The sequence below is a fragment of the Pseudomonas sp. RIT411 genome (assembly GCF_003057735.2).
GTDB lineage: Bacteria > Pseudomonadota > Gammaproteobacteria > Pseudomonadales > Pseudomonadaceae > Chryseomonas > Chryseomonas oryzihabitans.
The window spans coordinates 1-109,800 of the sequence record NZ_QBIZ02000009.1; the positions used below are offsets into that span (position 1 = coordinate 1).

Here is a 109,800-nt window from a genome sequence, read left to right on the forward strand (position 1 = left end):
CCCTCTCCCAGGGGGAGAGGGGACTGATCGGCGTGGGGCGAGTCACCGGAGTAACTTCGGACGCCCCCTCTCCCTCCGGGAGAGGGCCGGGGTGAGGGTGTCAGTTCAGAGTGAAGCGGGCCCTCTCCCAGGGGGAGAGGGGACTGATCGGCGTGGGGCGAGTCACCGGAGTAACTTCGGACGCCCCTCTCCCTCCGGGAGAGGGCTGGGGTGAGGGTGTCAGTCAGGCGTGGGGCGGACCCTCACCCTAACCCTCTCCCAGGGGGAGAGGGGACTGATCGGCGTGGGGCGAAGCCTGGGATGACTTCGAACGCCCCCTCTCCCTTTGGGAGAGGGCTGGGGTGAGGGTGTCAGTCTGGCGTGGGGCGGACCCTCACCCTAACCCTCTCCCAGGGGGAGAGGGGACTGATGAGCATGGGGCGAAACCTGGGGTGACTTCGGATACCCCCTCTCCCTCCGGGAGAGGGCTGGGGTGAGGGAGCCACCCACTGGAGACCTTCCCCCTCAACCCCGCTTGAGCATCGCCCGCATCGCCGCCAGGGCATCGTTGCCGCGGGCGGCCTTCTGTTCCTGGGGCGCTTCTTCCAGACCTTCCCACTGCAGGTCCTCGGGCGGCAACTCATCCAGGAAGCGACTGGGGGTGCAGTCGATCAGCTCGCCGTACTGCTTGCGCCGGGTGGCATAGGTGAAGGCCAGGGTCTGGCGCGCGCGGGTGATGCCCACGTAGGCCAGGCGGCGCTCCTCCTCGATGGTGTCGGCCTCGATGCTGGAGCGGTGCGGCAGGATCTCCTCCTCCATGCCCATGATGAACACATAGGGGAATTCCAGGCCCTTGGAGGCGTGCAGGGTCATCATCTGCACCCCGTCGGCGCCTTCCTCTTCTTCCTGCTGGCGTTCGAGCATGTCGCGCAGGACCAGCTTGGCGATGGCGTCCTCGATGGTCATCTGGCCGTCTTCATCCTTTTCCAGGATGTTCTTCAAGGCATCCAGGAGGAACCAGACGTTGCCCATACGGAAGTCAGCGACCTTGTCGGAGCTGGCGTTCTGGCGGATCCAGTTCTCGTAGTCGATGTCCATCACCATGCTGCGCAGGGCGCCGATCGGGTCCTCACCCGCGCAATTCTTGCGTACCCCGTCCATCCAGCGCTTGAAGCGCCCCAGGCGCTCGGTGAAGCGGGCGTCCAGGTGCTCACCCAGGCCGATCTCGTCGGCGGCGGCGTACATCGAGCGATCCCGGCTGCCGGCGTAGTTGCCGAGCTTTTCCAGGGTGGTGGAGCCGATTTCCCGGCGCGGCACGTTGATGACCCTGAGGAAGGCGTTGTCGTCGTCCGGATTCACCAGCAGGCGCAGGTAGGACATCACGTCCTTGACCTCCTGGCGGGCGAAGAAGCTGGTGCCGCCGGAGAGTCGATAGGGGATCTGGTGGTGCTGGAGCTTGAGCTCCATCAGCTTGGCCTGGTGGTTGCCGCGATAGAGGATGGCGAAGTCCGCGTAGGGCCGCTGGGTCTTGAGGTGCAGGGTGAGGATCTCCAGCGCGATGCGCTCGGCCTCGCCGTCCTCGTTCTTGCAGCGCAGCACCCGGATCGGATCGCCGTGGCCCATCTCGCTCCAAAGCTGCTTCTCGAACACGTGGGGGTTGTTGGCGATGAGCACGTTGGCGCACTTGAGAATGCGACTGGTGGAGCGGTAGTTCTGCTCCAGCATCACCACCTTGAGCGAGGGGAAGTCGTCCTTGAGCTGCATCAGGTTTTCCGGTCGCGCGCCGCGCCAGGCGTAGATCGACTGGTCGTCATCGCCCACCACGGTGAACTGGGCGCGCTCCTGCACCAGCATCTTCACCAGCAGGTACTGGCTGGTGTTGGTGTCCTGGTATTCGTCCACCAGCATGTAGCGGATGCGATTGCGCCAGCGCTCCAGCACCTCGGGGTGTTCCTGGAACAGCTTCACCGGCATCAGGATGAGGTCGTCGAAATCCACCGCGTTGTAGGCCTTGAGGGTGCGCTGGTAGTGCAGATAGACCACCGCGGCGGTCTGCTCCTTGGGCGTGCGCGCCTTTTCCAGGGCCTCGTCCGGCAGGATGAGGTCGTTCTTCCAGTTGCCGATGTAGTTCTTGATCTCGTCCAGGCCGTCGTCGCCCTGGTATTCCTTCTGCATGATGTCGGTGAGCAGCGCCTTGATGTCGCCCTCGTCGAAGATCGAGAAGCCGGGCTTGTAGCCCAGGTGCGCGTACTCGCGGCGGATGATGTTCAGCCCGAGGTTGTGGAAGGTGGACACGGTCAGGCCGCGGCCTTCGCCGGCCTTGAGCAGGCTGGCCACCCGCGCCTTCATCTCGCGCGCCGCCTTGTTGGTAAAGGTCACGGCGCAGATGTACTGGGCACGGATGCCGCACTGCTGCACAAGGTAGGCGATCTTGCGGGTGATGACGCTGGTCTTGCCGGAGCCGGCACCGGCCAGCACCAGCAGGGGACCGCTGATGTAGGCCACGGCTTCGGCCTGGCGGGGGTTGAGCTTGGACATGGCGGACCGGGGTGACGACGCTGGGCGGGGGATTTTACCAGCGCCGGTCCCCGCGGTCTCAGGGCTTGGGCGGTGGCGCGACGAAGGTCAGCTGGCGCGGATAGCCGTACTTCTCGCCGGGCAGCACGGGGCTATCGAGGAACACGCCCATGCTGCGACCGAATTCGCTGACATGGGTGACGGCATAGTCCTGGCCGTCGGCCAGGCGGACGATGGCGCCCGGCTTGAATTCCTCGCGATTGCGCTCGGTGACCGGGATGGAGATGCCGGCGGCCTTGCGGTAGATGCCCTTGAGCCAGTCCTGGTTGGTGAAATCGTTGATCGGGGTGTTGAAGCGACCCGGCAGGCGCTGCAGATGGCGTCCGGTGCCGGGGGCGTCATCCACCGCCAGGCGTCTGGGATAACCCACGGTCTCGGCGTCCAGCGGCTTGCCCTCGACGAACACCGCCAGGTTGTCGCCGACCCGCTGGACTTCGGTGATGGCGCGCCATTCGCCGTCGCCCAGCTGGACCTGGCGGCCGCTGATGAAGCCTTCGACGTTGGCCGGGGTAGCCGGAATGGTCAGACCGGCCACCCGGCGCAGGACGCCGCGATCCCAGTCTTCGTTGCTGAAATCGTTGATGGAGCTGGACAGCAGCGGCTGGGTGAGCGGAGCGCTGTGCGCCGGCTTGGCGACCTGGGCATGGGCCAGCGGCAGACCCAGGCAGCAGGCGCAGAGCAGCAGGAGGGAGCGGGCCAGGCAGGTGGGCATAGGGGTCATCCTTAACGCAGGTTTCTTGTTGGTCCCGGGCCGGGAGTGGGCGATAGACCCCTGATGTCTCCCGACGTTTGGCGAGCGCGTCGCCAAGCGGCAATTTTTTACCCGCGCGGCGCCGAACGGCAAGGGCTGCGTTACCCTGGGGCTTTTCCCGCCGGAGTCCCTCCATGAATTCGACCCTTGCCGCCGTCCCCCTGGCCAAGGCCTATCGGCTGCTCAACCACGGTCCCACGGTGCTGGTCAGCGCCGCCCATGCCGGTCGGCGCAACGTCATGGCCGCGGCCTGGGCGATGGCGGTGGATTTCGAACCGGGCAAGGTGGCGGTGGTGCTGGACAAGCAGACCTGGACCCGCGAACTGCTGGAGGCCGAGGGCAGCTTCGTGCTCAGCGTGCCCTGCACCGCCCAGGTGGATCTGGTGCAGACGGTGGGCAACACCAGCGGCCGCGAGCTGGACAAGTTCGCCGCCTACGGCATCGAGACGCTGGCGGGCGAACAGGTCAGCGCGCCGCTGATCGCCGGCTGCGTGGCCTGGCTGGAATGCCGGCTGCTGCCCGAGGCGCACAATCAGCAGGACTACGACCTGTTTCTCGGCGAGGTGGTCGCCGCCCGGGCCGATACCCGGGTGTTTCGCGAGGGGCGCTGGGATTTTCGCGGCCAGGACGGCCTGCGCACCCTGCACCACGTCGCCGGCGGCCATTTCCTGGTGATCGGCGACGGCATCCAGGGGCAGCTGTTGACGCCCAAGGTCTGAACCCGACGACGCCAGCGCCTGGCGTCGTCGCGAGCAGGGTCAGACGCGGAAGCGCGCGACCATCTGCTGCAGATCGCCGCCCAGGCGGGCCAGCTCGTTGACCGAGGCGGCGGCATGGGCGTTGGCAGTGGCCGATTCCTCGGCCAGGCCGCTGACCTTGACCACGTTGCCGTTGATCTCCTCGGCCACCAGGCTCTGCTCTTCCACCGCGGTGGCGATCTGCTGATTGAGACTCTGGATCTCCGCCACCGCCTGGTAGATGACCTCCAGGGCGCGCTCGGCGTCCTGGGCCAAGGTCACGGTGCCCAGGGTGCGGTCGCGACTGGCCTGCATCCGCGCACTGGCTTCGGTGGTGCCCTGCTGCAGGGTGGCGATGAGTTCGCCGATTTCCTGGGTGGACTCCTGGGTCCGTTGCGCCAGAGAGCGGACCTCGTCGGCCACCACGGCGAAGCCGCGGCCCTGTTCGCCGGCGCGGGCGGCCTCGATGGCGGCGTTGAGCGCCAGCAGGTTGGTCTGCTCGGCGATCGCCTTGATCACGTCGATGACGCTGCCGATGCGGCCGCTGGCACTGTCCAGGCGCTCCATGGCATCGCCCAGGCCCTGCACCTCTTCGGCGGCCAGGGTGATTTCCTCGGCCGCGCGCTTGACCGTGCGGCTGCCTTCGCGGGCCATGCTGTCGGCGTTCTGCGCGGCGCTGGAGGCGTTGGCGGTGTTTTGCGCCACGTTGTGCACCGTGGCCGCCATCTCGTTCATGGCGGTGGCCACCTGCTGCATCTCGTCGCGCTGCTGGGTGACGCCGCGGCTGGTCTGGACGCCAAAGGCCGAGAGTTCGTCGGCCGCGCTGCTGAGCTGCCCCACACCATTGGCGATGCCCCCGACCAACTGACGCAGGTCATCGGCCATGGCCTGGGTGGTGCGTTGCAGTTCGCCCAGCTCGTCGCGGCGGCTCACCTCGTTGCGCTGGGTGAGATCGCCGGCGGCGACGCGCTTGAGCATGGCCATGGCGGTTGCCAGCGGCTGGGTGATCTGGCGGGTGATCAGCCAGGCGGCGGCGATGCCGATCAGCAGGGCGATCAGGCTGCTCAGCAGCAGCTTGAGCAGGGCGGCCTGGCGCTCGGCGGCGGCGGACTTGAGCTGACCCTCGCCCAGCTGATCCAGCAACTGCACCAGCTTGTTGCCCTGCTCCTGCAGACTGGCGACGGCGGCCTGGGCCTGACGGTTCTGGGCGACGATGGATTCGAAGAAGGCGCGATAGCGGGTCACGTCCTGGGTGGCGCTGTAGAGGCGGGCGGCGGTGTCGCCGTCGATCTGCTTCTGAGCAGTGGCCAGCGTCTTGAGCAGCTCGTCGATGACCTTGAGGGTCGCCTGGGACTTGCTGTCATCCGGGGTACCGAGGAAGCGACGGATGGCCAGACGCACACCGACCATCTGCGCCTTCATCTCGGCCAAGGCCTTGAGGTCGGCGGTGCTGTAGCTGCCACCCGGGGCAAAGACCAGCTCGAACAGCTGATCGAGGGTCTCGGTAACGGTGTCGGAAACCTGGGTCAGTTCCTTCTGCGCCCCGGCGCTGGTTTGGTTGGCCTGCTGCAGGGCGGCGAAGCGCTCCTGATAGGTTTTCATCTCCCGCTGGATATCCTGCAGGATGGCGACGTTGGCCGGGTTGGTCAGCAGGCTGAGGCCCTTGCCGATGTCTTCCGTCACGCCAGCCAGGGTGGCCTGTTGCCGGGTGGCATTGGCGGCGCTGGGATCGAGCAGATAGGCCTTTTCGTCGATCCTGACGCTGAGGACATCCGCCTTGAGCTGACCGCTGTAGCGCGTCTTGTTGATGCGCTCGAGCAGGGTATTGGCGGTGAAATAGCCGAACAGGGCCACCACCGTCACCATGACCAGCAGGGCGCCGAAGCCCAGGGCCAGCTTCTTGGAAATGCCGAGATTGCTCAGCCAGGAGGCTTTGGATACAGACATGGGGATTCCGGAAGAGAGTACGAAGACCCCCTTCATCGGCTGTCCCGATCGATACTTGAAAGCCGCACGTCAGAGCCGCCTGGTTGGCGGCTCCGGAACCGACGGCCGGTTCGCTGTGGGTTCCGAATCGGCCGGATTCAGGCGGTTTCGCGCGTGTTCACCGGCACGGGCAACTCCAGCTCCAGCACCGAAATCAGCGCATTCTGCTGACGCTCGTTGAGCTGGCGAAAGCGCTGCAGCAGCAGTTGCTCGCTGGCATTGAGCAACTCGTCGTCCGCGTCGACCTGCTGCTGTTCCAGGACCCCGTCCTGCACCAGGCTGCGTTCCAGCCAGGCGACGATCTCGGTGTTCATGCTGTGGCGATGGGAGCGGGCCACGGCGGCGATGCGTTCACGCATTCCATCGGGCAGGCGGACGACGAACTTTTCCGTGGGAATACCAGCGGGAGCGCGGTGGACGTAGGGCATGGAGGACCTCCAAGACGAATGGACTGACGTCAAAGCGCCGACAACAGCAGTCGACCGGCGAAGAAAACCAGCACCAGGCCCATGGTTCGTTCGAACCAGTGGCCCAGGCGCAGGAAGGTCTGGCGAACGCGCGGACTGGAGAACAGCAGGCTGACCAGGGCGAACCAGCCGGCGTTGACCGCGCACATCCACAGGCCATAGAGGCCCTGGACGGTCAGTGGCGTACTGCCGCTGACCACGGTGGTGAAGATGGCCAGGAAGAACAGGGTGGCCTTGGGATTGGTGGCATTGGTCAGGAAGCCGGTGAGGAAGGCCTTGCCGGGCGACTGCCGTTGCAGATCGGCCTGCTGCCACTGGCTGTCGTCCAGCGGTGCGGCGGTGGGCTTGCTGCGGATCAGGTTGAAGCCCAGCCAGAGGATGTAGGCGCCGCCGACCACCTTGGCGACGCCCAGCAGCCAGGGCGTGGCGTGCATCAGGGCACCGATGCCGAGCAGGGTGTAGAGCACGTGCACCGAGATGCCGGCGCCGATGCCCAGGGCGGTACAGAGGCCGATCAGGCGGCCGAATCTCACGCTCTGGCGCACGGTCACGGCGAAATCCGGACCGGGCGCCAGCACGGCGAGGAAGTGGATGGTCGCCAGGGCGAGGAATTCGCTCAGGTAGGGGGACATGTCAGCTCCAGTACGTGAGGGGTTCGGCCGCCCCGCGATAGCCGACGAAGCACGACAGCGACAGGCGCGGCTGGTCGTTGCCGGGGGTCACGGCGTGCATGCGGCGGGAATTGAAGAGGATCAGATCGCCCGGTTCGGGGCGGATGGTCAGGCAGGGCGGGCCGAGGCGGTCGGGTTCGATGCCGTAGCTGTCGCCGCGCATGGCGTCGAAGGCCTCCGGCGAAAGCTCGCGCGACCAGAGCTGCAGTTCGCCGCCGACACTGGGCATGGTCAGGTAGACGTTGCAGGCCAGCTGGGCGACCAGACTTTCGGCTTCCTCGCTGCCCGGCGCGTCCTTGGCGAAGATGTCGTGGTGGGCGAGAAAGCGCACCCCCGGCTTCACCACCCGCGACAGGCCGACGTACATCTTGCGGCCCCAGAGGGTCTGCAGGCGGGCCCCGGCCGGCCAGACCTCGTCGAGGGTGCAGCGCACCAGGTCGATGGGATTGAGGTAGGGGCGGCAGCGGCGGCGCAATTCTTCCAGGTTGCTGGTGACGCTGGCGAAGTAGTCGTCCATCTGCGCGCGCTGGTGCTCCGCCTCGTAGAAGGCCATGCCGATGCGGCCGATGCTGGGGGCGTTGGTGTAGGTGGCGAAGCCGTTGCCGAGGATCTGCTGGCCGAGGTCGTCGGCCAGCGGACGCGGCACGAAGTGGCGCACGCGCACGGCCAGCAGGCGTTCATCGGTGAGACGGAGCAGACTCTCGGTGTCGAGAGCGTCGAGTTCGAGCAGCATGGCGCTTCCTTTCTGCGGGTGAGGTGAGCGGTTGATCAGGCGCCAGCCATGTCGTAGCTCACCAGCAGGCGTCCCTTCTTTTCCTTGACGCCCAGGGCGCTCAGGGCACCGACCGCGCGCAGGGAGCGCACGTGGGTTCCGCCGCAGGCATAGCGCGCCACGTCCTCGCCAAAGCGCACCTGGCGCTGGCCATCGGCCTGCACCTCGATCTGCAGCGGCAGGTCTTCTTCCACCAGGGCGTCGAAGTGCGCCTGCAAGGATTCGACGTCCAGGGCGCAGGTATCCTCGCCCGGAATGAATTCGATGCGGCCTTCACCCGGCCAGTGATGGGCCTTGACCGGTACCCAGCCATGGGTCTCGCCGATGTGACCGAGCAGATGCCCGGCCGAGTGCAGCCGCGAATGCAGCTGGCGCCGGCCTTCGTCGACCCGGGCCAGCACACGGCCGGGCGTCAGCGGGCGGGTGGTGTGGTGCAGGATACGGTCGCCGTCCTGGACCACCCGGGTCACCTCGGCGGTGCCGATCCAGCCGGTGTCGCTGGGCTGGCCGCCGCCCTGGGGATGGAAGGGCGTGGCCAGCAATTCGACGACATAACCGTCCTCGGCGGCGCTACAGGCGTGGACCTCGACCTCGGCGATCAGGCTGTCGCTCAGGAAATACAGGCGCTCGGTCATACGTCTACTACCTAGAAAACGAGAAACATCCTCATTCTAAAGAGCGCACGCAAGGGTGATAATCCACCCTCCCTCCAAAGGAATTTTGCGCTGTGAGCATAAATCTTCCCCTGCCGCTGCTCAGCGAGATGGCCATCTTCGTGCGGGTGGTGGAGAGCGGCAGCTTCTCTGCGGCGGCCCGTCAGCTGGGTCTGACCCCATCCTCCACCAGTCGCAGCGTGGCGCGCCTGGAGAAGGCTTTGGGCACCCGGCTGCTCAATCGCAGTACGCGCAAGCTGCGCCTGTCGGAGGCGGGGGAGGAGGTCTATCGGCGCTGCAGCGACATGGTCGGCGCCGCGCGGGCGGTGCTGGAGGTCAGTGGCCAGTTCAACCAGGCGCCGGCCGGCATCGTCCGGCTGTCGGTGCCCAAGGCGGTGGGGAGCACGGTGATCCATCCGCACATGGCCGACTTCCTGCGCCGCTATCCGGCGGTGGACGTGCAGTTGCTGCTGGAAGACCGCTATGTCGATCTGATCGACGAGAACGTCGACCTGGCCATCCGCATCACCGATCGGCCGCCGCCCGGGCTGGTGGGTCGTCAGCTGCTGACCATCGAGCACCTGCTCTGCGCCACGCCGCAGTACCTGGCCGAGCACGGTCAGCCCGCCCATCCCCGCGATCTGGCCGGGCACAGCTGCATCTACCTGGCGGAGGAACCGGCCGATTCGCGCTGGAAGTTTCGCCAGGGCGCCAAGGTGGTCCACGTCAATGTGCGCGGTCGCTATGCCGCCAATCACACCGGGGTGCGCCTGGACGCGGTGCTCAACCACATCGGCATCGGCAGCCTGCCCCTGTTCACCGCCCAGGCGGCCCTGGCCCGTGGCGAGATCATCCAGGTGCTGCCGGAGTGGTCCTTTCTGCCGCACTACCACGGCGGCGCCTGGCTGCTCTATCCGGCGACGCGCCACCTGCCGCCCAAGCTCAAGGTGTTCATCGACTTCCTGGTCGAGCGCCTGGGCGATCAGGCCCTGCGCCCGGGGCAGGGCGCAGCGGCGCTGCCCGAGCAGCGCTTCCAGGAACTGACCATCGGCAGCTAGCCGCTGCCGGTCGCCAAGCGTGATGCTTTTCACAAGTCCTGTTACAACTGGCATCATTAGGTGAAACGATTCACCTAACGTTTCTCTGCCTGCCGCATCGCGCTTTTCCCTGGGCCATGCTCCCCCACGGCCCGCCCGCGCGGGTGGATCAGGTCGCCGCCGCGATCCTTGCCCTGGCAAAACAAGAAAGGATTTCCCCATGCTCGCTTCATCACCCTCGCTCGCCGCACCCGTGGCGGCCACCCCGCGCAAGGGGCTGGTCGTGCTCATCGCCGTGATCGCCGCCCTCGGTGGACTGCTGTTCGGCTACGACACCGGCATCATCGGCGTCGCCCTGCTCGGCCTCGGCCGCGAATTCGCCATGGACGACACCGTCAAGCAACTGGTGACCGGCGCCATCATCTTTGGCGCCCTGTTCGGTTGCCTCGGCACCGGCCCGATCTCCGACCGCCTCGGCCGCCGCAAGACCATCATCGGCGTGGCCCTGGTGTTCGCCCTGGGCTCGGTGCTCTCGGCGCTGTCGCCCAACGTCACCTTGCTGATCCTGTCGCGCTTCCTGCTCGGCCTGTCGGCCGGCAGCTCCACCCAGATCATCCCGGTGTACATCGCCGAGGTGGCGCCGCCGGAGCACCGCGGCAAGCTGGTGGTGCTGTTCCAGTTCATGGTGGTGTTCGGCATCACCGTGGCCTATTTCACCGGCTTCGCCCTGGACGAACACTGGCGCTGGATGTTCGGCCTCGGCCTGGTGCCCGCGCTGATCCTGCTGGCGGGCATGGCGGTACTGCCGGAGAGTCCGCGCTGGCTGCTGGTCAAGGGTCGCGAGGGCGACGCCCTGGCGGTACTGGAACGGGTTCGTGGCGGCGCCGCTGCCGCCCAGGCCGAACTGGCCGAGATCAAGACCGTGAGCAACGCCCCGGAAGGCAACTGGAGTGACCTCTTCTCGCCCTGGGTCCGTCCGGCCCTGCTGGTGGGCGCCGGCATCGCCATGTTCTCGCAGATCACCGGCAACAATGCCCTGATCTACTACGCACCCACCATCCTCACCCAGGCCGGTTTCTCCGACCAGACCGCGGTGCTGGCCACCGGCTGCAGCACCATCCTGGTGGTGATCATGACCGTGGTCGGCAGCTTCCTGGTGGATCGCATCGGTCGTCGCCGCTACCTGCTGACGCTGATTCCCGGCTCCATCATCGCCCTGGCGATCATGGGCTACCTGTTCCAGGGCGCCGGTCCCCAGACCGATGTCGAACGCTGGACGGTGGTGGCCTGCCTGGCCGCCTACCTGATGCTCAACTGCGGCGGTTTCGGCGTCTGCATCTGGCTGATCAACGCCGAGGTCTATCCGCTGTTCGTGCGCGGCAAGGGCGCCAGCGTCGGCGCCTTCAGCCACTGGGGCTTCGACCTGCTGGTGACCCTCACTACCCTGAGCCTGGTGACCAAGCTGGGCGCCGCCCATACCTTCTGGCTCTATGCCGGGATTTCCCTGGTGGCGCTGCTGTTCATCTGGCGCCTGGTGCCGGAGACCAAGGGCAAGAGCCTGGAGCAGATCGAGCACGACCTGCGCGAGCGGCGCTTCTTCCCCTATCAGCGGAAAGGCTGAACGCAGCTTCCGGTGCCAGGTCGCAACAGGAGCGGAGATAGAACTCCGCTCCTGTTCGCCTGTGCCGGAGTCCTGCCATGCGCCCCCTCACCCTCGACCTCGATCTGCTGGCTGCCGCTCTGGACAGCCGGGAGCGAGGCACCCACTTCCTCGACCTTGCCAGCGGCGCCCTGCGCCTGCTCGATCCGGACGATCTCAGTCTGGAAGAACGCGAGGAGCTGGAAGATCCCGAACGCTACCTGCCGCTGCCGCGCCTGACCCAGGACGATCGCCTGGAACTGCGCGAAGCCTTTCTGCACCAGTTGCGCCATCCCCACGCCCAGCCCTTGCTGCGCGCGGCCCTGGAGAGTCGGCGACCGATCCGCACCTTCGACTACGAACTGGAGCTCTTCCCCTCGGTGCGCGAGGCCTGGCAGGCCTTCGCCCTGAGTCGCCTCAAGGAGGAGGTGCTGGTGCTGCTGGACGAAGCCGGCCTGGAAGCCCTGCCGGCGGACGGGCGGATGCCGCTGCCGGACGATGTCCCCGAGGGCATCCGGCGACGGCTGGAGAAGGGGCGGAGCTAGGGCCTAGTTGTGCCCGTGGCGATAGAGCTTGAGCTCCACCATCAGGTCGTCGGTGAGGGTTTCCAGGTGGGCCTGCAGCGCCTCGAGTTCGAGGTCCGCTGGGAGCGCCAGCAGGGCGGTGGCGTGGAACAGCACCTCGCTGCTCATGGGTGCCGGGCGGGTCTCGGTGGACAGGCGTTCGACGTTTACCCCGACCTGGTGCAGCGCCCGGGTGATGTCGCGGACTATGCCGACCCGGTCGTTGCCCAGGAGATCCAGCTGCACCAGAGGCGCACCCACCGGCGCCGGCTGGCCGGGTTCGCCGACCAGGATGCGCAGGCCGGGAATGGCCAGCTGCTGCAGCGTCTCCACCAGGCCATTGCGCAATTCCGGTTCCACTTCCACCGAAAGGATGCCGGCGAACTGGCCGGCCAGGTGGGCCATACGGCTTTCCAGCCAGTTGCCGCCCTGGGCGGCCACGCAGTCGGCCAGGGCTTCCACCAGACCGGGGCGATCGGGGGCGATGACGGTCAGGACCAGGTGTTCCATGGCGGGCTCCAGGGCGGGCTGAGGGAGTCCCCAGTCTAGCCCGCCCGATCGCCGCGGGCCTACTGGATGTCTTCGGGCTTGACGATCACCCAGTGCTTGTCCGCATTCACCGCCACCCCGGCCTTGGCCTGGCCCTCGGCGTTGCTCTTCATCATCGCCTCGATCTGGGTGCGGTACTTGGACTTGCGGTCGATCCACAGGTGGATGCCGTTCTTGGCGGCGTCCACGCCCTGGAACAGCATGGGGCCGTCGCTGACCGGGGTGTCGCCGCCGACCAGGATGGGTTTCTTCCAGGGATCTATGTAGGTGAGGATGGCCGCGTACTTGCCGGCGAACCAGGTGGCCGGGGTCCAGAGGTAGGGCGTGACCTGCAGCTTCAGGTTGGCCTGGGGATCGTACTTGCCTTCGGCGATCTGCTTGCGGGCGGTGGTCAGGGCGCCGGTGGCCGGGTCCTTGAGCAGGGTGGTGACGCCAATGACGTTTTCCGGTTTCACGCCGTAGCCGTAGCGCGGATCGGACGCCACCATGCGCACCAGCTCCTCATGGGCGGCACTGATCACATAGACCTCGATGCCGTTCTCCATCAGCTTGTGATAGAGCTCCTGCTGGCCGGTGAAGGGCTTGGGCGGATTGATCTCCACCGTCTCCACCTTGTCGTCCTTGCCGTAGTAGGTGGCGGGGATCGGCTTGCCGTAGGCCATCAGCTCGTCGACGTAGCCCTTGAGTTGCTGCAGGGTGAAGCCGGAAAACACCTGGGCGACCCAGGGGTAGCAGACCAGGTCGTCGACCTCGCACAGCCGGTAGTAGTAGCTGTTGAGACTTTCCTTGTGGCCACCGACATCCTTGAAGGGAATCAGCTTGAGCGAAGGGTCGAGAGTGTCGCGGGTCAGCACGCCCTTCATCTCCAGGAAGGGCAGCAGGGCCTCTTCCAGGTCGTAGCGATAGCTGGTGTTGTCCATGTCGAACACCGCGTAGTTGCCCTGGTTGGCATTGGCGGCGATCAGGGCGTCGAGCTGGCGGGCGGCATCGGCCGGCCAGTGGGCCAGCTCGGTGGCGGCAGCGGTGAGGCTGAGCAGACCGCCGGCCAGGCCGGCGAGAAGGCGGGGAAGGGTGGGCATCGGCGGACTCCGGCACGGCGACCGCGGTATGCGGTCATCTGGTCTAGACCATAACAAAAGGTCATGACAGTTCGATGCGCGGAGCGACCTGGGTGGACGCGAGAGCGGCAGGACCTGCCGCTCTGCGACAGGGCTGTCAGGCCGTGACGGTCTTGAAGCGCGGCTCGGTGTTGCCCTTGAACAGGGTCAGGGTCGCGACCAGGCCGAGGACGGCCGCTACGGTCAGCCACATGCCCGGGGCGGCCTTGTTGCCGGTCTCCTGGATCAGCCAGGTGCAGACCATCGGGGTGAAGCCGCCAAAGGTCGCGGTGGCCAGGCTGTAGGCCAGGGAGAAGCCGGTGGTGCGCACATGGGCCGGCATCACCTCGGTCAGGGCTACCACCATGCCACCGTTATAGGTGCCATAGAGGAAGGACAGCCACAGCTCGACCATCAGCAGGCGCGAGAAGCCCGGGGCGTGGGTCAGCCAGATCATCGCCGGGTAGGCGGTGAGGATGGCCAGTACGGTGGCGAAGATCAGCAACGGACGGCGGCCGATGCGATCGCTCAGGGCGCCCATCACCGGCAGCCAGATGAAGTTGGAAACACCCACGCAGGCGGTGACGATCAGGCTGTCCAGCGCGGTCAGGTTCAGCTCGTGCTTGCCGAAGGTCGGGGTGTAGGCGGTGATCAGGTAGAAGGAGGCGGTGGTCATGGAGACCATGGCTACGCCTGCCAGCACCACGCCGAAGTTCTGGCGGATGGAGGTCATGGTTTCGCCGAAGGTCGGGCGATGCTTGCGCGCCTCGAATTCCGGGCTCTCTTCCAGGGAACGACGGATGATGAACAGGAAGGGCACGATCAGGCAGCCGATCAGGAAGGGGATGCGCCAGCCCCATTCACCCATTTCGGCGGGCGACAGCCAGTGGTTGAGCAGCGCGCCCAGCACGCCGGCGAAGACCACCGCGACCTGCTGGCTGGCGGACTGCCAGGAAACGAAGAAGCCCTTGCGGCCGGGGGTGGCGATCTCCGACAGGTAGACGGACACGCCGCCCAGTTCGACACCGGCGGAGAAGCCCTGCAGCAGGCGGCCGAGCAGCACCAGCAGCGGTGCGGCGACACCCAGGGTGGCATAGCCCGGCACCACGGCGATCAGCAGGGTACCCAGGGCCATCAGCGCCAGGGTGACGATCAGGCCGTGGCGACGGCCGTGCTTGTCGATGTAGGCGCCGAGGAAGATCGCCCCCAGGGGGCGCATCAGGAAGCCGGCGCCGAAGGTGGCCAGCGACAGCATCAGGGAGGCGAGTTCGTTATCGCCGGGAAAGAACGTCTTGGCGATGGCCGTGGCATAGAAGCCATAGACCATGAAGTCGTACATTTCGAGGAAGTTTCCGCTGACGACGCGGAAGATGGATTTGGCTTTCGAGGTGGTGGCCATGACTGCTAGCTCGGATTGGGTTTGTTATGGAGACAGCTCGCGCAGGGCGCCCAGACCTCTCGCGGGTGGGTCGCGCTATTTGTAACCTTATGTGTTGCAAAAGCGCGCTGGCAAGCTGAATCGGACCAGAACCCCCGAATTTCATGGGTTTGAAAGGTTATTGAAAGCTTCGCGACATTACGTCTGGAAATTATTGTCCAGTTGACAAGATGTCGCAGCTCACGTCGAGAGCATTTGCCAGAAAGCCGCCCCCACCCCGGCCAGACTTTCCCCGGCGATGAGGCCGGCCGCGGCGGCCAGGGCGAAGCGTTCGGCCAGCCTCGGTGCCCGCCAGCGCACCAGGGCGGTGAGCAGTGCGCCCAGGGTCATCATCAGCGACACCGAGGCCGGCAGGATGAAGGCCAGGCCCAGGGCCGCCGAGCTGGGCAGCCAGTGCGCGCGGCGGGTCGGCAGCAAGGCTTCGGCCAGGCCCAGCAGCAAGCCGGCCAGGGCGCCCAGGACGATGCCCAGGCGCATGGCGCCATCGAGGGCGCCCAGGCCCTGGGTCAGGGTTTCCGCCACCGCCTTCCACTGGGCCACCGCCGGCGCCGGCCAGGCGGCGCTGAGCAGCAGTGCCTGGGGATCGGGAATCAGTAGCCGATAGGTAAGCACCCCGGTTACCGCACCGAGGGCGATGCCCAGGCACTGGGCGACCACCTGCTTGGCGGGGGTGGCGCCAATGGCCTGGCCGACCTTGAAGTCGTTCATCAGGTCGGTGCTCTGGCCCGCCGCCCCGCCCGCGGTATTGGCGCCCATGAGGTTGATGTTGACCTGCCCGGGGGCGGCCAGCCCAAAGGTCAGCTGCGACAGCTGGCCGATGGCGCCGATGGGGGGAATGCCGGTGGCGCCGACCACCCGCGCGGCCATGGCGGCGAGAAACAGCGCCAGGGGCAGGGCCAGCAGGGCCAGCCAGGGGTCTATGCCGAACAGCCGCACCTGCAGCACCACCACCAGCAGAGCCGCCGCCAGCAGCAGCGCCAGCGGCCAGGCGCGCGGCCGCTGCCAGCCCTGGCGACGGCGTTCGGCGCGGGGCAGGGTGATCAGCCGTACGGCCAGCGCAGCCAGGGTGGCGCTGACCATCAGACTCACCCCGGGCCAGAGCAGCCATTGCACCAGGAAGGCGTATTGCGGACCGCTGGCCTCCGCCGGCAGCGCGGCGACACCACTGGCCAGCAGCCAGGGCGCGACACCGCCCCAGGCCAGCAGGGTGCCGAGCAGCAGTGACAACCCGACCCTCAGGCCGATGATGCCGCCAAAGCCGAGCAGCAGCAGCGAGGGATCGAAGCTGAAGGTCAGGCGTTCCAGGGCTGGCGAGGGCGCGACTCGCGGCAGCGTCCAGGCGAAGGTGTCCACCAGCTTGACCGCCGCCGACAGCGTCAGGGCGCCCAGCAGCACCCGCAGGCGGGCCAGGGCTTCGGCGCCACTGGCATAGACCTGGCGCAGGGCTTCCAGGGTGGCCAGGCCCTCGGGGAATTTCAGGCTGGCATCGGCCAGCAGCAGGGGCCGGAGGTACCAGGCCACCCAGATGCCGAGAAAGCTCACCGCGAACACCCAGCCCATCAGCGGCAGGGTCGGCAATTCCTGGCCGGTCAGCAGGGTGTAGGCCGGGATGGGCGCGACCAGGCCGCCGGAGACGATGCTGGCCGCCGCCGAGGCCACGGTCTGATTGATGTTGCTCTCGTGCAGCGTCCAGCCCGGTTGCTGCAGGCGGCGCCCCAGGCGGTGCCAGAGACCGTAGCTCACCAGCAGGGCGATGATCGACATGTTGAACGACCAGCCGATCTTGAGGCCGGCATAGACATTGGCCGGGGTCAGCAGGATGCCCAGCAGCGCCCCGGTGAGCAGCGCCCGGGGGCTGAGTTCGCGCTCCACGGGCAGCGGCAGGTCGGATGCGGCGGCGTTGGCTGCGGGCAAGAGGGCCTCCTCGGTCAGGCGATCATGGCGTGGTCAGGGGACCCCCGGGCGCGGCGGTTGGTTCGCGCCCTCAGGGGTGGCGTCCGGTCCAGGTCTGGCGCAGGGCCTCGATCAACTGGCGCAGGCCGGGTGGCGGCTGGCGCCGACTCGGGTAGTAGATGCACAGCGGCGCGCCGGGCGAGGCCCAGTCCGGCAACACCTGCTCCAGGCGACCGTCGCGCAGTTCGTCGGCCACCCGCCATTCCAGGCAATAGGCCAGGGCCAGGCCGTCGAGGGCGGCCTGGATCGAGGTCTCGGTCTCGTTGACCGTGAGCGGACCCGGCACGTCGATCGTCCGGGTGCTGGCGCCACTGCCCAGCTCCCAGCGATAGAGGGCGCCGCTGCCCAGCCGCAGGCGTACGCACTGGTGGTCGGCAAGCTCCTCCGGCTGCTGCGGCCGGCCGTGGCGCGCCAGATAGGCGGGGGCGCCCACCACGATCCAGCGCAATTCGTCGGTGAGCGGCAGGGCGACCATATCCTGGGGCACGGTATCGCCATAGCGGATGCCGGCATCGAGGCCGTCGGCGACGATGTCCACCGGGCGATCCTCGACGCTGATGTCCAGTTGCAACTGCGGATAGGCCGCCAGCAGCCGGGGCAGGGTCGGGGTCACCAGCAGCCGCGCCGCATCCCGCGGCACGCTCAGGCGCAGGCGGCCGACCGGGGCGTCGCGGTGCTGGTCCAGTTCGCCCAGCGCCTCGCCAATCAAGGCAAAGCCCTGTTCGAGTTTTTCCGCCAGCGCCGCGCCGGCCAGGGTCGGTACCACCGAGCGACTGGTGCGATTGAGCAGCTTGACCCCCAGGCGCGTCTCCAGCTGGCGCAGGGCATGGCTCAGCGCCGAGGTGGTGACGCCCAGTTCGATGGCGGCCTGGCGAAAGCTGCGCCGCCGGACCAGGGCGACGAAGACGTTGAGATCGGCCAGTTCGCCGCGGTTGAGGGTCGGCATGTACAGTCCTCGCGCGATAAGAGCCTGTCCAAAGTCTGCTGCGCGTCGGCCAAACGGCGTTGAAAATGCCCTGGAAGGCCAGCCCCGTCGGAATGCTCATTTACCATTCGTAAACTCCGCTTCCTCAGGCATTTTCGCCTTGTTTGTCTCTAGCTCGCGAGCCTTTGAACAGGCTCTAAAGGTCAAGCGTTCGTTGAGCCCTATTCAACGCCTTTTGAATTAGCCTCACAAGGCTAACCCTTCCGACTGGCGTCTTCGCCTGGAGATCCTATGAGTGAAACCCTGCGTATCCCGGGTATCGATACCCCCGTTTCCCGCATCGGCCTCGGTACCTGGGCCATCGGTGGCTGGATGTGGGGCGGTACCGACGAAGCCCGTTCCATCGAGACCATCCGCGGCGCCGTGCATGGCGGCATCAACCTGATCGATACCGCGCCGGTGTACGGCTTCGGTCGGTCCGAGGAGATCGTCGGCAAGGCCCTGGAAGGCATCCGCGACCAGGCGGTGATCGCCACCAAGGTAGCCCTGGAGTGGCCCAACGAAGAGGTGCGCCGCAACGCCAGCGCGGCCCGCATTCGCCAGGAGGTGGAGGATTCCCTGCAGCGCCTGCGCACCGATCGCATCGATCTCTATCAGGTGCACTGGCCCGATCCCCAGGTGGCCCACGAAGAAACCGCGGGTGAGCTGGAGCGCTTGCGGCAGGAGGGCAAGATCCTCGCCATCGGCGTGAGCAACTACTCGCCCGAGCAACTGGAGGCCTTCCGCCAGTTCGCCAATCTGTCCACCGTGCAGCCGCCCTACAACCTCTTCGAGCGCGCCATCGAGGCCGATGTGCTGCCCTATGCCCAGCGTCACGGTCTGGTGGTGCTCGCCTATGGCGCGCTCTGCCGCGGCCTGCTGTCCGGGCGTATGCATGCGCAGACGCAATTCGACGGCGATGACCTGCGCCAGGGCGATCCCAAGTTCCAGGCGCCACGCTTCGCCCAGTACCTGGCCGCGGTGGAGGCCCTGACCGCCTTTGCCCGCGAGCGCCATGGCAAGTCGGTGCTGGCCCTGTCGGTGCGCTGGATCCTCGACCAGGGGCCGACCATCGCCCTCTGGGGCGCGCGCAAGCCCGAGCAGTTGCAGGGCCTGGACGAGGCCTTCGGCTGGCGACTGTCCGCCGAGGACCTGGCGGCTATCGACGCCATCCTCGACGAACACGTCAAGGATCCGGTGGGCCCGGAGTTCATGGCGCCGCCCCTGCGTTGATCGGTGCGGCCGGGGCACCCTGGCCCCGCCGCGTTGCCTAAGCTACTCAGCCACAAGAGGTGAGGATCATGGCCAAGCGCGACGATCTCGATCACAAGCCGGAAAACGCCGGTAAGGTCGGCGAGACCCACAAGGAACTCAACCAGGGCGGTGAAGAACAGCGCCCGCAGGACAGCAAGCGACCCGAGCAGCCCAAGGAGAATCCGGATCCGGGTTACTGATAGGGGCACGAAAAACGAAGGCGCCCGGGTGCAGACCCGGGCGCCTTCGTTTTTCAGGCCGAGGTCAGCGGCTGACCCCGGCCATCCTGCCGGTCAGAAGCTGCGTGGCGGGGTGGCCATGCCGCTCTCGTCGCCGACCGCGCCCGGGGTATTGCCGTTGGCCGCGGTACGGCCGACATTCATGCCCGCGGTCGCCTGGGTGGCGCCGAGGGTGCTGCCGGTGCCTGCCCTCGGCGAGCCCGCCATGGACTCGACCCCGGCGTCGGGATCGTTGCCCAGATTTTTCGGCGCAGGAGTACCTGCGTCCGCCGGCTGGCTGCGGTGGTCCTGGCTGGCCTGGCGCGCCTCTTTCGCCACGTCCTGGCCTGCCGCCTTGACCTGTTCGTAGCCACTGCTGGCGGCCTGCTTGGCCTTGGCGGTCAGCTTGTCGCTGTGCTTGCCCAGGGCGCGGTCCTCGGTCTCGGTGCGTGGCAGGGCAGCGCCCAGCAGGGCGCCGAGGGCGATGCCCAGCGCACCCACCACCAGCGGCTGTTCACGCAGCAGGGTCTCGAAGGTGCCCTTGAGCTGTTGCGCCTGGTCAGCCAGGGTGTCCTTGGCCTGCGCCGCGGTATCGCTCAGCCGCTCCCCGGTCTGGGAGGCCTTGGCCGAAACGCTCTCGCCCAGGCCGGTCGCCTTGTCGCGCACATCGTGACTGCCACGGTTCAGGGAATCGCGGGTATGGCCGGCGCTGTTGGCGACCGAGTCCAGCGCACCGGACAGCTTGTCCTTGAGCGGAGTGCCCGTGGTGGCCGGAGCCGGCGTGCGATTCTGTCCCAGCGCCAGCCACAGCAGGCCTACCGAAGTCAGCACCGCCGGCACCGGATTGGCCTTGAGGGTATTGCCCAGGTTGTGGGCGAATTCGCCGCTGTGGCCCTTGGTGTAGGACAGTGCCTGATCGAACAGCTGGCCGGGCGACAGGCGGCTTTCCAGGGCGCCCACCAGGTCTTCGATACGCTCGCGCTTCTGGTCGATCTCGCGCTCGAGCTCGTCGGGATTCTTGCGGGATTCCTGATCGATCTGATCGGTGATGCTCATTGTGCGGCCCTCCGTACGGCGTCCTTGTCCTTCTGCAGGCTGTTGACGGTGCGATCAGGGGTGAAGTGGGACGGCTCGAACTGCTTCTTGCCCGACTGCACCATGATGAAACCAATCACCATGACCACGGCGCCCACCAGCAGGGTGGCGGCCCAGGGCGTGAGGTACTGGGAGAGGAAATAGACGACGCCCATCAGCAGCACGATGAAGCCGGCCAGCAGTACGATGGCGCCTGCGGCGACGCCGGCTACGCCGGCCTTAGTGGTGCGCAGGGACTCGCCCAGTTCGGCCTTGGCCAGGGCCAGTTCCTTGGTGAACAGCGCCGGCACTTCCTGGACCAGCTGCTTGACCAGGCCGACGACCGAGGTGTCGCCCTCGGTGGGGCGCGGAGTGGGGTTGTCGTTGATCATGGCTGCTTGCCTCCGCTCAGGGTGGGTCGATCCAGCGGGCTGGATGAGGTGCCGGTGTTCAGGTTGCTGTCGCTGCGGGCCGGGTTGATCGCCGCGCCACCGATGGGATCGCCACCACGGGTGGTGGTCGGGGTGTGGAGGTCGGGACCCTTGGGAATGTTGTTGGTGTGGATGACGTCGGCACCCGCCGCCGGCTCCACCAGTTCGTTTTCCGCCGCGACCGAGGGGGTGGTCAGCGAGGGCACCGCGTCCGCGCCGCCGACGCGCGCGCTGCTGCCGGTATCCGGCTGGCTGGAGGCCTTGAGAAAGCGCGACAGGCCAAAGCCGATGGCGATGCTGCCGGTCAGGAACAGCGCCGGGTTGTCGCGGGCCAGGGTGCCGGCCTGCTGCAGCAGCTGCTCGGCGTTCTTGCCGCGCAGATCCTCGGCCAGACCGGTCAGGCTCCGTGCCATGTCGCTGACATAGTGCGCCAGGCCCAGGGTGTCCTTGTCTTCCAGTTCGTCGGCCGCCGCCTGGGCGCTCTGGGCAATGGCGCCCAGTTGGTCGGCCGCGGTGTCGCGGTAGTGCTCGAAGTGCGCGGCACCTTCCTGCTTGGCGTCTTGCACCGTGTCCTTGGCGACCTCTTTCAGGTCATGCAGATGGGCCTCTGCCGTAGAACCGTCCTTGGTCTGCGAGGGCTGTCCCTGGGCGGGATTGAGGGGCGTCGTCATACGCTGTTACCTGTGTGCAGAACCTTGTCGTGGCCGGCAGAGAGCTCTCGGCGACCGTTCGTGTGCCTTGCCTTTTAGGTGACCGGGCGGAACGAGCAGGGGTTCTCACGCGGCGTCGGTTTGCTGGCAAAGCTGACAAACGGTTTTACCTACACATCTAGCTACAAGCGCAGCGGCCGTGGCGAAAGAGGGCCTCTGGGACGGGCAATGAAACGCAGTCGCAACATAGGCAACCATTCGTCATGCCCATGGTGGCGATATGCAAATTCGATGAACGATTTTTCGTCCGGTGCGGTCGATTTCTGCAGACGTTGATGTTCGCGCCAATGCAAGCGAACCCCTTTTCCTCTTCACGTCCTGACAGGAGATCTCTCATGGCCGTTGCCAATGCCAAGCAAGAACTCAAGACCGTTTCCAGCGTCAAGCAGAAGGCCCATCAGGGCGAAGACGCCACCCTGCAGAACCAGCAGGCCGTCGGCGAAGCCCTGGCCGTGCTGCTCTCCGATGTCTTCGCGCTGTACATCAAAACCAAGAACTACCACTGGCACATGAAGGGCTCGCACTTCCGCGACTACCACCTGCTGCTGGAAGAGCAGGCTACCCAGCTGTACGGCATCACCGACCTGATCGCCGAGCGTGCGCGCAAGATCGGCCAGCCGACCGTGCGCTCCCTGGAGCAGATGGTGCAACTCAAGCGCCTGGCCAGCAGCGATGCCACCGATCTGTCGGCGGATCAGATGCTGACCGAGCTGCATGACGACAACCAGTCGCTGGCCGCCTACATGCGCACCACCCACACCCTGACCGACGACGCCAACGACGTCTCCACCACCAGCCTGCTGGAAGAGTGGATCGACCAGGCCGAAGAGCGTGCCTGGTTCCTGGGTCAGACCGTCGGCAAATAAGCCGCGGTAGCGACCTGAAAGCCCGTCTCCGGACGGGCTTTTTCATGGGCGCTCGCCAGGGGTCTGGGATTCGACTGGTACTGCCGCGGGGTGCAGCCGAATTCCCGGCGAAACACCGCGTGCAGGTACTGCGCCGAGGTGAAGCCGCAGCGCCGGGCGACCTCGGCCAGGCTCGGCGCCTCTTCCTGCAGCGCCACGGCCGCGGCGGCCAGCTTGAAGCCGAGGATCTCGTCGTGGACGCTGCGCCCCAGCTCGCGGCGAAAGGACGTCTCCAGCGCCGAACGGGAGATGCCGACATAGCTGGCCACCTGCTCGGTCTTGATGCCCTGGCAGGCGTACTGGCGGATGAAGTGCAGGGCGCGCATCACCTGGGGATGGCGCACCGGCTGGTGACGACTGGAAGCCTGGACGTTGATCCCCTCCGGCGGAATCAGCACTCGTGGCGCCCCCAGTTCGACGCCGTGCAGCCGCTGGTGCAGCAGGCGCGCCGCCTCGCGGCCGATGGCCTCGGTACCCTGAATCACCGAGGTCAGGGGCACTCGGGTCAGGGTGCGCGCCAGGGGATCGTTGTCGATGCCCACCAGCGCCACCTGTTCCGGCACCGGGATGCCGGCGGTGAGGCAGGCCTGCAGGAGTTGCCGCGCCCGGGCGTCGGTCACGGCGAGGATGCCCACCGGCTTGGGCAGGGCCTCCAGCCAGGCGATCAGCTGTTCCACCGCCGTGTCCCACAGCGGTGCGCTGGTCTCCAGGCCGCGATAGATCTCCACCGGCAGGCCGTCGCGGCGGAGCAGGGCGGCAAAGGCCGTCTCGCGCTCGCTGGCCCAGCGATTGGTGTCGGCGGCGGGCAGGCTGAAGCAGGCGAAGCGGGTCAGCCCGGATTCGATCAGGTGGTCGTAGGCCAGGCGCACCAGGGCGGCGTTGTCGGTGGCCACGTAGGGGATGCCGGGCGGGTAGTCGCCAGGGGCCGCGTAGGAGCCGCCGACGGCCACCACCGGCAAGGCGCTGTGGGCCAGGGCGGCGCTCACCGCCGGGTCGTCGAAGTCGGCGATGATGCCGTCGCCCTGCCAGCGCTCGATGCCCTTGAGCCGGCAGAGGAAGTCTTCTTCGAGGAACAGATCCCAGCGCGCCCGGGTACCGCTCAGATAGTTGCCGATGCCGGCGAGGATGCCTCTGTCGTAGATCTTGCTCCCGTTGAACAGCAGGGCGACGCGGTGGACGGGCGGCTGGCTGGGCATGGCGGCGTTTCCGGCAGGAGGCGCGGGCGGGGCTCCAGACTACGACCGCCGCGTGCACGCCTCAAGCGGCAAAATCGCACCTGGCTCTGGTGATTTTCACAATAGGCAGCCCGGGCAGCGGCGCTACCATCGACGCAAACCGGTACGCCGTATCGGGTGCGACAGATAAGAACAAGGACAACGCCATGGCTTATTTCCCCAATGTCGAAAAGGTCCGCTACGCCGGTCCCGACAGCGATTCCCCGCTTGCCTTCCGCCATTACGAAGCCGACCGCCTGGTCATGGGCAAGCCCATGCGCGAGCACCTGCGCATGGCCGTCTGCTACTGGCACACCTTCGTCTGGCCAGGTAGCGATGTCTTTGGTCAGGGCACCTTCCAGCGGCCCTGGCAGGCAGCGGGTTCGCCCCTGGAGCAGGCCCGCGCCAAGGCCGCCGCCGCCTTCGAATTCTTCAGCAAGCTGGGCGTGGACTACTACTGCTTCCACGACACCGACGTCGCCCCGGAAGGCGCCAGCTTCGCCGAGTACCGCGAGAACTTCGCCCGTCTGGTGGACGAGCTGGAACGCCACCAGAGCGACACCGGCCTCAAGCTGCTGTGGGGCACCGCCAACTGCTTCAGCCACCCGCGCTATGCCGCCGGCGCCGCCAGCAATCCCGATCCGGAAGTCTTCGCCTGCGCCGCCACCCAGGTCTGCACGGCGATGAACGCCACTCACCGCCTGGGCGGCGAGAACTATGTGCTCTGGGGCGGCCGCGAAGGCTACGAGACCCTGCTCAACACCGACCTTGCGCGCGAGCGCGAGCAACTCGGCCGCTTCATGCAGATGGTGGTGGAGCACAAGCACCGCATCGGCTTCCAGGGCGATCTGCTGATCGAGCCCAAGCCCCAGGAGCCGACCAAGCACCAGTACGACTATGACGTGGCCACCGTCTTCGGCTTCCTGCAGCAATTCGGGCTGGAGAAGGAGATCAAGGTCAACATCGAGGCCAACCACGCGACCCTGGCCGGGCACAGCTTCCAGCACGAGATCGCTAGCGCCGTGGCCCTCGGCGTATTCGGCAGCATCGACGCCAACCGCGGCGATCCGCAAAACGGCTGGGACACCGACCAGTTCCCCAACAGCGTCGAGGAAATGACCCTGGCGATCTACGAGATCCTCAAGGGCGGCGGCTTCACCCGCGGCGGCTTCAACTTCGACGCCAAGGTGCGCCGCCAGAGCCTGGACGACGTCGACCTGTTCCACGGCCACGTGGCGGCCATGGACACCCTGGCGCTGTCGCTGGAACGCGCCGCGGCGCTGTTGCAGGACGACCCCCTGGGCAAGTTCAAGGCCGAGCGCTATGCCGGCTGGGACCAGTCCCTCGGTCAGCGCATCCTCGGGGGCCAGCTGAGTCTGGAGCAACTGGCCGAGCACACCTTCAGCCAGGGCCTGGCGCCCCAGCCGGTGAGCGGCCGCCAGGAGCTGCTCGAAGGCGTGGTCAACCGTTACCTGTATCGCTAGCGACCGCGAGCGGGTCGGCAGAAAAGCCTGGCTGACCCGCTTGTGCAAGCGCGCTGAATCGTTACACTCAAATCCGTTCTCTCGCTCCACAACAACAATAACCAAGGACGCCACCATGACTTTCAAGACGACCCTGCTCGCCGGTCTGCTCGCCCTGTGCACCACCGGTTTCGCCCAGGCCGACGCCCAGCATCCCAAGATCGGTTTCTCCATCGACGACCTGCGCCTGGAGCGCTGGGCCCGTGACCGCGACTACTTCGTCGCCGCCGCCGAGCAACTCGGCGCCAAGGTCTATGTGCAATCCGCCGACGCCAACGAGCAGCGCCAGCTGTCGCAGATCGAGAACCTGATCTCCCGCGGCGTGGACGCCATCGTCATCGTGCCCTTCAACGCCACGGTGCTGAACAACGTGGTGGCCGAGGCCAAGAAGGCCGGGGTCAAGGTGATCTCCTATGACCGCCTGATCCTCAACGCCGACATCGACGCCTACATCTCCTTCGATAACGAGAAGGTCGGCGAGATGCAGGCCGGTGGCGTGCTCAAGGCCCAGCCCAAGGGCAACTTCTTCCTGCTCGGCGGCGCACCCACCGACAACAACGCCAAGATCCTCCGCCAGGGCCAGATGAAGGTCCTGCAGCCGGCCATCGACAAGGGCGACGTCAAGATCGTCGGCCAGCAGTGGGTGAAGGAGTGGAACCCGACCGAGGCCCTGGCCATCGTCGAGAACGCCCTGACCGCCAACGACAACAAGATCGACGGCATCGTCGCCTCCAACGACGCCACCGCCGGCGGCGCCATCCAGGCCCTGGCGGCGCAGAAGCTGGCCGGCAAGGTCGCCGTGTCCGGTCAGGACGCCGACCTCGCCGCCATCAAGCGGGTGATCGCCGGCACCCAGACCATGACCGTCTACAAGCCGCTCAAGCTGATCGCCTCCGAGGCGGCCAAGCTGTCGGTGCAACTGGTGCGCAACGAGAAGCCGGGCTTCAACTCCAGCTACGACAACGGCACCAAGAAGGTCGACACCCTGCTGCTCACCCCCACCGAGCTGACCAAGGCCAACGTTGACCTGCTGGTCAAGGACGGCTTCTACACCCAGGCCCAGATCGACGGCAAATAACCACTGGCCACCGGCTGGCCGTCTGACGCTTGGCGTCGGGCGGCCCCTGGGCAAGGAGCGGCCATGGCCGACTATCTGCTGGAAATGCACGGCATCGCCAAGAGCTTTGGCGGGGTGCGGGCGCTGGACGGCATCGATCTCAAGGTGCGTCCGGGCGAATGCGTAGGGCTGTGCGGCGAGAACGGCGCCGGCAAGTCCACCCTGATGAAGGTCCTCTCGGCGGTCTATCCCCACGGCACCTGGGAAGGTGAGATCCGCTGGGACGGGCGACCCCTGGAAGCCCAGTCCATCGCCGAATCCGAGGCGGCCGGCATCGTCATCATCCACCAGGAACTGACCCTGGTGCCCGATCTGTCCGTGGCCGAGAACATCTTCATGGGCCACGAACCGCGCCGCTTCGGCGGGCGGCTGGACTATCCGACCATGCTGCAGCGCTCGGCCGAGCTGATGCGCCGGCTCAAGGTGCCGGACATGAACGTGGCCCTGCCGGTGTCCCAGTACGGCGGCGGCCTGCAGCAACTGGTGGAAATCGCCAAGGCGCTGAACAAGAACGCCCGGCTGCTGATCCTCGACGAACCGACCTCGGCGCTCACCACCTCCGAGATCGCCGTGCTGCTGGACATCATCCGCGACCTCAAGGCGCAGGGCGTCGCCTGCGTCTACATCTCGCACAAGCTCGACGAGGTGGCGGCCATCTGCGACACCATCACGGTGATCCGCGACGGCAAGCACATCGCCACCACGCCCATGGCCGAGATGGACATCGACCGCATCATCACCCAGATGGTCGGCCGCGCCATGACCAACCTCTATCCGCAGATCCCCCATGAGATCGGCGAGGTGATCTTCGAGGCGCGTCACTTCACCTGCCTGGACGTCGACAATCCCCAGCGCAAGCGCGTCGACGACGTCTCCTTCGCCGTGCGCGCCGGCGAGATCCTCGGCATCGCCGGTCTGGTGGGCGCTGGGCGCACCGAACTGGTCTCGGCCATCTTCGGCGCCTACGACGGCCGCTACGAAGGCGAGGTCTGGCTCAACGGCCAGCGCATCGACACCCGCACCCCGCTGAAATCCATTCGCGCCGGCCTCTGCCTGGTCCCGGAGGATCGCAAGCGCCAGGGCATCATTCCCGACCTGGGCGTGGGCTCGAACATCACCCTCACGGTGCTGGACCGATTCGCCCACCTGAGTCGCATCGACAGCGAGGCGGAACTGTCCTGCATCGACACCGAGATCGCCCGGCTGCAACTCAAGACCAGCAGCCCCTTCCTGCCCATCACCGGCCTCTCCGGCGGCAACCAGCAGAAGGCGGTGCTCTCCAAGATGCTGCTGGCGCGGCCCAAGGTGCTGATCCTCGACGAGCCCACCCGCGGCGTCGACGTCGGCGCCAAGTTCGAGATCTACCGGCTGATCGGCCTGCTCGCCGCGGAGGGCGTGGCCATCGTCATGGTCTCCTCGGAGCTGGCCGAGGTCCTCGGCGTCTCCGACCGGGTGCTGGTGCTCGGCGAAGGCCGGCTGCGCGGCGATTTCCCCAATGAGAATCTGACCCAGGAGCGGGTACTGGCCGCGGCCTTGGGCACCACCGAACGGGCGGTCGCCCAAGCCCGGGAGCACTTCTGATGCACGCCGTGAAACAGCTGTTCACCCGTTACAAGATGCTCGCCCTGCTGATCGCCGTGGCCCTGATCTGGCTGTTCTTCAGCTGGCAGACCGAAGGCGGCTTCGTCACCCCGCGCAACCTCTCCAACCTGCTGCGGCAGATGTCCATCACCGGCATCCTCGCCTGCGGCATGGTGCTGGTGATCATCGCCGGCGAGATCGACCTCTCGGTGGGTTCGCAACTCGGCCTGCTCGGCGGGGTGGCGGCGGTACTCGACGTCACCTACCACGTGCCCCTGCCGATCACCCTGCTGGCGGTGGCCGCCGGTGGCCTGCTGATCGGCCTGATCAACGGCTACCTGAGTGCCTATCGCGGGATACCGTCCTTCATCGTCGGCCTCGGCGGCATGCTGGCCTTTCGCGGCGTGCTGCTCGGGCTCACCGGTGGCGTCACCGTCGCCCCGGTGTCGCCGGAACTGGTCTACCTCGGCCAGGGCTATCTGCCGCCGGCCGTGGGCAGTGCCCTGGGCGTGCTGCTGTTCGCCGTGGCCGTGGTGCTCACCTGGCGCCAGCGCAGCAAGCGCAAGACCCTCGGCCTGACCCTCGCGCCGCTGTGGCGCGACGTCTTGCGGGTGGTGGTGATCGGCGTGGTGCTGGCGGCCTTCATCCAGACCCTCAACCGCTATGACGGCATCCCGGTGCCAGTGCTGATCCTGCTGGTGCTGCTCGGGGTGTTCAGCTACATCACCAGCCAGACGGTGTTCGGCCGGCGCATCTATGCGGTGGGCAGCAACCTGGAAGCCACGCGGCTGTCGGGCATCAACGTCCAGGCGATCAAGCTCGGCATCTTTGGTCTGATGGGCGTGATGTGCGCCCTGGCCGGTCTGGTCAACACCGCCCGCCTGGCCGCCGGCTCGCCGTCGGCCGGCACCATGGGCGAACTGGACGCCATCGCCGCCTGCTTCATCGGCGGCACCTCCATGCGCGGCGGCTCGGGCACCGTCTACGGCGCCCTGCTCGGCGCCCTGGTGATCGCCAGCCTGGACAACGGCATGTCCATGCTCGACGTGGACAGCTACTGGCAGATGATCGTCAAGGGCGGCATCCTGGTCCTGGCCGTCTGGGTCGACGTCAGCACCCGCACCAGCCGGCGCTGAGCGGGATGACCAGGCGTGGATGAGGCTGCGCCGTCATCCACGCTACGGCAGTGCCGCCACTTCACTCCGTATCGCCCCCTCTCCCTCTGGGAGAGGGCTGGGGTGAGGGCACAGCCAACACCCACCCTCTCCGGCAAGCCCCGTACGTAGCGTGGAAAACCGCAAAGCGTTTTCCACTGGCTGGCGCGGAATCCGAGGTGGATGAGGCTGCGCCGTCATCCACCCTACGGCAAAGCCCCCATCTCACTCCAAACGCCCCCCTCTCCCTCAGGGAGAGGGCCGGGGTGAGGGCACAGCCAACGCCCACTCTTTCCGGCAAGCGCCGTCCGTAGCGTGGAAAACCGCAAAGCGTTTTCCACTAGCTGGCGCGGGATCCGAGGTGGATGAGGCTGCGCCGTCATCCACCCTACGGCAAAGCTCCCTCTCACTCCGTATCGCCCCCTCTCCCCCTGGGAGAGGGCTGGGGTGAGGGACACTCAGCCTCCGCTCAACCCCCCGACCCCGCTCAACTCTCGAACCGCTGCACCCGCGGACCGCGCTGGCGCAGGTCGGCGAGGCTTTCCGGGCTCAGGGTGCCGATCGCCCGATCGAGGTCGCGCTGCAGGTCCTTGATTACGGTGGCCAGGGTGGCGGTGCATTCCAGGCTGCACAGGGGAATGGCCTTGGTGACCGTGACCGCGCGGGCGGTGTCGGTGACGGTGAACAGCAGGGTGCGATCGGCGCGACGGGGGACCGCCAGGCAGGAGTGCGGACTGAAGGCGGTGATCAGCATGTCGATGGCGTCTTGCATGGGCAGTTCGTCCTTGGCGTGACCGTGAAAGCGTCCGCGTCAGACGCCTTCCGTCCATGAAAGGTTCATTCCAGAGCGCCTGCATCAAGGTGGGGTCATGCCAAGGCGTACGGCACGTCGGCTCGCCCGGCTGCAAGCGACTCGCGCCAGGCGCCGCCAGGGCTTTTCCACCCGCCCGCGGCAGCGGCCATTGTGGATAAGCCGCACGTCCCGCCATCCATCCCCGGCCTTTGACGCCCGCGCCGGGCTGCGGCAGAGTGCGCGCCCCTTTGGTGGTGCGGAGTCGGCGATGAATGCGGTGGTGGTGGCGGTAGGACTGATGCTGGTCCTGAGTCTGGCGCGGGTGCACGTGGTGGTGGCGATGATCGCCGGCGCCGTGGCCGGTGGTCTGGTCGGCGGCCTCGGACTGGAAGGAACCCTGCTGGCCTTCAACGCCGGCCTGGGCAATGGCGCCAAGGTGGCGCTCTCCTATGCGCTGCTGGGCGCCTTCGCCGTGGCCATCAGCCAGTCGGGGCTGGCGCACATGCTGGCCGATCGCGCCCTGGCGCTTATGGAACGCCAGGCGGCCCAGGGCGGACGCTCGCTGCGCTGGGCGCTGCTCGGCCTGCTGCTGGCGGTGTCCATCGCCTCGCAGAACATCCTGCCCATCCACATCGCCTTCATCCCGCTGCTGGTGCCGCCGCTGCTCTATGTGCTGACGCGCCTGGAGCTGGATCGCCGGCGGCTGTCCTGCGTCATGACCTTCGGCCTGATCGCCCCCTACATGTTCCTGCCGGTGGGCTTCGGCAGTCTCTATCTGCACGACATCCTGCTGGCCAGCGTGTCCCGTGCCGGGGTGGACGTCAGCGGCGTGGATCCCAGTCGCGCCATGCTGCTGCCGGCCCTGGGCATGGTGGTCGGCCTGCTGCTCGCGGTCTTCGTCAGCTATCGCCGGCCGCGACAGTACGATCTCAACCTGGTGGCGCGCACCGAGCGGGCCGACCGTCCCTACAACGGCCGCACCCTGCTGGTGGCGCTGATCGCGGTGATCGCCGCCTTTGGCGTGCAGCTCTGGCTGGACTCCATGATCCTCGGTGCCCTGGTCGGCTTCGTGGTCTTTACCGCCACCGGCGTGGTGCGCTGGCGCGAGGCGGACGACCTGTTCAGCGAGGGGGCGAAGATGATGGCGGTGATCGGCTTCATCATGCTCACCGCCGGCGGCTTCGCCGAGGTGCTGACCGCCACCGGCCAGATCAAGGACCTGGCCGCCACCGCGGCCGGCCTGATCGGCGACAATCGCGCCCTGGGCGCGCTGCTGCTCCTGCTGCTGGGCATGCTGGTGACCCTGGGCATCGGCTCGTCCTTTTCCAGCGTGCCCATCCTCGCCGCCATCCTCGGCCCGCTGTGCCTGCACCTGGGCTTTTCGCCGCTGGCCATCGTCTGCCTGATCGGCACCGCCGGCGCCCTCGGCGACTCGGGTTCGCCGGCTTCGGATTCCACCCTGGGCCCCACTTCCGGCCTCAACGTGGACGGCCAGCACAGCCATATCTGGGACACCGTGGTGCCGTCCTTCCTGCACTTCAGCCTGCCGATGCTGCTGTTCGGCTGGGCCGCGGTGCTGCTGCTGTAACCGGCGATTGCCGCCCGGGCGCAAAGCCCCGGCCGGGCGGGTCCAAGGCCTACAGCCAAGGAGTCGCCCCATGTCCACCCCCGCCTTCAGTGTCGAACACCTGACCGCCGCCGACCTGCCGGCCACCACCGAGGTGGTGCGCCTGGCCTTCGCCACCTGGATGGGCGCCGCCGAACCGGGCGAATTCTGGAACGACCGCGACTATGTGCGCAGTCGCTTCGCCGCACCCCACACCGCCTGGTTCAAGGCCCTTGACGGCGCGCGGCTGGTCGGCGCCATCTGCGTCACCCGCTGGGGGCGCCACGGCATCCTCGGCCCGCTGGCGGTGCATCCGGACTACTGGGACGCCAAGGTGGCCAAGGCGCTCATGGGCGCCGCGGTCGCGCAGCTCGATGCCTGGCAGCTGGTCCATGCCGGACTCTTCACCTTTCCCGACAGTCCGCGTCACCTGGGGCTCTACCAGGGCTTCGGCTTCTGGCCGCAGACCCTGACCGCGGTGATGGCGCGGCCGGTGCAGGCGCAGGCCGCGCCGCCGGCGCTGCGCTTTTCCCTGGCGGCCGAACCCGACCGGCTGCTGGCGGCCTGCGCCGACGTGGGTCGGGCCAATGCGCCGGGGCTGGATGTCTCCGCCGAGATGGCCGCGGTGCGCGCGCAGGGGCTCGGCGAGAGTCTGCTGCTGCAGGATGCGCAGGGCCGGGCGGAGGGCTTCGCCGTCTGCCACTTCGGGCCCCACAGCGAGGCGGGTACCGGGGTCTGCTATGTGAAGTGCGCAGCGGTGCTGCCCGGCGTGGGCGCGGAGGCGCGCTTCGCCCGGCTGATCGCCGCCTGCGACGGCCTGGCCCGGGACCACGGTCAGCAGCGACTGCTGGCCGGCGTCAATACCGCTCGCCGGGGCGCCTACCAATGGCTGCTGGCTCAAGGCTTTCGCAGCGAGATCCTGGGCATCACCCTGCACCGGGGCGACGCCCATTACGATCACCCCAAGGTCTGGCTGCTGGACGACTGGCGCTAGGCCTGGGTGCTGTCTTCAGGGGTCTTCTTGCGCGAGCGGCTGCGCGGCTTGGGTGCCGGCGGGGCGACGCTGCTCTGGATGCCGCCGACCTGGGTCAGGTTGTCGTCGGGCTGGTCTTCCAGTTCGCGATTGGCCTGGAACCAGTGCTCGAAATCCTGGCCATGGGGACGCCCTTCGCGTTCCCAGATTTCATAGGCGCGCTGGCGGATGCGTTCTTCGAGGGTCATACCGGTAACTCCAAAGGGGCAGGGGAGAGCGGCCGGCAGCGCCGGCGCTCTTCCTGACTAGGCCCGAGGCGACCGGAAAAAGTTTCCCCGAGGCTTGCGATGAGTCAGGCGCCGTTGCCGCTTGCCGGGCTCTGGCAGGCCGCTTTTGCGGACAGGACCGTTCGTCGGGCCCTGGCTAGCCCTGCCAGGCGCGGCGGTAGGCGCCTGGCGCCACGCCGTAGGCCTGCTTGAACTGGCGAGTGAGATGGCTCTGGTCGGCAAAGCCCAGCTGCAGGGCTACCTCCAGGGGCGCCCAGCCGGCGCGCAGCAGGCCCTGGGCGCGGGTCAGGCGCTGCTGCTTGAGCCAGGCGTGGGGCGGCAGGCCCGTCGCCCGGCGGAACACCCGCAGGAAATGAAAGGGCGACAGCCCTACCGCCTGGGCCAGTTCTTCGAGGCTGGGCGGTTGCTGCAACTGCTGGCCGAGCAGTTCGCGGGCGCGCTGCACCGCCAGGGGTTCGCGGCCAGGTTCGGTCAGGGCGCCCAGGCGGGCATGGCGGCCGAACAGCAGGAGCAGCGCCTCGCGCCAGGCGGTCTGCTGCTCCAGCGCCTCGGCGCCACCATCGGCCAGCCGATGCAGCTGGCCGAAGGCCGCGCTCACCTGAGGGTCGTGCAGCACGCTGGTGGCGAAGGCCGGGGTGGCGTCCAGCGGGCGTCCCAGCTCGGCGAACACTGGGCCCAGCTGCGCCAGCGTCGGATAGAAGCCGCGGTACTGCCAGCCTTCCTCGACCGCCGTGGCCCCGGTGTGCAACTCGTCCGGATTGATCAGCACCATGCTGCCGGCCGCGGCCAGGTGCTCGGCGCCGCGGTGGCGAAAGCGCTGGGCGCCGCGCTCGATCACGGTGAACACATAGCCTTCGTGCACATGGGGCGCAAAGCGCTGGCGGCGATAGCGGGCATGCAGCAGCTCGACGCCGCCCAGGCCGCGGGCCGGCCAGAGGCGGGCGTTTTCTTGTTGTCCGTTCATGGCTCTCTCGTGGCCCCGACGGGTTCCACCTTCGGGCTAGAGGAGCCAGCGTAGCAGGTAGAACACGCCCATGCTGAGGATCACCGTGGTCAGCACCCGTCGCGTCCAGAGCATCAGCCCCACCGCGGTCAGGGCCGCCAGCGGGTAGGGATCGACCAGGGTCGCGGCAAGCGACGTTTCGCCGGAGAACAGGATGGGTCCGCAGATGGCGGTGAGCATCCCGGGCACGGCGAATTCCAGGAAGGTGCGCAGGTTGCGGCCCAGGCGCAGCGGCAGGCGGGGTTCGAGAAAGAGATAGCGATTGCAGAAGACCAGGGCGGCCATGCCGAGCACGGTGGCGAGGATCATGGCAGGCGCTCCCGCAGGCGGCGGACCAGAAAGCCCACGCTCATCCCCGCCAGGCCGCCCAGCACCAGGGCGCCCTGCCAGTGCAGGTGATGCAGCCAGACCGACACCAGCAGCGCGGTGAGCACGCAGGCCACGGTGGCCAGGTCGCGCACCAGGGGCACCACCAGGGCGATGAAGGTGGCGGCGATGGAGAAGTCCAGGCCCAGGGCACCCAGGTTGGGCAGCACCCGCCCCAGCAGCAGCCCGGCCAGGGTGAAGAGATTCCACAGCAGATAGAAACTCAGGCCCATGCCCAAGGCGCGCCAGCGGTCGAAGCTGGCCGGTTGCTCGGCATGGTTCAGGGCGAAGAATTCATCGGTGAGCAGGAAGCCGAAGCCCAGCCGCCAGGGCAGCGGCTGGGGCGCCAGGACGCGTCTCAGGTGCAGGCCATAGAGCAGGTGCTGGGAGGTCAGCAGCAGGGTGGTCAGCAGGATGGCGGCGAGGCCTGCGCCGGCCTTGAGCATGCCCAGGGCCACCAGTTGCGCCGCCCCGGCGAACACCAGCAGGGAAAAGGCCTGGCCTTCCAGCACGCTGAGTCCGGTCTCGATGGCCAGGGCGCCGACCAGGATGCCCCAGGGCGCGCAGGCCAGCGACAGCGGCATGATCTGCCAGGCGCCCTGGAGGAAGGCGCGGCGGCGGGAAGCGGTCATCGGCACGGCTCCGGAGGGCAGGGGATACCCAGGGTGCCGCGCCGCGTCGCCGCCGTCTTGAACGTTCTTGCGCTGTGGCGCCTTCAGCCTTCCAGCAGGGCGAACAGTTCCAGGTACTGCCGGGTCAGCTTGTGGCCCGGGTCCAGGTGGATCAGCGGGCGATGCTGCTGGTGGGATTCGCGCATCTTCACCGAAGACATCAGCGGCGCCGCCAGCACCGGCAGGTCACGCGCCTGGAGTTCCTCGATCAGCTGCCGCGGGGTGCTGGCCTGGGCGTGGTACTGGTTGATGACGATGCCCTCGACGGCGAGCTTTTCGTTGTAGTCCTCGCGGATCTCCTCCAGCTCCTCGATCAGGTCGTAGAGCGCCTGCTGGGCGAAGACATCGCAGTCGAAGGGGATCAGGCAACGATCGGCGGCGATCAGCGCCGAGATGCTGTAGAAATTCAGCGCCGGCGGGGTGTCCAGGTAGATGCGGTCATAGTCTTCGCCAAGCTTGTCGAGGTACTTGGCGAGCTTCTGGATCTTGTACTTGGATTCGAGCTTGAACTGCAGCTCGGTCAGCTCGCCCGAGGCGGCGATCAGATCCAGATTCGGCCAGGCGGTGGCGTGGATGTTGGCCTGGGCCTTCTTGCCGCCGCTCAGCGTCTGCTTGAAGAAATCGGCGATGCCATGGGGCAGGTCGTCGCCCACCTCGCCGGTGAGGTACTGGCTGGAATTGGCCTGGGGATCGAGGTCCACCAGCAGGGTGCGATAGCCCTCGTGGGCGCTGATGGCCGCCAGGTTGCAGGCGATGCTGGACTTGCCGACACCGCCCTTCTTGTTGAAGACCACGCGGCGCAGGGCATGACCGGAGGGAGAGCTGTGTGCGTTCATTGAGTCGTCCCGACAGTGAGAGGAGCCTGGGTGCAAAGGTGTGGCTGTGGCGTTTCGCTTATACCGAAAGGCCAGGCGCGGACGATGACGAATTTATGGCCGTTGCATGACATTCGTATGACGAGCCTAGCGCAGCGGTGGAACCTAGGCGTCTGCCCGGGCTTCGAACTCGGCAAGCTCCCGTCGAGAATGCGCCATGACCCTCCGCCGATTCCCCGCCTTGCTGCTGCTCGCCTGCGCTCCGCTGGCCCAGGCCGCCAACGACACCCAATCGCCGGTCCCGGTGCCGGGTGCCCCCGCCCAGACCGATACCCGGGTGCTCGAAGCCGGCGCCGACGTCCTGCAGCGCAAGCCGCCCATCGCCGCCCTCAACACCTACCTGGACGGCTTCCACTTCTACAACGGCCATCCCCACAGCCAGATGGAGGCCCATCACTATTGCAGCGTCCTGGGCGAAGAGATGTTCCAGTGCGTGATCTACGACGGCAATGTCGCCGATGCCAAGCTGATGGGCGTCGAGTACATCATCAGCGAACGGCTGTTCAAGACCCTGCCCGAGGCCGAGAAGGCGCTCTGGCACAGCCATGTGCACGAGGTGAAGTCGGGCCAACTGGTCGCGCCCGGCGTACCCCAGGTGGCCGAACACCGGCTGATGGACAAGCTGGTGCACACCTACGGCAAGACCTGGCATACCTGGCATACCGATCAGGATCTGGAGCTGCCCCTGGGCGTGCCCCAGCTGATGATGGGCTTCACCGCCGACGGCCAGCTCGATCCCAAGCTGCTCGCCGAGCGTGATCGCCGCCTGGGCATCTCTTCCGCCGAGACCAGGGCCGCCCGTGCCGACCTGCCGACTCCCGCAGTCGCCCCCGGCGCCAATGCCTGGCAGCAGGGCAAGGTCATCCAGCTGCAGGACCCCACCGGCCAGCTGCACAAGCACGACGGCGAGCACACCGAAAAGGGCGTCAACACCAGTTCGAACAAGCCCTGAGAGTTGGGTTAGGCTCCAGTCAGGTAGCCGTCTGGAGTCGACCCATGTCCTTGCCCACGCTACATACGCCTCGGCTGGTGCTGCGGCCTCTTCAACTGGAGGATGCCCAGGCGATCCAGCGAATCTTTCCGCAGTGGGAGATCGTACGCTACCTCTCGGCCAGGGTGCCCTGGCCCTATCCTGCGGACGGTGCCCTGAGTTTCGTCCGTGATCTGGTTCTGCCCGGCATGGCTGCCGGTACCCATTGGTGTTGGACGCTGCGGCTGCAGGCGCAACCTGACGAGCTGATCGGCCTGGCCAGTCTGCAGGAGGAGCCAGATAACCAGCGAGGCTTCTGGCTCGATCCCGGGTACTGGCGCCAAGGGCTCATGAGCGAAGCCTGCGTCGAACTCAATCGCTACTGGTTCCAGGCACTTGGACGGCCGAGTTTGAGGGTGACCAAGGTGATTGCCAATGAAGGCTCCCGCCGGCTGTCGCAGCGCGAAGGCATGCAGCCTGTCTCCTGCCTGGAGATGGACAGCGTGAGCGGACGGCTACCGGCGGAGTGCTGGGCGCTCACCCGGACGCAGTGGTTGGCGCAGCAGGGATAGTCCCGGACCCACGCGCCGCCGTCCCGCAGGCGTGGCAGAAATGCGCGAAGGCGCTCTTGCGCGTCTGGCAGGCGCCGCAGTGGTCGTGCAGGCCGATGCCGCAATGGGGGCAGAAGTCGATCCCCGGGTCCTTGAGGTCCACCGGCCGCTCGCAGCCCGGGCAGACGCCCTTGGCCAGCCGCGCCAGGGCGGTGTCGTAGTGCAGTTCTTCGCGTCGGACGGTGTCCGGCTGGGCTTCCTTGAGCGCCAGGCGGGCGCGATAGTCCTGCAGGGCGCGGATGGCGTAGCGCCCGCCCAGGACCGTCAGCAGGATGCCCACCAGATAGCGCACATAGCCGCCATAGCTGGGCAGATAGGGCACCAGTTCGACAAAGAAGGCGAACAGCGCGAAGAAGATGAAGCCCCAGACGAAAGGCCACCAGGTGCTCTTGCGCTGGCGGACGAATAGCCAGGCGGCGACTGCCAGCAGGGGGAGCGTCAGCGCCAGGCGATAGAGGAAGACCCGCAGTTCGGCCTGCTGGCGGGCGTCGAGCCAGGCCTGCTGGGCCGCGTCGCTCAGCTCGGCCAGGCTGCGCGCGGCGGCGGCCGCGTGCTGCTCGGCATCCAGTAGCGCCTGCTCCTGGCGTTCGACCTCCTGCTCGGCGGCGCGCTCGCCGGCCTTGAGCGCGTCCAGGGCGCGGCTGCGGGCGATCAGCTCGGCGTCCTGCTCGGGGCGCTGGGTGGTCTGGCGGGTCGCCAGCCAGTTGTCGAAGGTCTCGCGATTGGCCGTGTAGCTGCGCGCCGCCGCGGCCTGCTGCAGCTGGGCCTGGTCGAGGGCGTCCTGGGCCGCGCGCCGGGCCTGGTTCGCCTGGCGCTGGTCCGCCCGCGCCGCGGCGGTGGCCGCCGGATCCATGAAGTCTTCCAGACCCTGCTGGCGCTCCACCTGGGGCAGATCGCCGACCAGGGTGCCGCCCAGGCCGATGAGAAAGCCGGCGAACACCAGCGCCAGCAGCCAGAGGCCGCGATTGAACCACTTTTCCGAGAGTCGCAGCGATTTGCCCATGGGTCCCTCCAGGTCGAAAGAAGGCACAGCTTAGCCGCTCCCCGGGCGCCCCGCTCAGGCCAGCTTGATCGCCACCACCCCGGCGACGATGGCCAGGCCGGCGCAGACGCGCCCCAGCGGCAGACTCTCGTGCAGCCAGAAGACCCCGATCAGCAGGGCGAACAGCACGCTGGTCTCGCGCAGCGCCGAGACCAGGCCGATGGGCGCCTGGGTGGTGGCAACGATCACCAGGCTGTAGGCCAGCATCGACATGACCCCGCCAGCCAGCCCGGCGCGCCAGTGCGGACCGAGGCCGGCAAAGGCCGAGCCGCCACGACTCAGGCGCAGCACCAGCGCGGCCACCACGCCGTTCACCGCGAACAGCCAGAGGGCATAGGCCACCGCATCACCGCTGGCGCGCGCGCCCAGGGCATCGGCCAGGGTGTAGGCGGCGATGAAGCTGCCGGTGGTGAAGGCGCAGACCAGCAACGCCAGGCTGGGCGGCGTGCCGCGCCGGGCCCCGAGCAGCGCCATCAGGGCGAGACCGGTCACCAGCAGGCCGAGGCCGAGCAGGGCGGGCGGCGACAGCACTTCGCCGAGGGCGAGAAAGGCCACCCCGCTGACCAGCAGCGGGGCGCTGCCGCGGGAGAGCGGATAGACCTGGCCCAGGTCGCCATAGCGATAGGCGCGGGCGAGAAAGGCGTTGTAGCCGATGTGCAGCAGGGCGGAGAGGGCGATCCAGGGCCAGGCCGCGGCCGCGGGCAGGGCCACGAAGGGCAGGGCCAGCAGGGCGGCGACGCCGGCGCCGATCTGGATCAGGCTGGCGGTGAGAAAGCGATCGAGGCCGATCTTGAGCAGGGCGTTCCAGCCGGCGTGCAGCAGGGCGGCGAGCAGTACCAGGGCGAACAGGGGCGTGGTCACGAGGCCTCCGGCCAGGCGGGTCCATCAGTCTAGCCCAGGGCGCCTTCCGGAGCGTCGCCCATGGCGTCGGGGCGCGTCACGTCGCACACTGATGGCCGTCTTTTTTCGCTCAGCCAGGATGGCTGCCATGCACACCTCTTCCCCCCTTCCACCCGCCGCTCTGCCGGTCGCGCCGCGCCACGGCGCGGTCGGCCTGGCGCTGGTCGCCGGCCTGTCGCTGCTGGCCGGCATGACCGATGCCATCGGCTTTCTCGCCACCGGCGATTTCGTCTCCTTCATGAGCGGTAATACCACCCGTCTAGCAGCCGAGGTGGCGGCAGGCCGCTGGGCTGCAGCGGGGCACCTGGCGCTGGCCATCGGCACCTTCGTGCTGGGCAATGCCGGCGGCGTACTGCTGCAACGGCTGACCCGCCAGCGCGCCTGCCTGCTGCTCGGCCTGCTGGCCCTGCTGTTGGCGCTGGCGGCCAGTCTGCCCCTGGGCCCGCTAGCGCTGCTGACCGGAGTGTTCGCCATGGGCATGGTCAATGCGGTGGTGGAGCAGGTCTATGGCCTGCCCATCGGCCTCACCTACGTCACCGGCGCCCTGTCGCGCTTCGGGCGCGGTCTGGGTCACTGGCTGCTGGGCGAGCGGCGACGCGGCTGGCGCATCCAACTGGTGCCCTGGCTGGGCATGCTGCTTGGCGGGGTGCTCGGCGCTGCGCTGGAAGCGGGACTGGGCCTGGCGGCCTGGTACGCCAGCGCAGCCCTGGCCGCGATCCTGGCGGTGATCTTTCGCCTGATCCCGCGGGCCTGGCAACTGGGCTATCTGGCGTCATGAGCGCCGCGACCCAGACCCTGGGGGTCAGCGCCCGCGATCCCGAACTGGGCCAGGCCAAGGTCCGGCTGGCCTTCATCCTGCCGGCCTCGACCTACATCATCGGCGCCTGGGCCTGGGGGCTGTTCGACACCGCCATCCTGCTGGCCAACCTGCTCTGCTACGCCCTGTTCGCCGTGGCGGCCATCGGCCTGTTCGTCGAGGTCCGGCGGCGGCCGGGGGTCAAGCCCTGGCGACGGCTGCTGGCCATGAGCCTGGACTTCAGCGCCATCACCTTTTCCTCCATCACCAGCGGCGAGGCCCTGCTGCCGCTGTTCGGCGTGCTGCTCTGGGTCACGGTGGGCAATGGCCTGCGCTATGGACGTGGCTACCTGCTGCTGGCCACCGGACTGTCGCTGACCGCCCTCGCCGCCATCATTGCCGGGATGCCCTTCCTGCAGCGCTATCCGACGGTGGCCCTGATGATGCTGGTGACCGCGCTGCTGGTGCCCGGCTACGTGCATTTCCTGCTGACCCGCATCCAGGATTCGCTGCGCGAGACCCAGGCGGCCAACCTGGCCAAGGCGCGCTTCCTGGCGCAGGCCAGCCATGACCTGCGCCAGCCGATCCATTCCATCGGCCTGTTCACCGCCTGCCTGCGCGACGGCCAGCTGAGCGCCGATCAGGGCCGGCTGGTCGACAACATCGACCGCTCCCTGCTCGGCGTCGAGCAGCTGTTCCGCTCGCTGCTGGACATCTACACCCTCGATCAGCAGCAGGTCAGTCCGCGGCGCACGGTGGTGGACCTGGATACCCTGTTCGGCGACCTGGTGCGGCAGAATGCCGAGGCGGCGCGCTGGGCCGGGGTGGAGATCCGCTGGCGCGCCTGCGGGCTGCAGGTCTACAGCGACCCGGCGCTGCTGCTCACCTCGCTGCAGAATCTGCTGTCCAACGCCCTCAAGTACGCGCCGGGCAAACCTCTGCTGCTGGCGGTGCGCCGGCGCCAGGGCCAGCTCGCCCTGGTGGTCTACGACCAGGGACCGGGCATCGCCGCCGAGCACCTGCCGCACCTGTGCGAGGAGTTCTACCGGGTACGGGAGACGCGCGATCGCGACATCGAGGGCGTCGGCCTGGGGCTGTCCATCGTACAGCGCATCGCCACCCTGCTCGATCTGCAGCTGACCATCCGCTCGCGCCCCGGCCGCGGTACCGCGGTCAGGCTCCAGGGCCTGCCGCTGGCCACCCTGCCGCTGGAGGTGCGGCCACGGCCGGTGAATGGCCCCCAGCACCTGCTCGCCGGCTGGCGGGTGCTGCTCATCGAGGACGATGCCAACGTGCTGCTGGCCACCGCGACCCTGCTGCGCAGCTGGGGTTGCGAGGTCACCACCGCCACCAGCATCCCCGCCGGCGCCGTGAGCTGCGACCTGGTGATCACCGATTTCGATCTGGATCGCAGCGCCTCGGGCGCCGACTGCATCGCCTATCTCAACCGGCTGCAGGGCCGGCGCATCCCGGCCATCGTGGTGACCGGGCACGACATTCCCCAGGTCCAGCAGGCGCTGGGCGACGCCGAGATCCCGGTGCTGGCCAAGCCGGTGCGACCGGCGGAATTGCGCGCCCTGCTGCTGGCCTCTCGCGTCGCGGCTAGCTGAGCGAGCGCTGGGCGCCGAGGCCGGCCTTGGCGCCAAAGGCGGCCGCCGCCGCGCGGGTGCCGACGCCCAGGGTGCGCAGCAGCGCGGAAACATGGATGCGCACGGTAAAGGGCGAGATGGCCAGGATCCGGGCGATCTCCTTGTTGCTCAGGCCCTGGGTGATCAGGCCGAGCACCTCCAGCTGCCGCGGCGTCAGCGCCTGCAGCCGGTGGTCGGGCGCCAGACTGGCCAGAGCCAGATTCGGCATGGCATAGCGCACCACCGGTTGCCCGGCGAGGCAGTCGGCGATCGCCTCGGCCATGGCCGCTGGCGGCAGCGCCTTGCCGATGAAGCCATCCACGCCCGCCGCCAGGATATGCTCGATCACCGTGGCGTCTTCCAGCATCGAGACCACGATCAGGGTGCTGCGCTTGAATTCCTGGCGCAGGGCGCGCAGCGAAAAGCTCAGGTCCTGGCCAGGATAGAGCAGGTCCAGCAGCAGCCCGCTGGGCGGCTCGCCCTGGCGTGCCAGTTCCAGGACCTGTTGCAGACTGTCGGCCTGCTCCACCTGCGCCTGCGGCTGCAGCTGGCGCAGGATGCGCACCAGGCCTTCACGAAACAGCGGATGGTCGTCGGCGACGATGAAACGTTGCATCTCTGGCTATCCTGGGGGCCCTGGACACCGGGCGTTACGCCGGGGTGGCCCAAAATGGCTATTCTAGCGCAGGCCCCAAGGGTGGACCACTTGGTAAAACGCTTGGGCTGCCGCAGCGCTCAGCCGTCTTGCGCCAGGCCACGCGGCGCGGCCAGCGGCTCCGACAGGTCCTGCACGGCACCTGCGCCCAACTGCCGCCGCATCAGCCACTCGAAGGCGCCGGTCAGCAGCAGCGCCGCACAGGCCAGGCCGAATGCCAGGCCCCACCAGACGCCATGGGGGCCGATACCCAACCGGACGCCCAGCAGCCAGGCGCCACTGGCGCCGATCAGGCAGTAGCAGAGCAAGCCGCCGTAGAAACCCAGGCGCGCCTGGCGGATGCCGCGCAGAGCCCCTTGGGCGATGCTCTGGGTGCCATCGAAGATGACGAACACCGCCGCGATCAGCACCAGCTGCCGCGCCAGCTCACTGACCGGGCTGTGGCCATCCGGCAGAAACAACCCCACCAGCCAGGTGGGAAAGCTCCAGAACAGCAGGGCGATGCCCAGCATCACCAGGGCACCACCACCGATGGCCAGCCGCCCCACCAGCAGGGCCTCGCGCGGCCGCCCGGCGCCCTGGTGCTGGCCGATACGGATGCTGGTGGCGTAGGAGAGGCCGGCTGGCAACATGAACACCAGATACACCAGCTGATTGGCGATCTGATGGGCCGCCAGGGCGGTGGCGCCTAGGGCGCCCATGCACAGCGCCGCGGAGAGGAACAGGCAGGCTTCCACCGCATAGGTACCGCTGATCGCCAGGCCCTGGCCGAGAGTGTCGGCGAGGGCACGACGATCCGGGCGGCGCAGATAGCGGCGCAGGGGATAGGCGGCATAGGCCGGATGGCGGGCGATATACAGCGCCAGGCCCAAGGCCGCGCCATTCATCACCACCGCGGTCACCGCGCCGATGCCTGGCAGCCCGGGTTGCGGCAGGCCGCCCCAGCCGTGCAGCAGCGCCAGGTTGAACAGGGCGTTGAGCAGCGCCGCCCCCAGCACGATGGTCAACACCGGTCCGGGTCTTTCCAGGGCGCTGGTGAAACCCCGCAGCGTCATGAACAGCAGATGGCCGGGCAGGGCGAAGGCCAGGCAGCGCAGGAATACCCCGGCCGCCTGGCGACTCTCTTCCGGCTGGCCGGCCAGGGCCAGCAATGGCTCGATATGCCACAGCAGGGTGCCGGCCAGCAGTGCCAGCACCGCGGCGATCCAGATCCCGGCCGCCGTCACCGCCGCCACGCCCTCGGTATCGCCCGCGCCCCGGCGCAAGGCCGCCAGGTTGGCCACCGCGGTGATCACCCCCACGCAGATCACCGAGACGAAGGAATAGACCGCCGCCCCCAGGCCGCCACCGGCCAGGGCGGCCGGGCCCAGGCGGCCCATCATCAGGGTGTCGGTGAAGACCATGGCCACATAGGCCAGCTGCGCACCGATCAGGGGCAAGGCGAGGCGCAACAGCGCGAGCAACTCGTGACGCGGCAGAGACATGGGTGGATCTCGCTGAGCAGGGCCGACTTTGACAAGAACTCATTGTTGGATGCGTTCGCGCCTTCCACAATCGGAAAATAGCCATGCCATCCATGAGTCAGAGTCATGCCCGACGTCCCCTCGCGGCTGCCGCCGCTGTATGCCCTGCGCGCCTTCGAGGCCGCCGCTCGCCATGGCTCCTTTACCCGCGCGGCTCAGGAGTTGTCGCTGACCCAGAGTGCGGTCAGTCGCCATGTGCGGACGCTGGAAGAGACCTTTGGCTGCCGCCTGTTCGAGCGCGCCGGCCGTCAGCTGGCGCTGACCGAGCCCGGCAAGCTGCTCCTGCCGGGCCTGAGCGAGGGCTTCGAGGCGCTGGCGCGGGCCTGCGGCAATCTCGCCGTGGCCGAGGGCACCCTGAGACTCAAGGCGCCCACCACCCTGTCGCTGCGCTGGCTGCTGGCGCGGCTGGCCCGCTTTCGCCAGCTCAGTCCGCAACTGGACATCCAGCTCACCAGCGTCTGGATGGCCAGCGACCGGGTCGACTTCGTCCACGAGCCCTTCGATTGCGCGGTGCTGCTCGGTGATGGCCGCTTCCCCGCGGACTGGGAGGTGGTGCCGCTGTTCGAGGAGTGGCTGGTGCCGGTCTGCTCGCCGGCCGCCGCGCGTGAAGGCGTCTGGGACCCGGCGCGCCTGCAGCGGGAAGAGCTGCTGCATCCCACCTTCGACCGCCGCGACTGGCGCCGCTGGCTGCAGGCCATGGGCCTGACTCAGGCGGTGCCCCTGACGGGTGGCCAGGTGTTCGACACCCTGGAGCTGGGCATGGCCGCTGCCGCGCGGGGCTACGGGGTGTCCATCGGCGATCTGGTGATGCTGGCCGAAGACGTGGCGGCCGGACTCATCGCCTTGCCCTGGCCCGAGGCGGTGGCCAGCGGCGATGCCTATTACCTGGTCTGGCCGCGCAATCGCCGGGGGCAGGCGCGCTTTCGCCAGCTGGCTGACTTCTTGCAGCGGGAAGTGGCGTCCCAGAGCCTTCCGGAGGTCATTCGCCATAAATAAGGCGCCAGACTGCTGTCATTGGCTTTAGTTCATCGTACCTCTGCCGATAAGATAACAGTTAACCTCTAAGAAGACCGCCCTAGAGCGGTCGGTCGCCTGATATAGCCCTTGCCCTCAAATTCGTACTGCCCTACAGGGATGTAGGCGCTTTGGAGCCCCCTATGGTCATTTCCCCGCGTCGTAGTATCGCCCGACAACTTGCCTTGGCCCTCAGTCTGGTACTGATTGTCGTGATCGCCGGCAGTTGTCTGTTCGCCCTCCATGCCCTGAGCGTGTCCATCGAAGGCACCCAGCGCAAGCACCTGGGCAGCGAGGCCCGACTGCTCTCCGATCAGCAGCAGACCTTTCTCAGCACCCTGAAGATCAGCACCCAGCGCCTGGCCAACCTGTTCGAGCGCCGCTTCGATGGCGGCCTGAGCCTGGCCGGCGAGCGACTGCCCCTGGGCAGCGCCACGGCCCCCGCGCTGCTGTTCGCCGGTCAGGCGCTGAACAGCGACTTCAGCCAGGTCGACGACTTCACCCGGCTGACCGGTGGCGTCGCCACCATCTTCGTGCGTGATGGCGACGACTTCACCCGTATCACCACCTCGCTGAAGAAGCAGGACGGCAGCCGCGCCATCGGTACCCAGCTCGATCGCAAGCACCCGGCCTATGCCGGTCTGCTGCAGGGCCAGAACTACGTCGGGCGCGCCCAGTTGTTCGGGCGCTCCTACATGACCCAGTACACCCCGGTCCGCGACGGCGCCGGCAAGGTCATCGCCGTGCTCTTCGTCGGCTTCGACTACACCGACGCCCAGGCCCAGCAAATGGCCCAGCTGACCCAGCTGCGCATCGGCGAGACCGGCTCCCTGGCCCTGCTCGACGAGCAGGGCAACTGGCTGGTGCCGCCGGCCAATGCCAAGCAGGCCAACGAGCTCCTCGCCGCCCTCAAGAACGATCCCAAGCAGCACGAACACACCTGGCAGGACGGCAACGAGGACTTCCTCAGCGTCAGCGCGCCGGTCGCCGGCGAAGGCTGGACCGTGGTCGCCACCCTGCCCAGGGCCGAGCTGGACGCGCCGGTGCACGCCGTGGGCCTGCGCCTGGCCATCGGCAGCCTGATCGCCCTGGTGCTGGCGGTACTCGCCTCGGTCGTCCTGTTGCGCCACAAGCTGAAGCCGCTGGGCCAGCTGGTGGAGCGGGCCCAGGCACTGGGTCGCGGTCAACTCAGCGTGCGGGTCGAGGCGCGCAGCCACGACGAGATCGGCGAACTCGCCCGGAGCTTCAACCAGATGGCCGATGCCCTGGCCTCCACCGTCGAGCAGGTCCGTGGCTCTTCGCGCGCGGTCACCGAGCGCTCCCAGCAACTGAGCCAGCTGTCCGACCAGACCCTGAGACGCTCCGCCGAGCAGTCCAGCCAGATCGACAGCATGGCCAGCGCCGTGGAGGAATTCAGCGCCACCGCCCAGAACATCGCCGACGGCATGCAGCGCACCGAGCGTCTGGTGCAGGAAAACGCCCAGCAGACCCGCACCGGTACCCAGGCCATGCAGGGCGCCTCGGGCGCCCTGGAGCAGATCGCCGATTCCCTGGCCAGCACCGCCGAACTCATCAAGGGCCTGGACGGCCGCTCCCAGCAGATTGGCGGCATCATCGGCGTCATCAGCGGGATCGCCGAGCAGACCAACCTGCTGGCGCTCAACGCCGCCATCGAAGCCGCGCGGGCCGGTGAGCAGGGCCGCGGCTTCGCCGTGGTCGCCGACGAAGTCCGGCAGCTGGCCGGTCGCACCAGCGAAGCCACCCGCGAGATCTCGCAGATGATCGGCGCGGTACAGGGCGAGACCCAGCGCGCCATGGGCGCCATCGACGAAGGCAATCGCCTCATGGAGCAGGGCCTGGCGCGCAACGCCGACGTGGCCCAGGCGCTGCGCAGCATCGACCAGCAGGTCGCCGAGGCGGTGGAGCAATTCTCCGGCATCGCCCAGGCCACCGCCGAGCAGAGCACCACCGCCACCGCCCTGAGCCGCAACATCCAGGCGATCGCCGTGGACAACGCCGCTCAGCGCGATGCCGCCGAGGTGCTGGCCGGTACCGCGGGCGAGCTGCGTCATCTGGCGGAAGACCTGAGCGCCGAAGTAGGGCGCTTCAGCTGACCGGACCCTTCCGGCAGCAGCGAAAGGGAGGCTCAGGCCTCCCTTTTTCATTCCTGCGCACCTTGGCCCTTGCCTGGCCGCAATACTCTGACTACTGTATGCAAATACAGTATAAAAGGAGGGGTATCATGGGCGTATCCAACGAGGCGGTGCAGGCCGTCGAACGCATGCTGACCACGCTGCGGGCGGAGCGGGACGACTATCGGGAGCTGGCCCACCAGTGGCGGGCCATGTGCTTCGAGCTGGCGCAGGAAAACCAGGCGTTGCGCGATCGCCTGCAGGAGCCGCCGCGACGCTACGGCCCGCCTGCCGGCGCCTAGTGACTCGCGCGATACTGCAGGGCTTCCGCCAGCTGCGCCCGCTGGATCTCGGCCTGGCCGGCGAGATCGGCCAGGGTCCGGGCCACCTTGACCACCCGGTGCAGGGCGCGCAGGGACAGATTCAGGCGTTCCCCCGCACCTTCCAGCCAGCGCTGATCGGCCTCGCCAAGGGCACAGACCTGGTGCAGCTGATCGAGACCGAGCAGGGCGTTGGGGCAACCCTGGCGCGCCAGCTGGAGGGCGCGGGCGTCGGCCACCTGGCGTGCGGCCTCCGCCGTGGTGAGTTCACTGACCGCTGAAGCGCCCAGGCGCAGGTGCTCGCGGGCCACGGTCAGGTGCAGGTCGATACGGTCCAGCAATGGGCCGGAGAGCTTGCCGCGATAGCGCTGGATCTGCTCCGGGCTGCAGCGACAGCGCCCGCTGGGATCACCCAGATAGCCGCAGGGGCAGGGATTCATCGCCGCCACCAGCTGGAAACGGGCCGGAAAGCGCACCCTTTCCCGCGCCCGGGCGATGACGATCTCGCCACTCTCCAGGGGCTCGCGCAGCACCTCCAGCACCTTGCGATCGAATTCCGGCAACTCGTCGAGAAACAGCACCCCGCGGTGGGCCAGGGTGATCTCGCCGGGACCGGGACGGCTGCCACCGCCCACCAGCGCCGGACCGGACGCCGAATGATGCGGCTGGCGAAAGGGTCGCTGCGGCCAGTGCTCAAGCGGCTCGGGGCCGGCCACCGAATGGATGGCGGCCACCTGCAGCGCCTCTTCTTCGTCCAGGTGCGGCAGCAGTCCCGGCAGGCGACTGGCGAGCAGCGTCTTGCCGGTTCCCGGTGGGCCGGCCAGCAGCAGGTTGTGGGCACCGGCCGCGGCCACCACCAGGGCGCGCTTGGCCGCCTGCTGGCCCTGGACCTCGGCGAGATCGGGATAGGGCAGCGGGGTGCGCAGCAGGCCGCTGGGCTGATAGGGGGCCAGTACGGCCTGGCCACTCAGGTGACCGGCGAATTCCAGCAGATGATCGACCGCCAGCACCCTGAGGCCACTGGCCAGGCAGGCTTCCTCGGCATTGGCGCGGGGCACCACCAGGATCCGCCCCGCGGCCCGGGCCGCCAGCGCTGCGGGCAGCACGCCGCGCACCGCCCGCACCGCGCCCGACAGGGCCAGTTCACCCAGGCACTCGTAGCCGTCGAGGCCCTGCGCTGGCAGCTGCCCGCTGGCGGCGAGAATGCCGATGGCCAGGGCCAGATCGAAACGCCCGCCGTCCTTGGGCAGGTCGGCGGGCGCGAGATTGAGGGTGATGCGGCGACTGGGGAATTCGAAGCCAGCATTGAGGATGGCGCTGCGCACCCGATCCTTGGCTTCGCGAACGGCGGTTTCCGGCAGCCCGACCAGGGTGAGGGCGGGCAGGCCGTTGGCCAGGTGCGCCTCGACGACCACCGGCGGCGCTTCCACGCCCACCTGGGCGCGGGTATGAACGAGGGCAAGCGACATGATCTCTCCTTGATCGTGATTCGCCAGACTCAGGGGTGCACCATCCTGGCGCGCCCTTGGGGATCAGTCGGCGGGCGCGACGTCCGTGGCCGGGGTAACCGGCGGCTTGACCTCGGCGGTTTGCGGCTTTTCCAGCTCGGTGAGGCGCGCTTCGAGGGCTTCCAGGCGCGCACGGGTGCGGGCCAGCACGGCCATCTGGGCATCGAATTCGTCGCGGCTGACCACATCGAGCTTGCTCAGGGCGCCTTGCAGCAGTGCCTTGAACTGGCTTTCGATCTCGGCCTTTGGCAGCGGCGAGTCCTGACCGAACAGCCGGCTGGCCTGCTGAGTCAGGGAATCGAACAGCGAACGGGTCGTGGACATGGTTATCCCCTGCAATGGATCAAAGCTCGAGTGTAGCACAGCGGGCTTCCGGCCCTCCGGCAGCGGCCCTGCACCGCTTTGGTGCCAACCCCGGCCCAGAGCTGTTCGCTGTTGGTGCAAAGTCCTGCCCGCAGGGCCAGGTCCTGCCCCTTCAGGAGGCGCGCCAGCCGGGCTGGCGCTCGAAATCCGTACGCCTTCACAAACCTGGCAAGCTTTCTGCTACTGCCGATGCAGAGACGGGCGTCCGAGGGCGCCTGGGGTGGAGGCGCGCTCTAGCCGCTTCTGCCGTGACCGCGGCGATTACCACGCCAACGGTTAAACAGACGGTCACTGCGCTAGACTTGGACCGGGGTTTGTTTTCCTGGGGCCAGTCAACTCAATCGGGAGAAGTTCATGAAACTAGTCACCGCCATCATCAAGCCGTTCAAGCTCGACGACGTGCGTGAGTCGCTGTCCGAGATCGGTGTGCAAGGCATCACCGTTACCGAGGTCAAGGGCTTCGGCCGTCAGAAGGGCCATACCGAGCTCTATCGCGGCGCCGAATACGTCGTCGACTTCCTGCCCAAGGTCAAGATCGACGTCGCCATCGCCGACGATCAGCTCGACCGCGTCATCGAGGCCATCACCAAGGCCGCCAACACCGGCAAGATCGGTGACGGCAAGATCTTCGTGGTGAATCTCGAGCAGGCCATCCGCATCCGCACCGGCGAAACCGACACAGACGCCATCTGACGCCTTAACCGACCGCCCAACCCCACACGAGCCCCAGGAGAAACAACGATGACTCTGCGCACCTACGCAGGGCTAGGAGCCCTCATGTCTTTCGTAGCGCTGCCGGGCCTGGCCATGGCCCAGGAAGCGGCTGCGGCACCAGCCATCAACAGCGGGGATACAGCCTGGATGCTGGTCTCGACGGCCCTGGTGCTGTTCATGACCATCCCGGGTCTCGCGCTGTTCTACGGCGGCATGGTGCGTGCCAAGAACGTCCTCTCGGTGATGATGCAGTGCTTCGCCATCACCGGTCTCGTCAGCATCCTGTGGATGGTCTACGGCTACAGCCTGGCCTTCGACACCACCGGCATGGAGAAGGGCGTCACCAACTTCAATTCCTTCATCGGCGGTCTGGGCAAGGCCTTCCTGTCCAGCCTGCAGCATGATGCCGTGACCTCGGCCACCGCCCTGTTCCCGGAAAGCGTCTTCGTCACCTTCCAGATGACCTTCGCCATCATCACCCCGGCGCTGATCGTCGGTGCCTTCGCCGAGCGCATGAAGTTCTCCGCCATGCTGGTCTTCTCCGGCCTGTGGTTCACCTTCGTCTACGCCCCCATCGCCCACATGGTCTGGAGCGGTGACGGCGGCCTGATGTGGGACTGGGGCGTGCTGGACTTCGCCGGCGGCACCGTGGTGCACATCAACGCCGGTGTGGCCGGTCTGGTCGCGGCCCTGGTCCTGGGCAAGCGCAAGGGCTATCCCACCACTCCCATGGCGCCGCACAACCTGGGCTACACCCTGGTCGGTGCCGCCATGCTGTGGGTCGGCTGGTTCGGCTTCAACGCCGGTTCCGCCGCCGCCGCCAACGGCACCGCCGGCATGGCTATGCTGACCACCCAGATCGCCACCGCCGCTGCCGCCCTGGGCTGGATGTTCGCCGAGTGGATCACCCACGGTAAGCCGAGCGCCCTGGGCATCGCCTCCGGCGTGGTCGCCGGTCTGGTCGCCATCACCCCGGCCGCCGGTACCGCCGGCCCCATGGGCGCCCTGATCATCGGCCTGGCCGCTGGCGTGATCTGCTTCTTCACCGCCACCAGCCTCAAGCGCAAGCTCGGCTACGACGACTCCCTGGACGCCTTTGGCGTGCACGGCATCGGTGGCATCGTTGGCGCCCTGCTGACCGGTGTCTTCGCCGCTCCGTCCCTGGGTGGCTTCGGCACCGTCACCGACATCGGCGCCCAGCTGTTCATCCAGTTCAAGGGCGTGGCCTTCACCATCGTCTACACCGGCATCGTCACCTTCGTGATCCTCAAGGTGCTGGACGTGGTCATGGGTCTGAGAGTCAACGAGGAAGAGGAAACCGTGGGTCTGGACCTCACCCTGCACAACGAGCGTGGCTACAACCTGTAAGCCACCACTCTGGAAAAAGGCGCCGCGAGGCGCCTTTTTCATGTCCGCCATACGGCTGGAACAACCGCCATCCTGCTGTGTCTAGACTGCACGCAAGCGGTGTGCAATCACCGCTTTGCTTTTCCGATCGTCGCGCTAGAATGCGCGCCCAGTCAGTCGGCGGGGGTTGTTCATGTGGCTGCAGCGGAGCTTTTCCCTGCGCGCGCGGGCGCGTGGTTTCCATCTCGTCACCGCTGAGGTGCTGGAGCAGCTGCCCGAGCTTGGCGAGTGCCGGATCGGCCTGCTGCACCTCTGGCTGCAGCACACCTCGGCCTCGCTGACCATCAACGAGAATGCCGATGGGGCGGTACGCCGCGACTTCGAGCGGTTCTTCAACCAGCTGGTGCCCCAGGGGCAGGCCGGTTACGAGCATGACTACGAAGGGCCGGACGACCTGCCTGCGCATTTCAAGAGCAGTCTGCTCGGCTGCAGCCTGAGTCTGCCGGTCCAGGCGGGTCGCCTGGCCCTGGGAACCTGGCAGGGCATCTACCTGGGCGAGCATCGCGACCAGGGTGGCGCACGGCGACTGATCGCGACGCTGCAGGGCGAATAGCCAGGAATTTTTTTTAGGAGGCCGCGTCAAAACGCGCGGTCCGATTTTGCCAAAGTGTGTGGAGGCGGTTTATGAGCGACGAAGATCTGGAGCAGGACGACCTGGAGACAGGCGCGGAAGAAGAGGGCGATAACGAAGACTTCGCTGCCGCAACCGACGACGCCGAGCAAGAGGAAAGCGGGGACAGCGAAGCGCCCGCGTCCGGGAGCAAGGCCAAGAAGAAGCGTGAAGCCGAGCCCGAGGAATTGCCTTCGGTGGAAGCCAAGCAGCGCGAGCGGGATGCATTGGAAAAGGCCATGCAGGACTTTCTGGCCCGCGGTGGCAAGGTGCAGGAAATCGACGCCAATGTGGTCGCCGATCCGCCGAAGAAGCCCGACAGCAAATATGGCAGTCGTCCCATCTAGGACCGTGCCATACCGCCTTCGAAACCCCGCCTCGGCGGGGTTTCGTCTATCTGGCGATCACAACAGCGCCATCACCATGATGAAGCCGGTGAAGGCTGCAGCCATGGTCGCAAGGCAAGCCATGCAGATTACATCATCTCTCTCATACATGTTGGCAGCGCCCTAAAGCCTAATGGGTGATGGCATTTTGCTCCTCTGGCAAACATCTCCCTGTGTGGCTCATCGCAAAAGGCCATCATCTCGCCGTCGTGATGCCAAGCAGTTCACCAATGGCGCGGGGGCCCGTAATAGGGACGGGGTTCATAGGCCGGCTGGTAGGGGTAGTAGCCCGGTGGCGCCGGCCGCCAATGGGGCGCGGCATAGCCGGGCTGCGGATAGGGCTGGTAATAGCTGTAGGGATAGCGATCCCTGCGGTAATAGGGGTGGTGCCGGTGATGCCGTCGAAATTCGCCCGCCGGCAGGAATTCGCCGCCCTCGGCGACGGCTGCGGGGCCGCCTGCCCAAGGTTGCCCACGCTCGGGGCCCTCGTAGGCGGCGGCCAGGCCGCTGGCGGTCAGGGTGGCGGTCAACAGCAGAATCAACGACGCTCGCGATGCCATGGTGCTCTCCTCGCGGCGCTCGATGGGCCGCGTCACCATGAAACACCTTTGGCGGTCAGCGGACGTCAGGCCAGGTAAAGGTCTGGTAAGGCCGCCCGTGGGCTCAGGCCCAGTCCAGGCCCTGCATGCCCACGGCGACGATGAGCGCCATGGCCAGCAGGCCGATGCCGCACATCAGGATGGTCAACTCCAGTTGATCCAGGCGCCGTTTCATCCCTGCCACCAGTGCCATAGGGTAAAGCCGATCAGCGCCATGACCAGGCTGAGAAACAACCGGTTCAACCAGAGGCTGACGCCACTCAGGAGCCTGAGCCAGAAGGGTGCGGCGGGCTCGACGGCGCGCGGGCCGGGTTGAGCGACGGCGTCCTGGGGGAGAGCGCCGGGCAGAGCGGGAGCGACGAGGGGAAGCGAGGGAATGGGCATGCAGCGAGCGCCTCCGTGCGCCTGGTGCGGAGTCCGACTGACCACAGCGGTCAGCCAAGGTCGAGCGGCACCCTGGACGGGCTGCCACTGCTGCGATCGATCATCGCCGAAATCCCCTGCAGCCGGGAAACGACCTCCTGAAACCGTCGGGCGGATCGCACTCCTGACCGCAAATAGCCGCGGACCCGGTGGCCTGGCCGCGGGCTCCGAGTGCGGAGGAGCCCTGCGCGGCTTGAGCGCCCGTGCGGACCGGTGCAGGCTGGATGACCTCGGCGCCCTGGCGCCAGCCCCGGAGGGAAAACGTCATGAGCAATCTGTTTCGCGACCTGCCCGATGCCTCTGCGGCGGAGGTGTTCACGGCCCTGCTGGAGCGGCCCGGCTGTCGTATAGAGCGGATCGTCTCCCAGGGCCAGACGACGCCGGCAGCGGCGCCCTGGCGGCAGGCCCATGAGGAATGGGTGCTGCTGCTGAAGGGCGCCGCGCGGATCGCCCTGGAGGGGCGGGAGGTGGCACTCGAACCGGGCGATACGCTGTTCATCCCGGCTGATGTCGAGCACTGGGTGACCTACACCGATCCCGCGGTCGCCACGGTGTGGCTGGCGATCCATCTCGGTGCGGTGGACGGGGCTCCAGCACCCGCGTGAGCAGGGCGGTACCGAACTCTTCAGACCAGGCGCCCGCAGCGCGGGTCGTTGCAAAGACGTTCTGGGCGGCAGGGAAGGGACGCGCCCGGGGTTTGGACGCGAGCGGGTAGGAATCGCAGGCACAAAAAAACCGGCGCTAGGCCGGTTTCTCTGATTTCCAGATCCCGCAGGATCCGGAAGCTTGTCTTGGTGCCCAGGGACGGAATCGAACCGCCGACACGGGGATTTTCAATCCCCTGCTCTACCAACTGAGCTACCTGGGCAACGGGGCGCATTAAAAGCGTTTCTCGACCTTGTGTCAACAGTGAGTCCAAAAAAATTTAGATTTTTCGGGCGCTTAGCCGTCGACTCAGGCGCTGGGGGGTACGTAGCCCTCGGCCTGGGCGTAGTCTTCACCGGACAGGAACTTGTCCATCTCGGCCTGTAGGAACTTGCGATCCTCGGTGTTCATCATGTTCAGCCGACGCTCGTTGATGAGCATGGTCTGGTGCTTCTGCCACTCTTCCCAGGCCTGCTTGGAGACGTGCTGATAGATGTCTTCGCCCTTGGCGCCGGGATAGGGCGGACGATCGAGGCCAGGCAGCTCCTGCTTGTGCTTGCGGCACATCACGGTGCGGGTCATGCGGGTTCTCCTTTGAGCGCCTGCTCGGCGCGCTTGAGCAGTTTCTGCACCGGGGCGGCAAGGCCCAGGCGCGGCGGGGAGGCGAGGTTATACCAAAGCCAGTCGCCCTCGGCCACGCGGTGCTGGCGGTGGTCCACCTGGACCAGCCAGGGTTCGATGGCCAGCTGGAAGTGACTGAAGGTGTGCACCAGGCCGGGCAGCGCCTGGCGTTCGTCGATGACCAGGCCCTGGCGTTCGGCGAGGGCTTCGAGCTCGGCCACGTCGGCCACCTCCGGCGGGCCCCAGAGACCGCCCCAGAGACCGGTCGAGGGGCGGCGCTGCAGCAGCACGGCGTTGGCGTCGTTGACGAACAGCGGCATCAGCGTCTGCCGCTGGGGCAGCGTCTTGCGCGGCTTGGGCGTGGGAAACTCGGTTTCCTGGCCCAGCAGGTGGGCGCGGCAGCCCAGCTTGACCGGACACAGCAGGCAACTGGGCTTGCTGCGGGTGCAGAGGGTGGCGCCCAGGTCCATCATCGCCTGGGTGTAGGGGCCGACCCGCTCGCGGGGCATCAGCCGGTCGGCCACGTCCCAGAGGCGGCGGGCCACGGCGGGTTCGCCGGGATAGCCGGCGGTGGCGGTGTAGCGGGCCAGGACGCGCTTGACGTTGCCGTCGAGAATCGGCGCGCGGATGCCCATGCTCAGGCTGGCGATGGCGCCGGCGGTGGAGCGACCGATGCCGGGCAGCTCGGCCAGGGCCTCGACGCTACGGGGAAATTCGCCGCCATGGCGCTCGACCACGGTCTTGGCGGCCTTGTGCAGGTTGCGCGCACGGCTGTAGTAGCCAAGACCGGTCCAGAGGTGCAGGACCTCGTCTTCCGGGGTGGCGGCCAGCGCCTCGACGGTGGGCAGCGCCTGCATGAAGCGATCGAAATAGCCCAGCACGGTGGCGACCTGGGTCTGCTGGAGCATGATCTCCGAGACCCAGACCCGATAGGGCGTCACGGCCTGTTGCCAGGGCAGATCCTTGCGACCGTGCAGGTCGTACCAGGCCAGCACGGCGGTACCAAAGTCGTCATCAGTCATCGACGTTGCAACAGCCCTCGGATGGCGTTCTGGATGTCGGGACTGATCTTATCACCGAGCTTCTCTTCGATTTTTTCGTTCAGACGATTGCCGGCGGCGCGGGCGACGATCTGGCCCATGGCTTCGCGATCCAGGCGACAGGCCTTGGCGCCCAGTTCCAGGGGGCCGCGGCACTGCAGGGGCCACTCGATGTCGGCATAGCGCTCGCCGACCTGGCAGCCGGGGTCGGCGGCGGCATTGGTGTCGCCCTGCACGGTGATGCCCAGGCGGTAGTCGAGACCGAGGGTGCGCAGGTCGATGTCGCCCGCGCCCTTTACCGCAAGGCCGGGCACGCTGACGCTGAGGTCCTGGTTGCGGGCCACGCCGTTGACGATGCTGAGGCTGCCGCTCAACTGGCGGAAGGGGGTGTTCTGGCCGCCATGGGGCAGCTCCAGCGGCTTGCGATTGAGCAGGGCGATGCCCTGGCACAGCTGGCTTTCGACATTGGCGTCGATCAGCTGGCCGTTGCGCAGGGCGAAGCGCGCGGTACCGCCCAGGTTGTCGATCAGGCTGCGCTGGCTGGCGCCCGAACTGCGCAGATCGGCGTCCAGGTCGAGCAGCCCTTCCACCGGCGGCTTCTGGCCCTGGGCCTGGAGGATGCGCTCCACCGGTACGCCCTTGATGCGCTCGCGGGCGGTCAGTTGCGGCTGGACGCCCCGCACGTCGAGGGCGCCCTCGGCTGCGAAGCGCCCGCCGAACAATTCGCCTTCCAGGGCGCTGAGCTGCAACTGGCCATCGGCGGCCCTGGCCTTGAGGCTGGCGCCTTCGAAGGGTAGGCGATTGAGGGTCAGGTGCTGCAGGCCGAGATCGACCTCGGCGTCCAGGCTGCGCAGGCGCTCCACCGGCAGCAGGGTCTCCTGGCTCCAGGCGTGCTGGGTCGGGGCCTCCGGCAGCGGCGAATTGCCCTGGGTGGCGATGGCATCGACCTGGGCGACCTCTTCCTGGCGTGCGCCATTGGCCTGGCGCGCCGCGGCGGCCTTGGCCGGCAGATAGCGATCCAGGTCCAGGCGGTCGCCGCTGAGCTGGACGCGCAGGGCGCGGCGGGCGATGTCGGCTACCGCGACCCGGCCCTTGAGGGTGCTGTCGTCCAGCTGGAAATTGAAATCGTCCAGCGCCAGGGCGTTGCGGCTGGCCTGCACCTGGGCATTCATCTCGAAGCGCTGCAGGGTCTTGGCATCGGCCATGGCCGGCAATTCGACGCCGATACTGTCGAGGAAGGCGCGCAGGTCGAGGCGGGCGATGGAGACGCGCCCGGCCAGCTGCGGATCGCTTTCCAGGCCGGTGAGCTTGAGATCGCCCAGGGCCTTGAGGTCGTTGGCGGTGAGCTTGAGGCTGGTCCACTCGGCGGTCTGGGCGCGGCGGTCGACGGCCAGTTGGCCGCTGGCGGAATAGTTGACCAGCTTGCCGTTGAAGGGCTCGCCGCTGGCGTCGCCGGTCAGCTGGAGGTCGTCCAGGGCGTACTGCTGGTTGGCGGGATCGAAGCGGAATTTGCCGTTGAGCAGCACGGTGGCGTTGACCGGCGGCTGGGTGGTGCTGGCGGTGCCGGCCAGCTTGATGGGAATGGCGGTGCCGGCATAGATGGCCCCGGTCTCCAGGTCGATGCCGTCGAAGGCATAGCGCGCGCCGCTGCGGGCGTCGCTGTATTCGACCCGCGAATTGCGCACGGTCAGGCTCTCGACGTTGAGCTTGAGCGGCTGGCGACCGGCGCTCGGCTCGCCTGGCGCGGAGGCGCCGCCTGAGGTGTCGGTAGGCGCGGCGCCCGTGTCCGCCTTGGGTGCCGGGCGGCCGATCTCGGCCCAGTTGGTGCGGCCCTGCTCATCGCGACTGGCGGTGAGGTCCAGGCCGTCGATCTTGATGTCGCTCATCTCCAGGTCGCGCCGCAGCAGCAGCGGCAGCAGGCGGACCGAGAGGATCAGTCGCTGCACCTGGGCCAGCTGGCGATCCGGGGTAGCGGCGCTGGCCAGGGTGGCGTCGTGCAATTCGACGCCCAGCCAGGGAAACAGACTCCAGCCGATGTCGCCCTTGAGTTGCAGGTCGACGTTGGCCTTGTCGCGCGCCAGTTGGCGGATCTCGTCCTTGTAGTCGTTGGGATCGACCAGGTGGGTGAGGGCGAAGCCTACGGCGACCAGCAGGAGCAGCAGGCCGACGAGGACGATACCCAGCACTTTGGCGAAAGCTTTCATGACGAGGAAATTCCTGTTCCGGCGGGCGATGGCGCGACTGGCCAGTATAGGGGCTCGGCCGGCCCCGATGACATCGAGGTGTCGGCGCTGTGACAGCAGTGGTACTCGCCCGTTTCGTCGGATGACTGATGCCGCCCGTACCCTGGTAAATCAGCAGGGCTGGCAGTTGGCCAGGGTGCGCTTTAATGTCGCGCACCTCTGGTCGGTTGGCGCCGTTTCTTTGACTCGTTTAAGGGGAAGCGTGCAGGGAATGTCCACCGGCCTGGACGCTATACACTAGAAAAGGGCTGAACCCATGAGCACTACTCTCACTGCTGGCGGTGTCGCTTCGGCACGTCCGGCTTTCCTTTCCAAGGAGCGCATCGTCGCCCGGCCCGGTTTCAACCGCTGGCTGGTCCCGCCGGCCGCCCTGGCCATCCACCTGTGCATCGGCATGGCCTACGGCTTCTCGGTCTTCTGGCTGCCGCTGTCCAAGGCGATCGGCATCACCGCCGCCGTGGCCTGCCCGGTCGAGATGGGCTTCTTCGAGCAGATCTTCAGTGCCACCTGTGACTGGAAGATCTCGCAGCTCGGCTGGATCTACACCCTGTTCTTCATCTTCCTCGGCTGCTCCGCCGCCCTCTTCGGTGGCTGGCTGGAACACGCCGGTCCGCGCAAGGCCGGGGTCGTCTCGGCCCTGTGCTGGTGCGGTGGTCTGCTGATCTCCGCCCTGGGCATCTATACCCACCAGATCTGGATGCTGTGGCTGGGTTCGGGCGTGATCGGCGGTATCGGTCTGGGCCTGGGCTACATCTCGCCGGTGTCGACCCTGATCAAGTGGTTCCCGGACAAGCGCGGCATGGCCACCGGCATGGCCATCATGGGCTTCGGTGGCGGCGCCATGGTGGGTGCCCCCCTGGCCGACCTGCTGATGCGCCACTTCGCCTCGGCGACCGAGGTCGGCGTCTGGCAGGCCTTCCTGGTCATGGCGGTGGTCTACTTCGTGTTCATGATGAGCGGTGCCCTGGGCTATCGCGTACCGCCGACCGGCTGGAAACCCGCCGGCTGGACGCCTTCGACCAAGAAGGCGCAGAACGCCATGATCACCAATCGCCACGTCCACGTGAGCAAGATCTGGGGCATCCCGCAGTTCTGGCTGGTCTGGGCCGTGCTCTGCCTGAACGTGACCGCCGGCATCGGCATCCTCGGCATGGCGTCGCCGCTGCTGCAGGAAGTCTTCGGTGGTCGTCTGCTGGGCAACGGCCTGGCCTACGGTGAACTCAGCGCCGATCAGCTCAAGCAGATCGCCGCCATCGCCGCCGGCTTCACCGGTCTGCTGAGCCTGTTCAACATCGGCGGTCGCTTCTTCTGGGCATCCTTCTCCGATTACATCGGCCGCAAGATGACCTACTTCGTCTTCTTCACCCTGGGCTTCGTGCTCTATGCCATCGTGCCCTGGACCGGTCACCTGGGCAGCGTGGCGCTGTTCGTCTTCGCCTTCTGCCTGATCCTGTCCATGTACGGCGGTGGTTTCGCCACCGTGCCGGCCTACCTCGCCGACCTGTTCGGTACCCAGATGGTCGGCGCCATCCACGGTCGCCTGCTCACCGCCTGGGCCGCCGCCGGCGTCTTCGGTCCGGTGCTGGTCAACTACCTGCGCGAGTATCAGCTGAGCATGGGCATCCCCCGCGCCCAGGTGTACGACATCACCCTGTACATCCTGGCCGGTCTGCTGGTGCTGGGCTTCATCTGCAACCTGATGGTGCGTCCGGTGGCCGACAAGCACTTCATGACCGAAGCCGAACTCGCCGTCGAGCGCGCCAATGGCCACGACAGCAACGCCGGCAGCGCCCAGGTGCTGGAGTGGAGCGCCGATCCCAAGACCAAGCCGCTGGCCATCGCCGCCTGGCTGGCCGTGGGCATCCCGCTGGCCTGGGGCATCTGGATCACCCTGCAAAAGACCGCCGCCCTGTTCAGCTGAGTCACAGCCGAACCGGACGGTAATGGGGCGTCCCCACGCGGGCGCCCCTCGCGGTGGGACGCCTCGTCCCGCCGCGCTTTCGATCCAGCCCCCGCGCCCCTATAATATCGGCCCTTTCGCCCACCGATTTTCGCGGAGCAGGCTATGGCCGAACGCAAGGCAACCGTCGAGCGCAACACCCTGGAGACCCAGGTCAAGGTATCCCTGGATCTGGACGGCACGGGCGCAGCGCGCTTCGACACCGGGGTCCCCTTCCTCGAGCACATGCTCGACCAGATCGCCCGCCACGGGCTGATCGACCTCGATATCCACTGCCGCGGCGACCTGCACATCGACGACCACCACACGGTGGAAGACATCGGCATCACCCTCGGCCAGGCCTTCGCCAAGGCGGTCGGTGACAAGAAGGGCATCCAGCGCTATGGCCATGCCTATGTGCCCCTGGACGAAGCCCTGTCGCGGGTGGTCATCGACTTCTCCGGCCGGCCCGGGCTGCACTGGAACGTGCCCTTCACCCGCGCCACCGTGGGCCGCATGGACGTCGATTTGTTCCTCGAATTCTTCCAGGGTTTCACCAATCACGCCCAGGTGACCCTGCACGTCGACAACCTGCGCGGCGTCAACAGCCACCACCAGATCGAGACGGTGTTCAAGGCCTTTGGCCGCGCCCTGCGCATGGCCCTTGCCGAAGACCCGCGCATGGCCGGCGTCATGCCCTCCACCAAGGGGTGCCTGTGATGCAGACGGTAGCCGTCATCGACTATGGCATGGGCAACCTGCACTCCGTGGCCAAGGCCCTGGAGCATGCCGGTAGCCACCAGGTACTGGTGACCGGCGATCCCGCGGTGATCCGCGAGGCGGACCGCATCGTCCTGCCCGGCGTCGGCGCCATCCGCGACTGCATGGCCGAGATCCGCCGCCAGGGCATCGATGAGCTGGTCCGTGAAGTCAGCCAGGACCGCCCCTTCCTCGGCGTCTGCGTCGGCATGCAGGCGCTGATGCAGCGCAGCGAAGAGAACGGCGGCGTGGATTGCATTGGCCTGTTCCCCGGCGCCGTACGGCGTTTCCCGGGCGGCATGCAGGAAGAGGGCGAGAGCCTCAAGGTGCCGCACATGGGCTGGAACGAGGTCAGCCATGTGCTCGACCATCCGCTCTGGCACGGCATCCCCGATCGCGCCCGCTTCTATTTCGTGCACAGCTTCTATGTCGAGGCCGGCAATCCGCGCCAGGTGGTCGGGCGCGGCCACTATGGCCTGGATTTCGCCGCGGCGCTGGCCGACGGCTCGCGCTTCGCCACCCAGTTCCACCCCGAGAAGAGCGCCGACTGCGGCCTGCAGCTCTATGCCAACTTCCTCGCCTGGGACGGCCGCTGGTAATGGCGCGCAAGCCGCCCGCGCCGCTGGTGACGCTCGAACCCGAGCAGAGCCAGCGCCTGGTCACGGCCTTGCAGACCCTGCTGGACGACCGCTTCGAGGTCTGCCTGGGGCGGTTCGAAGTCGAGGAACTGCTGGATTTCTTCGCCCGCGAGTGCGGGCCGCTGTACTACAACAAGGCGGTTGCCGACGTGCAGACCCTGCTCAGGGAGCGTGTCGACAGCCTGGAAAGCGACATCTGGGCGCTGGAAAAGCCCTAGATCGCCCTCACCCCCGAGCCAAGGTATTGCCATGCTGATCATCCCCGCCATCGACCTCAAGGACGGTGCCTGCGTCCGCCTGCGCCAGGGGCGCATGGAAGATTCCACCGTGTTCTCCGACGATCCCGTGGCCATGGCCGCCCAGTGGGTCGACGGTGGCTGCCGCCGGCTGCACCTGGTGGATCTCAACGGCGCCTTCGAAGGCCAGCCGGTCAATGGCGAGGTGGTGACCGCCATCGCCAAGCGCTATCCTGGCCTGCCGATCCAGATCGGCGGCGGCATCCGCTCGCTGGAGACCATCGAGCACTATGTCCGCGCCGGCGTCAGCTACGTGATCATCGGCACCAAGGCGGTCAAGCAGCCGGAATTCGTCGCTGAAGCCTGCCGCGCCTTCCCCGGCAAGGTCATCGTCGGCCTGGACGCCAAGGACGGCTTCGTCGCCACCGACGGCTGGGCCGAGGTCAGCGAATTGCAGGTCACCGACCTGGCCCGCCGCTTCGAAGCCGACGGCGTCAGCGCCATCGTCTACACCGACATCGCCCGCGACGGCATGATGCAGGGCTGCAACGTGCCGGCCACCCGGGCCCTGGCCGAAGCCACCAGCATCCCGGTGATCGCCTCCGGCGGCATCCACAACCTGGGTGACATCCAGAACCTGCTCGACGCCCGCAGCCCGGGCATCATCGGCGCCATCACCGGTCGGGCGATCTACGAGGGCACCCTCGACGTCGCCGAGGCCCAGGCGCTGTGCGATAACTTCAAGGTCTGAGGGCGCGGCGGTGATCGAATGCTCTTCGCTCGATGAGGTCCGCACGGCGATCGACGATCTCGATCAGCAGATCGTTCAGCTGCTGGCGGCCCGTGGCGCCTATGTCAGCCAGGCCGCGCGCTTCAAGAAGGACGATGACGCCGTGCGTGCGCCACAACGCGTCGAGCAGGTCATCGCCAAGGTCAAGGCGCTGGCTGCCGAAGCAGGCGCATCGCCTGTGGTGGTCGAGCAGGTCTATCGGGCAATGATCGCCGCATTCATCGAGGCTGAGCTGGCGGAGCACGCCACCTTGCAACGTACCTGACTTCGTTTTCTGGAGAGCAACATGGCGCTGGCGAAACGCATCATCCCCTGCCTGGACGTGGACAATGGCCGCGTGGTCAAGGGCGTCAAGTTCGAGAACATCCGCGATGCCGGTGATCCGGTGGAGATCGCCCGCCGCTACAACGAGCAGGGCGCCGACGAGATCACCTTTCTCGACATCACCGCCAGCCACCAGGGTCGTGATACCACCCTGCACACCGTGGAGCGCATGGCCAGCCAGGTGTTCATCCCGCTGACCGTGGGCGGCGGCGTGCGCACCGTGCAGGACATCCGCAACCTGCTCAATGCCGGCGCCGACAAGGTGTCGATCAACACCGCGGCGGTCTTCACCCCGGAATTCGTCGGTGAAGCCGCGGCGCGCTTCGGTTCCCAGTGCATCGTGGTGGCCATCGACGCCAAGCGCGTCAGCGGCCCGGGCGAGACGCCGCGCTGGGAGATCTTCACCCATGGCGGACGCAAGCCCACCGGCCTCGACGCCGTGGCCTGGGCGCAGAAGATGGAAGGCCTGGGCGCCGGCGAGATACTGCTCACCAGCATGGACCAGGACGGCATGAAGAACGGCTTCGACCTGGGCGTGACCCGCGCCGTCAGCGAGGCGGTGGGCATCCCGGTGATCGCCTCCGGCGGCGTCGGCAATCTGCAGCACCTGGCCGACGGCATCCTCGAAGGCAAGGCCTCTGCGGTGCTGGCGGCGAGCATCTTCCATTTCGGCGAATGCACCATTCCCGAGGCTAAACGGTACCTGGCCGAAAAAGGGATTGTGATACGCTCCACAAAATCTTAAGCACCGGCGGTGCCGGCAGGGAGAGGGGCGTGCGCAAGGGAATCTGGGCCTGCTTGGCCGGTTTGCTGCTGGTATCGACGACTGCGGTCAGGGCGGAGCTACCGGCGGGTTATCAGCTGACGCTGCTGACGGAAAACTTCCCGCCCTACAACTTCTCCGTGGATGGCAAGAACTTCGCTCGCGAGGGCGAGCTCAAGGGCATCGCCGTCGACATGGTCCGCGAGATGTGCCAGCGCGCCGGCATCTCCTACAACCTCACCCTGAGATTTCCCTGGGAGCGGATCTACGGCATGGCCCTGGATCAGCCCGACCATGGGGTCTTCGTCACCGCCCGGCTGCCCGAGCGCGAGGGGCTGTTCAAGTGGGTCGGCCCCATCGGTCCGGACGACTGGGTGCTGCTTGGGCGCGCCGACAGCCACCTGCAGCTGCGCAGCCTGGACGACGTCCGCAAGCAGCAGCTCAAGATCGGCGCCTACAAGGGTGACGCCATCGCCGAGAGTCTCGCCCAGCAGGGCTTCCAGCCGGATCTCGCGCTGCGCGATCAGGAAAACGTACAGCGCCTGGTCAAGGGACAGATCGATGTCTGGGCCACCGGTGACCCCGCCGGCCGCTACCTGGCCCGCCAGGAAGACGTGACCGGACTCAAGATGCTGCTGCGCTTCAACAGCGGCGAGCTGTTCCTGGCGCTGAACAAGCAGACCCCCGACGAGGTGGTACAGAAGCTGCAAAAGGCCCTCGACGAGATGCGCCAGAGCGGCGCGGTTCAGACCATCTTCAATCGTTATCTGTGATCCCGGCGGGCCGAGCGATCGGCGCGGACGGTCGCCTGAGGAGAGAGCTATGCGCAAGTCCTGGTTGGCCATCGCCGCCGTACTGTTGAGTTGCACCCTGGGCCTGGGGACGGCCCGGGCGGAATTGCCAGCGGGCTATCGCGTGGTGCTGCTGACCGAGAACTTCCCGCCCTTCAACATGGCGGTGGACGACAAGAACTTCGCGCGTGACGATGCCATCGACGGCATCAGCGCCGATCTGGTGCGCGAAATGTTCAAGCGCGCCGGGATCGACTACAACCTCTCGCTGCGCTTTCCCTGGGATCGCATCTACAACCTGACCCTGGAAAGCCCCAACTACGCACTGTTCTCCGTGTCGCGCACCGAATCGAGGCTGCCGCTGTTCAAGTGGGTCGGGCCGCTGGGCAAGACCCGCAAGGTGTTCATGGCGCTGTCCGGCAGCACCCTCAAGGTGCCGGACCTGGCCACGGCGGCCCGGCTGCGCGTCGGTGCCTACAAGAATTCCGCGGTGAGCCTGATGATCCAGGAGAAGGGCATCGTTCCCATCGATGCCCTGCGTGATCAGGAGAACATCGCCAAGTTGCAGAAGGGCGAGATTGACGTCTGGGCCACCACCGACGTGGTCGCCCGCTACCTGGCCAAGCAGCAGGGCGTCAGCAATCTGCAGACCCTGCTCAGCTTCCAGGAATCCGACCTCTACCTGGCCTTGAACAAGGACACCCCCGACGAGGTGGTGACCCGCCTGCAGCAGGCCCTGGATGCCATGCGCCAGGAAGGTCTGGTCGACAGCATCACCAACAACTATCTCTAGTGCGCCGCCCGGCGGTGGGCGTGGACGCCAGGGGCCAGGAATTCCGGATCGGCCAGGCGGCCAGACCGGGATCGACGCAGGACTGACGACCGCGGCGCAGCCAGCGGCAGTGAGCGCTGAATGTTGTAAAGGAATATTCGACGAAACCTCGGAAATGCGGCCGTGCGTCGCCAGGGAGTTGCAATGCAAAAGCTGTGGTTGCGTCTTGCAGGTGTGGTGTTGGGTTGCACCCTGGGTCTGACCCAGGCCCGGGCCGAGTTGCCGGATTACTACCAGGTCGTGCTCCTGACCGAGAATTATCCTCCCTTCAACATGTCGGTCGATGACAAGAACTTCGCCCGCGATGACGCCATCGATGGTATCGCCACCGATATCGTCCGCGAGATGTTCAAGCGGGCCGGCATCAAGTACAGCCTTTCGCTGCGCTTCCCCTGGGACCGCATCTATCGGCTGACCCAGGAGACGCCCAACTACGGCCTCTTCTCCGTGGCCTACACCGAGGCGCGCAAGGATCAGTTCAAATGGGTGGGCCCTTTCGGCCGCTCGAGCTGGACCCTGCAGGCGTTGCCTGGCAGCAAGCTGGACGTCAAGACGCTCAAGGACGCCGCCCGCTATCGCATCGGTACCTATCGCAACGATGTGATCAGCAAGACGCTGACCGCCCAGGGCATTCCGGTCATCGACGCCCTGCGCGATCAGGAGAACGTCGACAAACTGGTGAAAGGCCAGATCGACATCTGGGCTACCGCCGATCCTGTCGGCCGCTATCTCGCCAAGCAGCAGGGGGTGACCGGCTTGCAGACGCTGCTGCGCTTCAACGAGGTGGATCAGTATCTGGCGTTGAACAAGGACACCCCTGACGAGGTGGTAATACGCCTCAGGGCGGCGCTGGAGCAGATGCGCAAGGAAGGGGTGATCGACAGCATCACCAACAACTACCTCTGACGCCTGGAGGCCGCTCGCTAGCGATAGCGACCGGCGCGACCGTGCCCGGGCATGGCCTGGTTGGCCCGCAGGGCGATCATCTGCGGCAGGTCGATGACCTCCACGCCCTGGGCCTTGAGCAGCGGCAACTGCTGGGCCAGCACCGCCAGGGTCGCCGGGTGCGGATGGCCGATCAGCACCGCGCTGCCCTGGCGCTGGGCCAGGCGCACGCCTTCGGCCAGCTGGGCCGCCACCGCCGCCGGGGTGGCGTCGTTGTCGAGAAAGACATCGCGCGAGACGCTGGCCAGGCCGATCTTCTGGGCTTCCGCCGCGGCCACGGTGGCCGCGCTGGTGCGGCTGTCGAGAAACAGCAGGTGACGCTCCTGCAGGACCTGCATCAACTCGGCCATGGCGGGGCGGTCCGCGGTCATGCGACTGCCTTCATGATTGTTCACCCCATCCGCCTCGGGTACCCGTTCCAGCGCCCGGTCCAGGCGTTGCAGGCGCTCGGCCGAGGACATCTCCGGATGCCAGGCATAGGGACCGCCGGCCGGGTCCATGGGCAGGTGCAGCAGCACGGTGCGTCCGGCGCGGTGGGCCACGGTGGCCAGTTCGGCGGCGTAGCGGGTCTCGGGGATGATCGCCAGGACCACCGGCGCGGGCAGGGCCAGGACCTGCCGATCCCGCGCCGGATTCTGCCCGAGGTCGTCGATGACGATGGTCAGCTGCGCGGTGGCGGCCTGGGCGAGGGTGCCGACCAGGGCGAGCGCCCCGGCCAGTAGCCAGCGTCCCGCCCTCACGGGATATGGGTGACGTTGAGTCCCTTGAGCAGCGACAGCGCCTGGGAGAGCTGGAAGTCGTCATCCTGCGGCCGCGGACTCTGGTTGGGCGCCTTGCTGCCGGTGGGCCGATCGGCGCCGCCATTGCCATTGCCCAGGTGACCGGCCAGGTCCGCTTCGCGGAAGTATTCGTCGCTGCCGCTCTGCGGGGTGACCTTGGCCGGCGCCACAGCGATGTCCGGGGTGATGCCCTGGGCCTGGATGGAGCGCCCGCTCGGCGTGTAGTAGAGCGCCGTGGTGAGCTTGAGCGCGCGGTCGTTGTTGAGCGGCAGCACCGTCTGCACCGAACCCTTGCCGAAGCTGTCGGTGCCCATGAGGATGCCGCGCTTGGAATCCTGCAGGGCGCCGGCGACAATTTCCGCGGCCGAGGCGCTGCCGCCATTGATCAGCACCACCAGGGGCACCTTCTCGCTGGGATCGGCGGCATCGGCCGAGAAGCGCAGCTCGGAGTTGGGCAGGCGGCCCTTGGTGTAGACGATCAGACCGTGGGTCATGAAGGCATCCGCCACCTCGACCGCCGACTGCAGGACCCCGCCCGGGTTGTTTCTCAGGTCGAGGATCAGGCCCTTGAGCTTGCCCTTGTTCTCCTGACGCAGCTTGCCGAGCGCCTTGACCGTCTCTTCGCCGGTATTGACCTGGAACTGCGAGATGCGCAGCAGGCCGTAGCCGGATTCGAGCAGCTGGCTCTTGACGCTGTTGACCTTGATCACCGCCCGCGCCAGCTTGACGTCGAACGGCTGGCCGCCACCGCGGACGATGGTCAGCACGATGGGGCTGCCCGGCTTGCCGCGCATCTTGTCGACGGCTTCGTTGATGGCCTGGCCCTTGGTGGGCTGGCCGTCGATCTTGACGATCAGGTCGCCCGGTTGCAGGCGCGCCTTGGCCGCCGGGGTGTCGTCGATGGGCGAGACCACCTTGATGAAGCCGTTCTCCTGGCCGACTTCCAGGCCCAGGCCGCCGAATTCACCGCTGGTGGTTTCCTGCAGTTCGGCGAAGTCCTTGGGTTCCAGATAGGCGGAATGCGGATCCAGGTTGCTGAGCATGCCCTTGATGGCGTTCTCCAGCAGGACCTTGTCCGACACCGGCTCCACATAGGCGGCCTTGATGCGGTCGAACACCTCGGCGAAGGTGCGCAGCTCGTCCAGCGGCAGCGGAGCACTGGCCGGTGCCGCGGGCGCGGCGCCCGGTGCGACCGGCGTCACCGCAGCCGGCGTGCTCTGCGACGATTGCGCCTGGACGACTCCGACGCCGCTGAACAGCAGGGCGAGGACCAGGACGGTGGGACGAAAGCGATGCGGCATGTGCAGCTCCTAAACCGAGGTGTGTCGCACTATCCCTGAGCACGGCACCAGATGACCGGGTCCGTCGGGCGGCCCTGTTGGCGGATGGCGAAGTACAAGGCGGAGGCTTCCTGACCGCCGCTGGCGCCGACGGTCGCGATGGCATCCCCGGCCTTGACCACGTCACCCGCAGACTTGAGCAGGCTCTGATTATGTCCGTACAGGCTGAGATAGCCATTCCCATGATCGATGATAACCAGTTGGCCGGCGCCTCTTAGCCAGTCGGCGAAGACCACCCGGCCGTCGTGCACCGCCTTGACCCGGGTACCGGCTCCGGCTGCGATCAGGACACCGTCCCATTTCGCGCGGGGGTCGTCGCCGCGGGCACTGCCGAAACGCGCCACCAGACGGCCATCGACCGGCCAGGGCAGCTTGCCGCGGGCATTGGCGAAGGCGCCGCCATAGGCAGGTGCTGCACTAGACACCGCCAGTTCCGGGGCGTTCGAGGGGCGCGGGGCTTTCGGCTCGCTTTGCGCCTGGCGCCGTGCCGCTTCCCGTGCTTCGGCGGCGCGGGCTTCGGCCAGTTGCCGCTGACGGGCTTCCTCCGCTTCGCGGGCCTGGCGCGCGAGGGTTTCCTCGATGGTCTTGAGCACCTTGTTCAGCGCGGCCTGATCCTGCTCGCGGTTCTCGATCTCGCGACTCTTGTCGCGGTAGTCCGCGTTGATCTTGGCCAGCGCCGCCTGGCGCTCCTTGCGCACCTCGGCCAGCTCCGCCTGACGCTTTTCCAGGTCTTCGCGGCGGGCGACCAGGTCGCCCTGTTCCTGCTGGATGCCCTGTTCCACCTCGCGCAATTCGCGCAGGGTGTCGTTGAAGGTGGCGAGCTGATCCAGCCGGGTGCGATTCAGGTAGTTGTAGTAGGTGAGGGTACGGCTGACCTTTTCCGGATGCTCCTGATTGAGCAGCAGCTTGAGGTATTCCTGGCGGCCGCTCTGGTAGGCGGCCCGCACCTGCACGGCGATCAGCTGTTGTTGCTCAGCGCGAGACTGGTCGAGCTTCTTCTTGCGCCCGTCCAGCTCTTGCAGCTTTTTTTCGCCGTTCTCCAGCTGCTTCTGCAGCGAGTCGACCTGCTTTTCCAGCTCGCCCATCTGGGTCTCGGTGCCCTGCAACTGCTTCTGCACGCCGGACTTCTCGGCCTGCACCTGCTTGAGGACCTTCTGCATCTCCTGGATTTCCCGGCGGGTCTGCTCGATCTGCCGCTGGGTATCGGCGCGATCGTCGGCCAGGGCGGGAGCGAGAACGCTGGCAAGCAGGAGAAGGGCGAGAACACGGCGCATGCGAGGTCGTACGTTTCTAGGGCGAAGCGCCTAGTATGCCCGTCACATCCGGCAAAAAAAACGGCAAGGCACGCCGTTCAGCGTTCACGGCCCGACCAGGCGGCCAGGCTGCGAACGAGGGGGCATTTCCGTTTCAGTAGCCGACGGTGAAGCGGGTACGGTGATGAACGGGACGTTCGACCTCGTCGAGCAGGGCCACGGCGAAGTCTTCGTAGGAGATGTGGCTGTCCCCGGCCGCATCGAACAGCAGGGTATCGTCGCCCAGGCGGAAGCGGCCCGTGCGGGTGCCCGGGGCGAAGACCATCTGCGGACTGACGAAGACCCAGTCGAGGTCGCTGACCCCGCGCAGGGCGTCCAGGGTAGCGATACCGGCCCCGGCTTCGCTGCGGTATTCCGCGGGAAAGGCCGGCGCATCGAACAGTCGCGAGCCGTCCGGCAGCTTCAGGCTGGCGGCGCCGCCAACGATCAGCAGGCGCGGGATGCCAGTGGCTCTGGCGAAGTCGATCAGCGTATCCGGTGCGATGTCGGCGAATCTCAGGCTGCTGACCAGCACGTCATGGCCGGACAGCGCCTTGGCCGCCTGCGGATCCTTGGCGTCGCCGGCAACCACGTTCAGGTCGGCACGGGACGCCAGGCGCGCGGGTTCCCGCACCAGGGCGGTGACCCGGTGGCCGCGGGAGAGGGCTTCGTCGAGCAGACGGCTGCCGACGTTGCCGGTGGCGCCGAGTAGGGCGATGGAAGTCATGGCTGGATTCCTCGGAAATGAAGGGAAGCCAAGCCTAGGCAGAGCGACGGAAGCCGCCAAGGAGGCAGTTCGGGATGAGCTGGTTACCTGCGGATAACCCGGGGGCGGCGAGGGTATGGCGCCATCGGGGGGCTGTGTATACTGGCCAGCATTTTTAGCCCTCCTTGGATAGTTCTTTCATTATGGAATTTCTCGGTCGGGTGGTCGAATTCGCCACCCATCATCCGCTGCTCGTCGCCGCCTTCCTCGCCATCGTCGCCCTGATGCTGTTCAACGAGACCCGTCGGGGCGGGCGCAGCCTGTCCACCGGCGAACTCACCAACCTGGTCAATCGCGAAGAGGGCGTGGTGCTCGACATCCGCCCGAGCAAGGACTTCGCCGCCGGGCATATCGTCGGCGCGTTGAACATCGCCCAGGAGAAAGTCGCCAGCAGCCTGTCTCTACTGGAGAAGCACAAGGCCAAGACCCTGATCGTGGTGGACAGCGCCGGCCAGCAGGCCGGCGCCGTGTGCGGCGATCTGCAGAAGGCCGGCTTCACCGCCGCCCGGCTGAACGGCGGCATCGCCACCTGGCGTGCAGAGAATCTGCCCCTGGTTAAGTGAACCCCTAGCGTGGCCGCCTCATCGGCCACTGGAGACCGCGCATGTCTGACGTCGTCATCTATACCAGTGCCTGGTGTCCCTATTGCCATCGTGCCAAGCACCTGCTCGATCGCAAGAACGTGGCCTACCGGGAAGTCTCCGTCGACGGCCAGCCGGCGCTGCGCAGCGAGATGGCTCGCAAGGCCGGTCGCACCAGCGTGCCGCAGATCTGGGTCGGCAGCACCCACGTCGGCGGTTGCGACGATCTCTATGCCCTAGACCGAAGCGGACGTCTCGATCCGCTGCTGTCCGCCTGACCAACACTCATCACTCAAGGCCCTACCATGACCGACCAAGCCAATGGCGCCCAGGAAGACGGCGCTCAGTTCTCCCTGCAACGCATCTACATCCGCGACCTGTCCTTCGAAGCGCCCAAGAGCCCCGAGATCTTCCGTCAGGACTGGCAGCCCAACGTCAACCTGGACCTGGCCACCCGCCAGAAGACCCTGGGCGACGACTTCCACGAAGTGGTGCTGACCCTGACCGTGACCGTCAAGAACAACGAAGAGACCGCCTTCATCGCCGAAGTGCAGCAGGGTGGCATCTTTCTGATCAAGGGCCTGGACGCCGCCTCCATGGCCCATGCCCTGGGCGCCTTCTGCCCCAACATCCTGTTCCCCTACGCCCGTGAAGCGCTGGACAACATGGTGGTGCGTGGCTCCTTCCCCGCGCTGATGCTGCAGCCGGTGAACTTCGACGCCCTCTACGCCCAGGAACTGGCGCGCATGCAGACCGCCGGCGAAGCCTGATCGGCGCCGCTGCGGTGACGAACGCCCCTTGCCAGGGGCGTTCTGCTATCCGGCCTTCAGCTTGCGACTGGCGCGCCAGAGATCGAAGCTGAACACGGCAAGGCCCGTCCAGATGCAGATGAAGGCGAACAGCCGCTCGCGGGGGAAGGGTTCGTCGTAGAGCCAGACCGCCTGGATCAGCACCAGGGTCGGCGCCAGGTACTGCAGGAAGCCCAGGGTCGAATAGGGCAGCTTGCGCGCCGCGGCGTTGAAGCACAGCAACGGGATCAGGGTGACCGGCCCGGCCAGCACGATCAGCAGGCCCAGCGAGGATTGCCAGGTCTCCGCCTGCAGACTCACCCCCGGGGTCAGCAGCGGCAGCGCGACCAGGGCGATCGGCACCAGCATCCAGCTCTCCACCACCATGCCCGGCAGCGCGGCTACCGGCGTCTGCCGCCGCACCAGGCCATAGAAGGCGAAAGTCAGCGCCAGCGCCAGGGAGACCCAAGGCAGTTGCCCCAGGGTCCACAATTGCTGGGCGACGCCCAGCACCGCCAGGCCCACGGCGATCCACTGCAGCGGCCGCAGGCGTTCACCGAGGATCACCAGGGCGAGCAGGATGTTGACCAGCGGATTGATGTAGTAGCCCAGGCTGGCCTCGACCACATGGGCGTTGTTGACCGCCCAGATGTAGACCAGCCAGTTGCAGGCCACCAGGGCGCCGGACAGCGCCAGCCAGAGCAGCCGTCGCGGGTGGGCGCGCAACTCCGCCCACCAGCCGCGATGGCGCCAGACCAGCAGCAGCAAGGCGCTGAACAGGGCGGACCAGAGGATGCGCTGGAACAGGATTTCGGTCGCCGGCAGGGCCGCCAGCAGCTTGAAGAACAGCGGAAACAAGCCCCACAGCCCATAGGCGGTGAGGCCCAGGGCATAACCCTGGCGCAAGGCAGACATGAGAGGTCCTTAGGCAGGCAACGTTCTTGTCCGGGCAGGATAGCCTAAGGGGCGGTGTAATGTGGGAGTGACGACAGCAAGCGTTTGCCTGCTGCGCCACTGCGCTATCGCGGCCATGGCGACCCGCCGATGCGGCCGCTCCTCCCGATACATCGCGCCTCTGTAGGAGCGGCCCATGGCCGCGATCAGTGCTGTAGCGTGAAAAACGACGCAGCCTTTTCCACTGAAGAGTTCATCGCACGGCTTACCCTCACCCCAGCCCTCTCCCGGAGGGAGAGGGGGTATCCGAGGCCATAGCGTGGAAAACGGCGCAGCCTTTTCCACTGAAGAGTTCATCGCACGGCTTACCCTCACCCCAGCCCTCTCCCGGAGGGAGAGGGGGGTATCCGGGCCTGTAGCGTGGAAAACGGCGCAGCCTTTTCCACTGCGTCGCAGCAAGCCTAGAACAGCCGCAATGGCGCCTCGTCCAGGGCGGCGCGTTGTTCGCGCAGGGTGAGGATCTGGTCGCCCCAGTAGCGTTCACTGCCGAACCAGGGAAAGCTCTTGGGAAAGGCCGGATCGTCCCAACGACGTGCCAGCCAGGCGCTGTAGTGCATCAGCCGCAGGGTGCGCAGCCCCTCGATCAGGGCCAGTTCGCGCGGCTGGAAGTCGTGGAATTCCTCGTAGCCGTCCATCAGCTCGGACAGCTGCGTCAGCCGCTCCTGGCGATCGCCGGCCAGCAGCATCCAGAGATCCTGCATGGCCGGACCGTGGCGGCAGTCGTCGAGGTCAACGATATGGTAGGCGTCATCGCGGCAGAGCAGGTTGCCCGGATGGCAGTCGCCGTGCAGGCGGATGACGTCGTAGCTGACGCCTTCGAAGAGTTCGTCGAGACGCAGCAGCAGGTCGCGCGCCACCGATTCATAGGCTGGCAGCAGGCTCTGGGGAATGAAGTTGCCGGTCAGCAGCGTGTCCAGCGAGGCATGGCCATAGCCCTGGACGTCCAGCGTCTCGCGGTGCTGGAAGGGGCGGCTGGCGCCCACCGCGTGCAGGCGACCCAGCAGCTGGCCGAGGCGATGCAGCTGATTGAGATCACCCGGCTCCGGCGCCCGGCCGCCGCGGCGGGGAAAGAGCGCGAAGCGAAAGCCGGCATGATTGAACAGCGTCTGGCCATCGCGCTGCAGGGGCGCGACCACCGGCACCTCGCGTTCTTCCAGTTCGGCAGAAAAGGCGTGCTCTTCCAGGATGGCCGCGTCGGTCCAGCGATCCGGGCGATAGAACTTGGCGATCAGCGGGGTCTCGCCTTCGATGCCGATCTGGTAGACGCGGTTCTCGTAGCTGTTGAGGGCCAGCACCCGGGCATCGCTGAGATAGCCCAGGCTTTCGATGGCGTCGATGACGAGGTCGGGACTCAGATTTTCGAACGGATGAGACATGGCGCGCTCCTCGGTCACGGGGGACGATGGCGATTGCCACCCTGCATCCGGGAGATGCTAGCGCATGCCCGAGCCCCATGGCGAAGGCTCGAGCGCTATCCGCTCGCCGGTCAGGCGCCGATCACACCACCGTCTTCGCGGCTGATGACCATTACCGAAGAGCGTGGCTGGCCGTTCGGCTGGGCCTCGGGAAAGGTCGAGCCGCCTTCCTCGCCCGGGTGCTGGATGCCGACGAACATCGTCTTGTAGTCCGGCGAAAAGGCCAGGCCGGTGACCTCGCAGCCGACCGGACCGACCAGGAAGCGGCGCATCTCGCCGCTGCGCGGATCGGCACAGAGCATCTGATTGTTGCCCATGCCCTCGTAATCGCCCTTGTTGCTGTACTTGCCGTCGGTGAGCACCCACAGCCGGCCGGCGGCGTCGAAGCCCAGGCCATCGGGACTGTTGAACATGTTCTCGGCGTTGATCTGCTGAGAGCCCGCTTCCGGCTTGCCCGGGTGCACCTTGGGATTGCCGGCGATGACGAAGAGGTCCCAGTCGAAGCTCAGGGCCGCGGCATCGTCACCGCTCTCGCGCCAGCGCACGATCTGGCCGTAGAGGTTGTTGGCGCGGGGATTGGGGCCGCCCACCGGCATGCCGTCCTCGCCGCGCTTGGTGTTGTTGGTCAGGGTGCAATAGACCTGGCCGTCCTTGGGGCTGACGGCGATCCACTCGGGTCTGTCCATGCGCGTGGCGCCGACCTGGGTGCCGGCCTGGCGGGCGTGGATGAGCACCTCGGCCTGGCTGGCGAAGCCGTTGGCGGCGGTCAGGCCGTTCTCGCCATGCACCAGCGGCAGCCACTGGCCGCGGCCCTTGGGGCGGTTCGGATCACGATCACCCTCGTCGAACCGGGCGACATAGAGGGTGCCGTGGTCGAGCAGGTCGCGATTGGCCTTGGGATCGTCCTGCAGGGGCTCGCGGCTGACGAACTTGTAGATGAATTCGCCGCGCTCGTCGTCGCCCATGTAGACCACCACGCGGCCATCGCGGGTGCGGGCGAGGGCGGCGTTCTCGTGCTTGAAGCGCCCCAGGGCGGTGCGCTTGACCGGCTTGGCCTGGGGATCGAAGGGATCGATCTCGGTGATCCAGCCGTGGCGATTGAGTTCGTTGGGATTCTGCGCCAGGTCGAAGCGGTCGTCGTGCAGGTGCCAGTCGTTCTCCACGCTGGCGTGCTTGACGCTGTAGCGCTTCTGGGCGGCGTCGAACTTCAGGTTGGCATCGCGACTGCCGAAGACGTCGGTGAAGTTCTCTTCGCAGGTCAGGTAGGTGTGCCAGGGGGTGGCGCCGCTGGAGCAATTCTGGAAGGTGCCCAGCACCTCGCGTCCGGCCGGATCGGCGGCGGTCTTGAGCAGGTCATGGCCGGCGGCCGGACCGCTGACGGCGATGGGCGTGTTGCCATGCACGCGGCGGTTATAGGGCGAGCCCTGGACGAAATGCCACTGGCCGTCCACGCGCTTCACCTCGATCACCGAGACGCCCTCGGCGGCCTGGGCCTTGCGGGTGTCTTCCAGGGACTTGGGCGGCGTGCCGTGGCTGAGCAGATAGCGGTAGTTGGTGTATTCGTTGTTGATCGCCATCAGCGCCCGATCCGGATCGTCCGTAAAGGGGTAGAAGGCCATGCCGTCATTGTTGTCGCCGAATTGTACCGCCTGGTCGGCGGCGCTCGGGCTGCCATCGGGACGAAAGGCCGGACCGTCGGCGTGCAGCGGCTGGCCCCAGCTGATGAGCACACTGGCGCGATAGCCGGGCGGCACCACCAGGGTGTCGGCGGTGGAGGCGGGGATGTTGGCGAAGCCGATCAGCGGATTGCCCGAGGCTTCGCTGACGGCGTCGGCCAGGGCGCTGCGACCGAGCAGGCCGCCGCCCAGGAACAGGGCGGCACCGGCCAGGGCGCCGGCACCGATGAAGCGCCGGCGGCTCAGTTGGACGAGGCGTTCGAGATCGGTCTGGTCGTTGTGCATGCTGATGGCTCCCTCACGGTGTGCAGGCGAGGCTAGTCAGACTAAATGACGGTTTGGTGACAGCGCTACTCGCCGGGTGGCGGCGTCCGCGCCAGGCAATAGACATCCACCCGCCGGGCGCCCGCGCGCTTGAGCAGGCGCGCCAGGCTGTCGGCGGTGGCGCCGGTGGTGAGGACGTCGTCCACCAGGGCCAGATGGCGACCCTCCAACCCGGCGTCCTGCACCAGGGCGAAGGCCTGCCGGAGATTGCGCCGCCGCTCGCTGGCGCTCAGGCCCTGCTGGCTGTGCTGCTCCTCCACTCGCTGCAACAGTCCGCCATCCACCGGTAGCTTCAAGGACTTGCCGAGCCAGCCGGCCAGCAGTGCGGCCTGGTTGAAGCCGCGCTGGCGCAGGCGCAGGGGCGAGAGAGGAACGGGCAGCAGGCACTCCGGGCGCGGCTGACCTTCGTCGAACAGGTGCTGCAGATGCCGCGCCAGCAGCGCCCCGGCCAGACGGCCGAGACTCCCGTGATCGCGGTGCTTGAATCTGTTGATCAGGGTGTCGACCGGAAAGGCATAGCGCCAGGGCGCCAGCACCTGGTCGAAGGCCGGCGGCTTGGCCAGGCAGCCGCCGCAGAACAGGCCGTCCACCGGCAGCGGCAGGGCGCAGCCCTGGCAATGGGGGCCGAGCCAGGGCAATTCGCTGTCGCAGCCTTCGCACAGGGGCAGTCCGGCCGGCAGCCAGGCGGCGCAGAGGGCGCAGCTGGTCCCGGGCCGCAGGCGTTGCCAGTGGCGCTTCAAGGCCTGGGAAAGGGGTGGGGTCATGACGGCGTCCGTGCCGAGCGAGAGCCCTACTGTGCCAGGCGGAGCGCCTGGCGACCAGTCAGCCGCGGATCAGCCAGCTCATCACCATCAGGCCGAGAATCAGCCAGATGACGCCGCCCACCACCGAGCGCGCCATGAAGGCGCGTACCGCGGCGTAGAGCAGCAGCAGGCCGATGGCCAGGACGACGAAGCTGATATAGGAGTCGTCCATGCCGATGGAGCGGGCCATGCCATGGAGAAAGTCGTGCACGGCGTCGGCGAGGCCGCCGAGCACCGAGCCGAACAGATCGATAATGAAACGGATGACCTGGCCGAGCGCGGCGCCGAGCCAGTCGAAGAAGCCTTCAGTACGCATGGATGTTTCCGGATCCTTGGCAATGTCCGTTGGAACCTGCGAAGCCCGCCGGGTTCGCTGGTGATCCGCGCTACACTGCGCGTTTTCCGCAGTGTCTCTCAAGTCCTTAGTGATGACCGCTACCGATTCCCTTCCGCTGATCCTGCTTCCCGGCCTGCTCTGCGACAGCCGTCTCTGGGCCGCTCAGGCCGCCGACCTGGCCGACGTCTGTCCGGTGCTCATTCCCGACCTCACCCGCGACCTGGGCATCCCTGCCCTGGCGCGCCGGGTGCTGGCCGAGGCGCCGCCGCGCTTCGCCCTGGGCGCCCTGTCCATGGGTGGCTACGTGGCCTTCGAGATCCTGCGCCAGGCGCCGGAACGGGTAGCGCGGCTGGCGCTGTTCGACACCATGGCCAGCCCGGATGCCCCGGAGCGCGCCGCGCAGCGCCGCGCCATGCTCGAACTGGCCGAGCGCGGGCGTTTCCTCGGTATCAGTCCGCAACTCTTGCCGCGGCTGATCCACGCCTCGCGCCTGGGCACGCCGGTGGCCGATACCGTGCTGGCCATGGGCAAGGCGGTGGGCAAGGAGGCCTTCCTGCGCCAGCAGCAGTCGATCATCGACCGCCCCGACTCACGCCCGACCCTGGCAGGGATCCGCATCCCGACCCTGATCGTGGTGGGCGCCCAGGACCAGCTGACCCCGCCGGCCGAAGCCGAGCTGATGCACGCCGGCATCCAGGATTCGCGCCTGGTGGTGCTGGACGACTGCGGTCACCTGCCGCCGCTGGAACTGCCGGAGCGCACCTCGGCGCTGCTGCGGGAATGGCTGGCCTGACCCCTCGTCGCGGGCGCTGAACCCGGGCACCAGGCCGGCCTCCATTGGCAAAGCCCCGAGGGAGTCCCGCATGCCGCATCGTCCGTCTCTGTCCGTCCTTTCCCTGATGCTGGGCCTGGCGCCCGTCGCCCTGGCCCTGGCCGCGCCGGTGGGTGCTGGTCAGCCCGAACAACTGCATTTCGCCGACGATGGCGTCATCCCCAACAGTCGCCTGCCCGTATTGCTCTATCGCCAGGTTCCCCTGGCCGGCTCCGACCGCGCCGCGGCCCTGGAGCGGCTGTTCGCCGACAACGCCTGGCCGCCGCAATGGCGCTATGGCGTCTACGATTATCATCATTATCACCCCAATGCCCATGAAGTCCTTGGCGTGGCGCGCGGCCAGGCGCGGCTGCGGCTGGGTGGCGAGCAGGGGCAGGATGTGGAGGTGACCGCGGGCGACGTGGTGGTGCTGCCGGCGGGGACCGGACACCGCAACCTGGAATCCAGCGCGGACTTCCTGGTGGTGGGCGCCTATCCGCCCGATCAGCAGGACTTCATCACCCAGCGCGCCGATCCGGCCGCCCATGCCCGTTCAGTCGAACTGATCGCCCAGGTGCCTGTGCCACTGACTGATCCGGTGACCGGACGGGAAGGGGCGCTACCCGAGCTCTGGCGCTAGCAGAGTCGCGTCAGGGTGGCTTCGTCCGGCTGGCCGGCGAAAAAGGTCTTCAGCGCCTGACGAAAGGGTTCGGGGTCTTCGGCCACGGCGGCGAAGAGGGTCAGGCAGGAATGGAATTTGAGATCGTCCGGCTGGCCGAACAGCGCCGTGGCCGACAGCTGCGGATGCTCCAGCGCGGCGGCGGTGATCTCCCGCAGGCGCGGTCCCAGCAGCGGATGCGCCAGGTAGGCACTGGCCTCGTCGCGGGAGGCGATGGCGTAGCGCTGCGCCGTCTCGCTGCGGCCAAGCCCCTGGATCTGCGGAAAGATGAACCACATCCAGTGGCTGCGCTTGTGCCCGGCGCGGATCTCCGCCAGGGCGGTGGCATAGGTGTCGGCCTGGGCGTCGAGGAAGCGTTGCAGATCGTGAGCGGCGGGCATGGCGAAACTCCGGGCCTTTTGCCTATCGGCAGATGGACCCGGAGGAAGTGCCGGTCAAGGGACGAGCGGTCTAGCCGCGCACCGCGCGATAGGCCGTTTCACCGCCTTCGCTGACCTCGTCCAGATCGATGCGCGAAGTCTCGGGCAGACTCAGGCCGCCGATCAGGCCGAGCAGGGCGATCAGGATCAGGTAGAGCGCCGGCGAGAGATTGCTGCCGGTGGCGCCGATCAGCCAGGTCGCCATCAGCGGCGCGGTGCCGCCGAAGATGGTGTAGGCCAGGTTGTAGGTGATGGCCCCGGCGGTGTAGCGCGTGCGGGTGGGGAAGACCTCGCTGAGCAGCGGCGCGGTCACCACGTTGCACAGCACCGCCCCGGCGCCCAGCAACAGCGAGCCCAGCAGGGCGCTGCCGAACTGGCCGCTGCTGGCCAGCAGCAGCGCCGGATAGACGCCTACCGCCAGCACCAGACTGGCCAGCACCGTGGTCATGCGCCGGCCGATGCGGTCGGTGACGCGTCCCAGCACTGGACAGGCCGCCGCGGCGGCGAACAGGGTGATCAGGCTGATGGCCAGGGCCGCGGCCCGGTCGAAGCCGCCGGCCAGTTGCAGGTAGGTGGAGAAGTAGGTGGTGAACATATAGAAGGACAGCGCCGTCAGCGAGATGAAGGCGCCCAGGCGCAGGATCGAGCGACCCTGCAGCCTGAGCGTCTCGCCCAGCGGCGAATGGCTGACCTCATGGTCCGCTTCCAGCGCCTGGAAGGCCGGGGTCTCGTCCAGCTTCAGCCGCAGATAGAGACCGATCAGGCCCAGCGGCGCGGCGGCCAGGAAGGGGATGCGCCAGCCCCAGTCGGCCATGGCGGCGGCGCCCAGCAGTCGCTCCAGGCCCCAGGCGGTCAGGGCCGCGCTGGCAAAGGCGAGAAAGGTCGAGACCGGTACGAAGCTGCCATAGCGCCCGCGGCGATCGCGCGGTGAATGCTCCATCACGTAGGCGCAGGCCCCGGCGTATTCGCCGCCGGCGGAAAAGCCCTGGGCGCAGCGGATCAGCGTCAGCAGGATCGGCGCCCAGATGCCGATGGTGGCGTAGCTGGGCAGGATGCCGATCAGGGCGGTGGCGCCGGCCATGATCAGGATGGTCAGGGCCAGGGTGCGCTTGCGGCCGATGCGGTCGCCCAACAGGCCGAAGACGATGCCGCCCAGTGGCCGGAAGGCGAAGGCCACGGCAAAGACGGCAAAGGTCTTGAGCAGGCCGGCGGTGGCGTCGCCACTGGGAAAGAAGTGCGCCGCGAGCAGGGTGGCGAGAAAGCCATAGAGGGCGAAATCGAACCATTCGACGAAGTTGCCGATGGACGCGGCGGAGATGACCTTGCGCAGGGTGGCGGGTGAAACGGAAGTCGCTGTCTGGCTCATGGCGGGCCTCGGGAAAGGGCGGAGACGGAGGCAGAAATGGAGCGCCTTGTTTTATTGTCATGACATCGGGGCGTACCGCAGGATCGACCCTAGTCCTTTTCCCGTGACCGAGCAGTCCCGCCAGCGACTTGTCCACCGTTGGAACCGACTTCAGGAGCCCCGCCATGACCATGACGACCACCTATGCGGAAAAGGAGCCCGCCCGCGCTGATGTCGACGCCCTGCCGGGTGTCACCCTGCTGGAGTTCGGCGCACCCTGGTGCGGCCACTGCCGCGCCGCCCAGCCGCTGCTGGCCACGGCGCTCGCGGACTACCCCGGCGTGCGCCATCTCAAGATCGAAGACGGTCCCGGCCGCCGCCTGGGACGCTCCTTTCGCGTCAAGCTCTGGCCCACGCTGATCGTCTTCAAGGACGGCCAGGAACTGGCGCGGCTGGTACGTCCGGCGACGGCGGCGGCCCTGGACGAAGCCCTGGCCATGGCGGACTGACCGGTCGTTCCGCTCGTCCTCGCCACGCTTGACAAGGCCAGGCCTGGAACATTAGTTTCAAACGACTGTTTAAACGCCCTGGCGGTAGGTCCGCAGCGACGCCGCCGCCACCCTCGACAACAAGCATTCGCAAAGAGGTAACAGTCATGCCCGATTACAAAGCCCCCCTGCGGGACATCCGCTTCGTCCGCGACGAACTCCTGGGCTATGACGCGCACTACCAGAGCCTGCCCGGGTGCGGCGACGCCACTCCCGACATGGTCTCCGCCATCCTCGAAGAAGGCGCCAAGTTCTGCGAGCAGGTCCTGGCGCCGCTCAATCGCATCGGCGACCAGCAGGGCTGCACCTGGAGCGAAGACGGGGTGAAGACCCCCGATGGCTTCAAGGAAGCCTATGCCCAGTTCGTCGAAGGCGGCTGGCCGAGCCTGGCGCACAACCCGGCCCACGGTGGCCAGGGCCTGCCCGAGTCCCTTGGCATCTCTCTCTCGGAAATGGTCGGCCAGGCCAACTGGTCCTGGGGCATGTACCCCGGCCTGTCCCACGGCGCCATGAACACCCTGGAGCAGCACGGCACCGACGAGCAGAAGCACACCTACCTGGAAAAGCTGGTGACCGGCGAATGGACCGGCACCATGTGCCTGACCGAACCCCACTGCGGTTCCGACCTGGGCATGCTGCGCACCAAGGCTGAGCCGCGTGCTGACGGCAGCTACGCCATCACCGGCACCAAGATCTTCATCTCCGCCGGTGAACACGACATGGCCGAGAACATCGTCCACATCGTGCTGGCCCGCCTGCCCGACGCCCCCGCCGGCACCAAGGGCATCTCGCTGTTCATCGTGCCCAAGCGCCTGCCCGACGCCAGCGGCGCGGCCGGCGAGCGCAACGCCGTGCACTGTGGTTCCCTGGAACACAAGATGGGCATCCACGGCAACGCCACCTGCGTGATGAACTTCGACGGCGCCACCGGCTTCCTGATCGGTCCGCCGAATCGCGGTCTGAACTGCATGTTCACCTTCATGAACTTCGCCCGCATCGGCACCGCCTTGCAGGGCCTGGCCCATGCCGAGGTGGCCTTCCAGGGCGGTCTGAAGTACGCCCGCGAGCGTCTGCAGATGCGTTCCCTGGCCGGTCCCAAGGCGCCCGAGAAGCCCGCCGATCCCATCATCGTGCACCCCGACGTGCGCCGCATGCTGCTGACCATGAAGGCCTTCGCCGAAGGCAGCCGGGCGATGATCTACTACACCGCCAAGCTGGTGGACATCCTCAAGTACAGCCAGGACGAAGAGCAGAAGCAGCAGGTCGAGACCCAGCTGGCCTTCCTCACCCCCATCGCCAAGGCCTTCATGACCGAGGTGGGTTTCGAGGCGGCGAGCCACGGCGTGCAGATCTACGGCGGCCACGGCTACATCGCCGAGTGGGGCATGGAGCAGAATCTGCGCGATGCCCGTATTGCCATGCTCTACGAGGGCACCACTGGCATCCAGGCCATCGACCTGCTGGGTCGCAAGGTGCTGATGACCCAGGGTGAATCCCTCAAGGCCTTCACCAAGGTGGTGCACAAGTTCTGCCAGGCCAACGCCGAGAATGCCCAGCTAAAGGCCTTCGTCGAGCCGCTGGCCAAGCTGAACAAGGAGTGGGGCGAGATCACCCTCAAGGTCGGCATGGCCGCCATGAAGGATCGCGAAGAGGTGGGCGCCGCCGCCGTCGACTACCTGATGTACTCCGGCTACTGCTGCCTGGCGTACTTCTGGGCCGACATGGCCCGGGTCGCCGCCGAGAAGCTGGCCGCCGGTACCGAGGAGGCCGCCTTCTACCAGGCCAAGCTGGCCACCGCGCGCTTCTACTATGAGCGCCTGCTGCCCCGTACCCGCGCCCATGCCGAGGCGCTGCTGGCCGGCGCCGGCAGCCTGATGGCCCTGGCCGAGGAAGACTTCGCCCTCGGCTACTAAGGCGTCGTCGCTCCACTGAAAACCCCGCTCCGGCGGGGTTTTCGTCTTTTCGCGGCCGCGAAAAAACCACCAGTAGCAGACCTCCGATCGGCTGACCATCAGGTCAGATCATGAACCTATGTCTCCCTTCCGGTTCGGTCTTACACTCGGGTAATACCGACAAGAACACCTTCCGAGGAGACTCGACATGGCCGACTACACCCCGCCGCTTCGCGATATCCGTTTCGTGCTGGATGCCGTCTTCAAGGTCAAGGACCGCTGGAGTCAGTGGCCCGCCCTGGCCGAGGTGGTGGACGGCGAGACCGCCGATGCCATCCTCGAAGAAGCCGGCAAGCTGTGCGCCCAGGAACTGGCGCCGCTCAATCGCAATTCCGATGAAGAAGGCTGCCACTGGCAAGCCGGTGAAGTGACCACCCCCCAGGGCTTCCGCCAGGCCTACCAGGCCTTTGCCGAAGGCGGCTGGGTGGGGGTTGGTGGGGATCCCGAATACGGCGGCATGGGCATGCCCAAGGTGCTCACCGCCCAGGTCGAGGAAATGATGCACGCCAGCTGCCTGGCCTTCGGTCTCTATCCGATGCTTAGCGCCGGCGCCTGCCTGGCCCTGCACGCTCATGGCAGCGAAGCCCTGAAGCAGGCCTACCTGCCCAATCTCTACAGTGGCCAGTGGGCCGGCTCCATGTGCCTGACCGAGCCCCATGCCGGTACCGACCTGGGCCTGATCCGCACCCGCGCCGAGCCCCAGGCCGACGGCAGCTACCGGGTCACCGGTACCAAGATCTTCATCACCGCCGGCGAGCACGACCTCACCGAGAACATCATTCACCTGGTGCTGGCCAAGCTGCCCGATGCGCCGGCCGGTTCCCGGGGCATCTCGCTGTTCCTGGTACCCAAGATCCTGGTGGACGAGGCGGGCGCCCTGGGCGCGCGCAACGCCGTGGCCTGTGGCTCCCTGGAACACAAGATGGGCATCAAGGGCGCCGCCACCTGCGTGATGAATTTCGATGGCGCGGTCGGCTATCTGGTGGGCGAGGTCAACAAGGGCCTGGCCGCCATGTTCACCATGATGAACTACGAGCGCCTGGGCGTCGGCATCCAGGGCCTGGGCTCGAGCGAACGCTCCTACCAGAACGCCCTGGCCTATGCCCGCGAACGCCTGCAGAGCCGCTCCCCGGCCGGTATCCAGCAGGCCGCCAAGAACGCCGATCCCATCATCGTCCACCCCGATGTGCGGCGCATGCTACTGACCATGAAGGCGCTGAACGAAGGCGGCCGGCTGTTCTCCAGCTATGTGGCCCTGCAACTCGACACCGCCAAGTACAGCCCCGAGCCGGCCGAGCGCGAACGCGCCGAAGCCCTGGTGGCGCTGCTCACCCCGGTGGCCAAGGGATTCCTCACCGATCTCGGCTTGGAACTCTGCGTCGCCGGCCAGCAGGTGTTCGGCGGCCATGGCTACATCCGCGAATGGGGCCAGGAGCAGCTGGTGCGCGACGTGCGCATCACCCAGATCTACGAAGGCACCAACGGCATCCAGGCCCTCGACCTGGTCGGCCGCAAGCTGGCCGGCAGTCGCGGCGCCCTCTACCGGCCCTTCAGCGAAGAGGTCCATGGCTATCTCGCCAGCCTGCCGGCGGACAACGAATTCGCCGCGCCCCTGCGCCAGGCCCTGGATCAGCTGGACGGCGCGACCGAGTGGCTGCTGCAGACCGGCGCCAGTGATCCCCATGAACTGGGCGCCGCCTCGGTGGACTACCTGCACCTGTTCGGCTATGTCGCCTATGCCTATCTCTGGGCACGGGCCGCGGCTGCCGCGGCGGAGCAGGACGCGGCCTTCGCCGAAGCCAAGCTGGCCACCGCACGCTTCTATTTCGCCCGCCTGCTGCCGCGCACCCTGAGTCTGGCGGTCGCCGTGCGCAGCGGCGCCCAGCCGCTCTACGCCCTGGCCGAGGAGGCCTTCTAAGCCGTTGACGGAAAAGGTGAAAAGCCATGTCATGTAAGCTTTGGCTTACATGACGTCGCCGCGATAAGCCATCGCCTACACCCGGGTTAGCTGGGTAATCTACACCCATCGGATCGCGGTACAGGATGTGCCCAGCGCTCCAGATGACTTCAAGGAAATGTGGCCAGGATGGCCCCCCGGCAAGGATGTCGGGCAGAGACTTACAGGGATAGATGGCCAAGGATTGGCGGCCCGACAAGGATGTCGGGTCAAGTCTGCGAAACCCCGCTTCGGCGGGGTTTTTTATTGCCTGCCGGAACCTGATTCAGGCCCTGCCAGTCTTAGAGGCATCTTCTTGCCTGCCTGCTACTGGAGCCTGAAATGGACCTCATCCGCCTTATCTTCGCCATCATCCTGCCGCCCGTGGGCGTCTTTCTCCAGGTCGGCTTCGGCGGCGCCTTCTGGCTGAACATCCTGCTGACGCTGCTGGGTTACATTCCGGGTATCATCCATGCCGTCTGGGTGATTGCTCGTCGCTGAACCCACGGCCGGATCGCGGCCCCGATGCCGCAATCGACTGGCTGACCCAGGGGTCAGCGCCAACCGAAGCGGCAGGGGCTTGAGGGCAATAGGTCCGCGCTAGGCGAGGGCGCTTCCTGCAGCCCTGTTCGAGGCCTGCCGGCCCACCACGCCGGTATCCTTGATCGACCGCCGGTGGTGCCACGGTCAGTGACGACACCCCTCCGCAGGCCGAGGCTTTGCCGTCGCCGACCGTTTTGTCCCGTACAAGGCTTTCAGACCCCATGAATCGCGAGTCGCCCCTCGATCAGAAGCATTTCAGCCAGATCCTCAAGCGCAATCTCTCCCTGCCTCTGAGCATCGGTGTCTTCAGCGCGATCTTCTTTATCGCCATCATCTATTACCTGCTGAAGGTCACCCAGTGGGTCGAGCATACCGACCGCGTCATCAGCGAGGCCAATGCCAACTTCCGCCTGGTGGTCGACCTGGAAACCGGGATGCGCGGCTATCTGCTGAGCGGCAATACTGCCTTCCTGCAGCCCTATGAACGCGCGCTGCCCAATGTCGAGCCGCAGCTCGATGAGTTGAAGAATCTGGTCAGCGACAGTGCCGTGCAGATCCGGCGCCTGGAACGGATCGAGGCGGTGCATCGCGAGTGGCGCGACTATGCGAGCCGGGTGATCGATGCGCGGCGGTTGGGCGGCGATTTCCAGACGCCGCTGAACGATGGCCAGGGCAAGAATCGCATCGACAGCATCCGCCGCGACTACACCGATTTCATCGCCTACGAAGAGCAGATGCGCGCCGAGCGGACCGAGACGGCCAGTCGCATGACGGTGATCTTCGTCGCCGCCTTCCTCATCGTCAGCCTGCTGCTGTCGGGCATCATGGCCTTCTTCGGGCGCCGCGAGCTCATGCGACTCTCCGCGACCTATACCCGGCTGCTCGATCAGCAGGCCGAGCATACCGATAATCTGGAGCGGCAGAGCTGGTTCCGTTCGGGCCAGAATCAGCTGTCGGAAGCCGTCATCGGCCAGGCGTCGCTGGCGCCGTTGGGACAGAGCATTCTGCAATTCCTGGCGCGCTATCTGGGCGCTGCGGCCGGCGCCCTCTATGTGCGACTCGACGATGGCAGTCTGGAGCGCGTCGCCGACTACGCCCTGGACGACGAGGGCCGTCGCCGGCGCCAGCGCCTAGCGCCGGGCGAGGGGCTGGCCGGTCAGGCGGTGCTGGACGGTCGCGTCATGGCGCTGGAGCAGTTGCCCGCCGACTACCTCAAGGTCAATTCAGCCCTGGGTGAACGCCAGGCCAGCGCAGCGCTCATCGTGCCCATCGAGAACGACGGCCGGGTCAATGGCGTGGTCGAGCTGGGCTTCCTGCGTGCCCTGCGCCCGCAGGACGAGGAACTGCTGACCCTGATCGCCGATTCCATCGGCTCCTCGGTGGAAGCCGCGCGCTATCGCCAGCGCCTGCAGCAGGTCCTGGCGGAAACCCAGCAGCTCAACGAAGAACTCCAGGTGCAGCAGGAAGAACTGCGCACCGCCAACGAAGAACTGGAAGAGCAGTCCCAGGCGCTCAAGGAATCCCAGGTCCATCTGGAGCAGCAGCAGGCGGAGCTGGAGCAGACTAACGAGCAGCTCTCCGAACAGGCCCAGGAACTCCTGCAGCAGCGCGACGTGCTGGACGACCGCAACAACCGCCTCAACGAAGCCCAGCAGATGCTGGAAGACCGCGCCCGTGAGCTGGAGCGCGCCAGCCAGTACAAGTCCGAATTCCTGGCGAACATGTCCCACGAATTGCGCACACCGCTGAACAGCTCGCTGATCCTGTCCAAGCTGCTGGCCGACAACCCGGCCGGCAACCTCAGTGGCGAGCAGGTGCGCTACGCCGAATCCATCTATTCGGCGGGCAATGACCTGCTGACCCTGATCAACGACATCCTCGACATCTCCAAGGTCGAGGCCGGCATGCTGGAGATCCGCCCGGAGCAGCTGTCCGTACGCCGCCTGGTGGAAGCCCTGAAGACCGCCTTCGAACCGGTGGCCCAGAACAAGGGTGTCGCCTTCGTGGTGGAGCTGGACGCGCGGATGCCGCCGGCCTTCTTCAGCGATCGCCAGCGGGTCGAGCAGATCCTCAAGAATCTGCTGTCCAACGCCTTCAAGTTCACCGAGCACGGCCAGGTGACCCTGCGCCTGTCGCTGGAAGACGGGCAGCCTAGCTTCGCGGTGAGCGATACCGGCATCGGCATCGCCGCCGAGCAGCAGGAGCTGATCTTCGAGGCCTTCCGCCAGGCGGATGGCGCCATCACCCGGCGCTATGGCGGCACCGGCCTGGGGCTGTCGATCTCCCGCGACCTGGCGCTGCTGCTGGGTGGCACCCTGAGCGTCACCAGCCAGCCGGGAGAGGGCAGCACCTTTACCCTGCGCCTGCCGCTGGAGTACCAGGAAGCCGCTGCGCCCGCTCTGCCCATCACCCCGGTCACCGCCCCTGCCGCGATCACCGCGCCGGCCGCGGCATCCGCGCCCCTGCCGGCCCTGGCCGCCACCCCGCGTCCGCCGGCTTCACCGCCGATCACCGAGGCGGCGGCTCCCGTGGGAGCGGCCTTCGCCGACGACCGGGACGACTGGCCCTATCCGGATCGCCGGGTCCTGGTGATCGAAGACGAGGTGCCCTTCGCGCAGATCCTCTTCGATCTGGCCCACGAACTGAAATACAGCTGCCTGGTGGCCCATCGCGCCGAGGAAGGCTTCGCCGCGGCCCTGGAATACCGTCCGGACGCCATCCTGCTGGACATGGGCCTGCCCGATCATTCCGGTCTCACGGTGCTGGAACGGCTCAAGGAAAACCCGCTGACCCGCCACATCCCGGTGCACGTGGTCTCGGCCTCGGATCGCATCGAGACGGCCATGCACATGGGCGCGGTCGGCTACGCCATCAAGCCCACCACCCGCGACGAACTCCGCGAGGCCTTCACTCGCCTGGAAGCCAAGTTCGCCGCCGGCATCAAGCGGGTGCTGCTGGTGGAAGACGACGCCCTGCAGCGCGACAGCATCGCCAAGCTGATCGGCGATGTGGACGTGGAGATCACCGCGGTGGAGATGGGCAGCCAGGCCCTGGAGCTGCTGCGCGACGAGGTCTACGACTGCATGGTCATCGACCTCAAGCTGCCCGACATGGAAGGCGGCGAGCTGCTCCAGCGCATGGCCAGCGAAGACATCTGCTCCTTCCCGCCGGTGATCGTCTACACCGGGCGCAGCCTGACCCGTGACGAAGAGGCGGCGCTGCTCAAGTATTCGCGCTCCATCATCATCAAGGGCGCGCGCTCGCCCGAGCGGCTGCTCGACGAGGTGACCCTGTTCCTGCACAAGATCGAGGCCGACATGCCGCTCGATCGCCAGCGCATGCTGGAAAGCGCCCGCAGCCGCGAGAAGGCCTTCGACGGCCGCACCCTGCTGCTGGTGGACGACGACGTGCGCAACATCTTCGCCCTCACCAGCGCCCTGGAGCAGAAGGGCGCCAAGGTGGAGATCGCCCGCAACGGCCTGGAGGCGCTGGAAAAGCTCGACAACAGCGACACCATCGACCTGGTGCTGATGGACATCATGATGCCAATGATGGATGGCTACGAAGCCATGCGCGAGATCCGCAAGCGGCCGCACATGAAGAAGCTGCCGATCATCGCCATCACCGCCAAGGCCATGAAGGACGATCAGGAGCGCTGCCTCGCCGCCGGCGCCAGCGACTACCTGGCCAAGCCCATCGACCTGGACCGGCTGTTCTCGCTGATCCGCGTCTGGATGCCGTCGCTGGAGCGGCTGTAGGTCATGAGCGAACGGCTGCAGGACATCGAGCTGAGGTTGCTGCTGGAAGGCATCTTCCTGAGGTACAGCCACGACTTCCGCAACTACTCCAAGGCCTCGCTCAAGCGTCGGGTGCTGCAGGCGCTGACGCGCTTCGACTGCCCGAGCATCTCGGCGCTGCAGGAGCGGGTATTGCGCGATCCGGCGCTGTTCGCCGAGTTGCTGCAATTCATCACCATCCCGGTCAGCGAGATGTTTCGCGATCCGGGCTACTTCCTTGCCCTGCGCCAGCAGGTGGTACCGGTCCTGCGCACCTATCCCTCGCTCAAGGTGTGGATCGCCGGCTGCAGCACCGGCGAGGAGGTCTTCTCGATGGCCATCCTGTTCCAGGAGGAAGGGCTGCTCGACCGCACCTTGTTCTATGCCACCGACATCAATCCGCGCTCCATGGAAAAGGCCCGCCAGGGCATCTTTCCGCTGGAGCGGATGCGCGCCTACACCGCCAGTTACCAGAAGGCCGGCGGCACCCGCGCGTTTTCCGACTACTACACCGCGGCCTACGACGGCGCGCTGTTCGACAAGTCGCTGATCGCCAACGTGACCTTCGCCGATCACAGCCTGGCCACCGACAGCGTCTTTTCCGAGACCCAGCTGGTGTCCTGCCGCAACGTGCTCATCTACTTCAACAAGAATCTGCAGAATCGGGCGCTCGGGCTGTTCCACGAGTCCCTGAGCCACCGCGGCTTTCTCGGCCTGGGCAGCAAGGAGTCGCTGGACTTCTCCGCCTATGCCAACCACTTCGAGCCGGTGGTGAAGCAGGAACGGCTGTTCCGCAGGCTCTAGCATGTTCCCGCCCCGCAAGCCGTTGCGCCTCATTGTCATCGGAGCCTCTGCCGGCGGGCTGCAGGTCCTGCTGCGCCTGCTCTCGACCCTGCCGGCCAGCTATCGCCTGCCGCTGGCCGTGGTGCTGCACCTGCCGGACGATCGCACCTCGCGCCTGGCCGAGCTGTTTCAGGCGCGCTTGGCCCTGCGGGTGCGCGAGGCCGAGGACAAGGACGCTATACTGCCGGGCACGCTGTATTTCGCGCCGCCGGGTTATCACCTGCTGGTAGAGGATGACTTCACCCTGTCGCTGTCCCGCGACGAGCCGGTGCAGTTCTCCCGGCCGTCCATCGATGTCCTGTTCGAAAGCGCGACCGACGCCCTGGGCGAGCAGGTCTGCGGCATCCTGCTGACCGGTGCCAACCATGACGGGGCCAGCGGCCTGCACGCCCTGGCGCAGAACGGGGGGGTCACCGTCGTCCAGTCGCCGCAATCGGCCGAGGTGCCGACCATGCCCGAGGCGGCCTTGAAGAGATTCCACCCGGATTTCGTGCTGGATGTGCCGGGCATCCATCTATTGCTCATCGAGCTGGAACGCGACCATGGCTGAAGTACCCGTCGAACAGGCGAAGCTCCTGCTCGTAGACGACCTGCCGGAAAATCTCCTGGCGCTGGAAGCCCTGCTGCGCAGCGAGGCGCTGGAGATCTTCCAGGCCAGCTCCGCCGAGGCCGCGCTGGAGCTCCTGCTGATGCACGAATTCGCCCTGGCGATCCTCGATGTGCAGATGCCGGGCATGAACGGCTTCGAACTGGCGGAGATGATGCGCGGCCTGGAAAAGACCCGGCACATCCCCATCGTCTTCGTCAGCGCCGCCGGCCGTGACCTCAACTATGCCTTCAAGGGCTACGAAAGCGGTGCGGTGGATTTCCTGCACAAGCCCCTCGATGTCCATGCGGTGAAGAGCAAGACCCGGGTGTTCGTCGACCTCTACTGGCACCGCAAGCGCCTGGCCGAGCAGCTGGTGGCCCTGGAGCAGAGTCGCCAGGAGCAGGAGATCCTGCTGGCCGAGTTGCGCCAGACCCAGGTCGAGCTGCAGCAGGCGGTGCGTACCCGCGACGACTTCATGTCCATGGTCTCCCACGAGCTCAAGACGCCGCTCAACACCCTGATGCTCGAAGCCCAGCTGCGCCGCATGTACCTGGACAAGGGCAAGCTGGAAGCCTTCACCCCCGACAAGCTGGCCGGCATGGCCGAGCGCGACGAGCGGCAGATCCAGCGCCTGGTGCACCTGATCGACGACATGCTCGACATCTCGCGCATCCGCACCGGCAAGCTGTCGATCCGCCCCTCGCAGTGCGATCTCGCCGCCCTGGTCAACACCGTGGTCGACAGCTTCGCCTCGCAATTCGCCGCGGCCGGCTGTCCGGTGGAGTTGCACGCCGAAGGCCCGGCGCCCGGCTACTGGGACGAATTCCGCATCGAGCAGGTGATCACCAACCTGCTGACCAATGCCATGAGATACGGCGCCGGACGTCCGGTGGAGATCTCCCTGCGCAGCGACGGCGCCGACGTGGAGCTGAGCGTCAAGGACCACGGCATCGGCATCCCGGTGGAGCACCAGGCCCTGATCTTCCGCCAGTTCGAGCGCGCCAGTGGCACCGAGAACATCGCCGGCCTGGGCCTGGGCCTCTATATCGCCGACCAGATCGTCAAGGCACACCACGGCAGCCTGCACGTGGAAAGCATCGCCGGGCAGGGTGCGACCTTCCGCCTGCGGCTGCCCTGTCTGCCGGCCTAGGTAGCATTGACAGGACCCCGGGCGCCCGCGAGAATCGCGAAAAGAGGTGAGATGTCGTACCTCTTGCCAGATAACTCCATAAGAAGGCGCCCGCTCATGTCCGAAGTCTCCTCGTCACCCTTCCATCGACTCCTGCTCACCGGTGCTGCCGGTGGCCTGGGCAAGGAGTTGCGCCAGCGGCTCAAGCCCCATGCCGAGATCCTGCGGCTGTCCGACATCGCGCCGATGGCTGCGGCCGAAGGCCCGGCGGAAGAGGTGGTGACCTGCGACCTGGCGGACAAGGCCGGCGTCCATGCGCTGGTGGAAGGCGTCGACGCCATCCTGCACTTCGGCGGGATTTCCACCGAGCACGCCTTCGAGCCCATCCTCGAAGCCAACATCCGCGGCACCTTCAACCTCTATGAGGCCGCGCGGCGCCACGGGGTGAAGCGCATCGTCTTCGCCAGCTCCAACCATGTCATCGGCTTCTATCGCCAGGACCAGCGCATCGACGCCAGCGTGCCCCAGCGCCCGGACAGCTACTACGGCCTGTCCAAGGCCTTTGGCGAGGACCTGGCCAGCTTCTATTTCGATCGCCATGGCATCGAGACGGTGAGCATCCGCATCGGCTCCTCCTTCCCCGAGGCGCAGAATCGCCGCATGCTCGCCACCTGGCTGAGCTATGAAGACCTGACCGACCTCATCCTGCGCAGCCTGACCACGCCGGACATCGGCCACACCATCGTCTATGGCGCCTCCGCCAACCGTGACAGCTGGTGGGACAACCACCTGGCCGCGCACCTGGGCTTCCAGCCCAAGGACAGCTCCGAGCCATTCCGCGCCAAGGTCGAAGCCCAGCCCATGCCGGCAGCGGACGATCCGTCGATGGTCTACCAGGGTGGTGCCTTCGTCGCCACCGGTCCCTTCGACGACTGAGGAGGGCCGCCATGACTGCCGAATTGCTCGTCGATGCCCGCAACGCCACCGGTGAATGCCCGGTCTGGCAGGTCGCCGAACAGGCGCTCTACTGGGTCGATATCCCGGCCAAACGGCTGCACCGCTGGACCCCGGCTGGCGCCCTGGACAGCTGGAGCGCACCGGAAATGCTCGCCTGCATCGCTGCCCGCGAGGGTGGCGGCTGGCTCGCCGGTCTGGAAAGCGGCCTCTTCGCCCTGCAGGCCGAGGCTTCCGGCCAACTGAGCGGCGAACGCCTGGTCGCTCTCGACCATGCCCAGCCGGCCATGCGATGCAACGACGGTCGCTGCGATCGCCAGGGCCGGTTCCTGGTGGGCACCATGGTGCAGGACATGGCCCAGGGCGCGCCGGCTGGACGCCTCTACAGCCATACCGCGGGCGAGGGCGCCCGGCTGCTGCTGGACGACCTTATCGTGCCCAATGGCCTGGCCCTGAGCCCCGATGGCCGCACCCTCTATCTGTCCGACTCCCATCCCAGCCGCCAGCTGATCTGGGCCTTCGACTACGATCCGGATACCGGCACACCCAGCAACCGGCGGCTGTTCGTCGACATGAACGCCCGTCCCGGCCGACCCGATGGCGCCGCGGTGGATGTCGACGGCTGCTACTGGATCTGCGGCAACGACGCCGGCCTGATCCACCGCTTCACCCCCGACGGCCGCCTGGATCGCTCCCTGAGCGTACCGGTCAAGAAGCCGGCCATGTGCGCCTTTGGCGGGCGCAATCTGGATACCCTGTTCGTGACCTCCATCCGTCCGGGGGGCGATCTCAGCGATCAGCCGCTGGCGGGTGGACTCTTCGCCCTGGATCCCGGGGTTCAGGGGTTGCCGGAGCCTGCGTTCGCCGGGTGAATCAATCCCGGTTCAGGGACCGCAGGGCTTCCAGGCTGCGGAGTCCTGAGCGGTGCATAGCGACCTTGGGAAACCAGTTGTCATGCTTTTGTCATGAAGATCGGCAGGGGTCCTGCCCGGGCGGCTTATAATCAGATTCTATCCGCCGTAATTCGCCGCCATGACCTCTTCAACCGAAAGCCGCCCCACCGCCCGTTACTACGGCCTGGAATGGCTGAGATTCCTCATGGCGCTGTACATGGTCGTCTACCACCTGGGCGGGCTCTACAGCGATCTGCCGGACGCCTTCCGCCGGCTGGCCGGCATGGGCTTCTTCGCCACCAGCACCTTCTTCCTGCTGTCGGGCTTCCTGCTGGCCCATGTCAGCCTGGATCGCCAGGGCGCGCTCAAGGGCAGCTCCCGCGGCTTCGTCCTGCGGCGGCTGTGCAATCTCTATCCCATCCACCTGCTGACCCTATTGGTCGCATTGGGGCTGTCCTACTGGCTGTCCCAGGATTCCTGGCTGGAACACGGGGTGCCGGTCTACTACAACCAGCACCCCTATCTGCAGCTGGAAGAGGGCAGCGAGCTGGACGAGATGCTGCCGCTGTCCTGGCTGGCCGCCACCACCCACGTGCTCCTGCAACTGCTGCTGTTGCAATCCTGGGAGCCACGCTTCCTCTGGCTCAACGGCGCCGCCTGGTCGATCTCGGCGCTGCTGTTCTTCTACCTGCTGTTTCCGCTGCTCGGTCCGCGGCTGATGCGCCTGCGCCGCTGGGCCTTGGCCGCCGCCGCGCTCTGGGGGCTTTATCTGCTCGGTCCGCTGGTGGCCACCTGGGCCCAGGCCTTCGATACCGTGACGGTGGGCGTCATCCACCGCAATCCGCTGATCCGCCTGCCGGAATTCCTGCTCGGCATCCTGCTCTATCGCGCCGTTCAGGAGCCCTGGGTGGTCGAGACGACCCAGCGCCTGCGCCTGCCGCTGCTGCTGTTCGGCCTGACCGGCCTGTGGCTGGGCGCCCTGCTGCTGGAAGGCGATGGCCGCCGCTGGTTCTACCTGGTCCACAACGGCCTGCTGACACCCTTCCAGGCCGCGGTGCTGCTGGCCTGCGCCACCTTCGGCGAACCCGGTCGCGCCGGCGTGCGCCGCCTGGCCCAGCGTCTTGGCGAGGCCTCGCTGTGCATCTTCGCCGTCCACACCCCGCTGATCGGCGTGCTCGAACCCTGGACCCGCACCCTGCTGGGCTGGATGCACCTGGCCGGCGACAGCCTCGAAGACCTGGCCGAAGACGTCGGCGAGGCGCTGGCGCTGCCCATTCCCATTCCCGGCTGGATGCTGCCGCTGCACCTGGTGCTCATCGTCCTGCTCGGCCTGGCTATGCAGCGCTGGGTAGCCGGTCCGCTGCGACGTTGGTTGCAGGCGCGCTTGCCCCAGTCTTAAGGAGGCGTTAAGTAGACCCGGCTAGCCTCGCCGCAGGAATCCGCAGCGGAGCTGAGCCTTGTCCAGCGAATACGAAGTCCACGGCCCCCACGACCATGAGGTGGAACACGCCGCCCATGGCGCCCATCGCCGCGACAGCCTCACCGGCCGCATCGCCGTCACCACTGCCATCCTGGCGACGCTAGGCGCGCTCTGCGCCTACCAGGGCGGCAACGCCGAGAGCCTGGCGCTCTACTACAAGAACGAAGAAGCCATCGCCAAGACCGAAGCCGCCAACCAGTGGGGCTACTACCAGGCCAAGGGCGAAAAACAGAACCTCGCTGACCTCGGCGCCGCCCTCGCGACCAACCCCGACACCGCCCAGCGCTTCACCCAGGACAGCCAACGCTACGCCCAGCAAAAGGGCGAGATCCGCACCAAGGCCGAAGCTCTGGAAGTGAAGGTGCAAGCCAACGAAGCCCTGAGCGAAACCCAACTCCACCGCCACCACCGCTGGGCCCAGGCCACCATGCTCATGCAGGTCGCCATCTCCCTGGCCGCCATCACCCTGCTGACCCGGCGGCGCTGGTTGCAGGCGGCGGTCTATGGGGTAGCGGGGGGAGGAGTGGCGGTTGGGATGTTGGCGTTGCTGCACGTCTAGCCATTCAGGTGATGCCAGAGAGCGACCACCAGGCACGCAAAAGGCACGTCTTGCCACGACGATAGAATTGGCTTTACTGGAAGCTTCAGGTTCCGTATACGTTACAAACCATCAAATTTGTTACGTATGCAGAACATGGATAGCGAGCTGATCAGCCAACGTCTCGGCAGCCAACTCCGCCAGCGGCGCCTTAATCGAGGCCTTACGCAAGCGAGCCTCGCCGAGCTGGCAGGCCTTACCCGGCAAAAGATCATCGCCGTGGAGCGAGGAGACTCCCGTGTCGGTATGGCAGCCTACGCACGAGCGCTCGCAGCCTTGGATTGCGAGCTGGCAATAATCCCTGCCGCCTTGCCGACCTTGGACGAGATTCAGGGGGTATTCGACTGATGAAGACTCGGCTGCGCGTCGCAACCCCTGCAGGCGGGAGCGGAGCGCTCATGGCTCAGGATGGCGACTACCTGTTCCGCTACCAGGACGATGCTTCGGCAAGGGCTGCCATCAGTCTGCTGATGCCGGTGCGCCTGGATGACTATCGCCGCCGCGAACTGCATCCGATCTTCCAGATGAATTTGCCGGAAGGCTATGTACTGGAGCAGCTACGCAACAGGTTGGCCAAGCTGGTACCTCTGGATCCCATGGCTCTGCTGGCCCTGACAGGCAGTAGTTCGCCCATCGGTCGCGTGACGGTGACATCGCCTGAGATCGATACACTGCTGGAGCGCCAGCGCTTTCCAGGCGAACGGCTCAGCGAGATTCTCGCCTGGGATGGCACGGAAGACCTGTTCGTCGAGTTGGTGGATCGCTACATCCTGCGCGCCGGTATCTCCGGCGTACAGCCCAAGGTCTTGGTGCCCGAGCGGGAGGATGCCCGCTTCACCTCGAGAACCGCCGAGTTGATCATCAAGAGTGGTCGAGACGAATTTCCGGGCCTGGCGATCAACGAATACCTCTGCATGTCCGTGGCCCACGAGTCAGGCATTCCGGTGCCGGAATTTCACCTTTCCAGCAACGCCAAGCTATTCGTCATGCGCCGGTTCGACCGCGACGAACATCTTGAACCTCTCGGCTTCGAAGATATGGCTGCCCTGATGGGGCTGGCAGCGGAGCAGAAGTACAGCAAGAGCTATTCGGCGATCGCCAAGGCCATCCGCCTGTTCTGTGCGCCCGAACATGTCCGCTCTTCGCTGGCGCAACTCTTCGCCACGGTGAGCCTGAGCTGCATCCTCGGCAATGGCGATGCGCATCTGAAGAACTTCGGATTGCTCTATGCCGACCCTGCCCAGCGCGATGCACGGCTGGCGCCCGCCTACGACATCGTCAACACCACCGCTTACCTTCCCGAGGATGTGCTGGCGCTGGAGTTGATGGGCAACAAGTCGCTGTTTGCCTCGCGCCAAGGTTTGCTGGATTTTGCGGAAGTCTGCGATGTGGAGCGACCAACCGAGATGATTCGCTCCCAGTTGGAGGCACTGGAGCGGGTCCTAATGCGTGCAACTGACCTTTGCGAGCAGGCGCCACAGATCGTCGCTGCCATCCGGCACAGCGCTGCGCCCTTCGTGCAGACGTTCGGCTAAAGCACGAGGACTCGGAAAAGGCAGGGCAAAAGCCCAAATCCAGGCACAAAAAAGCCGCGCAACGCGCGGCTCCTGAAAGCTGGTGGGCCCACACGGACTCGAACCGTGGACCAAAGGATTATGAGTCCTCTGCTCTAACCAACTGAGCTATAGGCCCTATAGCGCGGTGGAGTATACCGGGGGTGGCAGGGATCGCCAAACCCTTGTCGGGCATAAAAAAACCGGAGCCTGGGCTCCGGTTTCTGGTGCAGCGCTGGCGCCTTACTCGTCGAGGAAGGAGCGCAGGTGCTCGCTGCGGGACGGGTGGCGCAGCTTGCGCAGGGCCTTGGCTTCGATCTGGCGGATACGCTCGCGGGTGACGTCGAACTGCTTGCCCACTTCCTCGAGGGTGTGGTCGGTGTTCATGTCGATGCCGAAGCGCATGCGCAGGACCTTGGCTTCACGGGCGGTGAGGCCGGAGAGCACGTCGCGGGTGGCTTCCTTGAGGCTTTCGCTGGTGGCCACTTCGATCGGGGACTGCATGGTGCTGTCCTCGATGAAGTCGCCCAGGTGCGAATCCTCGTCGTCGCCGATGGGCGTCTCCATGGAGATCGGTTCCTTGGCGATCTTGAGCACCTTGCGGATCTTGTCCTCTGGCATCTCCATGCGCTCGCCCAGCTCTTCCGGGGTCGGCTCGCGGCCCATCTCCTGCAGCATCTGGCGGGAGATCCGGTTCAGCTTGTTGATCGTCTCGATCATGTGCACCGGAATCCGGATGGTGCGCGCCTGGTCGGCGATGGAGCGGGTGATGGCCTGGCGAATCCACCAGGTGGCATAGGTGGAGAACTTGTAGCCACGGCGGTATTCGAACTTGTCCACCGCCTTCATCAGACCGATGTTGCCTTCCTGGATCAGGTCGAGGAATTGCAGGCCGCGGTTGGTGTACTTCTTGGCGATGGAGATCACCAGACGCAGGTTCGCCTCAACCATTTCCTTCTTGGCGCGGCGGGCCTTGGCCTCGCCGATGGACATGGCGCGGTTGATGTCCTTGATCTGCGAGACCTTCAGCTCGTAGTCGCGCTCCAGCTCGGCCAGCTGGGCCTGCTTGGCCTGGATGTCGGCCTGGAAGCGCTCGAGACCTTCGGCGTACTTGGGCTTGCCCTTGAGCAGGCCGGCGGTCCACTCGGTGTTGGTCTCGTTGCCGGGGAAGTGGCGCAGGAAGTCGGCACGCGGCATGCGCGCATCGCGCACGGCCAGCTGCATGATGGCGCGCTCGAGGCCACGCACGCGCTCCAGGGACTCGCGCACGCGGGTCACCAGGGCTTCGTACTGCTTGGGCACCAGCTTGATCGGCGAGAACAGCAGCGCCAGGGCGACGAATTCTTCCACGGCGCGATCATCGTCGCGACCGTGCTTCTTCAGCACCTTCTGGGTCTTTTCCAGCTGCTCGGCGACCGCGCCGAAACGCAGGCGAGCTTCTTCCGGATCCGGACCGCCGTCGCCTTCTTCCTCGGCGTCGTCGTCGCTCTCTTCTTCGTCGTCCTTCTCGTCGTCCACGGCCTTGGAATCGGCGGCCTTGTTCGGGACGGGCAGCTCATCGCTCTCGTTCGGCAGGCTGCCGTCGTCGGGGTCGATGTAGCCGGCGAGGACGTCGGACAGGCGACCGCCTTCGGTGGTGACGCGGGTGTATTCGCTGAGGATGTAGTCGACGGTGCCCGGGAACTGGGCGATGGCGCCCATGACTTCGCGGATGCCTTCCTCGATGCGCTTGGCGATCTCGATCTCGCCTTCGCGGGTCAGCAGTTCCACGGTACCCATTTCACGCATGTACATGCGCACCGGGTCGGTGGTGCGGCCGACATCGCTCTCCACGGCGGCCAGGGCGGCAGCGGCTTCTTCGGCGGCGGCTTCGTCGGTATCCGTCTCGGCCAGCAGCAGGGCATCGGCGTCCGGCGCGGTCTCGAATACGTTGATCCCCATGTCATTGATCATGCGGATGATGTCTTCCACCTGTTCCGGATCTGAAATATCCTCCGGTAGGTGGTCATTGACCTCCGCGTAAGTCAGGTAACCCTGCTCACGACCGCGGGCGATCAATTCTTTCAGACGGGATTGCTGTTGCGCTTTTCCGGACATAGGTACCCTTCCACTGAAGGCTTAGGCGGGCAAAAATAGCTGAACATTATAGCCGGTTAGACGGTTGTCGTGCCAGTTAGGTCACGGACCCCGCCGGACGGCTGAGGAGTTCGCGTAGGCGGTCCTTGTCTTCGGAGCTCAGTTCGCTCTGTCGCGCCTTGCGTAGGAGTTGCTCCAGCAGGCGATCACGCTGGCTGGCGGCTAACCTCGTTATGGTGTCGAAAAACTGTTGTTCAAGGTTGTCCCCGGCAATCAGCCATTCTTTTTCCGCCAGAGCGCGCAGCAGTCGACCCTGTTCGGTGCCGTGCCAGCGAGCGATGAGCGCCAGGGTGCTCTGCCCAGGCTTCTTCTGCAGCGCCTCGACCAGGGCAACCAGCAACTGGGCGTACTGATCGCTTTCCTCGGCCAGGTTGCGGGCGTCCTGCACCGCCTGGGCCAGGGTCGGGTGGTGCAGCAGACTGCGCAGCGCGGCCAGCACCGGGGTCTCCACCTTGACCGGTGGCTGACGGGGAGGGCGCTCGCCGCCACCCTTGCCGTTGAAATCCTTTTTCCAGCCCTTGCCGTCGCGCCCGCCCTTGCCTTCGCGGCGGGGCGTCCACTGCTGCTGTGCCGGGGCTTCCTCGGCCTGGGCATAGGTGTAGTCGCCATAGTCCGGGGGCGGGGCATCCTGCGGCGGGGCGGACGGCGCCAGCTGGCTCAGCGCATCGTTGCCGAGGCCGGTGAGTTCGCTCAGGCGCTGGCGCATCAGCAGGCGCAGGTTGTTGCCAGGAATCTTCTCGATTAGCGGCGCCGCCAGGGTGGCCAGGTGCGCCTTGCCTTCCAGGGTCGCCGGATCGGCTTCGATCATCAGTTGCTGGAAGAAATACTCGGCCAACGGCTGGGCCTGCTGGACGAAGCGCGCCTGGAAGGCGTCGGCGCCCTCGGCGCGCACCAGGGTATCCGGGTCCTCGCCCTCGGGCAGGAACAGGAAGCGCACCCGGAAGCCGTCCTTGAGCACCGGCAGGGCCGATTCCAGGGCGCGCCAGGCGGCGCTGCGACCGGCCTGGTCGCCGTCGAAGCAGAACAGGATGCTCGGCACGATGCGGAACAGCCGCTTGATGTGCTCTTCGCTGGTGGCGGTGCCCAGGGTGGCCACGGCATTGCGGATGCCTTGCTGGGCCAGGGCGATGACGTCCATGTAGCCTTCCACAACCAGGATCTCGTCCAGGTCGCGGTTGTGCTTGCGCGCCTCGAACAGGCCGTAGAGTTCCTGGCCCTTGTGGAACACCGGGGTCTCCGGCGAGTTGAGGTACTTGGGCTTGTCGTCGCCCAGTACCCGGCCGCCAAAGGCGATGACCCGGCCCCGGCTGTCGCGGATCGGAAAGATCACCCGGTCGCGAAAGCGATCGTAACGCTTGCCGCTCTCGGCGTTCTCCACCAGCAGGCCAGCGTCGAGCATGGCCTTCTGCTGCAGGTCGTCGCCGCCCAGGTGCTTGCTCAGGTTGTCCCAGCCCGGCGGGGCGAAGCCCAGGCCGAAGTCCCGGGCGATCTCGCCAGTGAGGCCGCGCTTCTTCAGGTAGTCGACCGCTGCCTGGCGCTTGGGGTGGTTGCGCAGCGCCAGGCGATAGTATTCGGCGGCAGCGGCCAATAGCGGGTAGAGCGGGGAATCCGTGGGTTGCCGCGGCTTGCGTCGACCGCCGCTCTCTTCGCGCGGCACGTCCACGCCGGCCTTTTTGGCCAGTTCCTCGACCGCCTCGGGGAATTCGAGGTTGTCGTGGTCCATGATGAAGCCCAGGGCGTTGCCGCCGGCACCGCAGCCGAAGCAGTAGTAGAACTGCTTGTCGGGGCTGACGCTGAAGGAGGGCGTCTTCTCGTTATGGAAGGGGCAGCAGGCCATCCAGTTCTTGCCGGCCTTCTTGAGCTTCACCCGCGCGCCCACCACCTCGACGATGTCGGTGCGATTGAGCAGGTCGTCGATGAAGCCTTGCGGGATGAGTCCGGCCATGGTCAGCGTCTGGATAGAGGGGCGAAGAGCGGAGGATGAAGCGAGGAGGGCAGTCTAGCGCCCGAGTGCGCCAGGGCGAAGCGGGAAGGCCAGAAACAGACAACCCGACCAGAGGTCGGGTTGTTTGATGACGCCAGAGGAGCGCTGTAACTCAGTACAGACGCTCGCGACGGCGCTGCTCGCGCTGTACTTTCTTGGCGTGGCGCTTGACCGCGGCAGCAGCTTTACGCTTGCGCTCGGCGGTGGGCTTTTCGTAGAACTCGCGGCTACGCACTTCGGCCAGTACACCGGCCTTCTCGCAGGAACGCTTGAAACGACGCAGCGCTACGTCGAAGGGTTCGTTTTCTTTGACTTTGACGTTGGGCATCCAGGTCGTACCTTCAAATTTACCGAGGTTTAATCCAACGCTAGCGGCAAAAGGGCACGGGAAGCGTCGGTTTTTAAGGGTTGCGGATAGTAACGCTTCAACTGCCCCGCTGCCAAGCCCCGGCGGACGAAAAGCGCTGGCCGGTGCTGGAAGCGGCGCTTATCATGCGCAGCCTGACATTCTATACCCTCGAAGGCTTATCTCCATGCGTGTTCTGGGACTGGAAACGTCCTGCGATGAAACCGGCGTCGCCCTCTACGACAGCGAGCGCGGCCTGCTGGCCGATGCGCTGTTCAGCCAGATCGATCTGCACCGCGTCTACGGTGGCGTGGTACCGGAGCTGGCCTCGCGCGATCACGTCAAGCGCATGCTGCCGCTGATCCGCGAAGTGCTGGACGCGGCGGGCAGCCGTCCTGAAGACGTGGATGCCATCGCCTACACTGCCGGCCCCGGCCTGGTCGGCGCCCTGCTGGTGGGCGCGGCCTGTGCCCAGGCGCTGGCGCTGGCCTGGGGCGTGCCCGCCCTGGGCGTCCACCATATGGAAGGTCATCTGCTGGCGCCCATGCTCGAAGAGCAGCCCCCGCAATTTCCCTTCGTCGCCCTGCTGGTCTCCGGTGGCCACACCCAGCTGGTGCAGGTCGATGGCATCGGCCGCTACAGCGTGCTGGGCGAGTCCCTGGACGATGCCGCCGGCGAAGCCTTCGACAAGACCGCCAAGCTACTAGGCCTGAGCTATCCCGGTGGACCGGAGATCGCCCGCCTGGCGGAGCGCGGCGTGGCGGGGCGCTTCGTCTTTCCGCGCCCCATGACCGATCGGCCCGGCCTGGAATTCAGCTTCAGCGGCCTCAAGACCTTTACCCTCACCACCTGGCAGCGCTGCCGGGCGGTCGGTGACGACAGCGAGCAGACCCGCTGCGACATCGCCCTGGCCTTCCAGACGGCGGTGGTCGAGACCCTGGCGATCAAGTGCAAGCGCGCGCTGAAGCAGACCGGGCTCAAGTCGCTGGTGATCGCCGGTGGCGTCAGCGCCAACCGCGCGCTGCGCGAGAACCTGGAGCAGATGCTCGGCGAACTGGGCGGCCAGGTCTTCTATGCGCGGCCGCGCTTCTGCACCGACAACGGCGCCATGATCGCCTATGCCGGTTGCCAGCGGCTGCTGGCCGGCCAGCAGGAAGGCCCGGCAATCGCCGTCAAGGCGCGCTGGCCTATGGAGCAGCTGGCGGCGCTCTGAGACGGGCGGAGGGCGCCAGCGGGCAATCCCCGGACGGCGCCAGGGTCAAAAATGACGCTCGGTCCCCTGGCGCAGGGCGCGCAGGTTGTGGCGGTGGCGGATCAGGATGAGCAGGGCGAGCAGCAGCATCGGCGCCAGCAGGTCCGGACGTTGCCAGGCGAACAGCGGCAGGATGCCGAGCACCGCGACCAGGGACGCGAGGGAAGCGATCCTCAGGCTGGCGAATACCGCGGCCCAGAGCACCAGCCCCAGTAGCGCCGCCGGCGGGTAGAGGCCGAGCAGCAGCCCGGCCGCCGTGGCGACGCCCTTGCCACCGCGGAAATGGAAGTACAGCGGATAGAGATGGCCGACCACGGCGGCCAGCCCGATCCAGGCCTGCTGCAGGGGCGCAAGCCCCAGTTGCTGGGCGATCAGCACGGGGATCAGGCTCTTGCTCAGGTCGCCGGCGAGGGTCAGCAGGGCCAGCTTGCGTCCGGCCAGGCGCAGCATGTTGCTGGCGCCGGGATTGCCGGAGCCGTCGTGACGCGGGTCGCGGGTGCCGAACAGGCGACTGAGCAGCACGGCGAAGGACAGCGAGCCCAGCAGATAGGCTAGCAGGAGCAGCAGCCAGAACATGGTAGGGTTCCGCGCCAGGAGAAGGCTCGATTCTACCGACAGCCCGCCGCCCGACGATAGGCCGGCGGTGACGATCACACAGAGCACGACAAAGGTGCGAGGCAAAGGCAGTGGACAAGGTTTTCATCGAGGGACTCGAGGTCGACACCGTGATAGGGGTGTACGACTGGGAGCGTGACATCCGCCAGTGCCTGCGCATCGATCTCACCATGGGCTGGGACATCCGCGCGGCGGCGGCGAACGACGAACTCGAGCACACCCTGAACTACGCGGCAGTGGCCGAGCGCATCACCGCCTTCGCCCACGAGACCACCTTCGAATTGGTCGAGACCTTTGCCGAGCGCCTGGCCGCCCTGCTGCAGGCGGAATTCAAGCTGCCCTGGCTGCGCCTGCGCATCACCAAGCCCGGCGCGGTGCCGACCGCTCGTGGCGTGGGCGTGGAGATCGAGCGGGGGCAGGCGTGACCCGGGTCTATCTGGGGCTGGGCAGCAACATCCAGCGCGAGCAGCACCTGGGCATGGCCCTGGACGAACTCGCCGAGCTGCTGACCGATCTGCACTGCTCGCCAGTGTTCGAAAGTGAGGCAGTAGGCATCCGCAGTGCGCCCTTCTTCAATCTCGTCGTAGCCGGCGACACCGACCTCGATCCCGCCACCTTGAGTCAGAGACTCAAGGCCATCGAAACCCGCAGCGGGCGCTATGCACCGGATCGCCAGGGTCTGCCACTGGACATCGACATCCTGCTGCACGGCGACCTGACCGGCGAGTTCGCCGGCCTGACCCTGCCGCGCGCCGAGATCCTGCGCAACGCCTTCGTGCTCTGGCCACTGGCCCTGCTGGCCGGCGAACGACGGCATCCGGACAACGGTCGGCGCTTTGACGAGCTGTGGCAGGAGATGCGTGGCCAGACCACCCAGGTGCTGCGACCGGTAGCTTTCAGCTGGAAGGGTATGGAACTGACGCCAGACGCGTTGCTGGGCGCCGATCGGGTGTAACGCGGCGGTCGTTGGGCTTCGCTGTGCTCAACCCAACCTACGGGAGCTCTTCCCCCTCTCCCTTTGGGAGAGGGCTGGGGTGAGGGCACGCCTGGCGAAGGCTCCCCAGTGGAAAAGGCTGCGCCGTTTTCCACGCTACGGCTCTAGCACAGGCTTCGCTTCGCTCGGACAACCCCCTCTCCCTCAGGGAGAGGGTTGGGGTGAGGGTCGCTGGGGAAGAGCTGCGCTGTGCTCAGCGCCAACCTACGAAAGCTGCGCCAGGGCCTCGATGCGGGCCTGCTTGAGGGCCTCGCCCAGGGCGGCACCCTTGAAGCCCTGGGCGACCAGCGGCTGGACCGCGACCCCGCGCACTACCTCGGCCGCCTGACGCAGCAGCGCCAGCGGTGGCTCGCCCTCGGCGGGCCTGACCGCTGCGGCACAGGCGCAGGCCTGGAGGAACTCCTCGAAGCGCGCCGGGCGGCGCAGCACGTCGAAGCCCTGCAGCAGCTCGAACCAGGCCTCCGGGGTCAGCTGTCGGGCCTGCAGCGCCGTGGGCCAGTGGCGCGCCAGCAGCAAGGCCAGCTCGGCGGGATCGCGTGGCACCTTGAGGCGGGCGTTGAGGGCGGCGTGCTGCTCTTCCGGTACGTCCAGCAGCAGGCAGGCCCAGCGCACGTTCAGCGAGGCCTGGACCTCGGCGCTCTGGCGCAGGATGGCATAGACCCGGGCACCCGGCTCGGGCTGCTCGCCGGCGAAGCCGGCAGTCACCTCCGGCAGCAGCGCGGCCAGGGCGCCGCAGTCGTGCAGCACCCGAATGAAGACATCGGGTCGCTCTTCGAGCAGGGCGCGGGAGATTTCCTTCCACAGCCGTTCGGCGGTCAGGGCATCCAGCTCGCCACTGGCGACCATGTCCTGCATCAGCAGCAGCGTCTCGGGCGCCACCTGGAAACCCAGGCTGCAATAGCGGGCGGCGAAGCGGGCGACCCGCAACACGCGCAGCGGATCTTCGGCGAAGGCGGGAGAGACGTGGCGCAACAGGCGCGCCTGGAGATCCGCGCGTCCACCGTAGGGATCTATGACCTGGCCATCGTCGTCTTCGGCCATGGCGTTGACGGTGAGATCGCGGCGGATCAGATCCTGCTCCAGGGTGACATCGGGCGCGGCATGAAAGGTGAAGCCGCCATAGCCACGCCCGCTCTTGCGTTCGGTGCGGGCCAGGGCGTATTCCTCGCCGGTCTGGGGATGCAGAAAAACCGGGAAGTCGGCGCCCACCGGGCGATAGCCCTGGGCAGCGAGGGCTTCGGCGGTGGCACCCACCACGACCCAGTCGACCTCCGTTACCGGGCGACCGAGCAGGCGATCCCGTACGGCACCGCCCACCTTGTAGATTTGCATAGAAAGAGACCTCCTTGCGGAGGTCTAGGATAGCCCGAAAGACCGGCTCGGCTCAGATCGGCGAAGCCAGATCCAGACGCCGGTCGTGATCGCGGCTCTCGTGGCGGGGTGGAACCTGGAAGCTCTGGGCCACGTCGTCGCCCCTCATGCTTTCCAGGCGGATATCGAAACCCCAGAGTCGGTGCAGGTGCTTGAGCACCTCGTCCGTGGAGTTGCCCAGCGGCTTGCGGTCATGCTGGAAGTGGCGAAGGGTGAGCGAACGATCGCCACGCCGATCGACATTCCAGATCTGCACATTGGGCTCGCGATTGCCCAGGTTGTACTGGGCGGCGAGTTGCTCGCGGATCAGCCGATAACCGCCGTCGTCGTGGATGGCCGCCACTTCCAGTTCGTCGCGCTGGTCGTCATCGAGGATGCTGAACAGCTTGAGGTCGCGGATCACCTTGGGCGAGAGGTATTGCAGGATGAAGCTCTCGTCCTTGAAGCTCTTCATGGCAAAGGTGACGGTGGCCAGCCAGTCGCTGCCGGCGATCTCGGGGAACCAGCGGCGGTCTTCGTCCGTGGGGTCCTCGCAGATGCGGCGGATGTCGCGGAACATGGCGAAGCCCAGGGTGTAGGGGTTGATACCGCTGTAATAGGGGCTGTCGAAGCCCGGCTGGTAGATCACCCCGGCGTGGGATTGCAGGAATTCGAACATGAAGCCTTCGGTGACCAGGCCCTCGTCGTAGAGATCGTTGAGCAGGGTGTAGTGCCAGAAGGTGGCCCAGCCCTCGTTCATCACCTGGGTCTGGCGCTGGGGATAGAAGTACTGGGCGATCTTGCGCACGATGCGGATCACCTCGCGCTGCCAGGGCTCCAGCAGCGGCGCGTGCTTTTCCACGAAATAGAGGATGTTTTCCTGAGGTTCGCTGGGGAAGCGCGCCCCTTCGTCGTGGGCTTCCTTGCCGGCCATCTTGGGAATGGTCCGCCAGAGGTCGTTGACCTGGCGCTGCAGCTGCTCTTCGCGCTCCTTCTGCCGCTGGCGTTCCTCGGCGGCGGAAATGGGATAGGGCCGCTTGTAGCGGTCCACCCCGTAGTTCATCAGCGCATGGCAGGAATCCAGCAGTTCTTCCACGGCATCGATGCCATGGCGTTCCTCGCACTGGGTGATGTACTGCTTGGCGAACACCAGGTAGTCGATGATGGAGCTGGCATCGGTCCAGGTGCGGAACAGGTAGTTGCCCTTGAAGAAACTGTTGTGGCCATAGCATGCATGGGCGATCACCAGCGCCTGCATGGTCATGGTGTTCTCTTCCATGAGGTAGGCGATGCAGGGATCGGAGTTGATCACGATCTCGTAGGCCAGCCCCATCTGGCCGCGGCTGTAGTGCTTCTCGGTATGGAGGAAGTGCTTGCCATAGGACCAGTGGTTGTAGCCGATGGGCATGCCGACGGAAGCGTAGGCGTCCATCATCTGCTCGGCGGTGATCACCTCGATCTGGTTGGGATAGGTGTCCAGCGCATAGCGCTTGGCGATCCGGGCGATCTCCCGGTCATAGGTCTGGATCAGCTCGAAGGTCCATTCCGAGCCAGTGGAAATGGGCTCACGTTTCATGACACGAGTCTCCGCTGGAACAGTTCGCGGAACACGGGATAGATATCCCCCGCCGAGACGATCTGCTGCTGCGAGAAGGAATCCGGGAAGCTGCCCCGGACGTTCTCGTATTCGTACCACAGCGCCTGGTGCTCGCGCGGGGTGATTTCCACATAGGTGTAGTACTGCATGAACGGCAGGATCTGCTTGGTCAGGATCTCCCGGCAGATGGGCGAGTCGTCGTTCCAGTTGTCGCCGTCGGAAGCCTGGGCGGCATAGAGATTCCATTCGTTGACCGGATAGCGCGCGGCCATGACCTCCTGCATCAGCTTGAGGGCGCTGGAGACGATGGTGCCGCCGGTTTCGCGGGAGTAGAAGAACTCTTCCTCGTCCACTTCCTTGGCGCTGGTGTGGTGGCGGATGAACACCACCTCGATGCGCTCGTAGTTTCTCTTGAGAAAGAGGTAGAGCAGGATGTAGAAGCGCTTGGCGATGTCCTTGGTCGCCTGGGTCATGGAGCCGGAGACGTCCATCAGGCAGAACATCACCGCCTTGGAGCTGGGGCTGGGCTGCTTGGAGAGCAGGTTGTACTTGAGGTCGAAGGTGTCGAGGAAGGGCACCTTGTCGATACGTGCGCGCAACCGCTCGATCTCGGCCTCCAGCGCCTGGATGTCACCCAGGTTGTCGGGCTCTTCCACCCGCAGCCGTGCCAGTTCGGCCTTGGCTTCGCGCAGCTTGTTGCGGCTGCCGCCGGAGAGGGCGATGCGCCGGGCATGGGAGGCACGCAGGGTGCGGATGATGTTGATCCGGGCAGGGTTGCCCTCGTTGCTGATGCCGGCGCGTACCGTCTTGAAGGTATCGGTGCCGGTCAGCTGCTTCTTGACCAGGTTGGGCAGCTCCAGATCCTCGAACATGAAGTCGAGGAATTCGTCCTGGGTGATCTGGAAGGCGAATTCGTCCATGCCTTCGCCGCTGTTGCTGGCCTTGCCCTGGCCCTGACCACCGCCGCCGCCTTGGGGCCGCGGGATGCGCTCGCCGCTGACGAATTCCTTGTTGCCCGGGTGGACGATGGTCTGGCGTCCGCCCTTGCCCTGGTACAGCGCGGGTTCGTCGATGTCGCGGGCAGGAATGCTGATCTGCTCGCCGTGCTCCATGTCGGTGATGGAGCGCCGACTCACGGCTTCCTCGACCGCCTTCTTGATGTGCTCACGATAACGCCGCAGAAAACGCGTGCGGTTCACCGTGCTCTTGTTCTTGCCGTTTAGACGCCGGTCGATGACATAACTCATACAGGCCCTCCGGGCTATTGCAGGACGCCACGACGACGCGGCAGGCGCGTCGTCGCGGGTTCAGCCTCAGGCTGCCTTACTGCGACTTGCGTACCCGTGAATACCACTCGGACAGCAGTCGCACCTGCTTCTCGGTGTACCCGCGCTGGACCATGCGGGTCACGAAGTCGCTGTGCTTCTGCTGGTCTTCCTTGCTGGCCTTGGCATTGAAGCTGATGACCGGCAGCAACTCCTCGGTGTTGGAGAACATCTTCTTCTCGATCACCGCACGCAGCTTCTCGTAGGACAGCCAGCTCGGATTCTTGCCGTTATTGTTGGCACGGGCGCGCAACACGAAGTTGACGATCTCGTTGCGGAAATCCTTCGGATTGCTGATGCCAGCCGGTTTCTCGATCTTTTCCAGTTCCTCGTTGAGGGAGGCGCGATTGAGGATCTCGCCGGTTTCCGGATCGCGGTATTCCTGATCCTGGATCCAGAAGTCGGCATAGAGCACATAGCGGTCGAAGATGTTCTGGCCGTATTCGCTGTAGGACTCGAGGTAGGCGGTCTGGATCTCCTTGCCGATGAATTCCACGTAGCGCGGCGCCAGGTATTCCTTGATGAATCTCATGTAGCGCTCGCGGGTCTCGGCCGGGAACTGCTCGGCTTCGATCTGCTGCTCCAGCACATAGAGCAGGTGCACCGGGTTGGCCGCGATCTCGTTGGCGTCGAAGTTGAACACCCGCGAGAGGATTTTGAAGGCGAAGCGGGTCGAGAGGCCGTTCATGCCCTCGTCGACGCCGGCGCTGTCGCGGTATTCCTGGATCGACTTGGCCTTGGGATCGGTGTCCTTGAGATTCTCGCCGTCATAGACGCGCATCTTCGAATAGATGTTGGAGTTTTCCGGTTCCTTGAGGCGCGAGAGCACCGAGAACTGGGCCAGCATCTTCAGGGTATCCGGCGCGCAATGGGCGCTGGCCAGGGAGCTGTTGACCAGGAGCTTGTCGTAGATGTGGATCTCGTCGGAGACGCGCAGGCAATAGGGCACCTTGACGATGTAGATCCGGTCGATGAAGGCCTCGTTGTTCTTGTTGTTGCGGAAGGTGTGCCACTCGGATTCGTTGGAGTGGGCCAGGATGATGCCGCTGTAGGGCAGGGCGCCGAGGCCTTCGGTGCTGTTGTAGTTGCCTTCCTGGGTTGCGGTCAGCAAAGGGTGCAGGACCTTGATCGGGGCCTTGAACATCTCCACGAATTCCATCAGGCCCTGGTTGGCACGGCACAGGGCGCCGGAATAGCTGTAGGCGTCCGCATCGTTCTGCGGGTATTCCTCCAGCTTGCGGATGTCCACCTTGCCCACCAGGGCGGAGATGTCCTGGTTGTTCTCGTCGCCCGGTTCGGTCTTGGCGATGGCGATCTGGTTGAGGATGGAGGGGTAGAGCTTG

At 66.7% G+C, this 109,800-nt stretch carries 108 protein-coding genes and 2 tRNA genes (1 of these 110 only partly in view); 57 read left to right on the forward strand and 53 right to left on the reverse strand.

Translation table 11 applies throughout. The features are described 5' to 3' along the window. Positions 1 to 504: 504 nt before the first annotated feature. Entirely contained in the window at positions 505 to 2,517 is a 2,013-nt protein-coding gene (rep, locus tag DBY63_RS14100; RefSeq protein WP_027597433.1) for a DNA helicase Rep, read from the reverse strand. A 58-nt stretch (positions 2,518 to 2,575) separates the two neighbouring features. Next, positions 2,576 to 3,268: a hypothetical protein gene (locus tag DBY63_RS14105; RefSeq protein ID WP_027600665.1), complete on the reverse strand. Its 693-nt coding sequence runs from the start codon at positions 3,266 to 3,268 to the stop codon at positions 2,576 to 2,578. 173 nt (positions 3,269 to 3,441) lie between these two features. Here DBY63_RS14105 and DBY63_RS14110 point away from each other — a divergent pair, with 173 nt between their 5' ends. Beyond that, positions 3,442 to 4,026, forward strand: coding sequence for a flavin reductase family protein (locus DBY63_RS14110; RefSeq protein ID WP_108581626.1), 585 nt, complete (start codon positions 3,442 to 3,444; stop codon positions 4,024 to 4,026). A gap of 39 nt (positions 4,027 to 4,065) precedes the next feature. Here the strand turns inward: DBY63_RS14110 and DBY63_RS14115 are convergent, their stop codons facing one another. The 5 genes from DBY63_RS14115 to DBY63_RS14135 all read right to left on the reverse strand — a co-directional run bounded on the left by DBY63_RS14115 (position 4,066) and on the right by DBY63_RS14135 (position 8,575). Continuing rightward, positions 4,066 to 5,991 carry a methyl-accepting chemotaxis protein gene (locus tag DBY63_RS14115; protein ID WP_042134594.1) on the reverse strand — a complete coding sequence of 642 codons (1,926 nt, stop codon included), beginning with the start codon at positions 5,989 to 5,991 and terminating at the stop codon, positions 4,066 to 4,068. Between the two features lie 137 nt (positions 5,992 to 6,128). Further along, a complete protein-coding gene (locus tag DBY63_RS14120) occupies positions 6,129 to 6,458 on the reverse strand; it encodes an Arc family DNA-binding protein (protein WP_042134592.1) in 330 nt (109 codons plus the stop codon). Between the two features lie 29 nt (positions 6,459 to 6,487). Then, positions 6,488 to 7,129, reverse strand: a complete 642-nt coding sequence (locus DBY63_RS14125; RefSeq protein WP_027597438.1) for a LysE family transporter — start codon at positions 7,127 to 7,129, stop codon at positions 6,488 to 6,490. Position 7,130: 1 nt separating this feature from the next. Next, positions 7,131 to 7,901 (reverse strand): 2OG-Fe(II) oxygenase, encoded by a 771-nt coding sequence (locus DBY63_RS14130; RefSeq protein WP_007159850.1) that lies wholly within the window; start codon positions 7,899 to 7,901, stop codon positions 7,131 to 7,133. A 35-nt stretch (positions 7,902 to 7,936) separates the two neighbouring features. After that, positions 7,937 to 8,575 carry an alanyl-tRNA editing protein gene (locus DBY63_RS14135; protein WP_108581625.1) on the reverse strand — a complete coding sequence of 213 codons (639 nt, stop codon included), beginning with the start codon at positions 8,573 to 8,575 and terminating at the stop codon, positions 7,937 to 7,939. A 92-nt stretch (positions 8,576 to 8,667) separates the two neighbouring features. On the opposite strand from DBY63_RS14135, the gene DBY63_RS14140 reads away from it, so the two are divergent. From DBY63_RS14140 to DBY63_RS14150, 3 genes are all read left to right on the forward strand, one after another. Then, positions 8,668 to 9,651 (forward strand): LysR family transcriptional regulator, encoded by a 984-nt coding sequence (locus tag DBY63_RS14140; RefSeq protein ID WP_007159848.1) that lies wholly within the window; start codon positions 8,668 to 8,670, stop codon positions 9,649 to 9,651. 199 nt (positions 9,652 to 9,850) lie between these two features. Continuing rightward, positions 9,851 to 11,251 (forward strand): sugar porter family MFS transporter, encoded by a 1,401-nt coding sequence (locus DBY63_RS14145; protein ID WP_037006622.1) that lies wholly within the window; start codon positions 9,851 to 9,853, stop codon positions 11,249 to 11,251. A gap of 77 nt (positions 11,252 to 11,328) precedes the next feature. Then, positions 11,329 to 11,814: a UPF0158 family protein gene (locus DBY63_RS14150; RefSeq protein WP_027597441.1), complete on the forward strand. Its 486-nt coding sequence runs from the start codon at positions 11,329 to 11,331 to the stop codon at positions 11,812 to 11,814. A 3-nt stretch (positions 11,815 to 11,817) separates the two neighbouring features. On the opposite strand, the gene DBY63_RS14155 is transcribed toward DBY63_RS14150, so the two are convergent. From DBY63_RS14155 to DBY63_RS14175, 5 genes are all read right to left on the reverse strand, one after another. Further along, positions 11,818 to 12,342 (reverse strand): ACT domain-containing protein, encoded by a 525-nt coding sequence (locus tag DBY63_RS14155; RefSeq protein ID WP_108581624.1) that lies wholly within the window; start codon positions 12,340 to 12,342, stop codon positions 11,818 to 11,820. A gap of 59 nt (positions 12,343 to 12,401) precedes the next feature. Further along, complete coding sequence (locus DBY63_RS14160) at positions 12,402 to 13,460, reverse strand: phosphorylcholine phosphatase (RefSeq protein ID WP_108581623.1); 1,059 nt, start codon at positions 13,458 to 13,460, stop codon at positions 12,402 to 12,404. 136 nt (positions 13,461 to 13,596) lie between these two features. Further along, a complete protein-coding gene (locus DBY63_RS14165) occupies positions 13,597 to 14,877 on the reverse strand; it encodes an MFS transporter (RefSeq protein WP_027597444.1) in 1,281 nt (426 codons plus the stop codon). A gap of 219 nt (positions 14,878 to 15,096) precedes the next feature. Beyond that, positions 15,097 to 16,830 (reverse strand): OPT family oligopeptide transporter, encoded by a 1,734-nt coding sequence (locus DBY63_RS14170; protein WP_108581622.1) that lies wholly within the window; start codon positions 16,828 to 16,830, stop codon positions 15,097 to 15,099. A gap of 70 nt (positions 16,831 to 16,900) precedes the next feature. Then, positions 16,901 to 17,815 (reverse strand): LysR family transcriptional regulator, encoded by a 915-nt coding sequence (locus tag DBY63_RS14175; protein ID WP_027597446.1) that lies wholly within the window; start codon positions 17,813 to 17,815, stop codon positions 16,901 to 16,903. 270 nt (positions 17,816 to 18,085) lie between these two features. Between DBY63_RS14175 and DBY63_RS14180 the strand changes: the two genes are divergently transcribed. Both DBY63_RS14180 and DBY63_RS25005 read left to right on the forward strand, forming a co-directional pair. Continuing rightward, positions 18,086 to 19,066 (forward strand): aldo/keto reductase, encoded by a 981-nt coding sequence (locus DBY63_RS14180; RefSeq protein ID WP_108581621.1) that lies wholly within the window; start codon positions 18,086 to 18,088, stop codon positions 19,064 to 19,066. Positions 19,067 to 19,134: 68 nt separating this feature from the next. Then, on the forward strand, positions 19,135 to 19,287 hold the full coding sequence (locus DBY63_RS25005; RefSeq protein ID WP_169742412.1) for a hypothetical protein: 153 nt from the start codon (positions 19,135 to 19,137) through the stop codon (positions 19,285 to 19,287). Between the two features lie 93 nt (positions 19,288 to 19,380). On the opposite strand, the gene DBY63_RS14185 is transcribed toward DBY63_RS25005, so the two are convergent. From DBY63_RS14185 to DBY63_RS14195, 3 genes are read right to left on the reverse strand one after another with little or no spacing between them, the layout of a single operon-like run. After that, entirely contained in the window at positions 19,381 to 20,361 is a 981-nt protein-coding gene (locus DBY63_RS14185) for a DUF3618 domain-containing protein (protein WP_108581620.1), read from the reverse strand. Next, on the reverse strand, positions 20,358 to 20,771 hold the full coding sequence (locus DBY63_RS14190) for a phage holin family protein (protein ID WP_108581619.1): 414 nt from the start codon (positions 20,769 to 20,771) through the stop codon (positions 20,358 to 20,360). Before DBY63_RS14190 ends, DBY63_RS14185 begins: the two co-directional genes overlap by 4 nt. Further along, positions 20,768 to 21,481, reverse strand: a complete 714-nt coding sequence (locus tag DBY63_RS14195) for a hypothetical protein (protein ID WP_256594399.1) — start codon at positions 21,479 to 21,481, stop codon at positions 20,768 to 20,770. Before DBY63_RS14195 ends, DBY63_RS14190 begins: the two co-directional genes overlap by 4 nt. A 374-nt stretch (positions 21,482 to 21,855) precedes the next feature. Between DBY63_RS14195 and DBY63_RS14200 the strand changes: the two genes are divergently transcribed. Then, positions 21,856 to 22,386 carry a DNA starvation/stationary phase protection protein gene (locus DBY63_RS14200; RefSeq protein ID WP_017639603.1) on the forward strand — a complete coding sequence of 177 codons (531 nt, stop codon included), beginning with the start codon at positions 21,856 to 21,858 and terminating at the stop codon, positions 22,384 to 22,386. On the opposite strand, the gene DBY63_RS14205 is transcribed toward DBY63_RS14200, so the two are convergent. Further along, a complete protein-coding gene (locus DBY63_RS14205; protein ID WP_108581618.1) occupies positions 22,368 to 23,621 on the reverse strand; it encodes a DNA-binding transcriptional regulator in 1,254 nt (417 codons plus the stop codon). The two genes, DBY63_RS14200 and DBY63_RS14205, sit on opposite strands and share 19 nt — an antisense overlap. 185 nt (positions 23,622 to 23,806) lie before the next feature. Between DBY63_RS14205 and xylA the strand changes: the two genes are divergently transcribed. The 4 genes from xylA to DBY63_RS14225 all read left to right on the forward strand — a co-directional run bounded on the left by xylA (position 23,807) and on the right by DBY63_RS14225 (position 28,996). Continuing rightward, positions 23,807 to 25,123, forward strand: coding sequence for a xylose isomerase (gene xylA, locus DBY63_RS14210; RefSeq protein ID WP_027597452.1), 1,317 nt, complete (start codon positions 23,807 to 23,809; stop codon positions 25,121 to 25,123). 115 nt (positions 25,124 to 25,238) lie between these two features. Beyond that, positions 25,239 to 26,240: a D-xylose ABC transporter substrate-binding protein gene (gene xylF, locus DBY63_RS14215; protein ID WP_007159832.1), complete on the forward strand. Its 1,002-nt coding sequence runs from the start codon at positions 25,239 to 25,241 to the stop codon at positions 26,238 to 26,240. Between the two features lie 63 nt (positions 26,241 to 26,303). Continuing rightward, positions 26,304 to 27,860, forward strand: coding sequence for a D-xylose ABC transporter ATP-binding protein (xylG, locus tag DBY63_RS14220; protein ID WP_027597454.1), 1,557 nt, complete (start codon positions 26,304 to 26,306; stop codon positions 27,858 to 27,860). Beyond that, positions 27,860 to 28,996, forward strand: a complete 1,137-nt coding sequence (locus tag DBY63_RS14225; RefSeq protein ID WP_108581617.1) for a sugar ABC transporter permease — start codon at positions 27,860 to 27,862, stop codon at positions 28,994 to 28,996. The genes xylG and DBY63_RS14225 overlap by 1 nt, the downstream gene beginning before the upstream one ends. A gap of 505 nt (positions 28,997 to 29,501) precedes the next feature. Here DBY63_RS14225 and DBY63_RS14230 read toward each other — a convergent pair. Beyond that, complete coding sequence (locus tag DBY63_RS14230; protein ID WP_017639596.1) at positions 29,502 to 29,786, reverse strand: hypothetical protein; 285 nt, start codon at positions 29,784 to 29,786, stop codon at positions 29,502 to 29,504. Positions 29,787 to 30,075: 289 nt separating this feature from the next. Here DBY63_RS14230 and DBY63_RS14235 point away from each other — a divergent pair, with 289 nt between their 5' ends. Together DBY63_RS14235 and DBY63_RS14240 are read left to right on the forward strand one after the other, a co-directional pair. After that, on the forward strand, positions 30,076 to 31,395 hold the full coding sequence (locus DBY63_RS14235) for a Na+/H+ antiporter NhaC family protein (protein WP_044342267.1): 1,320 nt from the start codon (positions 30,076 to 30,078) through the stop codon (positions 31,393 to 31,395). Positions 31,396 to 31,465: 70 nt separating this feature from the next. Next, complete coding sequence (locus tag DBY63_RS14240; RefSeq protein WP_108581616.1) at positions 31,466 to 32,407, forward strand: GNAT family N-acetyltransferase; 942 nt, start codon at positions 31,466 to 31,468, stop codon at positions 32,405 to 32,407. On the opposite strand, the gene DBY63_RS14245 is transcribed toward DBY63_RS14240, so the two are convergent. The 5 genes from DBY63_RS14245 to DBY63_RS14265 all read right to left on the reverse strand — a co-directional run bounded on the left by DBY63_RS14245 (position 32,404) and on the right by DBY63_RS14265 (position 35,516). Beyond that, the gene (locus DBY63_RS14245) at positions 32,404 to 32,634 is read right to left on the reverse strand and encodes a DUF2934 domain-containing protein (RefSeq protein WP_074584169.1); all 231 of its coding nucleotides are present in this window, start codon (positions 32,632 to 32,634) and stop codon (positions 32,404 to 32,406) included. The two genes, DBY63_RS14240 and DBY63_RS14245, sit on opposite strands and share 4 nt — an antisense overlap. A gap of 175 nt (positions 32,635 to 32,809) precedes the next feature. Continuing rightward, entirely contained in the window at positions 32,810 to 33,637 is an 828-nt protein-coding gene (locus DBY63_RS14250; RefSeq protein WP_027597459.1) for an AraC family transcriptional regulator, read from the reverse strand. A 36-nt stretch (positions 33,638 to 33,673) separates the two neighbouring features. Further along, a complete protein-coding gene (locus DBY63_RS14255) occupies positions 33,674 to 33,985 on the reverse strand; it encodes an AzlD domain-containing protein (RefSeq protein ID WP_027597460.1) in 312 nt (103 codons plus the stop codon). Further along, positions 33,982 to 34,674 carry an AzlC family ABC transporter permease gene (locus DBY63_RS14260; RefSeq protein ID WP_007159822.1) on the reverse strand — a complete coding sequence of 231 codons (693 nt, stop codon included), beginning with the start codon at positions 34,672 to 34,674 and terminating at the stop codon, positions 33,982 to 33,984. Before DBY63_RS14260 ends, DBY63_RS14255 begins: the two co-directional genes overlap by 4 nt. Positions 34,675 to 34,757: 83 nt before the next feature. Then, positions 34,758 to 35,516 carry a ParA family protein gene (locus DBY63_RS14265; protein ID WP_027597461.1) on the reverse strand — a complete coding sequence of 253 codons (759 nt, stop codon included), beginning with the start codon at positions 35,514 to 35,516 and terminating at the stop codon, positions 34,758 to 34,760. Positions 35,517 to 35,745: 229 nt separating this feature from the next. On the opposite strand from DBY63_RS14265, the gene DBY63_RS14270 reads away from it, so the two are divergent. Further along, positions 35,746 to 36,540 carry an OBAP family protein gene (locus tag DBY63_RS14270; RefSeq protein ID WP_108581615.1) on the forward strand — a complete coding sequence of 265 codons (795 nt, stop codon included), beginning with the start codon at positions 35,746 to 35,748 and terminating at the stop codon, positions 36,538 to 36,540. A gap of 44 nt (positions 36,541 to 36,584) precedes the next feature. Continuing rightward, positions 36,585 to 37,130, forward strand: a complete 546-nt coding sequence (locus DBY63_RS14275; protein WP_074584166.1) for a GNAT family N-acetyltransferase — start codon at positions 36,585 to 36,587, stop codon at positions 37,128 to 37,130. Here DBY63_RS14275 and DBY63_RS14280 read toward each other — a convergent pair. Together DBY63_RS14280 and DBY63_RS14285 are read right to left on the reverse strand one after the other, a co-directional pair. Further along, positions 37,096 to 38,172, reverse strand: a complete 1,077-nt coding sequence (locus DBY63_RS14280) for a serine endopeptidase (RefSeq protein ID WP_108581614.1) — start codon at positions 38,170 to 38,172, stop codon at positions 37,096 to 37,098. The two genes, DBY63_RS14275 and DBY63_RS14280, sit on opposite strands and share 35 nt — an antisense overlap. 54 nt (positions 38,173 to 38,226) lie before the next feature. Further along, the gene (locus DBY63_RS14285; protein WP_027597462.1) at positions 38,227 to 39,072 is read right to left on the reverse strand and encodes a membrane protein; all 846 of its coding nucleotides are present in this window, start codon (positions 39,070 to 39,072) and stop codon (positions 38,227 to 38,229) included. A gap of 127 nt (positions 39,073 to 39,199) precedes the next feature. Between DBY63_RS14285 and DBY63_RS14290 the strand changes: the two genes are divergently transcribed. Both DBY63_RS14290 and DBY63_RS14295 read left to right on the forward strand, forming a co-directional pair. Further along, positions 39,200 to 39,889 carry a YoaK family protein gene (locus DBY63_RS14290; RefSeq protein WP_044342260.1) on the forward strand — a complete coding sequence of 230 codons (690 nt, stop codon included), beginning with the start codon at positions 39,200 to 39,202 and terminating at the stop codon, positions 39,887 to 39,889. Further along, positions 39,886 to 41,517 carry a hybrid sensor histidine kinase/response regulator gene (locus DBY63_RS14295; protein ID WP_051398679.1) on the forward strand — a complete coding sequence of 544 codons (1,632 nt, stop codon included), beginning with the start codon at positions 39,886 to 39,888 and terminating at the stop codon, positions 41,515 to 41,517. The genes DBY63_RS14290 and DBY63_RS14295 overlap by 4 nt, the downstream gene beginning before the upstream one ends. On the opposite strand, the gene DBY63_RS14300 is transcribed toward DBY63_RS14295, so the two are convergent. Both DBY63_RS14300 and DBY63_RS14305 read right to left on the reverse strand, forming a co-directional pair. After that, the gene (locus DBY63_RS14300) at positions 41,510 to 42,151 is read right to left on the reverse strand and encodes a response regulator transcription factor (RefSeq protein ID WP_108581613.1); all 642 of its coding nucleotides are present in this window, start codon (positions 42,149 to 42,151) and stop codon (positions 41,510 to 41,512) included. The genes DBY63_RS14295 and DBY63_RS14300 overlap by 8 nt on opposite strands. Before the next feature lie 119 nt (positions 42,152 to 42,270). After that, entirely contained in the window at positions 42,271 to 43,674 is a 1,404-nt protein-coding gene (locus DBY63_RS14305; protein ID WP_027597465.1) for a NorM family multidrug efflux MATE transporter, read from the reverse strand. A gap of 105 nt (positions 43,675 to 43,779) precedes the next feature. Here DBY63_RS14305 and DBY63_RS14310 point away from each other — a divergent pair, with 105 nt between their 5' ends. From DBY63_RS14310 to DBY63_RS14320, 3 genes are all read left to right on the forward strand, one after another. Then, positions 43,780 to 44,709 (forward strand): LysR substrate-binding domain-containing protein, encoded by a 930-nt coding sequence (locus DBY63_RS14310; RefSeq protein WP_077171080.1) that lies wholly within the window; start codon positions 43,780 to 43,782, stop codon positions 44,707 to 44,709. A 161-nt stretch (positions 44,710 to 44,870) separates the two neighbouring features. Continuing rightward, a complete protein-coding gene (locus DBY63_RS14315; RefSeq protein WP_108581612.1) occupies positions 44,871 to 46,841 on the forward strand; it encodes a methyl-accepting chemotaxis protein in 1,971 nt (656 codons plus the stop codon). A 128-nt stretch (positions 46,842 to 46,969) separates the two neighbouring features. After that, on the forward strand, positions 46,970 to 47,161 hold the full coding sequence (locus tag DBY63_RS14320; protein ID WP_044342256.1) for a hypothetical protein: 192 nt from the start codon (positions 46,970 to 46,972) through the stop codon (positions 47,159 to 47,161). On the opposite strand, the gene DBY63_RS14325 is transcribed toward DBY63_RS14320, so the two are convergent. Together DBY63_RS14325 and DBY63_RS14330 are read right to left on the reverse strand one after the other, a co-directional pair. Continuing rightward, positions 47,158 to 48,648, reverse strand: a complete 1,491-nt coding sequence (locus tag DBY63_RS14325) for a YifB family Mg chelatase-like AAA ATPase (protein WP_108581611.1) — start codon at positions 48,646 to 48,648, stop codon at positions 47,158 to 47,160. The genes DBY63_RS14320 and DBY63_RS14325 overlap by 4 nt on opposite strands. Before the next feature lie 63 nt (positions 48,649 to 48,711). After that, positions 48,712 to 49,011 carry an accessory factor UbiK family protein gene (locus DBY63_RS14330; protein WP_027597470.1) on the reverse strand — a complete coding sequence of 100 codons (300 nt, stop codon included), beginning with the start codon at positions 49,009 to 49,011 and terminating at the stop codon, positions 48,712 to 48,714. Positions 49,012 to 49,404: 393 nt separating this feature from the next. Between DBY63_RS14330 and glnK the strand changes: the two genes are divergently transcribed. The 4 genes from glnK to sutA all read left to right on the forward strand — a co-directional run bounded on the left by glnK (position 49,405) and on the right by sutA (position 52,128). Further along, complete coding sequence (gene glnK / locus DBY63_RS14335; RefSeq protein ID WP_003096476.1) at positions 49,405 to 49,743, forward strand: P-II family nitrogen regulator; 339 nt, start codon at positions 49,405 to 49,407, stop codon at positions 49,741 to 49,743. Positions 49,744 to 49,791: 48 nt separating this feature from the next. Continuing rightward, on the forward strand, positions 49,792 to 51,132 hold the full coding sequence (locus tag DBY63_RS14340; RefSeq protein ID WP_108581610.1) for an ammonium transporter: 1,341 nt from the start codon (positions 49,792 to 49,794) through the stop codon (positions 51,130 to 51,132). A 172-nt stretch (positions 51,133 to 51,304) separates the two neighbouring features. Then, complete coding sequence (locus DBY63_RS14345) at positions 51,305 to 51,724, forward strand: secondary thiamine-phosphate synthase enzyme YjbQ (RefSeq protein WP_007159806.1); 420 nt, start codon at positions 51,305 to 51,307, stop codon at positions 51,722 to 51,724. 71 nt (positions 51,725 to 51,795) lie between these two features. Beyond that, the gene (gene sutA, locus DBY63_RS14350) at positions 51,796 to 52,128 is read left to right on the forward strand and encodes a transcriptional regulator SutA (protein ID WP_007159805.1); all 333 of its coding nucleotides are present in this window, start codon (positions 51,796 to 51,798) and stop codon (positions 52,126 to 52,128) included. Positions 52,129 to 52,391: 263 nt separating this feature from the next. Here the strand turns inward: sutA and DBY63_RS14355 are convergent, their stop codons facing one another. Continuing rightward, positions 52,392 to 52,727, reverse strand: coding sequence for a hypothetical protein (locus DBY63_RS14355; protein ID WP_007159803.1), 336 nt, complete (start codon positions 52,725 to 52,727; stop codon positions 52,392 to 52,394). Positions 52,728 to 53,455: 728 nt separating this feature from the next. Here DBY63_RS14355 and DBY63_RS14365 point away from each other — a divergent pair. Beyond that, complete coding sequence (locus DBY63_RS14365; protein WP_108581609.1) at positions 53,456 to 53,794, forward strand: cupin domain-containing protein; 339 nt, start codon at positions 53,456 to 53,458, stop codon at positions 53,792 to 53,794. 187 nt (positions 53,795 to 53,981) lie between these two features. Here DBY63_RS14365 and DBY63_RS14370 read toward each other — a convergent pair. The 4 genes from DBY63_RS14370 to DBY63_RS14385 all read right to left on the reverse strand — a co-directional run bounded on the left by DBY63_RS14370 (position 53,982) and on the right by DBY63_RS14385 (position 57,699). Then, positions 53,982 to 54,057: transfer RNA gene (locus tag DBY63_RS14370), tRNA-Phe, on the reverse strand. A gap of 86 nt (positions 54,058 to 54,143) precedes the next feature. Next, a complete protein-coding gene (locus DBY63_RS14375; protein ID WP_027597475.1) occupies positions 54,144 to 54,416 on the reverse strand; it encodes an oxidative damage protection protein in 273 nt (90 codons plus the stop codon). Continuing rightward, the gene (gene mutY / locus DBY63_RS14380; RefSeq protein WP_108581608.1) at positions 54,413 to 55,477 is read right to left on the reverse strand and encodes an A/G-specific adenine glycosylase; all 1,065 of its coding nucleotides are present in this window, start codon (positions 55,475 to 55,477) and stop codon (positions 54,413 to 54,415) included. The genes DBY63_RS14375 and mutY overlap by 4 nt, the downstream gene beginning before the upstream one ends. Next, the gene (locus DBY63_RS14385; protein ID WP_027597477.1) at positions 55,474 to 57,699 is read right to left on the reverse strand and encodes an AsmA family protein; all 2,226 of its coding nucleotides are present in this window, start codon (positions 57,697 to 57,699) and stop codon (positions 55,474 to 55,476) included. Before DBY63_RS14385 ends, mutY begins: the two co-directional genes overlap by 4 nt. Before the next feature lie 295 nt (positions 57,700 to 57,994). Here DBY63_RS14385 and DBY63_RS14390 point away from each other — a divergent pair, with 295 nt between their 5' ends. The 10 genes from DBY63_RS14390 to DBY63_RS14435 all read left to right on the forward strand — a co-directional run bounded on the left by DBY63_RS14390 (position 57,995) and on the right by DBY63_RS14435 (position 65,716). Beyond that, a complete protein-coding gene (locus DBY63_RS14390) occupies positions 57,995 to 59,659 on the forward strand; it encodes an OFA family MFS transporter (RefSeq protein WP_027600691.1) in 1,665 nt (554 codons plus the stop codon). 144 nt (positions 59,660 to 59,803) lie between these two features. Further along, positions 59,804 to 60,397: an imidazoleglycerol-phosphate dehydratase HisB gene (hisB, locus tag DBY63_RS14395; protein WP_007159790.1), complete on the forward strand. Its 594-nt coding sequence runs from the start codon at positions 59,804 to 59,806 to the stop codon at positions 60,395 to 60,397. Further along, entirely contained in the window at positions 60,397 to 61,035 is a 639-nt protein-coding gene (gene hisH, locus DBY63_RS14400; protein ID WP_027600692.1) for an imidazole glycerol phosphate synthase subunit HisH, read from the forward strand. The genes hisB and hisH overlap by 1 nt, the downstream gene beginning before the upstream one ends. Then, positions 61,035 to 61,292 (forward strand): DUF2164 domain-containing protein, encoded by a 258-nt coding sequence (locus DBY63_RS14405; RefSeq protein ID WP_027597480.1) that lies wholly within the window; start codon positions 61,035 to 61,037, stop codon positions 61,290 to 61,292. Before hisH ends, DBY63_RS14405 begins: the two co-directional genes overlap by 1 nt. Positions 61,293 to 61,323: 31 nt before the next feature. Next, complete coding sequence (gene hisA, locus DBY63_RS14410; protein WP_027597481.1) at positions 61,324 to 62,061, forward strand: 1-(5-phosphoribosyl)-5-[(5-phosphoribosylamino)methylideneamino]imidazole-4-carboxamide isomerase; 738 nt, start codon at positions 61,324 to 61,326, stop codon at positions 62,059 to 62,061. A 10-nt stretch (positions 62,062 to 62,071) separates the two neighbouring features. Further along, entirely contained in the window at positions 62,072 to 62,365 is a 294-nt protein-coding gene (locus tag DBY63_RS14415; RefSeq protein WP_074584157.1) for a chorismate mutase, read from the forward strand. A 21-nt stretch (positions 62,366 to 62,386) separates the two neighbouring features. Further along, complete coding sequence (gene hisF / locus DBY63_RS14420) at positions 62,387 to 63,169, forward strand: imidazole glycerol phosphate synthase subunit HisF (protein ID WP_007159785.1); 783 nt, start codon at positions 62,387 to 62,389, stop codon at positions 63,167 to 63,169. 29 nt (positions 63,170 to 63,198) lie between these two features. Beyond that, a complete protein-coding gene (locus DBY63_RS14425) occupies positions 63,199 to 63,960 on the forward strand; it encodes an ABC transporter substrate-binding protein (protein WP_027600694.1) in 762 nt (253 codons plus the stop codon). A gap of 49 nt (positions 63,961 to 64,009) precedes the next feature. Continuing rightward, entirely contained in the window at positions 64,010 to 64,771 is a 762-nt protein-coding gene (locus DBY63_RS14430) for a transporter substrate-binding domain-containing protein (RefSeq protein ID WP_027597483.1), read from the forward strand. Between the two features lie 183 nt (positions 64,772 to 64,954). Continuing rightward, positions 64,955 to 65,716, forward strand: coding sequence for an ABC transporter substrate-binding protein (locus DBY63_RS14435; protein ID WP_027597484.1), 762 nt, complete (start codon positions 64,955 to 64,957; stop codon positions 65,714 to 65,716). A 17-nt stretch (positions 65,717 to 65,733) separates the two neighbouring features. On the opposite strand, the gene DBY63_RS14440 is transcribed toward DBY63_RS14435, so the two are convergent. From DBY63_RS14440 to DBY63_RS14455, 4 genes are all read right to left on the reverse strand, one after another. Next, complete coding sequence (locus tag DBY63_RS14440; protein ID WP_027597485.1) at positions 65,734 to 66,495, reverse strand: divergent polysaccharide deacetylase family protein; 762 nt, start codon at positions 66,493 to 66,495, stop codon at positions 65,734 to 65,736. Beyond that, complete coding sequence (locus tag DBY63_RS14445) at positions 66,492 to 67,835, reverse strand: S41 family peptidase (protein WP_108581607.1); 1,344 nt, start codon at positions 67,833 to 67,835, stop codon at positions 66,492 to 66,494. The genes DBY63_RS14440 and DBY63_RS14445 overlap by 4 nt, the downstream gene beginning before the upstream one ends. A 29-nt stretch (positions 67,836 to 67,864) precedes the next feature. Next, on the reverse strand, positions 67,865 to 69,148 hold the full coding sequence (locus DBY63_RS14450; protein ID WP_108581606.1) for a peptidoglycan DD-metalloendopeptidase family protein: 1,284 nt from the start codon (positions 69,146 to 69,148) through the stop codon (positions 67,865 to 67,867). A gap of 133 nt (positions 69,149 to 69,281) precedes the next feature. Beyond that, positions 69,282 to 69,893, reverse strand: a complete 612-nt coding sequence (locus DBY63_RS14455; protein WP_027600697.1) for an NAD(P)-dependent oxidoreductase — start codon at positions 69,891 to 69,893, stop codon at positions 69,282 to 69,284. Positions 69,894 to 70,075: 182 nt separating this feature from the next. On the opposite strand from DBY63_RS14455, the gene DBY63_RS14460 reads away from it, so the two are divergent. From DBY63_RS14460 to secB, 3 genes are read left to right on the forward strand one after another with little or no spacing between them, the layout of a single operon-like run. Then, entirely contained in the window at positions 70,076 to 70,495 is a 420-nt protein-coding gene (locus tag DBY63_RS14460; RefSeq protein ID WP_007159777.1) for a rhodanese-like domain-containing protein, read from the forward strand. 41 nt (positions 70,496 to 70,536) lie between these two features. After that, positions 70,537 to 70,791 carry a glutaredoxin 3 gene (gene grxC, locus DBY63_RS14465; protein WP_007159776.1) on the forward strand — a complete coding sequence of 85 codons (255 nt, stop codon included), beginning with the start codon at positions 70,537 to 70,539 and terminating at the stop codon, positions 70,789 to 70,791. Between the two features lie 27 nt (positions 70,792 to 70,818). After that, entirely contained in the window at positions 70,819 to 71,283 is a 465-nt protein-coding gene (gene secB / locus DBY63_RS14470; protein WP_007159775.1) for a protein-export chaperone SecB, read from the forward strand. A 45-nt stretch (positions 71,284 to 71,328) separates the two neighbouring features. Here secB and rarD read toward each other — a convergent pair whose 3' ends face one another. From rarD to DBY63_RS14495, 5 genes are all read right to left on the reverse strand, one after another. After that, positions 71,329 to 72,216: an EamA family transporter RarD gene (gene rarD, locus DBY63_RS14475; RefSeq protein WP_042134534.1), complete on the reverse strand. Its 888-nt coding sequence runs from the start codon at positions 72,214 to 72,216 to the stop codon at positions 71,329 to 71,331. Between the two features lie 440 nt (positions 72,217 to 72,656). Beyond that, a complete protein-coding gene (locus DBY63_RS14480; RefSeq protein ID WP_027597490.1) occupies positions 72,657 to 73,631 on the reverse strand; it encodes a serine/threonine protein kinase in 975 nt (324 codons plus the stop codon). A 110-nt stretch (positions 73,632 to 73,741) separates the two neighbouring features. Continuing rightward, complete coding sequence (locus DBY63_RS14485; RefSeq protein WP_108581605.1) at positions 73,742 to 75,631, reverse strand: PhoX family phosphatase; 1,890 nt, start codon at positions 75,629 to 75,631, stop codon at positions 73,742 to 73,744. Positions 75,632 to 75,696: 65 nt separating this feature from the next. After that, positions 75,697 to 76,434 carry a ComF family protein gene (locus DBY63_RS14490; protein ID WP_177411455.1) on the reverse strand — a complete coding sequence of 246 codons (738 nt, stop codon included), beginning with the start codon at positions 76,432 to 76,434 and terminating at the stop codon, positions 75,697 to 75,699. A gap of 58 nt (positions 76,435 to 76,492) precedes the next feature. After that, positions 76,493 to 76,789 carry a hypothetical protein gene (locus tag DBY63_RS14495; RefSeq protein WP_007159771.1) on the reverse strand — a complete coding sequence of 99 codons (297 nt, stop codon included), beginning with the start codon at positions 76,787 to 76,789 and terminating at the stop codon, positions 76,493 to 76,495. A gap of 112 nt (positions 76,790 to 76,901) precedes the next feature. Between DBY63_RS14495 and DBY63_RS14500 the strand changes: the two genes are divergently transcribed. Both DBY63_RS14500 and DBY63_RS14505 read left to right on the forward strand, forming a co-directional pair. Next, positions 76,902 to 77,603: an alpha/beta fold hydrolase gene (locus tag DBY63_RS14500; protein ID WP_108581604.1), complete on the forward strand. Its 702-nt coding sequence runs from the start codon at positions 76,902 to 76,904 to the stop codon at positions 77,601 to 77,603. A 70-nt stretch (positions 77,604 to 77,673) separates the two neighbouring features. After that, positions 77,674 to 78,261, forward strand: coding sequence for a cupin domain-containing protein (locus DBY63_RS14505; RefSeq protein WP_108581603.1), 588 nt, complete (start codon positions 77,674 to 77,676; stop codon positions 78,259 to 78,261). On the opposite strand, the gene DBY63_RS14510 is transcribed toward DBY63_RS14505, so the two are convergent. Further along, entirely contained in the window at positions 78,258 to 78,680 is a 423-nt protein-coding gene (locus DBY63_RS14510) for a DUF1810 domain-containing protein (RefSeq protein WP_027597495.1), read from the reverse strand. The genes DBY63_RS14505 and DBY63_RS14510 overlap by 4 nt on opposite strands. Positions 78,681 to 78,750: 70 nt before the next feature. Beyond that, a complete protein-coding gene (locus DBY63_RS14515) occupies positions 78,751 to 80,085 on the reverse strand; it encodes an MFS transporter (protein WP_027597496.1) in 1,335 nt (444 codons plus the stop codon). 164 nt (positions 80,086 to 80,249) lie between these two features. Between DBY63_RS14515 and DBY63_RS14520 the strand changes: the two genes are divergently transcribed. From DBY63_RS14520 to DBY63_RS14585, 14 genes are all read left to right on the forward strand, one after another. Next, positions 80,250 to 80,573, forward strand: a complete 324-nt coding sequence (locus DBY63_RS14520; protein WP_108581602.1) for a thioredoxin family protein — start codon at positions 80,250 to 80,252, stop codon at positions 80,571 to 80,573. Positions 80,574 to 80,719: 146 nt separating this feature from the next. Then, the gene (locus DBY63_RS14525; RefSeq protein WP_108581601.1) at positions 80,720 to 82,525 is read left to right on the forward strand and encodes a phenylacyl-CoA dehydrogenase; all 1,806 of its coding nucleotides are present in this window, start codon (positions 80,720 to 80,722) and stop codon (positions 82,523 to 82,525) included. A 187-nt stretch (positions 82,526 to 82,712) separates the two neighbouring features. Beyond that, positions 82,713 to 84,482, forward strand: coding sequence for an acyl-CoA dehydrogenase C-terminal domain-containing protein (locus tag DBY63_RS14530; protein WP_108581600.1), 1,770 nt, complete (start codon positions 82,713 to 82,715; stop codon positions 84,480 to 84,482). A gap of 360 nt (positions 84,483 to 84,842) precedes the next feature. Further along, positions 84,843 to 85,001 (forward strand): YqaE/Pmp3 family membrane protein, encoded by a 159-nt coding sequence (locus tag DBY63_RS14535; protein WP_007159763.1) that lies wholly within the window; start codon positions 84,843 to 84,845, stop codon positions 84,999 to 85,001. 263 nt (positions 85,002 to 85,264) lie between these two features. Continuing rightward, the gene (locus DBY63_RS14540; RefSeq protein WP_108581599.1) at positions 85,265 to 88,801 is read left to right on the forward strand and encodes a response regulator; all 3,537 of its coding nucleotides are present in this window, start codon (positions 85,265 to 85,267) and stop codon (positions 88,799 to 88,801) included. A gap of 3 nt (positions 88,802 to 88,804) precedes the next feature. Next, entirely contained in the window at positions 88,805 to 89,623 is an 819-nt protein-coding gene (locus DBY63_RS14545) for a protein-glutamate O-methyltransferase CheR (protein WP_027597501.1), read from the forward strand. 1 nt (position 89,624) lies between these two features. Continuing rightward, a complete protein-coding gene (locus DBY63_RS14550; RefSeq protein WP_007159760.1) occupies positions 89,625 to 90,212 on the forward strand; it encodes a chemotaxis protein CheB in 588 nt (195 codons plus the stop codon). After that, entirely contained in the window at positions 90,205 to 91,401 is a 1,197-nt protein-coding gene (locus DBY63_RS14555; RefSeq protein ID WP_027600709.1) for a hybrid sensor histidine kinase/response regulator, read from the forward strand. Before DBY63_RS14550 ends, DBY63_RS14555 begins: the two co-directional genes overlap by 8 nt. Positions 91,402 to 91,497: 96 nt before the next feature. After that, positions 91,498 to 92,316 carry an NAD(P)-dependent oxidoreductase gene (locus tag DBY63_RS14560; RefSeq protein ID WP_108581598.1) on the forward strand — a complete coding sequence of 273 codons (819 nt, stop codon included), beginning with the start codon at positions 91,498 to 91,500 and terminating at the stop codon, positions 92,314 to 92,316. An 11-nt stretch (positions 92,317 to 92,327) separates the two neighbouring features. Then, positions 92,328 to 93,206 carry an SMP-30/gluconolactonase/LRE family protein gene (locus DBY63_RS14565; protein ID WP_108581597.1) on the forward strand — a complete coding sequence of 293 codons (879 nt, stop codon included), beginning with the start codon at positions 92,328 to 92,330 and terminating at the stop codon, positions 93,204 to 93,206. Between the two features lie 160 nt (positions 93,207 to 93,366). Then, positions 93,367 to 94,626 (forward strand): acyltransferase family protein, encoded by a 1,260-nt coding sequence (locus DBY63_RS14570; RefSeq protein WP_177411456.1) that lies wholly within the window; start codon positions 93,367 to 93,369, stop codon positions 94,624 to 94,626. A 58-nt stretch (positions 94,627 to 94,684) separates the two neighbouring features. After that, the gene (locus tag DBY63_RS14575) at positions 94,685 to 95,266 is read left to right on the forward strand and encodes a DUF4337 domain-containing protein (RefSeq protein WP_108581595.1); all 582 of its coding nucleotides are present in this window, start codon (positions 94,685 to 94,687) and stop codon (positions 95,264 to 95,266) included. A 135-nt stretch (positions 95,267 to 95,401) separates the two neighbouring features. After that, complete coding sequence (locus DBY63_RS14580) at positions 95,402 to 95,653, forward strand: helix-turn-helix domain-containing protein (RefSeq protein WP_026083668.1); 252 nt, start codon at positions 95,402 to 95,404, stop codon at positions 95,651 to 95,653. Continuing rightward, a complete protein-coding gene (locus DBY63_RS14585) occupies positions 95,653 to 96,840 on the forward strand; it encodes a type II toxin-antitoxin system HipA family toxin (protein WP_077171062.1) in 1,188 nt (395 codons plus the stop codon). Before DBY63_RS14580 ends, DBY63_RS14585 begins: the two co-directional genes overlap by 1 nt. Before the next feature lie 80 nt (positions 96,841 to 96,920). Here the strand turns inward: DBY63_RS14585 and DBY63_RS14590 are convergent. From DBY63_RS14590 to rpsU, 4 genes are all read right to left on the reverse strand, one after another. Then, positions 96,921 to 96,997: transfer RNA gene (locus DBY63_RS14590), tRNA-Ile, on the reverse strand. A gap of 104 nt (positions 96,998 to 97,101) precedes the next feature. Then, complete coding sequence (rpoD, locus tag DBY63_RS14595; RefSeq protein WP_108581594.1) at positions 97,102 to 98,955, reverse strand: RNA polymerase sigma factor RpoD; 1,854 nt, start codon at positions 98,953 to 98,955, stop codon at positions 97,102 to 97,104. A gap of 76 nt (positions 98,956 to 99,031) precedes the next feature. Next, positions 99,032 to 100,939: a DNA primase gene (dnaG, locus tag DBY63_RS14600; RefSeq protein WP_108581593.1), complete on the reverse strand. Its 1,908-nt coding sequence runs from the start codon at positions 100,937 to 100,939 to the stop codon at positions 99,032 to 99,034. 151 nt (positions 100,940 to 101,090) lie between these two features. Next, a complete protein-coding gene (rpsU, locus tag DBY63_RS14605) occupies positions 101,091 to 101,306 on the reverse strand; it encodes a 30S ribosomal protein S21 (RefSeq protein ID WP_007159750.1) in 216 nt (71 codons plus the stop codon). A gap of 205 nt (positions 101,307 to 101,511) precedes the next feature. On the opposite strand from rpsU, the gene tsaD reads away from it, so the two are divergent. Further along, complete coding sequence (gene tsaD, locus DBY63_RS14610) at positions 101,512 to 102,537, forward strand: tRNA (adenosine(37)-N6)-threonylcarbamoyltransferase complex transferase subunit TsaD (RefSeq protein ID WP_027600725.1); 1,026 nt, start codon at positions 101,512 to 101,514, stop codon at positions 102,535 to 102,537. Between the two features lie 45 nt (positions 102,538 to 102,582). On the opposite strand, the gene plsY is transcribed toward tsaD, so the two are convergent. Then, entirely contained in the window at positions 102,583 to 103,152 is a 570-nt protein-coding gene (plsY, locus tag DBY63_RS14615) for a glycerol-3-phosphate 1-O-acyltransferase PlsY (RefSeq protein ID WP_007159748.1), read from the reverse strand. 110 nt (positions 103,153 to 103,262) lie between these two features. Here plsY and folB point away from each other — a divergent pair, with 110 nt between their 5' ends. Both folB and folK read left to right on the forward strand, forming a co-directional pair. Further along, on the forward strand, positions 103,263 to 103,616 hold the full coding sequence (folB, locus tag DBY63_RS14620; protein ID WP_027600726.1) for a dihydroneopterin aldolase: 354 nt from the start codon (positions 103,263 to 103,265) through the stop codon (positions 103,614 to 103,616). Continuing rightward, on the forward strand, positions 103,613 to 104,146 hold the full coding sequence (gene folK, locus DBY63_RS14625; RefSeq protein ID WP_077171039.1) for a 2-amino-4-hydroxy-6-hydroxymethyldihydropteridine diphosphokinase: 534 nt from the start codon (positions 103,613 to 103,615) through the stop codon (positions 104,144 to 104,146). Before folB ends, folK begins: the two co-directional genes overlap by 4 nt. Before the next feature lie 243 nt (positions 104,147 to 104,389). Here folK and DBY63_RS14630 read toward each other — a convergent pair whose 3' ends face one another. The 4 genes from DBY63_RS14630 to DBY63_RS14645 form a co-directional block, all read right to left on the reverse strand. Then, on the reverse strand, positions 104,390 to 105,517 hold the full coding sequence (locus DBY63_RS14630; protein ID WP_108581592.1) for a multifunctional CCA addition/repair protein: 1,128 nt from the start codon (positions 105,515 to 105,517) through the stop codon (positions 104,390 to 104,392). Between the two features lie 52 nt (positions 105,518 to 105,569). After that, entirely contained in the window at positions 105,570 to 107,111 is a 1,542-nt protein-coding gene (locus tag DBY63_RS14635; protein ID WP_027597513.1) for a SpoVR family protein, read from the reverse strand. Further along, positions 107,108 to 108,379 (reverse strand): YeaH/YhbH family protein, encoded by a 1,272-nt coding sequence (locus DBY63_RS14640; RefSeq protein ID WP_007159743.1) that lies wholly within the window; start codon positions 108,377 to 108,379, stop codon positions 107,108 to 107,110. The genes DBY63_RS14635 and DBY63_RS14640 overlap by 4 nt, the downstream gene beginning before the upstream one ends. 76 nt (positions 108,380 to 108,455) lie before the next feature. Further along, positions 108,456 to 109,800 carry the 3' portion of a PrkA family serine protein kinase gene (locus DBY63_RS14645; protein ID WP_007159742.1) on the reverse strand. Its footprint extends 578 nt past the window's final position, so the window shows 1,345 of its 1,923 coding nt (coding positions 579-1,923); its start codon lies off the right edge, out of view — the gene reads right to left on this strand; the stop codon is at positions 108,456 to 108,458.

Excerpts from the sequence above, each read along its gene's own strand:
- rep (WP_027597433.1), bottom strand. The coding sequence starts at position 2,517 with ATGTCCAAGCTCAACCCCCGCCAGGCCGAAGCCGTGGCCTACATCAGC.
- DBY63_RS14105 (WP_027600665.1), bottom strand. The coding sequence starts at position 3,268 with ATGCCCACCTGCCTGGCCCGCTCCCTCCTGCTGCTCTGCGCCTGCTGC.
- DBY63_RS14110 (WP_108581626.1), top strand. The coding sequence starts at position 3,442 with ATGAATTCGACCCTTGCCGCCGTCCCCCTGGCCAAGGCCTATCGGCTG.
- DBY63_RS14115 (WP_042134594.1), bottom strand. The coding sequence starts at position 5,991 with ATGTCTGTATCCAAAGCCTCCTGGCTGAGCAATCTCGGCATTTCCAAG.
- DBY63_RS14120 (WP_042134592.1), bottom strand. The coding sequence starts at position 6,458 with ATGCCCTACGTCCACCGCGCTCCCGCTGGTATTCCCACGGAAAAGTTC.
- DBY63_RS14125 (WP_027597438.1), bottom strand. The coding sequence starts at position 7,129 with ATGTCCCCCTACCTGAGCGAATTCCTCGCCCTGGCGACCATCCACTTC.
- DBY63_RS14130 (WP_007159850.1), bottom strand. The coding sequence starts at position 7,901 with ATGCTGCTCGAACTCGACGCTCTCGACACCGAGAGTCTGCTCCGTCTC.
- DBY63_RS14135 (WP_108581625.1), bottom strand. The coding sequence starts at position 8,575 with ATGACCGAGCGCCTGTATTTCCTGAGCGACAGCCTGATCGCCGAGGTC.
- DBY63_RS14145 (WP_037006622.1), top strand. The coding sequence starts at position 9,851 with ATGCTCGCTTCATCACCCTCGCTCGCCGCACCCGTGGCGGCCACCCCG.
- DBY63_RS14150 (WP_027597441.1), top strand. The coding sequence starts at position 11,329 with ATGCGCCCCCTCACCCTCGACCTCGATCTGCTGGCTGCCGCTCTGGAC.
- DBY63_RS14155 (WP_108581624.1), bottom strand. The coding sequence starts at position 12,342 with ATGGAACACCTGGTCCTGACCGTCATCGCCCCCGATCGCCCCGGTCTG.
- DBY63_RS14160 (WP_108581623.1), bottom strand. The coding sequence starts at position 13,460 with ATGCCCACCCTTCCCCGCCTTCTCGCCGGCCTGGCCGGCGGTCTGCTC.
- DBY63_RS14165 (WP_027597444.1), bottom strand. The coding sequence starts at position 14,877 with ATGGCCACCACCTCGAAAGCCAAATCCATCTTCCGCGTCGTCAGCGGA.
- DBY63_RS14175 (WP_027597446.1), bottom strand. The coding sequence starts at position 17,815 with ATGCCGACCCTCAACCGCGGCGAACTGGCCGATCTCAACGTCTTCGTC.
- DBY63_RS14180 (WP_108581621.1), top strand. The coding sequence starts at position 18,086 with ATGAGTGAAACCCTGCGTATCCCGGGTATCGATACCCCCGTTTCCCGC.
- DBY63_RS25005 (WP_169742412.1), top strand. The coding sequence starts at position 19,135 with ATGGCCAAGCGCGACGATCTCGATCACAAGCCGGAAAACGCCGGTAAG.
- DBY63_RS14185 (WP_108581620.1), bottom strand. The coding sequence starts at position 20,361 with ATGAGCATCACCGATCAGATCGATCAGGAATCCCGCAAGAATCCCGAC.
- DBY63_RS14190 (WP_108581619.1), bottom strand. The coding sequence starts at position 20,771 with ATGATCAACGACAACCCCACTCCGCGCCCCACCGAGGGCGACACCTCG.
- DBY63_RS14195 (WP_256594399.1), bottom strand. The coding sequence starts at position 21,481 with ATGACGACGCCCCTCAATCCCGCCCAGGGACAGCCCTCGCAGACCAAG.
- DBY63_RS14200 (WP_017639603.1), top strand. The coding sequence starts at position 21,856 with ATGGCCGTTGCCAATGCCAAGCAAGAACTCAAGACCGTTTCCAGCGTC.
- DBY63_RS14205 (WP_108581618.1), bottom strand. The coding sequence starts at position 23,621 with ATGCCCAGCCAGCCGCCCGTCCACCGCGTCGCCCTGCTGTTCAACGGG.
- xylA (WP_027597452.1), top strand. The coding sequence starts at position 23,807 with ATGGCTTATTTCCCCAATGTCGAAAAGGTCCGCTACGCCGGTCCCGAC.
- xylF (WP_007159832.1), top strand. The coding sequence starts at position 25,239 with ATGACTTTCAAGACGACCCTGCTCGCCGGTCTGCTCGCCCTGTGCACC.
- xylG (WP_027597454.1), top strand. The coding sequence starts at position 26,304 with ATGGCCGACTATCTGCTGGAAATGCACGGCATCGCCAAGAGCTTTGGC.
- DBY63_RS14225 (WP_108581617.1), top strand. The coding sequence starts at position 27,860 with ATGCACGCCGTGAAACAGCTGTTCACCCGTTACAAGATGCTCGCCCTG.
- DBY63_RS14230 (WP_017639596.1), bottom strand. The coding sequence starts at position 29,786 with ATGCAAGACGCCATCGACATGCTGATCACCGCCTTCAGTCCGCACTCC.
- DBY63_RS14235 (WP_044342267.1), top strand. The coding sequence starts at position 30,076 with ATGAATGCGGTGGTGGTGGCGGTAGGACTGATGCTGGTCCTGAGTCTG.
- DBY63_RS14240 (WP_108581616.1), top strand. The coding sequence starts at position 31,466 with ATGTCCACCCCCGCCTTCAGTGTCGAACACCTGACCGCCGCCGACCTG.
- DBY63_RS14245 (WP_074584169.1), bottom strand. The coding sequence starts at position 32,634 with ATGACCCTCGAAGAACGCATCCGCCAGCGCGCCTATGAAATCTGGGAA.
- DBY63_RS14250 (WP_027597459.1), bottom strand. The coding sequence starts at position 33,637 with ATGAACGGACAACAAGAAAACGCCCGCCTCTGGCCGGCCCGCGGCCTG.
- DBY63_RS14255 (WP_027597460.1), bottom strand. The coding sequence starts at position 33,985 with ATGATCCTCGCCACCGTGCTCGGCATGGCCGCCCTGGTCTTCTGCAAT.
- DBY63_RS14260 (WP_007159822.1), bottom strand. The coding sequence starts at position 34,674 with ATGACCGCTTCCCGCCGCCGCGCCTTCCTCCAGGGCGCCTGGCAGATC.
- DBY63_RS14270 (WP_108581615.1), top strand. The coding sequence starts at position 35,746 with ATGACCCTCCGCCGATTCCCCGCCTTGCTGCTGCTCGCCTGCGCTCCG.
- DBY63_RS14275 (WP_074584166.1), top strand. The coding sequence starts at position 36,585 with ATGTCCTTGCCCACGCTACATACGCCTCGGCTGGTGCTGCGGCCTCTT.
- DBY63_RS14280 (WP_108581614.1), bottom strand. The coding sequence starts at position 38,172 with ATGGGCAAATCGCTGCGACTCTCGGAAAAGTGGTTCAATCGCGGCCTC.
- DBY63_RS14290 (WP_044342260.1), top strand. The coding sequence starts at position 39,200 with ATGCACACCTCTTCCCCCCTTCCACCCGCCGCTCTGCCGGTCGCGCCG.
- DBY63_RS14295 (WP_051398679.1), top strand. The coding sequence starts at position 39,886 with ATGAGCGCCGCGACCCAGACCCTGGGGGTCAGCGCCCGCGATCCCGAA.
- DBY63_RS14300 (WP_108581613.1), bottom strand. The coding sequence starts at position 42,151 with ATGCAACGTTTCATCGTCGCCGACGACCATCCGCTGTTTCGTGAAGGC.
- DBY63_RS14305 (WP_027597465.1), bottom strand. The coding sequence starts at position 43,674 with ATGTCTCTGCCGCGTCACGAGTTGCTCGCGCTGTTGCGCCTCGCCTTG.
- DBY63_RS14310 (WP_077171080.1), top strand. The coding sequence starts at position 43,780 with ATGCCCGACGTCCCCTCGCGGCTGCCGCCGCTGTATGCCCTGCGCGCC.
- DBY63_RS14315 (WP_108581612.1), top strand. The coding sequence starts at position 44,871 with ATGGTCATTTCCCCGCGTCGTAGTATCGCCCGACAACTTGCCTTGGCC.
- DBY63_RS14320 (WP_044342256.1), top strand. The coding sequence starts at position 46,970 with ATGGGCGTATCCAACGAGGCGGTGCAGGCCGTCGAACGCATGCTGACC.
- DBY63_RS14325 (WP_108581611.1), bottom strand. The coding sequence starts at position 48,648 with ATGTCGCTTGCCCTCGTTCATACCCGCGCCCAGGTGGGCGTGGAAGCG.
- DBY63_RS14330 (WP_027597470.1), bottom strand. The coding sequence starts at position 49,011 with ATGTCCACGACCCGTTCGCTGTTCGATTCCCTGACTCAGCAGGCCAGC.
- glnK (WP_003096476.1), top strand. The coding sequence starts at position 49,405 with ATGAAACTAGTCACCGCCATCATCAAGCCGTTCAAGCTCGACGACGTG.
- DBY63_RS14340 (WP_108581610.1), top strand. The coding sequence starts at position 49,792 with ATGACTCTGCGCACCTACGCAGGGCTAGGAGCCCTCATGTCTTTCGTA.
- DBY63_RS14345 (WP_007159806.1), top strand. The coding sequence starts at position 51,305 with ATGTGGCTGCAGCGGAGCTTTTCCCTGCGCGCGCGGGCGCGTGGTTTC.
- sutA (WP_007159805.1), top strand. The coding sequence starts at position 51,796 with ATGAGCGACGAAGATCTGGAGCAGGACGACCTGGAGACAGGCGCGGAA.
- DBY63_RS14355 (WP_007159803.1), bottom strand. The coding sequence starts at position 52,727 with ATGGCATCGCGAGCGTCGTTGATTCTGCTGTTGACCGCCACCCTGACC.
- DBY63_RS14365 (WP_108581609.1), top strand. The coding sequence starts at position 53,456 with ATGAGCAATCTGTTTCGCGACCTGCCCGATGCCTCTGCGGCGGAGGTG.
- DBY63_RS14375 (WP_027597475.1), bottom strand. The coding sequence starts at position 54,416 with ATGACCCGCACCGTGATGTGCCGCAAGCACAAGCAGGAGCTGCCTGGC.
- mutY (WP_108581608.1), bottom strand. The coding sequence starts at position 55,477 with ATGACTGATGACGACTTTGGTACCGCCGTGCTGGCCTGGTACGACCTG.
- DBY63_RS14385 (WP_027597477.1), bottom strand. The coding sequence starts at position 57,699 with ATGAAAGCTTTCGCCAAAGTGCTGGGTATCGTCCTCGTCGGCCTGCTG.
- DBY63_RS14390 (WP_027600691.1), top strand. The coding sequence starts at position 57,995 with ATGAGCACTACTCTCACTGCTGGCGGTGTCGCTTCGGCACGTCCGGCT.
- hisB (WP_007159790.1), top strand. The coding sequence starts at position 59,804 with ATGGCCGAACGCAAGGCAACCGTCGAGCGCAACACCCTGGAGACCCAG.
- hisH (WP_027600692.1), top strand. The coding sequence starts at position 60,397 with ATGCAGACGGTAGCCGTCATCGACTATGGCATGGGCAACCTGCACTCC.
- DBY63_RS14405 (WP_027597480.1), top strand. The coding sequence starts at position 61,035 with ATGGCGCGCAAGCCGCCCGCGCCGCTGGTGACGCTCGAACCCGAGCAG.
- hisA (WP_027597481.1), top strand. The coding sequence starts at position 61,324 with ATGCTGATCATCCCCGCCATCGACCTCAAGGACGGTGCCTGCGTCCGC.
- hisF (WP_007159785.1), top strand. The coding sequence starts at position 62,387 with ATGGCGCTGGCGAAACGCATCATCCCCTGCCTGGACGTGGACAATGGC.
- DBY63_RS14430 (WP_027597483.1), top strand. The coding sequence starts at position 64,010 with ATGCGCAAGTCCTGGTTGGCCATCGCCGCCGTACTGTTGAGTTGCACC.
- DBY63_RS14435 (WP_027597484.1), top strand. The coding sequence starts at position 64,955 with ATGCAAAAGCTGTGGTTGCGTCTTGCAGGTGTGGTGTTGGGTTGCACC.
- DBY63_RS14445 (WP_108581607.1), bottom strand. The coding sequence starts at position 67,835 with ATGCCGCATCGCTTTCGTCCCACCGTCCTGGTCCTCGCCCTGCTGTTC.
- DBY63_RS14450 (WP_108581606.1), bottom strand. The coding sequence starts at position 69,148 with ATGCGCCGTGTTCTCGCCCTTCTCCTGCTTGCCAGCGTTCTCGCTCCC.
- DBY63_RS14455 (WP_027600697.1), bottom strand. The coding sequence starts at position 69,893 with ATGACTTCCATCGCCCTACTCGGCGCCACCGGCAACGTCGGCAGCCGT.
- DBY63_RS14460 (WP_007159777.1), top strand. The coding sequence starts at position 70,076 with ATGGAATTTCTCGGTCGGGTGGTCGAATTCGCCACCCATCATCCGCTG.
- grxC (WP_007159776.1), top strand. The coding sequence starts at position 70,537 with ATGTCTGACGTCGTCATCTATACCAGTGCCTGGTGTCCCTATTGCCAT.
- secB (WP_007159775.1), top strand. The coding sequence starts at position 70,819 with ATGACCGACCAAGCCAATGGCGCCCAGGAAGACGGCGCTCAGTTCTCC.
- rarD (WP_042134534.1), bottom strand. The coding sequence starts at position 72,216 with ATGTCTGCCTTGCGCCAGGGTTATGCCCTGGGCCTCACCGCCTATGGG.
- DBY63_RS14480 (WP_027597490.1), bottom strand. The coding sequence starts at position 73,631 with ATGTCTCATCCGTTCGAAAATCTGAGTCCCGACCTCGTCATCGACGCC.
- DBY63_RS14485 (WP_108581605.1), bottom strand. The coding sequence starts at position 75,631 with ATGCACAACGACCAGACCGATCTCGAACGCCTCGTCCAACTGAGCCGC.
- DBY63_RS14490 (WP_177411455.1), bottom strand. The coding sequence starts at position 76,434 with ATGACCCCACCCCTTTCCCAGGCCTTGAAGCGCCACTGGCAACGCCTG.
- DBY63_RS14495 (WP_007159771.1), bottom strand. The coding sequence starts at position 76,789 with ATGCGTACTGAAGGCTTCTTCGACTGGCTCGGCGCCGCGCTCGGCCAG.
- DBY63_RS14500 (WP_108581604.1), top strand. The coding sequence starts at position 76,902 with ATGACCGCTACCGATTCCCTTCCGCTGATCCTGCTTCCCGGCCTGCTC.
- DBY63_RS14505 (WP_108581603.1), top strand. The coding sequence starts at position 77,674 with ATGCCGCATCGTCCGTCTCTGTCCGTCCTTTCCCTGATGCTGGGCCTG.
- DBY63_RS14510 (WP_027597495.1), bottom strand. The coding sequence starts at position 78,680 with ATGCCCGCCGCTCACGATCTGCAACGCTTCCTCGACGCCCAGGCCGAC.
- DBY63_RS14515 (WP_027597496.1), bottom strand. The coding sequence starts at position 80,085 with ATGAGCCAGACAGCGACTTCCGTTTCACCCGCCACCCTGCGCAAGGTC.
- DBY63_RS14520 (WP_108581602.1), top strand. The coding sequence starts at position 80,250 with ATGACCATGACGACCACCTATGCGGAAAAGGAGCCCGCCCGCGCTGAT.
- DBY63_RS14525 (WP_108581601.1), top strand. The coding sequence starts at position 80,720 with ATGCCCGATTACAAAGCCCCCCTGCGGGACATCCGCTTCGTCCGCGAC.
- DBY63_RS14530 (WP_108581600.1), top strand. The coding sequence starts at position 82,713 with ATGGCCGACTACACCCCGCCGCTTCGCGATATCCGTTTCGTGCTGGAT.
- DBY63_RS14535 (WP_007159763.1), top strand. The coding sequence starts at position 84,843 with ATGGACCTCATCCGCCTTATCTTCGCCATCATCCTGCCGCCCGTGGGC.
- DBY63_RS14540 (WP_108581599.1), top strand. The coding sequence starts at position 85,265 with ATGAATCGCGAGTCGCCCCTCGATCAGAAGCATTTCAGCCAGATCCTC.
- DBY63_RS14545 (WP_027597501.1), top strand. The coding sequence starts at position 88,805 with ATGAGCGAACGGCTGCAGGACATCGAGCTGAGGTTGCTGCTGGAAGGC.
- DBY63_RS14550 (WP_007159760.1), top strand. The coding sequence starts at position 89,625 with ATGTTCCCGCCCCGCAAGCCGTTGCGCCTCATTGTCATCGGAGCCTCT.
- DBY63_RS14555 (WP_027600709.1), top strand. The coding sequence starts at position 90,205 with ATGGCTGAAGTACCCGTCGAACAGGCGAAGCTCCTGCTCGTAGACGAC.
- DBY63_RS14560 (WP_108581598.1), top strand. The coding sequence starts at position 91,498 with ATGTCCGAAGTCTCCTCGTCACCCTTCCATCGACTCCTGCTCACCGGT.
- DBY63_RS14565 (WP_108581597.1), top strand. The coding sequence starts at position 92,328 with ATGACTGCCGAATTGCTCGTCGATGCCCGCAACGCCACCGGTGAATGC.
- DBY63_RS14570 (WP_177411456.1), top strand. The coding sequence starts at position 93,367 with ATGACCTCTTCAACCGAAAGCCGCCCCACCGCCCGTTACTACGGCCTG.
- DBY63_RS14580 (WP_026083668.1), top strand. The coding sequence starts at position 95,402 with ATGGATAGCGAGCTGATCAGCCAACGTCTCGGCAGCCAACTCCGCCAG.
- DBY63_RS14585 (WP_077171062.1), top strand. The coding sequence starts at position 95,653 with ATGAAGACTCGGCTGCGCGTCGCAACCCCTGCAGGCGGGAGCGGAGCG.
- rpoD (WP_108581594.1), bottom strand. The coding sequence starts at position 98,955 with ATGTCCGGAAAAGCGCAACAGCAATCCCGTCTGAAAGAATTGATCGCC.
- dnaG (WP_108581593.1), bottom strand. The coding sequence starts at position 100,939 with ATGGCCGGACTCATCCCGCAAGGCTTCATCGACGACCTGCTCAATCGC.
- rpsU (WP_007159750.1), bottom strand. The coding sequence starts at position 101,306 with ATGCCCAACGTCAAAGTCAAAGAAAACGAACCCTTCGACGTAGCGCTG.
- tsaD (WP_027600725.1), top strand. The coding sequence starts at position 101,512 with ATGCGTGTTCTGGGACTGGAAACGTCCTGCGATGAAACCGGCGTCGCC.
- plsY (WP_007159748.1), bottom strand. The coding sequence starts at position 103,152 with ATGTTCTGGCTGCTGCTCCTGCTAGCCTATCTGCTGGGCTCGCTGTCC.
- DBY63_RS14630 (WP_108581592.1), bottom strand. The coding sequence starts at position 105,517 with ATGCAAATCTACAAGGTGGGCGGTGCCGTACGGGATCGCCTGCTCGGT.
- DBY63_RS14635 (WP_027597513.1), bottom strand. The coding sequence starts at position 107,111 with ATGAAACGTGAGCCCATTTCCACTGGCTCGGAATGGACCTTCGAGCTG.
- DBY63_RS14640 (WP_007159743.1), bottom strand. The coding sequence starts at position 108,379 with ATGAGTTATGTCATCGACCGGCGTCTAAACGGCAAGAACAAGAGCACG.